This is a genomic window from Candidatus Manganitrophaceae bacterium, assembly GCA_016200325.1.
Classification (GTDB): domain Bacteria; phylum Nitrospirota; class Nitrospiria; order SBBL01; family Manganitrophaceae; genus Manganitrophus.
In genome coordinates this window covers 458,247-573,589 of sequence record JACQEZ010000011.1, presented here as the reverse complement: position 1 = coordinate 573,589, position 115,343 = coordinate 458,247, and the positions used below count along the sequence as shown (strand labels likewise).

The 115,343-nt window shown below is 55.8% G+C and carries 110 protein-coding genes and 2 pseudogenes (1 of these 112 only partly in view); 39 read left to right on the top strand and 73 right to left on the bottom strand.

The genetic code is table 11. From position 1 onward, the window contains the following. From aspT (HY282_10645) to HY282_10600, 10 genes and pseudogenes are all read right to left on the bottom strand, one after another. A protein-coding gene (aspT, locus tag HY282_10645; GenBank protein MBI3804206.1) for an aspartate-alanine antiporter crosses the window boundary here: on the bottom strand, positions 1–1,195 show its 5' portion. 497 nt of this gene lie to the left of the window's left edge; only the first 1,195 of its 1,692 coding nucleotides appear in the window; its start codon is at positions 1,193–1,195; its stop codon lies beyond the left edge, outside the window. A gap of 133 nt (positions 1,196–1,328) precedes the next feature. Continuing rightward, on the bottom strand, positions 1,329–2,357 hold the full coding sequence (locus tag HY282_10640; GenBank protein MBI3804205.1) for a type II asparaginase: 1,029 nt from the start codon (positions 2,355–2,357) through the stop codon (positions 1,329–1,331). A 38-nt stretch (positions 2,358–2,395) separates the two neighbouring features. Continuing rightward, on the bottom strand, positions 2,396–4,126 hold the full coding sequence (locus HY282_10635; protein MBI3804204.1) for a bifunctional aspartate transaminase/aspartate 4-decarboxylase: 1,731 nt from the start codon (positions 4,124–4,126) through the stop codon (positions 2,396–2,398). Between the two features lie 332 nt (positions 4,127–4,458). Next, positions 4,459–6,078, bottom strand: a complete 1,620-nt coding sequence (locus HY282_10630) for an arylsulfatase (protein ID MBI3804203.1) — start codon at positions 6,076–6,078, stop codon at positions 4,459–4,461. Positions 6,079–6,121: 43 nt separating this feature from the next. Next, a complete protein-coding gene (locus HY282_10625) occupies positions 6,122–7,297 on the bottom strand; it encodes a formylglycine-generating enzyme family protein (protein ID MBI3804202.1) in 1,176 nt (391 codons plus the stop codon). Positions 7,298–7,328: 31 nt separating this feature from the next. Continuing rightward, positions 7,329–9,029, bottom strand: a complete 1,701-nt coding sequence (gene aspT / locus HY282_10620) for an aspartate-alanine antiporter (protein ID MBI3804201.1) — start codon at positions 9,027–9,029, stop codon at positions 7,329–7,331. A gap of 56 nt (positions 9,030–9,085) precedes the next feature. Then, a pseudogene (locus HY282_10615) lies at positions 9,086–9,286 on the bottom strand (hypothetical protein). A 453-nt stretch (positions 9,287–9,739) separates the two neighbouring features. Continuing rightward, entirely contained in the window at positions 9,740–10,534 is a 795-nt protein-coding gene (locus HY282_10610; GenBank protein MBI3804200.1) for a HAMP domain-containing histidine kinase, read from the bottom strand. Between the two features lie 46 nt (positions 10,535–10,580). Then, positions 10,581–11,597, bottom strand: coding sequence for a transporter (locus tag HY282_10605; GenBank protein MBI3804199.1), 1,017 nt, complete (start codon positions 11,595–11,597; stop codon positions 10,581–10,583). A 696-nt stretch (positions 11,598–12,293) separates the two neighbouring features. After that, positions 12,294–13,376 carry a hypothetical protein gene (locus HY282_10600; GenBank protein MBI3804198.1) on the bottom strand — a complete coding sequence of 361 codons (1,083 nt, stop codon included), beginning with the start codon at positions 13,374–13,376 and terminating at the stop codon, positions 12,294–12,296. A gap of 529 nt (positions 13,377–13,905) precedes the next feature. Between HY282_10600 and HY282_10595 the strand changes: the two genes are divergently transcribed. The 6 genes from HY282_10595 (at position 13,906) to HY282_10570 (ending at position 18,424) form a co-directional block, all read left to right on the top strand. Continuing rightward, positions 13,906–14,922, top strand: coding sequence for a zinc-dependent alcohol dehydrogenase family protein (locus HY282_10595; GenBank protein ID MBI3804197.1), 1,017 nt, complete (start codon positions 13,906–13,908; stop codon positions 14,920–14,922). 62 nt (positions 14,923–14,984) lie between these two features. Then, the gene (locus tag HY282_10590; GenBank protein ID MBI3804196.1) at positions 14,985–15,383 is read left to right on the top strand and encodes a cupin domain-containing protein; all 399 of its coding nucleotides are present in this window, start codon (positions 14,985–14,987) and stop codon (positions 15,381–15,383) included. An 81-nt stretch (positions 15,384–15,464) separates the two neighbouring features. Beyond that, on the top strand, positions 15,465–16,055 hold the full coding sequence (locus tag HY282_10585; GenBank protein MBI3804195.1) for a DUF1211 domain-containing protein: 591 nt from the start codon (positions 15,465–15,467) through the stop codon (positions 16,053–16,055). Continuing rightward, on the top strand, positions 16,056–16,379 hold the full coding sequence (locus HY282_10580; GenBank protein ID MBI3804194.1) for an MGMT family protein: 324 nt from the start codon (positions 16,056–16,058) through the stop codon (positions 16,377–16,379). Between the two features lie 13 nt (positions 16,380–16,392). Beyond that, positions 16,393–16,965, top strand: a complete 573-nt coding sequence (locus HY282_10575; GenBank protein ID MBI3804193.1) for a methylated-DNA--[protein]-cysteine S-methyltransferase — start codon at positions 16,393–16,395, stop codon at positions 16,963–16,965. Positions 16,966–17,065: 100 nt separating this feature from the next. Then, complete coding sequence (locus tag HY282_10570; GenBank protein MBI3804192.1) at positions 17,066–18,424, top strand: hypothetical protein; 1,359 nt, start codon at positions 17,066–17,068, stop codon at positions 18,422–18,424. Between the two features lie 218 nt (positions 18,425–18,642). Here the strand turns inward: HY282_10570 and HY282_10565 are convergent, their stop codons facing one another. Beyond that, positions 18,643–19,464 carry an isocitrate lyase/phosphoenolpyruvate mutase family protein gene (locus tag HY282_10565; GenBank protein MBI3804191.1) on the bottom strand — a complete coding sequence of 274 codons (822 nt, stop codon included), beginning with the start codon at positions 19,462–19,464 and terminating at the stop codon, positions 18,643–18,645. Between the two features lie 635 nt (positions 19,465–20,099). Between HY282_10565 and HY282_10560 the strand changes: the two genes are divergently transcribed. The 11 genes from HY282_10560 to ada all read left to right on the top strand — a co-directional run bounded on the left by HY282_10560 (position 20,100) and on the right by ada (position 29,407). Beyond that, positions 20,100–20,327, top strand: coding sequence for a hypothetical protein (locus tag HY282_10560; protein ID MBI3804190.1), 228 nt, complete (start codon positions 20,100–20,102; stop codon positions 20,325–20,327). A gap of 498 nt (positions 20,328–20,825) precedes the next feature. Then, the gene (locus HY282_10555; protein ID MBI3804189.1) at positions 20,826–22,190 is read left to right on the top strand and encodes a beta-propeller fold lactonase family protein; all 1,365 of its coding nucleotides are present in this window, start codon (positions 20,826–20,828) and stop codon (positions 22,188–22,190) included. Between the two features lie 642 nt (positions 22,191–22,832). After that, positions 22,833–23,375 (top strand): BON domain-containing protein, encoded by a 543-nt coding sequence (locus HY282_10550; protein MBI3804188.1) that lies wholly within the window; start codon positions 22,833–22,835, stop codon positions 23,373–23,375. Next, the gene (locus HY282_10545) at positions 23,375–23,827 is read left to right on the top strand and encodes a response regulator (GenBank protein ID MBI3804187.1); all 453 of its coding nucleotides are present in this window, start codon (positions 23,375–23,377) and stop codon (positions 23,825–23,827) included. Before HY282_10550 ends, HY282_10545 begins: the two co-directional genes overlap by 1 nt. Before the next feature lie 42 nt (positions 23,828–23,869). Beyond that, positions 23,870–24,187 carry a non-heme iron oxygenase ferredoxin subunit gene (locus HY282_10540; GenBank protein MBI3804186.1) on the top strand — a complete coding sequence of 106 codons (318 nt, stop codon included), beginning with the start codon at positions 23,870–23,872 and terminating at the stop codon, positions 24,185–24,187. 338 nt (positions 24,188–24,525) lie between these two features. Next, positions 24,526–24,960 (top strand): response regulator, encoded by a 435-nt coding sequence (locus tag HY282_10535; protein MBI3804185.1) that lies wholly within the window; start codon positions 24,526–24,528, stop codon positions 24,958–24,960. Between the two features lie 240 nt (positions 24,961–25,200). Further along, positions 25,201–25,755 (top strand): hypothetical protein, encoded by a 555-nt coding sequence (locus HY282_10530; protein MBI3804184.1) that lies wholly within the window; start codon positions 25,201–25,203, stop codon positions 25,753–25,755. Positions 25,756–25,905: 150 nt separating this feature from the next. Further along, entirely contained in the window at positions 25,906–26,358 is a 453-nt protein-coding gene (locus HY282_10525) for a hypothetical protein (GenBank protein MBI3804183.1), read from the top strand. A 484-nt stretch (positions 26,359–26,842) separates the two neighbouring features. Next, on the top strand, positions 26,843–27,220 hold the full coding sequence (locus HY282_10520; protein ID MBI3804182.1) for a hemerythrin domain-containing protein: 378 nt from the start codon (positions 26,843–26,845) through the stop codon (positions 27,218–27,220). 113 nt (positions 27,221–27,333) lie between these two features. Beyond that, positions 27,334–28,065 carry a 3-oxoacyl-ACP reductase FabG gene (locus tag HY282_10515; GenBank protein MBI3804181.1) on the top strand — a complete coding sequence of 244 codons (732 nt, stop codon included), beginning with the start codon at positions 27,334–27,336 and terminating at the stop codon, positions 28,063–28,065. A gap of 262 nt (positions 28,066–28,327) precedes the next feature. Continuing rightward, positions 28,328–29,407, top strand: coding sequence for a bifunctional DNA-binding transcriptional regulator/O6-methylguanine-DNA methyltransferase Ada (gene ada / locus HY282_10510; GenBank protein ID MBI3804180.1), 1,080 nt, complete (start codon positions 28,328–28,330; stop codon positions 29,405–29,407). 166 nt (positions 29,408–29,573) lie between these two features. On the opposite strand, the gene HY282_10505 is transcribed toward ada, so the two are convergent. From HY282_10505 to HY282_10335, 35 genes are all read right to left on the bottom strand, one after another. Further along, positions 29,574–29,711 carry a hypothetical protein gene (locus tag HY282_10505; protein MBI3804179.1) on the bottom strand — a complete coding sequence of 46 codons (138 nt, stop codon included), beginning with the start codon at positions 29,709–29,711 and terminating at the stop codon, positions 29,574–29,576. 195 nt (positions 29,712–29,906) lie between these two features. After that, entirely contained in the window at positions 29,907–30,203 is a 297-nt protein-coding gene (locus HY282_10500; protein MBI3804178.1) for a hypothetical protein, read from the bottom strand. A 726-nt stretch (positions 30,204–30,929) separates the two neighbouring features. Continuing rightward, positions 30,930–33,524, bottom strand: a complete 2,595-nt coding sequence (locus tag HY282_10495; protein ID MBI3804177.1) for a polysaccharide biosynthesis protein — start codon at positions 33,522–33,524, stop codon at positions 30,930–30,932. 362 nt (positions 33,525–33,886) lie between these two features. Beyond that, positions 33,887–34,492, bottom strand: coding sequence for a YdcF family protein (locus HY282_10490; GenBank protein ID MBI3804176.1), 606 nt, complete (start codon positions 34,490–34,492; stop codon positions 33,887–33,889). A gap of 94 nt (positions 34,493–34,586) precedes the next feature. Continuing rightward, the gene (locus tag HY282_10485) at positions 34,587–35,783 is read right to left on the bottom strand and encodes a DegT/DnrJ/EryC1/StrS aminotransferase family protein (GenBank protein MBI3804175.1); all 1,197 of its coding nucleotides are present in this window, start codon (positions 35,781–35,783) and stop codon (positions 34,587–34,589) included. Between the two features lie 8 nt (positions 35,784–35,791). Continuing rightward, the gene (locus tag HY282_10480) at positions 35,792–36,427 is read right to left on the bottom strand and encodes an acetyltransferase (protein MBI3804174.1); all 636 of its coding nucleotides are present in this window, start codon (positions 36,425–36,427) and stop codon (positions 35,792–35,794) included. Continuing rightward, positions 36,427–37,032, bottom strand: coding sequence for a sugar transferase (locus HY282_10475; GenBank protein MBI3804173.1), 606 nt, complete (start codon positions 37,030–37,032; stop codon positions 36,427–36,429). Before HY282_10475 ends, HY282_10480 begins: the two co-directional genes overlap by 1 nt. Further along, positions 37,029–38,249: a glycosyltransferase family 4 protein gene (locus HY282_10470; protein ID MBI3804172.1), complete on the bottom strand. Its 1,221-nt coding sequence runs from the start codon at positions 38,247–38,249 to the stop codon at positions 37,029–37,031. Before HY282_10470 ends, HY282_10475 begins: the two co-directional genes overlap by 4 nt. Then, on the bottom strand, positions 38,246–40,090 hold the full coding sequence (locus tag HY282_10465; protein MBI3804171.1) for a heparinase II/III-family protein: 1,845 nt from the start codon (positions 40,088–40,090) through the stop codon (positions 38,246–38,248). Before HY282_10465 ends, HY282_10470 begins: the two co-directional genes overlap by 4 nt. A gap of 490 nt (positions 40,091–40,580) precedes the next feature. Then, positions 40,581–42,737 (bottom strand): bi-domain-containing oxidoreductase, encoded by a 2,157-nt coding sequence (locus tag HY282_10460; GenBank protein ID MBI3804170.1) that lies wholly within the window; start codon positions 42,735–42,737, stop codon positions 40,581–40,583. Next, a complete protein-coding gene (asnB, locus tag HY282_10455; GenBank protein MBI3804169.1) occupies positions 42,712–44,673 on the bottom strand; it encodes an asparagine synthase (glutamine-hydrolyzing) in 1,962 nt (653 codons plus the stop codon). Before asnB (HY282_10455) ends, HY282_10460 begins: the two co-directional genes overlap by 26 nt. Positions 44,674–44,739: 66 nt before the next feature. Then, the gene (locus HY282_10450) at positions 44,740–45,822 is read right to left on the bottom strand and encodes a glycosyltransferase family 4 protein (GenBank protein ID MBI3804168.1); all 1,083 of its coding nucleotides are present in this window, start codon (positions 45,820–45,822) and stop codon (positions 44,740–44,742) included. 7 nt (positions 45,823–45,829) lie between these two features. Continuing rightward, positions 45,830–47,767, bottom strand: a complete 1,938-nt coding sequence (gene asnB / locus HY282_10445) for an asparagine synthase (glutamine-hydrolyzing) (protein ID MBI3804167.1) — start codon at positions 47,765–47,767, stop codon at positions 45,830–45,832. Beyond that, positions 47,768–49,045 (bottom strand): hypothetical protein, encoded by a 1,278-nt coding sequence (locus HY282_10440; protein MBI3804166.1) that lies wholly within the window; start codon positions 49,043–49,045, stop codon positions 47,768–47,770. A gap of 46 nt (positions 49,046–49,091) precedes the next feature. Next, positions 49,092–50,015: a glycosyltransferase gene (locus tag HY282_10435; protein MBI3804165.1), complete on the bottom strand. Its 924-nt coding sequence runs from the start codon at positions 50,013–50,015 to the stop codon at positions 49,092–49,094. Then, positions 50,012–50,971, bottom strand: coding sequence for an SDR family oxidoreductase (locus tag HY282_10430; GenBank protein ID MBI3804164.1), 960 nt, complete (start codon positions 50,969–50,971; stop codon positions 50,012–50,014). Before HY282_10430 ends, HY282_10435 begins: the two co-directional genes overlap by 4 nt. Then, positions 50,968–51,417: a dTDP-4-dehydrorhamnose 3,5-epimerase family protein gene (locus HY282_10425; protein MBI3804163.1), complete on the bottom strand. Its 450-nt coding sequence runs from the start codon at positions 51,415–51,417 to the stop codon at positions 50,968–50,970. The genes HY282_10430 and HY282_10425 overlap by 4 nt, the downstream gene beginning before the upstream one ends. Beyond that, entirely contained in the window at positions 51,414–52,487 is a 1,074-nt protein-coding gene (gene rfbG / locus HY282_10420) for a CDP-glucose 4,6-dehydratase (protein ID MBI3804162.1), read from the bottom strand. The genes HY282_10425 and rfbG overlap by 4 nt, the downstream gene beginning before the upstream one ends. Beyond that, complete coding sequence (gene rfbF / locus HY282_10415; GenBank protein MBI3804161.1) at positions 52,481–53,263, bottom strand: glucose-1-phosphate cytidylyltransferase; 783 nt, start codon at positions 53,261–53,263, stop codon at positions 52,481–52,483. Before rfbF ends, rfbG begins: the two co-directional genes overlap by 7 nt. Further along, positions 53,264–53,965, bottom strand: coding sequence for a class I SAM-dependent methyltransferase (locus HY282_10410; protein ID MBI3804160.1), 702 nt, complete (start codon positions 53,963–53,965; stop codon positions 53,264–53,266). A 3-nt stretch (positions 53,966–53,968) separates the two neighbouring features. Beyond that, a complete protein-coding gene (locus HY282_10405) occupies positions 53,969–55,243 on the bottom strand; it encodes a glycosyltransferase family 4 protein (GenBank protein MBI3804159.1) in 1,275 nt (424 codons plus the stop codon). A gap of 25 nt (positions 55,244–55,268) precedes the next feature. Then, the gene (locus HY282_10400; GenBank protein ID MBI3804158.1) at positions 55,269–56,834 is read right to left on the bottom strand and encodes a lipopolysaccharide biosynthesis protein; all 1,566 of its coding nucleotides are present in this window, start codon (positions 56,832–56,834) and stop codon (positions 55,269–55,271) included. 11 nt (positions 56,835–56,845) lie between these two features. Further along, complete coding sequence (locus HY282_10395; protein ID MBI3804157.1) at positions 56,846–58,657, bottom strand: hypothetical protein; 1,812 nt, start codon at positions 58,655–58,657, stop codon at positions 56,846–56,848. Positions 58,658–58,678: 21 nt separating this feature from the next. Then, complete coding sequence (gene pseI, locus HY282_10390) at positions 58,679–59,731, bottom strand: pseudaminic acid synthase (GenBank protein ID MBI3804156.1); 1,053 nt, start codon at positions 59,729–59,731, stop codon at positions 58,679–58,681. Then, positions 59,724–60,380 (bottom strand): methionyl-tRNA formyltransferase, encoded by a 657-nt coding sequence (locus HY282_10385; GenBank protein MBI3804155.1) that lies wholly within the window; start codon positions 60,378–60,380, stop codon positions 59,724–59,726. Before HY282_10385 ends, pseI begins: the two co-directional genes overlap by 8 nt. Positions 60,381–60,505: 125 nt before the next feature. Continuing rightward, the gene (pseG, locus tag HY282_10380; protein ID MBI3804154.1) at positions 60,506–62,653 is read right to left on the bottom strand and encodes a UDP-2,4-diacetamido-2,4,6-trideoxy-beta-L-altropyranose hydrolase; all 2,148 of its coding nucleotides are present in this window, start codon (positions 62,651–62,653) and stop codon (positions 60,506–60,508) included. Continuing rightward, on the bottom strand, positions 62,650–63,330 hold the full coding sequence (locus HY282_10375) for a PIG-L family deacetylase (protein MBI3804153.1): 681 nt from the start codon (positions 63,328–63,330) through the stop codon (positions 62,650–62,652). The genes pseG and HY282_10375 overlap by 4 nt, the downstream gene beginning before the upstream one ends. 2 nt (positions 63,331–63,332) lie before the next feature. Further along, positions 63,333–65,360, bottom strand: a complete 2,028-nt coding sequence (locus HY282_10370) for an aminotransferase class III-fold pyridoxal phosphate-dependent enzyme (protein ID MBI3804152.1) — start codon at positions 65,358–65,360, stop codon at positions 63,333–63,335. Next, positions 65,357–66,226, bottom strand: a complete 870-nt coding sequence (locus tag HY282_10365; GenBank protein ID MBI3804151.1) for an aldo/keto reductase — start codon at positions 66,224–66,226, stop codon at positions 65,357–65,359. Before HY282_10365 ends, HY282_10370 begins: the two co-directional genes overlap by 4 nt. Continuing rightward, positions 66,223–67,428, bottom strand: a complete 1,206-nt coding sequence (pseC, locus tag HY282_10360) for a UDP-4-amino-4,6-dideoxy-N-acetyl-beta-L-altrosamine transaminase (protein ID MBI3804150.1) — start codon at positions 67,426–67,428, stop codon at positions 66,223–66,225. The genes HY282_10365 and pseC overlap by 4 nt, the downstream gene beginning before the upstream one ends. Beyond that, positions 67,403–68,413 carry a UDP-N-acetylglucosamine 4,6-dehydratase (inverting) gene (gene pseB, locus HY282_10355; GenBank protein ID MBI3804149.1) on the bottom strand — a complete coding sequence of 337 codons (1,011 nt, stop codon included), beginning with the start codon at positions 68,411–68,413 and terminating at the stop codon, positions 67,403–67,405. The genes pseC and pseB overlap by 26 nt, the downstream gene beginning before the upstream one ends. 119 nt (positions 68,414–68,532) lie before the next feature. Further along, positions 68,533–69,708, bottom strand: coding sequence for a lipopolysaccharide biosynthesis protein (locus tag HY282_10350; protein ID MBI3804148.1), 1,176 nt, complete (start codon positions 69,706–69,708; stop codon positions 68,533–68,535). Positions 69,709–69,777: 69 nt separating this feature from the next. Continuing rightward, complete coding sequence (locus tag HY282_10345) at positions 69,778–71,877, bottom strand: SLBB domain-containing protein (protein MBI3804147.1); 2,100 nt, start codon at positions 71,875–71,877, stop codon at positions 69,778–69,780. Positions 71,878–72,375: 498 nt separating this feature from the next. Next, on the bottom strand, positions 72,376–73,509 hold the full coding sequence (locus HY282_10340) for a hypothetical protein (protein ID MBI3804146.1): 1,134 nt from the start codon (positions 73,507–73,509) through the stop codon (positions 72,376–72,378). A 168-nt stretch (positions 73,510–73,677) separates the two neighbouring features. After that, positions 73,678–74,481: a phosphatase PAP2 family protein gene (locus HY282_10335; GenBank protein ID MBI3804145.1), complete on the bottom strand. Its 804-nt coding sequence runs from the start codon at positions 74,479–74,481 to the stop codon at positions 73,678–73,680. Between the two features lie 432 nt (positions 74,482–74,913). On the opposite strand from HY282_10335, the gene HY282_10330 reads away from it, so the two are divergent. Both HY282_10330 and HY282_10325 read left to right on the top strand, forming a co-directional pair. Beyond that, a complete protein-coding gene (locus HY282_10330) occupies positions 74,914–75,399 on the top strand; it encodes a hypothetical protein (GenBank protein ID MBI3804144.1) in 486 nt (161 codons plus the stop codon). Positions 75,400–75,485: 86 nt separating this feature from the next. Continuing rightward, positions 75,486–75,962, top strand: a complete 477-nt coding sequence (locus HY282_10325; protein ID MBI3804143.1) for a hypothetical protein — start codon at positions 75,486–75,488, stop codon at positions 75,960–75,962. Positions 75,963–76,065: 103 nt separating this feature from the next. Here the strand turns inward: HY282_10325 and HY282_10320 are convergent, their stop codons facing one another. Continuing rightward, positions 76,066–76,635, bottom strand: a complete 570-nt coding sequence (locus tag HY282_10320; protein MBI3804142.1) for a hemerythrin domain-containing protein — start codon at positions 76,633–76,635, stop codon at positions 76,066–76,068. A 254-nt stretch (positions 76,636–76,889) separates the two neighbouring features. Here HY282_10320 and HY282_10315 point away from each other — a divergent pair, with 254 nt between their 5' ends. Then, positions 76,890–77,738 (top strand): SRPBCC family protein, encoded by an 849-nt coding sequence (locus tag HY282_10315; protein ID MBI3804141.1) that lies wholly within the window; start codon positions 76,890–76,892, stop codon positions 77,736–77,738. A gap of 165 nt (positions 77,739–77,903) precedes the next feature. Next, a complete protein-coding gene (locus HY282_10310) occupies positions 77,904–78,374 on the top strand; it encodes a PH domain-containing protein (GenBank protein ID MBI3804140.1) in 471 nt (156 codons plus the stop codon). Positions 78,375–78,396: 22 nt separating this feature from the next. On the opposite strand, the gene HY282_10305 is transcribed toward HY282_10310, so the two are convergent. After that, positions 78,397–78,822: a metallopeptidase gene (locus HY282_10305; protein ID MBI3804139.1), complete on the bottom strand. Its 426-nt coding sequence runs from the start codon at positions 78,820–78,822 to the stop codon at positions 78,397–78,399. A 213-nt stretch (positions 78,823–79,035) separates the two neighbouring features. Here HY282_10305 and HY282_10300 point away from each other — a divergent pair, with 213 nt between their 5' ends. From HY282_10300 to HY282_10290, 3 genes are all read left to right on the top strand, one after another. After that, on the top strand, positions 79,036–79,302 hold the full coding sequence (locus HY282_10300) for a BolA family transcriptional regulator (GenBank protein ID MBI3804138.1): 267 nt from the start codon (positions 79,036–79,038) through the stop codon (positions 79,300–79,302). Between the two features lie 35 nt (positions 79,303–79,337). Beyond that, positions 79,338–79,676: a glutaredoxin gene (locus tag HY282_10295; GenBank protein MBI3804137.1), complete on the top strand. Its 339-nt coding sequence runs from the start codon at positions 79,338–79,340 to the stop codon at positions 79,674–79,676. 101 nt (positions 79,677–79,777) lie between these two features. After that, complete coding sequence (locus HY282_10290) at positions 79,778–80,596, top strand: SAM-dependent chlorinase/fluorinase (GenBank protein ID MBI3804136.1); 819 nt, start codon at positions 79,778–79,780, stop codon at positions 80,594–80,596. Here HY282_10290 and HY282_10285 read toward each other — a convergent pair. Next, positions 80,586–81,284 (bottom strand): hypothetical protein, encoded by a 699-nt coding sequence (locus tag HY282_10285; protein MBI3804135.1) that lies wholly within the window; start codon positions 81,282–81,284, stop codon positions 80,586–80,588. The two genes, HY282_10290 and HY282_10285, sit on opposite strands and share 11 nt — an antisense overlap. A 163-nt stretch (positions 81,285–81,447) precedes the next feature. Here HY282_10285 and HY282_10280 point away from each other — a divergent pair, with 163 nt between their 5' ends. Then, the gene (locus HY282_10280; protein MBI3804134.1) at positions 81,448–81,909 is read left to right on the top strand and encodes a hypothetical protein; all 462 of its coding nucleotides are present in this window, start codon (positions 81,448–81,450) and stop codon (positions 81,907–81,909) included. Here the strand turns inward: HY282_10280 and HY282_10275 are convergent. Next, complete coding sequence (locus HY282_10275) at positions 81,834–82,886, bottom strand: TIGR01212 family radical SAM protein (protein ID MBI3804133.1); 1,053 nt, start codon at positions 82,884–82,886, stop codon at positions 81,834–81,836. The two genes, HY282_10280 and HY282_10275, sit on opposite strands and share 76 nt — an antisense overlap. A gap of 23 nt (positions 82,887–82,909) precedes the next feature. On the opposite strand from HY282_10275, the gene HY282_10270 reads away from it, so the two are divergent. The 4 genes from HY282_10270 (at position 82,910) to HY282_10255 (ending at position 87,148) form a co-directional block, all read left to right on the top strand. Next, positions 82,910–83,668 (top strand): ABC transporter ATP-binding protein, encoded by a 759-nt coding sequence (locus tag HY282_10270; GenBank protein ID MBI3804132.1) that lies wholly within the window; start codon positions 82,910–82,912, stop codon positions 83,666–83,668. Further along, a complete protein-coding gene (locus HY282_10265; GenBank protein ID MBI3804131.1) occupies positions 83,665–84,459 on the top strand; it encodes an ABC transporter permease in 795 nt (264 codons plus the stop codon). Before HY282_10270 ends, HY282_10265 begins: the two co-directional genes overlap by 4 nt. A 228-nt stretch (positions 84,460–84,687) precedes the next feature. After that, positions 84,688–85,179 (top strand): Hsp20/alpha crystallin family protein, encoded by a 492-nt coding sequence (locus HY282_10260; protein MBI3804130.1) that lies wholly within the window; start codon positions 84,688–84,690, stop codon positions 85,177–85,179. A 301-nt stretch (positions 85,180–85,480) separates the two neighbouring features. Further along, complete coding sequence (locus tag HY282_10255) at positions 85,481–87,148, top strand: FecR domain-containing protein (GenBank protein MBI3804129.1); 1,668 nt, start codon at positions 85,481–85,483, stop codon at positions 87,146–87,148. 6 nt (positions 87,149–87,154) lie between these two features. On the opposite strand, the gene HY282_10250 is transcribed toward HY282_10255, so the two are convergent. The 15 genes and pseudogenes from HY282_10250 to HY282_10180 form a co-directional block, all read right to left on the bottom strand. Further along, positions 87,155–87,655, bottom strand: a complete 501-nt coding sequence (locus HY282_10250; protein ID MBI3804128.1) for a TIGR00725 family protein — start codon at positions 87,653–87,655, stop codon at positions 87,155–87,157. A gap of 67 nt (positions 87,656–87,722) precedes the next feature. After that, the gene (locus HY282_10245; protein MBI3804127.1) at positions 87,723–88,205 is read right to left on the bottom strand and encodes a glutathione peroxidase; all 483 of its coding nucleotides are present in this window, start codon (positions 88,203–88,205) and stop codon (positions 87,723–87,725) included. A gap of 276 nt (positions 88,206–88,481) precedes the next feature. After that, on the bottom strand, positions 88,482–89,102 hold the full coding sequence (locus HY282_10240; GenBank protein ID MBI3804126.1) for a hypothetical protein: 621 nt from the start codon (positions 89,100–89,102) through the stop codon (positions 88,482–88,484). 113 nt (positions 89,103–89,215) lie between these two features. Then, a complete protein-coding gene (locus tag HY282_10235; protein ID MBI3804125.1) occupies positions 89,216–89,743 on the bottom strand; it encodes a DUF421 domain-containing protein in 528 nt (175 codons plus the stop codon). 66 nt (positions 89,744–89,809) lie between these two features. Next, a complete protein-coding gene (locus HY282_10230) occupies positions 89,810–91,516 on the bottom strand; it encodes an HAD-IIB family hydrolase (protein ID MBI3804124.1) in 1,707 nt (568 codons plus the stop codon). A 390-nt stretch (positions 91,517–91,906) separates the two neighbouring features. Next, the gene (locus HY282_10225) at positions 91,907–92,857 is read right to left on the bottom strand and encodes an NmrA/HSCARG family protein (GenBank protein MBI3804123.1); all 951 of its coding nucleotides are present in this window, start codon (positions 92,855–92,857) and stop codon (positions 91,907–91,909) included. A gap of 157 nt (positions 92,858–93,014) precedes the next feature. Then, on the bottom strand, positions 93,015–93,428 hold the full coding sequence (locus HY282_10220) for a hypothetical protein (protein MBI3804122.1): 414 nt from the start codon (positions 93,426–93,428) through the stop codon (positions 93,015–93,017). A 32-nt stretch (positions 93,429–93,460) separates the two neighbouring features. After that, positions 93,461–93,895 carry a nuclear transport factor 2 family protein gene (locus HY282_10215; protein MBI3804121.1) on the bottom strand — a complete coding sequence of 145 codons (435 nt, stop codon included), beginning with the start codon at positions 93,893–93,895 and terminating at the stop codon, positions 93,461–93,463. A gap of 200 nt (positions 93,896–94,095) precedes the next feature. Beyond that, positions 94,096–94,889, bottom strand: a pseudogene (locus HY282_10210) (SDR family NAD(P)-dependent oxidoreductase). Positions 94,890–94,947: 58 nt separating this feature from the next. Further along, positions 94,948–95,571 (bottom strand): DsbA family protein, encoded by a 624-nt coding sequence (locus HY282_10205; protein MBI3804120.1) that lies wholly within the window; start codon positions 95,569–95,571, stop codon positions 94,948–94,950. Positions 95,572–96,162: 591 nt separating this feature from the next. After that, positions 96,163–96,786 (bottom strand): YbhB/YbcL family Raf kinase inhibitor-like protein, encoded by a 624-nt coding sequence (locus HY282_10200; protein ID MBI3804119.1) that lies wholly within the window; start codon positions 96,784–96,786, stop codon positions 96,163–96,165. Between the two features lie 220 nt (positions 96,787–97,006). After that, positions 97,007–97,555: an SgcJ/EcaC family oxidoreductase gene (locus HY282_10195; GenBank protein ID MBI3804118.1), complete on the bottom strand. Its 549-nt coding sequence runs from the start codon at positions 97,553–97,555 to the stop codon at positions 97,007–97,009. Between the two features lie 719 nt (positions 97,556–98,274). Continuing rightward, positions 98,275–98,886: an inorganic pyrophosphatase gene (locus tag HY282_10190; protein ID MBI3804117.1), complete on the bottom strand. Its 612-nt coding sequence runs from the start codon at positions 98,884–98,886 to the stop codon at positions 98,275–98,277. A 317-nt stretch (positions 98,887–99,203) separates the two neighbouring features. Further along, positions 99,204–100,175, bottom strand: coding sequence for a galactose oxidase (locus tag HY282_10185; protein MBI3804116.1), 972 nt, complete (start codon positions 100,173–100,175; stop codon positions 99,204–99,206). A gap of 22 nt (positions 100,176–100,197) precedes the next feature. Further along, positions 100,198–100,560, bottom strand: coding sequence for a hypothetical protein (locus HY282_10180; GenBank protein ID MBI3804115.1), 363 nt, complete (start codon positions 100,558–100,560; stop codon positions 100,198–100,200). 134 nt (positions 100,561–100,694) lie between these two features. On the opposite strand from HY282_10180, the gene HY282_10175 reads away from it, so the two are divergent. The 7 genes from HY282_10175 to HY282_10145 all read left to right on the top strand — a co-directional run bounded on the left by HY282_10175 (position 100,695) and on the right by HY282_10145 (position 107,568). After that, the gene (locus tag HY282_10175) at positions 100,695–101,492 is read left to right on the top strand and encodes a glucose 1-dehydrogenase (GenBank protein MBI3804114.1); all 798 of its coding nucleotides are present in this window, start codon (positions 100,695–100,697) and stop codon (positions 101,490–101,492) included. Positions 101,493–101,578: 86 nt separating this feature from the next. Further along, positions 101,579–101,905 (top strand): (2Fe-2S) ferredoxin domain-containing protein, encoded by a 327-nt coding sequence (locus HY282_10170; GenBank protein ID MBI3804113.1) that lies wholly within the window; start codon positions 101,579–101,581, stop codon positions 101,903–101,905. 11 nt (positions 101,906–101,916) lie between these two features. Continuing rightward, a complete protein-coding gene (locus HY282_10165) occupies positions 101,917–103,020 on the top strand; it encodes a YihY/virulence factor BrkB family protein (protein MBI3804112.1) in 1,104 nt (367 codons plus the stop codon). A 113-nt stretch (positions 103,021–103,133) separates the two neighbouring features. Next, the gene (locus HY282_10160) at positions 103,134–104,858 is read left to right on the top strand and encodes an ABC transporter ATP-binding protein (GenBank protein ID MBI3804111.1); all 1,725 of its coding nucleotides are present in this window, start codon (positions 103,134–103,136) and stop codon (positions 104,856–104,858) included. Positions 104,859–104,956: 98 nt separating this feature from the next. Further along, a complete protein-coding gene (locus HY282_10155) occupies positions 104,957–105,373 on the top strand; it encodes a nucleotidyltransferase domain-containing protein (GenBank protein ID MBI3804110.1) in 417 nt (138 codons plus the stop codon). Beyond that, positions 105,370–105,798, top strand: a complete 429-nt coding sequence (locus HY282_10150) for a DUF86 domain-containing protein (GenBank protein ID MBI3804109.1) — start codon at positions 105,370–105,372, stop codon at positions 105,796–105,798. Before HY282_10155 ends, HY282_10150 begins: the two co-directional genes overlap by 4 nt. Before the next feature lie 204 nt (positions 105,799–106,002). Next, positions 106,003–107,568, top strand: coding sequence for a DHA2 family efflux MFS transporter permease subunit (locus tag HY282_10145; GenBank protein MBI3804108.1), 1,566 nt, complete (start codon positions 106,003–106,005; stop codon positions 107,566–107,568). Positions 107,569–107,658: 90 nt separating this feature from the next. Here the strand turns inward: HY282_10145 and HY282_10140 are convergent, their stop codons facing one another. The 8 genes from HY282_10140 to HY282_10105 all read right to left on the bottom strand — a co-directional run bounded on the left by HY282_10140 (position 107,659) and on the right by HY282_10105 (position 113,617). After that, the gene (locus tag HY282_10140) at positions 107,659–107,976 is read right to left on the bottom strand and encodes a hypothetical protein (protein ID MBI3804107.1); all 318 of its coding nucleotides are present in this window, start codon (positions 107,974–107,976) and stop codon (positions 107,659–107,661) included. A gap of 111 nt (positions 107,977–108,087) precedes the next feature. After that, a complete protein-coding gene (locus HY282_10135; protein MBI3804106.1) occupies positions 108,088–108,609 on the bottom strand; it encodes a heme-binding protein in 522 nt (173 codons plus the stop codon). Positions 108,610–108,617: 8 nt separating this feature from the next. Next, positions 108,618–109,472 (bottom strand): pirin family protein, encoded by an 855-nt coding sequence (locus HY282_10130; GenBank protein ID MBI3804105.1) that lies wholly within the window; start codon positions 109,470–109,472, stop codon positions 108,618–108,620. A gap of 2 nt (positions 109,473–109,474) precedes the next feature. Further along, positions 109,475–109,933: an OsmC family protein gene (locus tag HY282_10125; protein ID MBI3804104.1), complete on the bottom strand. Its 459-nt coding sequence runs from the start codon at positions 109,931–109,933 to the stop codon at positions 109,475–109,477. Between the two features lie 33 nt (positions 109,934–109,966). Beyond that, positions 109,967–111,643: a hypothetical protein gene (locus HY282_10120; GenBank protein ID MBI3804103.1), complete on the bottom strand. Its 1,677-nt coding sequence runs from the start codon at positions 111,641–111,643 to the stop codon at positions 109,967–109,969. Positions 111,644–111,702: 59 nt separating this feature from the next. Next, on the bottom strand, positions 111,703–112,527 hold the full coding sequence (locus tag HY282_10115; GenBank protein MBI3804102.1) for a tRNA (adenine-N1)-methyltransferase: 825 nt from the start codon (positions 112,525–112,527) through the stop codon (positions 111,703–111,705). Further along, positions 112,524–113,420 (bottom strand): adenine nucleotide alpha hydrolase family protein, encoded by an 897-nt coding sequence (locus tag HY282_10110; protein ID MBI3804101.1) that lies wholly within the window; start codon positions 113,418–113,420, stop codon positions 112,524–112,526. The genes HY282_10115 and HY282_10110 overlap by 4 nt, the downstream gene beginning before the upstream one ends. Beyond that, complete coding sequence (locus HY282_10105) at positions 113,417–113,617, bottom strand: thiamine biosynthesis protein ThiS (GenBank protein ID MBI3804100.1); 201 nt, start codon at positions 113,615–113,617, stop codon at positions 113,417–113,419. Before HY282_10105 ends, HY282_10110 begins: the two co-directional genes overlap by 4 nt. Positions 113,618–113,879: 262 nt before the next feature. Between HY282_10105 and HY282_10100 the strand changes: the two genes are divergently transcribed. The 3 genes from HY282_10100 (at position 113,880) to HY282_10090 (ending at position 115,339) form a co-directional block, all read left to right on the top strand. Next, positions 113,880–114,284, top strand: coding sequence for a hypothetical protein (locus HY282_10100; GenBank protein ID MBI3804099.1), 405 nt, complete (start codon positions 113,880–113,882; stop codon positions 114,282–114,284). 25 nt (positions 114,285–114,309) lie between these two features. After that, positions 114,310–114,681 (top strand): VOC family protein, encoded by a 372-nt coding sequence (locus HY282_10095; protein MBI3804098.1) that lies wholly within the window; start codon positions 114,310–114,312, stop codon positions 114,679–114,681. 295 nt (positions 114,682–114,976) lie between these two features. Beyond that, complete coding sequence (locus tag HY282_10090; protein ID MBI3804097.1) at positions 114,977–115,339, top strand: hypothetical protein; 363 nt, start codon at positions 114,977–114,979, stop codon at positions 115,337–115,339. Positions 115,340–115,343 lie beyond the last annotated feature (4 nt).

Genomic DNA, 115,343 nt, shown 5'->3' with positions numbered 1-115,343 from the left:
CGATGAAGGCCCCGAGGACAATGGCGGTGGCGACCAGCATGAGGTTGGTGCTCGCCGTGGGGACTTCGATCTGGCCGATCTCGCGCGCGACATGCTCCACGGAGGGCTGCGGCCCGATCAGTTCGATCTCGTCCCCGCGATCGAGGACCGTCTCGGGAGAGATCGGGATCGCTTGGCCGCCGCGCAGGAGCGTTCGGACCCCCACCCCGCGGCCCGCCGGCCAGCTTGCCAGCTCGCCGAAACTCCGTCCCGTAATGTCCTTATTGGTCACGATGACCCGGGCGACCTGGATCGGAAAATCGAGCAGCTCCGGGTCGTGGACTTCGGGACCGAGGCGGGGCCCAAACTCGAGGACGAGCTCCCGGCGTCCATAAAGGACCAGGATGTCGCCGCGCTCCATCCGCGTGTTCGAATCGAGCGGAAGGATTCGGTCGCCGCGGCGGAGCCGCTCGACGAACATCCTTCCGGTCGGCAGGATCACCTCAACCTCGTTGGCGGGCTTTCCGATAAAATCGGCATTTTCGACCCGGTGGGCGCGGAAGGCGAACCGCTGGTAGGCCGAGATAATGTTGGGGGCGGCCCGTTTGATCCCGAGTTTCGCTTCGAGCGCCGCCGCCTCGGCCTTCAGGTCGATCCCCATCAAGCGGGGCGCAAGGGTCGTGAGGAAGACAATCGGCGCGATCACGCCGAAGAGATAGGTCAGCGCATCGGCCACAGCGATATGGGCGACCAGCAGCTGCCGTTCGGCCTCCGGCAGCGGCAACGCCATGATCGCATCGCTTGCGGTTCCCATCGCGGCCGATTGGGTCAGCCCGCCCGAGAGCAAGCCGGCCGACAGGCCGAGATCGAGTTGAAGCCGTCGCGCCACCGCATAGGCGATGGCGAGCCCCACGCCGGAATGTACCGCCGTGAAGGCGAGCGAACGGAGGCCGTCCCCCTTCAAAGAACGGAAAAACTGCGGCCCGACGGAATAACCGGTCCCGAACAGGAAGAGCATGAAGAGGACCGTCTTGACCAGACCCGGCACCTCGACATGCACCTGGCCGATCAGCAGCGCCGCAATCAGCGATCCGGTGACCCCTCCCAGACTGAAACTGCCGAACTTCCACGATCCGATCCAGAACCCCAGACCGAGCGCAAGGAAGAGGGCGATCTCCGGATTTCCGCGCAACGCTGAAACAAACCATTCGATCATGGGACCCCGTCCTTTCGACTCATGCAGAAATAAAAATGTGACATCGGTTGGGTCGGGGCGGCCCCATGGCCGCCCAGGGCAGGCACAGGGGCCTGCCCTTACAGTAAATGCAACGCCATCGATTACGTCTCTATTAATAGGTGTTGAAAATTTCCTGAAGTTTCTTCGGGTCTTTGGTCTGCGTCAACGCCAACATCAACAGGACCCGTGCCTTCTGCGGATTTAATTCATTCGACGCGATCAGACCGAGCTTGTCGTCCTCGACCTCCATGTTGCGCGCCACGATTCCGCTGCCGGTGCGGGTCGATCGAACCACGGCCACCCCTTTCTTCGCGGCGTCGGCCAGACCCTTCAACGCCTCATCGGTCGTATTCCCATCCCCCACGCCGGCCAGGACAATTCCCTTCACCCCCTTTTGCACCAGGAAATCGATCGTGTCGCGGCCGAAGTTGGCGTAGGAGTAGACCACCTCGACCCGGGGGAGATTCTCGGCCTTCACGCCGTCGACGGAAAATGGGCTCTTCGTGGTGTGGGGCTCATCGTTTGGAAGTAAGAAATGGGCCTTGTTTCCGATGAAGATCCCGGCAGGGCCTGCGTTGGGGGATTTGAATGCCTCGAGTTTGGTGGTATTGATTTTTTGAGCCTCGCGCGCATAGTGGATTTCGTCATTGATGACGATCATCGGCCCGCGTCCCTTCGCCTCCGGGTCTGCGGCAAGCGCGACCGCCTCGTACAAATTGGCCGGACCGTCCGCGCTGATCGCCGTCGCCGGCCGCATGGAGCCGACCAGCACCACCGGCTTTTCGCTCTTCACCACGAGATTGAGAAAGTAGCCGGTCTCTTCCATGGTATCGGTGCCATGGGTGATGACCACCCCCGCCGCATCCCCCTTCAGCACCTCGTTGGCCCGCTGCGCAAGCTTCACCCAAACGTCGTTCGTCATCGTCTGGCTGCCGATGTTCGCCACCTGCTCGCCGGTGAGATCGGCGATCTCCTTGATCTTCGGGACCGCCTCGATGAGCTGGTCGACTGAGACCTCGCCGGACTTGTAGCCGGGTTCGCCCTCTTTCGGTTGCACACCGGCAATGGTCCCCCCGGTCGCCAGCAGGACGATCTTCGGCTTGGCGTAGGCCGCGGGCGCCAGCGCCAGAAGCAATGCCATGATCGGCAGGAATAATTTGATTGGACGGGTATGATGTCTCATGGGGTTCTCCTCCTCTTTTGAACAGGCCGTAATTCTCCGGCCCGTCGATGGTGGTTCCCTTTTTTGGTTCCTTTCATCTCTTTCCCTTTTTGCGATCCCTTCCACTCCCTCACGTAGGCCTCGGCCGTCTCCCGGAGGAACTGGCCGATCTTCGGATAGGTCTCCTCCGGGAGGTTGGCGAGCGAGACGCGGACCGACCAGTCGGGCCCTGCGAAGCCGCCGCCGTGCAGCAGCACCACCCCCGACTTTTCCGCCAGGCGGAAGAGGACATCGACGCATTCGTAGTTCTTCCGAAGAAATTTCACGAAGTCGGGGCCGTATTCCTTCTCGGCCCAGACCATGAGGTCGAGTTCGGCGTAATAAGAAGCCCGGTTCTCATCGGGGGGGGGTGAAAGACCGACGCCGTCCCAGAGCGCCTTGTACCGCCGGCGCACGACCAGCTGGCAGAGCGTTTTGTAGCTGTCGGCCGTGTCGAGGAGCGCGAAGAGGGAGAAGAGGGCCATCTGGGTTTGCTGGGGGAGCGACAGGCCGGCGGTGTGGTTCAGGGCGACCTGGCGGCTGTCGGCGACCATCCGGTCGATGAACTTCAGTTTCTCCGGCGTCAGCGTGATGCTGCCGTAGCGTCGGTTCAGCGCGGCGCGCTCCTTGGCCGGCAGTTTCGCCAGCATCCGGTCGAAGAGGTTGTTCTGGTGAATGGCGATGACCCCGAGCCGCCAGCCGGTGGCGCCGAAATGCTTCGAATAGGAATAGACGCCGATGGTATTTTGAGGCAACTCGGCCATCAACGACCGGAACCCCGGCACGAAGGTGGCATAAACATCGTCGGTGATGATGATCAGATCGGGTCGTTTGCGCTTCACCAGCTTGACGAGGCGATTCACGCTGCTTGGGCGCATGGCATAGGAAGGGGGGTTGCTCGGGTTGACCAGGAAAAAGGCCTTGATCCGCTTGTCGGCGAGCTGATCGATCTCCGCGTCGGCATACTGCCACGTATGCGTGCCGTCGGGACGTCTTTCCACGCCGGCGTCGATGTTCACGACGTTGAAGGAGTAGCGGTCGAAATGCGGGATCTCGATGTACGGGGTGAAGGTCGGCGTCCCGAGCGCGATCGTGTCGCCGCGGTGCAGCAGGTGATTGAGCATGAGCGAATCGAAAATGTAACACATCGCCGCCGTCCCCCCCTCGACCGCGAAAAGGTCGTACCGTCCCGCAGGGGGCTTTCCGGCGCAGAGCTCCCGGACGAGGTACGCGTGCACGATCCGCTCGGTACAGCGCAGCATCCGATCCGGCACCGGATACATGCAGCCGATGATCCCTTCGGACAATTCATGCGCGAAGGTGTCGGGATCGAACTTCAGCGTTTTGATCCCATAGTTGAACGCGTCGCGAAGAAGCGTGGCGCCGGGGGCTTCTTGATGGGTTTCGAGAAACCAGGCGAAGCGCGTCGCGGCCCCCTTCTTTTGCGGCATCCGGCCGGCATCGGGCAGGTTGAGATCGCGCCGCGACTCTTCGATTCCGAATTGGAGCAAGGTCCCGAAGGCCTCCCGCGGCGTGGTACAGATCCAGTTCGGATTGCCGCGTCCGGCATTCAGCATCTGAATGTCGCTTTCTTTTTCGTTCTCGGCGGCGAGCGAAATGAGCGTGTCCTTGAGCTCAAAGGGACTGAGTTTGAGGAGCGCTTTTTGTTCGTCGCGGGGAGTGGTTGCGAATGACGTTTTGGCGGCCATGGGTGGGATCTCCTTCTCTCTATCGTGATGTCATTAATAAAACGACGACCCGCCCCCGGATGATCCGCTAATGCAGTATAGAGGGATCCGGGGTGCCGGGTTGTATCGGCGGAAATCTTTTCGAGCATTCTTCAAAATCTCCCACGATCTTCATCACCGGTCCCCCGACCCAGCCCGTTCGCGGTCGCCCCGTGTTCCTCCTTCGGATCGTTGATGAGATCAAAGATCCAGTGACGGTTCTTAACTCTAGCGGGTTACGCCCGCAGATATGTGCCTCTCCACGCTCACTTCACGAGCCATGTCGGTCATGGCGATTTATCTCGCAATCCGGCTCACTGCGGTGCTTGGGACTGTGTTTTCTTCATTAGCTCCTCCTTCACTTGTTCGAGATTGAAGCTGGCGCCTTTCTGCATCGGCGGAAAGTCGATGAAGGTTTGTGCATATTGTCCAACAACCTGTTGCACCAACACGAAACGCCAGATCTCGTAGGCAAGCCACGAAAACTGTTCCATCGACTGCGTTGGCAAACTCGTGCGCTCTAACGGATCGAGGCGCAGGTTTACCAGAATCGGCCAATCGACTTTCACCGTGTTGCCCAGCCAGCCAGCCGGCTGGTCGATAAAGCGGTACTTAAAATCGTTGACACGCACAGATCCCAGAGTCCCCTCCGCGAAGTAGAAGACCTCATGCCGTGCGGACGGCCCTTTGCCGGTAATCAGGTCCATCTGGTTGTAACCATCGAGATGGACCTTGTAAGTCCGATCACCGATCTGCTTGCCGCTTTTCAACTCCTCGGCGATATTCGGATCACCGGCGGCGGCAAGGAAAGTGGGAAACCAGTCCAGTCCAGAGATGATTCCACTTTCCACTTTGCCCGCGGGCACATGGCCAGGCCACCGAATGATGCAGGGGACACGAAAGCCGCCTTCGAGGACCGTTCCCTTGCCGCCGGCAAATGGCGTCTGACCACCATCGGGCCAGGTGAAGTTCTCGGCGCCGTTGTCGGTGGTGAAGACGACGATGGTGTTGCCGTCAAGGCCGGCATCTTTCAGTCTCTGCATGACCGAGCCGACGATATCGTCGATCTGCGCCATGCCGGCTTCCTGGATCGTCCAACCGTTCTCCGGGGTGCGCATGGCTTCATATTTCGGTGACAGATGTGTCACGACGTGCATGCGCGTCGGGTTCAGCCACACGAAAAAGGGCTTGCCATCCGCCTTGGCTTTATCGATGAATTGCAGTGCGTGATCGCGAATCACCTCATCGACGGTTTCCATGTTGTACTTAATGCCCGGCATGGGATGCGGTGGAAGCGGGCCTTCGTCCACGATCTTCTGTTTGCCGACTTTGCCCCAGCGTGGATCGACGGTTGGGTCGTCTACGTTCGTCGCCAAGGAATGCAGCAGATTACGCGGACCGACTTTGTCTTTCAGCGACTGCGGATAGTTGGAATGGAAGGGATCCTCCATGGCGTCGAGGTGGTAGAGGTAACCCCAGAACTCATCAAAGCCATGTACGGTCGGCAGATATTCGTTGCGATCTCCAAGGTGGTTCTTGCCGAACTGACCGGTTTCGTAGCCCATGGCTTTCAGCGCAGTGGCGATCGTGACCGCTTGGTCGGGGAGGCCGACCTTGGATCCGGCTTGTCCGACCGTGGTCATCCCGGTGCGGATGGGAAGCTCACCGGTGATAAAGTTGGCGCGTCCGGCGGTGCAACTCGCCTCGGCGTAGTAGTCGGTGAAGCGCATCCCTTCGGCGGCCATCTTGTCGAGGTTCGGCGTTCTTCCAGCCATAATCCCCTGGTTGTAGGCGCCGATGTTGAACCAGCCGATGTCGTCGCCCATGATGACGATGATGTTGGGCTTCCTAGCGCCTGCTTGCTGCGCCAGCGCATTTGCTGCGCTGAGTGCAACCAATCCGACCGCCAGGGCCGAAAGCGCATGCCTGCACATCTGGCGATAAAATGAATGATCCTTCATCTGCATCTGACACTCCTTACAGTTTTGATGGCGCCCCCTTTGCATCCTGCACACACCGGAATCCGAGATGATTGGTGCCGGTGCTGACTTCCCCTTTCCCCCGTGTCCCGACCATATAACGCGAGCAGTATTGTTCCGTACAGAGAAACGATCCGCCGCGAAGGACACGCTTTTTCTCGCCGGGCTCGGATGGATCGTACGCCGACTCGGGTCCTTTTGGATTGCGCGCAACGCCGTCGAGCCGAGCCAGTTGGGCGTAATAGTCCGGCCGGTACCAGTCGCTCGTCCATTGCCAGACGTCGCCGGCCATGTCATACAATCCGTACCCGTTCGACTGAAACTGCGCGACCGGCGCGATGCCGACGAATCCATCCTCTCCCTTATCCTGATCGGGGAAGTGGCCCTGATGGGTGTTTGCCATCCATTTTCCGTCCGGATGGAATTGATCCCCCCAGACGTAGGCTTTTCCCGTCAACCCGCCGCGCGCTGCAAACTCCCATTCCACCTCGGTCGGCAGCCGCTTCCCGGCCCATTTCGCATAGGCCAGTGCGTCCTCGTAGGCGACCTGCACCACCGGATATTTTTCTTTCCCTTTGATCGAACTCTTCGGACCGATTGGATGGCGCCAGTTTGCCCCTTTGACATAACTCCACCACCGGAAATGATTGTCGAGCGGAACAGGGTGATCGGGCGGGGAGAAGACAACAGAGCCGGCCACCAGATTCTCCGGCGGCGCGCCGGGAAAATCCTCGGGACGCGGCGTCCGCTCGGCCACGGTGATGTAGCCGGTCTCACTTACAAATTTCTCAAACTGTTCGTTCGTGACGTCGGTCTCATCCATCCAGAAACCGTCCATGTAAACCCGATGGATCGGCCGAGAGTCGTTCGTAGCATTCATCCCCACGTTGTTCATGTCCCTCTCGACGGGATCGGCCGCTCCCATCGAAAACTCCCCACCGGGAATCCAGACCATCCCTTTCGGCGCGGGGCCGGGGGAAGGAACCGTGTTCGGAATCGTCGGCAAAAACGTTGCCGGCACCGGCTCGGACGCTGCGGTCGCCCTCATATCGCGAGTCGAACTCATGCTCCACGTGATCGCCGCCATGACGATCAGAATCACAAGCCAAGTCCACCTGGCCCTGAAAGTTCGGACGCGTGACTGCCGATGATTGCGCCTCTGTTTTTTGATCATTTCCGATCCCGCATCTTTTTATGTCATCAACTTATGTCATCAACAGAACGATCACCAGACCCCAGAGAATGAGCAGTGTATTGCCGACGGCGTAGGTGACGGTATAGCCGAGGGCCGGCGTCTTGCTCTTCGCCGCGTCTTGAATGAGACCGAGCGCGGCGGTGGTGGTCCGTGCGCCGGCGGCGGCGCCGAGCGTGATGGCCGGATGAAATTTGAAAACATATTTTCCGAGCAGAATGCCGATCAGAAGCGGGACGGTGGTCGCCACGATCCCGGAGAGGAATAGACTCAGCCCCGATTTCTGAAGCCCCGTGATGAACGCCGGTCCGGAGGTGATTCCGACCACCGCGATGAAGGTGTTGAGCCCCACCGAATTCATCATCCAGAGGGCCGGCTCGGGGACGCGGCCGAAGGTGCGATAGACCGACCGGAGCCATCCGAAGATCAGCCCCGCGATGAGCGTTCCGGCGCTGGTGCTGAGGCTGATGGGGATCCCGCCGATGTTGATCGCCACGGCGCCGACCAGGCCTCCCAGGACAATCCCGATGCCGACAAAAACCATGTCGGTCATATTCGTTTGGCGATCGGCATAACCGAGTTCCGCGGCCACACGCTCGACCCCTCGCTTCGGACCGATGACCTGAAGAACGTCGCCGCGATTGATCACCGTCGCCGGGGTGAACGGCATCTCCAGGCCGACTCGCGTCAGCTTCCGGAGAAAGACCCCCCGTCCCTTGGCGCTGCCGATCTCGGACTCGGCCAGTTGCTTCAGCGTTTTGCCGTCGACCCACTTGTTGGTGATCACGATATCGAGCACCTCTCCGGGAAAGTCGAGAAGTTCTTTGTCATCGACCTCTTCCCCGATTTCATGGCCTCTTTGTATGAAGAGTTCGATTCGCGCCAGGACGGCAACCGTGTCCCCCAGATGGACGACGGAGCCCGGCTCGGCATCGCTGATCCGGCCGTCATGCCGGATTCGTTCGATAAAGACGCGGAGTTCCTGCTTCAGGGCATTGGCTTCCAGCTCCGCGACGGTCTTGTTGTTGAACCGTTCGTTTGTCACCCGGTAGGCACGGACATCAAACTTTTTGGCCGCCGATGCCACCCCCGCTTCGGCATCCCCCCATCCCCCCATCTTCGCTTCGAGCTTTTTGCATTCGGCCGGAAGATCGACCCTCAAGATTTTGGGTCCGATCGAAGCGAGGAGCCACGCCGATCCGGCGGTGCCGAAGAGATAGGTCACGGCATAGGCGACCGGCATGGCATTGATCAGCGCCTCCTTCTCTTCCGGCGAGGTCCCCAGCCGGTTGATCGCGTCGGTGGCGACGCCGAGCACCGCCGAGATGGTCTGAGAGCCGGAGAGAAGCCCGGCCGCCAGTCCGGCGTTGAACCCGAGGAACTTCGCAACGACGAAGACGGTTAACAAGGAGACCAGGCACTGAAGAACGGCGAAGAGCGCCTGCGGGACACCGTCGCTCTTCAGGCCGCGGACGAACTGCGGGCCGACCCCGTAGCCGACGGCAAAGAGAAACATAAGGAAGAAGACCGATTTCACATTCGGCGAGATCGCGATCTTCATCTGCCCGATGAGCACGCCGACCAGCAGCGTTCCGGTGACCGCGCCGAGCGTAAAGCTGCCGAATTTAAACTTTCCGACCCAATATCCCAGGGCCAGCGTGAGAAAAATCGCCAGTTCCGGGTAATGTCTGAACGTCTCAACCAACCAATGCATATCGCTCCTTTCCGCACCCGGGCCCCTTGATCCATCAGGGCCTGGGAAAACCCTTTTTAAAGACGACCGTTCTTCGTCTTGTGTCTCGTCAGTGCATGGGCCTTCAGCAGTTCGAGACCCTTGACGGCGTTGAAACCATGAATTTCTTTGACGTCCAACTTCCGCATGAACCTGATCGTCTCCTTCGTAATCACCTGGCCCGGCACCATGATTGGAAAGCCGGGCGGGTAAGGGATGACGAATTTGGCGGAGACCAGCGGCGGCGGAGCGTAAAGGTGGTCCTGTTGCTGCCGAATAAAGATTCGCTTTGCCTCGGCGCATTCATCGCCGAGGGAGGCTCATGGTTTAAAAAAGGTGTAAAGAGGTAAACGTGGAAATACGGAAACGGAGGAACGCTGGATAGTCTGGATATCAGGAGCGGTTGGATCGGAGGCGAAGGGTAGAGGGTCATCCCCTGCCTGATAGTCATTCTATTTAAAGACAGAGAAAGAACACAATACACCCGTTCGAATGAGTATAAACAAGAACCCTCAGACCCTGTTTGCGTTAGCTAATAAAAGTGAGTCATCTCCATTACTCTCAATCGAAGTCGGGCAAACAGAAAACCTAACCGAAGCGAAAAAAAGAGCCGTCGGACGACGGACAGCTCGGAAATTTCATTCGAGGGCGCTGTCAACGGACCCTCGAAACGGAGCTTGTGAATCGCTCTTTCAGCACGAGGCGTTTTCTCTTTTCTCCTTAAAAACCCGCAAACGAAAACTGAATTGCGCACCCCGGCCGAATTGGCTCTCACACCAGATCTCGCCTCCCATTTTACTCGTCAATTCTTTCGCCACCGACAGACCGTATCCGCTGGAGGGTTCACCCCCTGTCGGCACGGCACTCAATCGAACTCCCCGCTGGAACAACTTGGCCTGATCTTCCCTGCTCAGTCCCGGTCCTTCATCGATCACACTGCAAACGAGATCATCCGCTTCGGAGAGAAGTCGGATGAAGATCTGCTTCCCCGGCGGTGAGTACTTGACGGCATTCGACAACAGATTGTCGAGAACGGCCGCAAGGGCCACCCCGTCCGCCCACACATCGGCCTCTTTCAAATCTGATTCAACAATGACCGAGATATTTTTCTCCGAAGCAATGCGTTGATAAATCTGGCCTGCATTCCGCACCAACGTTGCCAAATCAAATTTCGAGAAAACCAATTTTAGGTCGGTCGCCGCCGAAGACTGGATCAACTGGCCGATCATCTGGGTCATCAAATTGTTTGCATGTTGTATCCCATGAAGCCACTTGTGCACCTTCACACTCGAATGATTTTCCAACTCGCGTGACAGCAATTGAACAGAGCCTTGCACCACTGCCAAATAATTGCCCATGGCATGCGCGGCGAATCGAAACGCCCCCGGATCGAATGAGGGTAAATGCTCCATCTGCTCCAACGCCTGCTCCAAATGAATCTTAGCCACATCAATTGAAGCGATTACACTCTGTTTTGGTGTTGTCATCGGTCCGCCTCCTTTTTTAATCCAGTTTATTCGGCGCACATTTTATCTAGAGCCCGCCTCCCCATCGGTATTGCCAGGCGATACCGATCATTTTGAAGTTGCCTCCGCTGCGGGTCAGGAGACCCAAACTGGCGTTTAACTTAACCGCGTTGTACCGGTTCACCGGCAGAGATAAGGTCGCACCCAAGCGTGTATTCTGCTGGAGATCATCGCTTCGAATACCGTCTATCGTGGTGCGGCCTCCCCGATAGCCGGTCGCATCCAACGCGAACCATATCCCGGACCGGAAACCATAAATGAGATGGCCCTGAACGGAAAGAATCGGATCCTGCTCGCGCCTCTTGTCCCCCAGAAAGGCGTTGTTGTCGGTGAAAAAGGCGACCCCCATCACCAGTTCCAGCGTCACCGGGCCGATCGCCTTCGATAGACCGAATTCGGGTTTGATCGACCAGCGATGCGTACCAATGTTCAAGAGCCGATCGGCGTCGTATCGACCGAGGGGGATTCCGATCTGCAAACTGGCTCCGACGATTAAATCCGGTTTGTAGCCAGCGAACTCCTTCAACGACAAAGCGGGAGCGCCGTAAAAATTCATCGAAAGTCTGATTCTGGGGTCACCCCATCCGCAGACGTCGCGCGCCACGGGGACTTCTTTAAACTCCGCCGCCCCGGAAGCGCAGGCATAGGGGAAGATCGCGTCCACCTTCCCTGACTTGCCCCACAGATCGAGCGATCTCGCGTAGGCAAAGATCGGCACCTGGGCGTGTACTTTGGCGTCTTCTAACGGCAGGGAGGGATCCGTTAGAACACTTCCCTTCAAGTAGCCATCGCCGGCGATCAGAAAATTCAGGTCAACCGGCGTGTTCGCATAGGTTCTCGGCTCGAGTTCTTGTGCATACCCTTCCGCGGCGACAAAGGCAGACCAGACCGACAAACCGATCCAAGCGAGGAAGCCGATTAATACAAGCCGCCCCGGCGGGACCGAACGCTTCCTTCTTAAACTGTCAAAGGTATCGGCGATAATATCTTTCGATGCGCAGATGCTATAGTGGTCGGAGACCATCACACCATCCATGTGGTGGCGTGCCTTAGACGAAAAGGGATCGAACAGTTGAGAGCGGTCTGCCCTCTTTCCCTTCTGTTATTTCGAACGATACCGGAAATTCTATAACATGGCTCTCGCCTCTCACAGTATGGGATATTACACCGCGTCCTTCACTGGAACTCATTTCATAAATAGGATCTGTTAACTTCTTTTGCGCCATGTTAAATTTTGCATGCCAAAAAAGAAGAACTCACAGACGAGCAATGGGCGATTCTGGAGTCTCTGATCCCAGAAACGGTATGGAGGATGGGGTGTCGGTCTTTGACTTCTCAGTGGAGAATTGGAGGAGAATTGGCAGAATTGATGTCAGTCTTGACTTTTTGACTTTTGACTTCTGGTGCAAAGCCTATTGTCGAACCGACCCAGAATGAGTGACGAAGAAAACATTTATTATTAATAAAAGCCCTTCCTCCCCTCCGCACAAGTCAAAAAATCAAGACTGACTCGTTTTTCGGATGAGAGGTGATTCCTGCGATATGAATCTCCCGACTGCTGACCCGAATGAAAAAAAGGAGATAGAACGTGACAAGACCGTTTAGTGTCCAGACCTCGACCGTGAAGAAATCGGTTCCCAGCTTTAGATTTGATATTGCATCCTCAACGAGGGGTGACCGAAGGATTGACATTGTACTTGCGGCTTAAAGTCACGTTTATTTAAATACTTCTCGAGTATCCGCAGAAAGAGCAGCGCCAGGACTTCTCCGCCTGGTACCAATCCATTTTCTCACGGCAGGCCGGGCAGGTCTTTTTTTTGCCCGATGGCGGGTTATTGGACGGTGATAATCCCTTTTTTTGTTTTTGGGTTTCGTTGGAAGACGGGGATGACAAAGGGGCGGCAAGGGGCAGGGATGGATCGAAAATCGGCTTCGAAGCGGGAGTGGGTTTAGGCGCGTTCGGAGGTTCACTTTTCTCTTCGCTTTTATTTCGAACCTCATCTTTTTTTGATTCTTCGTGTGCGCAGGTATAACACTGCCACATTTGATCCCTTGTGAGGAAGCTCATTTGACCTCCGCACATCGGGCACTTTTTCTCCCATTCCGTCTCCTGCGGCGCGGAAGACTCAGGGATTTCGACTTTCTGGTCGCCGCCCCCCTTTTCCTCGCTGGGAAGATCGCTTTTAAGAATAGAAGCTCTGGGCGGGATGGGCTGAGCGGCCGCGCTTTCAGAAGTAAATTCCTCCACCTTCTTTTTGATATAGGTTATCTCCGCCCCGATCTCCGCGAAGAGATCCCCCACGGCCTTTTCGACGAGTTCCATTTCCCTTTCCCGCGCCACCATATCATTAATGATCCCTTTTTCTTCGCTCTCAAGCCGACCTATTTTTTCGCGCAGTTTCGATATCTCATCTTTAATCTCAAGCGATTTGGCTTTCATGACCTTAAATTCGTCGCGCCAGCCGGGGAGGGCTGGGATTAAGCCCTTCTCGAGCGTTTTAAGCTCCTCAAGCTGATTGTTGACGGCTTTGACGATCTCTTGCCGGCTTAGCTTCGAAGTCGTCGACAACGCTTTGATCGCGGCGTGATAACGCTGTTTCTCCTCCGGAATAATTTCCTCAAACGATTCCACAAGTTCACGGAATTTTATAAATATTGAATTCTCATTTTCGAATACTTTTTTTATTCCATTGCGGAGACAATCGATTTTGGATGACAGCTCTTCGCCTTCCTTAGATTTCACAAAGAGATCGGCGGCCATTCGGTAAAGGATGTCGTTCCTGTTTTTCTTCTCAACGCCCATTCATTTTCTCCTTGTAAAACCTACCTTATGATATCGATTCCACCCGTACTGGACCTATTTGAGAAAACCCGTTTTTTCCGGTTTAACAAAGGAATACCGTATCGGGAGTGTATTTGAATCCTGATGATCACTTGTAGCGATTATGGATAAAATTTTAGCGCATTCAATGAGAGTGTCAAATCGCCTAGATCCCGTTCGGGCGCCATTCCGATCGACCGTCGGTCGGAGGAGTGGGTGGAGGAGCAGAGAGGTGGAAGGAGGAGAATCACAAAACCAGACCTCGAAATATCGTTCGGCTCGGCAAGCAGCTAAAACGCGACCTCACCCTTCGACATTCCACGGCCTGATTGCTGCACACGCTCTATCCGGAGTACGATAGAATCATCGACAAAGTGGAAGGGGCCCGGTATCCGGAAACCTTGGAGCAAATGACCGCTGAGCGAAAGGGGTTCTCCGGTTGCATTCCGTAGCTTGCGGCCAACAGGGCTGCGGCGAAAGGCCGGGCACGATGAAAGAAAGGAGATCCATCATGCGAGGAGCCATTCTTTACGGGCCGCGCGATGTCCGTTTCGAGGAGCGCGACCCCCCGAAGATCATTAAACCGACCGATGCCGTCATCAGCATATCGGCCACCTGCGTCTGCGGGTCGGACCTGTGGCCCTACCGCGGCATTCAGCCGGTCACGCAGCCGACCCCGATGGGGCACGAGTACTGCGGCATCGTCGAGGGGGTCGGCCGTGCGGTCACGTCGATCAAACCGGGTCAGTTCGTCATCGGCTCCTTCTTCGCCTCCGACAACAGCTGCCCCCTCTGCCGGGACGGCTATCAGACGGCGTGCCTGCACAAGGAGCCCGTGATCGGCGCGCAGGCGCCGCGGCTGCGCGTCCCGCTTGCGGACGGCACCCTGGTGGCCGCCCCGGAGGTCCCCTCCGACGACCTGATCCCGAGCCTGCTGGCGCTCTCCGACGTCATGGGCACCGGCTGGTTCGCCGCCGACGCGGCCCAGGTGAAGCCGGGCCGGACAGTCGCGGTCGTCGGCGACGGCGCGGTCGGCCTCCTCGGTGTCCTCTCCGCCCGGGAGATGGGCGCCGAGCGGATCATCGCGATGAGCCGTCACCCGTCGCGGCAGAAGCTCGCCCGCGCGTTCGGCGCGACCGACATCGTGACCGAGCGCGGTGACGAGGGGGTGGCGCGCATCAAGGAACTGACCCAAGGAATCGGCGCGGATTCGGTGCTGGAGTGCGTCGGCACCCAGGAATCGATGATGCAGGCGATCCGCTCCACCCGCCCGGGTGGATATGTGGGCTACGTCGGCGTCCCGCACGGGGTCGCGCTTGACGGCCAAGCGCTCTTCTTCTCCCACGTTCACCTCCACGGCGGTCCCGCCCCGGTCCGCCGCTTTCTGCCCAGACTGATCGACCGGGTCTGGAACCGGAAGATCGACCCCGGCAAGGTCTTCGACCTGACCCTGCCGCTGGAGCAGGTAGCGGAGGGCTACCGCGCGATGGATGAGCGCCGCGCGATCAAGACACTGCTGCGGCCGTGAATCAAGGCAAGGAGATGCCGCGCGAGACCGATACAAGATACCGTTACAGCAAGGAGTGAACGATGGAGATCAAAAGAAACGGCTCACAGCCTTCCGGCAAAGGACCGGCCGACTATTTTACCGGCAATGTACGCGTTGATCCGCTGTTCGAGGCGCCCGATCCGGGACGCGTGCGTGTCGCGAGTGTCACGTTCGAGCCCGGCGCCCGCTCTGCATGGCACACCCATCCGCTCGGGCAGACCCTGATCGTGACGTCCGGGTACGGGTGGGTGCAAAGCGAGGGGGGGCCGAAACAGGAAATTCGGCCGGGAGACGTGGTCTGGTGCCCGCCGAATGAAAAGCATTGGCACGGCGCCACGCCGACCACGGCCATGACCCACATCGCCATTCAGGAGCAGCTCGATGGGAAGGTGGTCCACTGGATGGAAAAGGTCAGCGACGCACAATACCAGGCCTCATGATCGGCCGAATAAAATGAAACAGCCATAAGTCGGGTTTATCACAAACGCCGGCTGCGCAGATTAACAAAATCGTTATGACCTATGTCAAAAGCTCGGCTTGAAGCCTTCAGTGACGGGGTTTTTGCAATCATATTGACCTTGCTCGTCCTCGAATTGCGCGTCCCGGAGGTTGCAAATCATTCGAGTTTCGGTCAGTATGCCGCGGCGATGGCGCCGCTGATTCCGAAAGTGGTCAGCTTCATCCTGACTTTTGTCATGATCTGCATTCATTGGGTCAGTCATCAGTATTTTTTCAGTCATATCGGCCGCGTCACGATCGGACTCGTCTGGTTGAATAATCTTCTCTTGCTCTGGCTCTGTTTCCTCCCTTTTCCAACGGCGATGCTGGGGGATCACCCAACCGACCCCTTTCCGATCCTTCTGTATGGCGTCAACTCTCTTCTCGCGGCACTGACTTTTTACGCGTTGAGGCGCTACGCAAGCCATGCAAAGCTCTTTAAAGAGGAAAATTCAAAAGCGCTGGGGCCAAGACACAGTATCCCTGCCATTGCAATCTATGCGTTATCGATTCTGTTCGCGTTTGTGAATGTTTATTTATCCCTGGCCTGTTTTCTCGTCGTTCCGTTGCTCTATTTCGTGCCGACCATCATTCAAGATCACGCGCGTTTTTGAATGGACAGCCGCACTGACTTTTCGAAACAGGTCATGAAGCTCATCGCGGCCATTCCAAAGGGAAAGGTCGCGACTTACGGACAGATCGCGAAGCTCGCCGGAAAACCCCACGGGGCGCGCGGGGTCGGCTGGCTTCTTCACTCCAGCACGCGAAGCCGCAAACTTCCCTGGCAGCGGGTGATTAAAGCCGGAGGGCATTTGCCTTTTCCGGAATGGAGCAGCGCCTGGTCGCTTCAAAAAAGATTGCTTGAAAAAGAAGGGGTCATTCTCAATAATAGACGGATCGACTTGAAGAAGTACCTTTGGAACAAAGTAGAATGTTAGGAAAGGAACCGACATGACTTACGCGTATAAAACAATGGCATCGCCGGTCGGCGAGCTGAGGCTCGTCGCCAGCGATCAGGGACTGGCCGCCATTCTCTGGAAAAATGACAATCCGAAGCGGGTGCGGCTCACGCCTCAAATCCTGGATCGTGAAAATCCTTTTCTCGTCGAAACAGAACGGCAACTGAAAGAATACTTCGCCGGAAAACGGCGCTCCTTTGATTTACCGCTCGACTTTAAAGGAACTGAATTTCAAAAAGAGGTCTGGACGGCGTTGATCCGGATTCCTTACGGAGAAACAAAAAGCTACGGGCAGATTGCAAAAGAATTAAATCGCCCGAAAGCGATGCGGGCCGTCGGCGCAGCCAATGGGAAAAATCCAATCTCGATCATCGCTCCCTGCCACCGCGTCATCGGCGCATCGGGCGGATTGACCGGCTTTGCCGGAGGATTGAAGGTAAAAGCACACCTTCTTGATCTTGAGCGCCATTCCGGTGGCTCCGAAAAACAGGAAACAAAAAATCCGCTTATACCGTCACGAAGAGCAGCGATTCGAACCGCAGCTGCTTTTAGCCGGTCACAATAAATTTGCTTTCCTTCCTCGAACTGATCCATACTATTCAATTACATTCCCCCTTTTTCAACCCTGGATCGAGAAATTCCGCGTCAAGCCTGTGAGGTGCGATATGAAAATGCTATGGATGACCTTTCTATTTTTAGCTCTATCAGCAAACGCATGGGCCGCAGACCGCATACCTCCGCCCGATGGCGGAGGGCAACGTGAGCCGAGCATTGCGGTGAATCAGTTGGAGCATATCTTCATTGCTTATATCGATACCATGCAAAATCGAATACACATTGGGAAGTCGATTAATGGCGGCGTTAATTGGGAAGACCGATTTCCTACGGGCATCGATGGCGTTGATCCGTCTATGGCCGTCGATTCTCAGGGGCGCCTTTATTTAGCTTGGTTAAACAGTACCATTGGGATTGTCCGTTCCGACAATGAATTTGCTGGGCTTGCACAGGGGAAGGTTGTATCAAATCAATATGCCGATCGGCCATGGATCAAAATAGGCCCTGCCGATGCGGTGTATCTCACATATGCAGGATATTCTTTCCCACCTAATCCACCTGTATGCTCACAGTCCGCTTTGAAAGCAGATATCTATTTTAGAAAAAGTCTCGATCTAGGCGTAACCTGGCGTCCTTTCCTACCGGCAGAGAATTCTGATCCGGCCCATCCGGAACCAGAAACAATATTAACCGCTCCGATCGCATCGAATAATTATCGATGTTCCTCGGCACCGATGGCAATCGGTCCGAATGGTGAGATTTATGTGGTAATTAATTGCTTTATTTTCGATCTGTCGAATAATTGCGCGGCGGCGCTCACAATAAAGGAGCATCACGTTTATTTAACCAGAAGCGATGACGGTGGAAATACATTTCCTTTTTTTCGTGAGGTCCCCAATGTAAAAGCTATCCTGACCGACAATGCCGCCACGGGGATGCCGAACAGACGAATCAATATGGCGAGTATTGCAGCGCTACCCGGCCCTGGCCACAACAATAATGGAATCATCGGCATTGTATGGCCGTGTGATGCCAAAAGTGTCAGTGGAAGCACTCGAAATGGCGTGGATATCTGTTTTGAGGTTACTCTGGATAAAGGAGAGTCGTTTAGTCTACCCAAGATCATCAATGACGATCCACCGGGTTTCCATTTCTTTCCTGCAATAACGGGCGATGAAACCGGTTTTCACGTCGTCTGGATGGATAGCCGAGAGACAGTAAATACGGCCACTCCCCTGTGGGCTGCATATCGGTCTGACGGTTTTATAAATTGGAGTCCGAATTTTCGGGTCAGTAATGCCGCCGCCCCCGGCAATGACAATAATGAAGATGGTGACCCTCTTGGATTTGGAGATTTTTTTGATATCACCTCACGTAAAATTAATAATGTGACTCAGGTTTATTCCACGTGGGCCGATGATAGTTTGGGAACCGCCGATATCTATTATGATGGGCGGCCTTATCCTTAAAGGAAGTCTCACAGCGGGCTAACTTTTAAGAAGCAATTCGTGTTGATACGATGATGCTCTGACTCGCAATGGAAGGATGTCGGTTTGATTCCTCTCTTCCGGTCGGATCGTCCGGTTCAAAGCGGATAATCCCATAACCCACTCCGCTGGGAACTTTTCTTTCCGCATAAATTATTTCGACTCATCACCGGTTCGACATAATATCGCGGCTCAGCCCCTTAGCTTTGCATGAAGTCATTCAATTCCGGTATGGTTAAGGAGCGATCGAGATAGCCGAATGTTCCCTTTTCCTTGATCTCCCGCGCCGCGTCGAGCAATCCACCCATCGCCGACCGATAAAGCGAGGAGGCAAGGCTGATCCGCCGGACACCCGCCTCCGCCAGCTCGGCGAGGGTGAATGACTTGCCCCTGATACCGACCATAAAGTTGACCGGCTTCGACACGGCGGCGCAAACCGCGCGCACCGATGCGAGATCGGGGAGTCCCGGTGCGAATAATACATCCGCGCCCGCCTTCTCGAACGCCTGCAAACGCCGAATCGTCTCCTCTAGATCGGGCTTGCCACGCAAAAAATTCTGCGCGCGGGCGGTCAAAGTAAACGGGAAGGGGAGCGCCCGCGCCGCCTGCGCCGCTGCCGCGATCCATTCGGTCGCCTGGACGATGTCGTAGAGAGGGTTTTCCGGATCGCCCGTCGCATCCTCAATCGAACCACCGACCAGCCCCACCCCTGCGGCGAGACGGATCGTTTCCGCAACAACGGCCGGCATATCTCCAAAGCCTCTCTCCAGATCGGCCGAGACAGGGAGGTCGGTCGCCGTGACGATCGCTTGCGCCAGCGCCAGCGCTTCATCGCGGGTGACCTTCCCATCGCGGCGGCCGAGAACGCCGGCGGAGGCGCCGCTTGACGTGGCCAGCGCATGGAAACCGAGCCCGGCGAGAATACGCGCGGAGCCCGCATCCCATGGGTTGGGAATCACAAAGGCAGGCCCCTGGTGTAACGTCTTGAAGCGGGTGGCCTTGTCGCTCTGTGTTACAGTCATCACTTCTCCTGTGTGCTCTCACGGTTGAGCGTCATAAAGCGATCCCAGTGCAGCCGGCGGTGCCAAATGATACACCGCGCCCGGACCGATCGTAATCCGCTCGACCTCCTTGAGCGCCCTGCCGCGTTCCTTTCGACGTCATCGAAAAACAATCCGGTTCACGCATCCTGCAGGTGAACGACCCTTCGACAAAAGAGCGCTCCTAAAACGCCCTGCGATCCATACGAATACGGTTACAGATTTCCGGTTTTATTTTCAAGATAATTCGACAGCTCCGGCCTGTTTGCTGAGGTCTGACCGCCTCGGAGAAGAATGAATGTCCGGTTTTGACATTCGCATTCGTCGTATGGGATGAAGGCTCCAAATCGGGCATCGAAGAAGTAAGCCAAGGCGACTTGGCGTTCAATGGAGTGCATATGGATTCCGTTTTAACCAGTGTTTTAGTGACCTTCTCTATCCCTGCCATCACGCTCCTTCCAATCGGAACGTTCAAACCTGCAACCGGCTTCATTAAATAGATTCGTGAACAATCGGCTATGGCAACAGATCGTACTTTACAATCATTGTATGACTTTTTCTGTTGATTCCAAAAGGGTATTAATATATATTGGCAACTCAATTGGATGTGGCCGATTATGAGGTTTACCGACCGGGATATCGCCGATCTACTGAGAGCGGCAGAAGAGATCGAGAAGAGATTAAAACAGCTCATGAAAAAGCGCTCTGATGAAAGCCTGTCCGATGAGAAGCTCAAATGGATCAGAGAGCAAATGCTGGATTTAGAAGCGATTATCAGAGACATTCAGCATCTTGTGGAAGACAGTCAGCCGTCTTCCGGTGAGAAGTTGAAATCGAAATTCTAGCTGCCATCCACATCCACCCCGCGCGCTGCTCAAAAGCCCGGCCCGTGTAGTCACGCCATCACTGCCTATTCACTATAGTAGGATGGGCCGTCCGGACGATGATCGGCATGGCTTAATAAAATTTAAAACTTAGTCGCGAAAGCGCTCCTGATGCGGCGCTCCGGACGGGGGACCCGTATTAGAGTCAGTCTCCCGCAACGGTATTGCCGTCTAAAAATCCGGCCTGAAGGAAGACAGAAGAGTGCTTCCCGTGTGATCCATATCACGTTTTTCGTATATACCCCAATTTAAAAATATGGAAATAAAAGTTCCAAATTATGCATTAGAATATCCAAGTCTCATGAAAACAAGATTCTTTTAAGCCAGCACAGTCACCTTTGGCTTCTGTTTCTAGCAATATCGATATCAATTGAATCAAAATTCGGTGAAAGATAGACTGGCACATATTGTGCTATACCAGGCTTGATTACATTATATTGGAATAACCGGGGCTCTTATTTGCTGAAGCGATCGAGATTCACATTTATCGTTCTTCTTTCCATTCTTTTCCTTTGTTTTAGTAATTGCGGAAGTGGAAGAGATCGGCCGAACTTAGGCAACGGTGCGCCGGCATCGCTCTCTGTAAAGCCGACGACGGCCCGCCTGCATCCGGGGGAGAGCCAGCACTTCATCGCGCAAGTTTCGGAGAGCGCCGAGGCGAACGTCGTCTGGAATATCGCAGAAGGTCCCGCCGGAGGATCGATACAGTCGGATGGAAGTTATACCGCACCTGGATCCGCCGGAACCTATCATCTCATTGCGACGTTGGTCTCCGATCCAACTCAAAGTGTCACCGCCACGATTACAGTGGTGCCGCTTGCAATGGCACCGCGATTTGCATATGCGGTGAATTCGATTTCGAATGACGTGTCGATCTATACGGTGGATCCGACAACAGGCCTTCTCACGAAGGTTGGATCCATGGCCGCCGGCGATCAGCCATACACCGTTACAGCCGATCCCTCCGGGCGATTTGTCTATGCGGGGAATTTCGGATCAAACAATATCTCGATGTATACCGTAGACGCTGCAACCGGTCTTCTGACCTCAACGGGCACCGTAGAGACTGGAACGGGACCCTACTCCATCGCGGTCGACCCTGCCGGAAAATATGCCTATGTCGCCAATGAGAACTCTTCCCCGGAAGTCTGGATTTACAAAATCGATCCGACCGCCGGCGTGCTGACCCCGCAGGGTCAAGTCAACGCCGGAACCAGCGCCATCTGCGTGACGGTCGACCCGCTCGGCCGCTTTGTCTATGTCGCCAATACGAGCAGCAACAATATCTCGGTATACACCCTCAACGCGGCAACCGGTCTGCTGAACCCTATCACTGAGGCCGCTGCCGGAGCGGGTGCCAATTCGGTTGCGGTTCACCCCGCCGGACGATGGGCCTATGTGGCCAATTATCTCTCCAACGATGTTTGGTGGTATCAGGTGGATCCAAACACCGGCGCGCTCACCAAAATGGGAGAGATCGGAGCCGGGGAAAAACCCTTTTCGATCGCAATCGACCTTTCTGGAAAATTCGCTTATGTGGCCAATTCGGGCAGCAATGATATTTCAATGTATCGAATTGACCCGGAGAGCGGTGCGTTGACCGCACTGGGGACCGTGGGTGGGGAGATCAACCGATCAGAGCATTGGGGGCCACGATCGGTGAGTGTGGACCCATCGGGCAAATTCGTTTATGTCGCCAACTTAGACTCTAACAATCTCTCGGAGTACCAGATCAATTCAGATACCGGTCAGTTGATTCCTATCGGAAACATTGGCGCAGGCACTCAGACCCGCGCTGTCCGAGTGATCGGGGGAATGCGCTAATCAGCTCAGCGATTACCAGGATGACTTGAGCGTATTTTCTTGAAAGAAATGTCTTCGAACCGCTTTTAGCTGATTAAGGGTAAAGGGCTTCTTCAGGATGAACACTACTGATGAGCCAAAGGGCGGACTGCTCTTTTCGCTTTGTATAGAGAGCTTTACGGTTACGAATGCCGGGTTTAAACCAAGCTTTCAAACAGATCATCCTCCCTTCTTAACTATCCTTTGATTTTTCCCTTTGATTTTTCCTACTTTTAGAACTCAGAAATATATTGCACATTTCGCGCAGAAACGTATCCAGCATTACATCTTTTTGCAAAAGATGAGCGAATGAAATTCCCCGGCTCATCACAGTAAATTCGATCGACCTAAAGCTTTCAATCCATTTATCGGTAAATTTGAATAATTATGATTAGTATATTTACTACAGTTCTACATAAGTTTATGCATGACTAAAAGATAAGGCAGAGATGCAGCCGCTGATTCTGCAGGACCCTGTCTCTTGATTTACCCCGTTCATCTCTATTATAAAATGGCATCCGACGCCTACTGAAGCCTGTCTTACATTGGTCTGCTTCTTGCGTTTCTCTCCTTTATCCAATTTGGGATCCAGGAAGGAACCCTTTTTCCAAAGGAGAGATATTAATGAAACGGCTCATTCTTATAGTTTTACTCATTCCATTAATGGTAGCGGGCTGCAGTACGACCCATAAACAGAAGGAAAAAACAGCGGCAAAGCAGACCGATAAGGCGGTCGAAGCCCAGATTCGCACCAAGCTCAAAAGCGATCCATTGACCGCCGCTTGGGAGATTAACCCGAAGGTCGATGCGACGGCGGTAACACTCACGGGACTGGTCGATAAAGAAGAGCAGCGCCGTCGGGCGGAAGAGCTGTCGCGAGACATCGTCGGGGAGCTGCGACGGGTCAATAATCAGATCAGCTTAACCGAAGAGGTGATTCTGGATAAGTCGATCATTGCGAAGTTAAATACGGCCCTGGTTACTAATTCGGTGACCCGTCTCGCGACCATCGACGTGCAGAGCCAAAAAGGGGTGGTGAGACTCCACGGCACCGTTGCCACAGACGAGCAGAAACGGGAGGCCGAGCGGCTCGCTGCCGCAACCGCCGGGGTGAAGAGTGTGGAGAACAATCTTAAAGTGGCCACGCCGCTGAGTTCGGCGAAATAATGAGGATGGAAGGAGATGCGGCGCATAAGATATTAATCGTCGACGACAATGCCGACACGATTCTCATCCTCTCCGGGCTGCTTGAAGTGGAAGGCTGCGGCGTGATGATTGCGGTGGACGGCCTGCAAGCCATCCACCGCGCAGAGCGAGAACAGCCGGCCTTAATTCTGCTTGATCTGACCCTTCCGAAGAGAAGCGGGTTGGAGGTCTGCCGGACTCTCAAAGAGAATCCCAAAACCAAAGAGATTCCGATCCTGATTCTCACTGCGAAGTCGGACCCGCTCACCCGCCAAAAGGCGGAGACCGTCGGGGCCGATGAATATCTCACCAAACCGTTTAATCCGGGCGAGCTGATCCAGAAGATCAAGGGATACCTTCTCTTAAAAGAAAGTCGCACCTTAGAAATCGGTTCGATCGGCACGCCCGGGGTTTTAAATCAGTCCGAGGAATGAGTGATCCATTTGAGCAATCGAATTCTCAGGGAGGAGGTCTCGATGCAATATCAGGTGATCGATCATCTTTCCGAGCTTCCGGAGGGAAAAGGGAAAATATTAAAAATAGCGGCGAGGGAGATCGCTCTCTTTCATATCGATGGAAGTTTTTATGCCTTAGATAGCCTCTGTGCCCATCAGCGCGCGCCGTTGGTCCAAGGTGAAGTCATCGACGGCCAGCTCCTCTGCCCTTGGCACGGAAACACCTTTGACCTCTCCTCCGGTCGCTGCCTTGCGAATCCCGAGGAGAAAGTCCGAACCTATCCGGTCCGCGTCCAAGGAGAGGCGGTCTGGATCGAAATTGTCGATACGGCCGCCTGAGCCGATCAAAGCAAAACGGCGGCCGATCGATTCTTCACCCGGTCTACTCAACGGGGCCAAAGACCAAACCAGAGAAGCCGATGTTGATGATTCCTTTGCGCCGGAGCGGTTCCCCTTCCTGAATAACCTGGAGGTATATCCCGATAGAGGGCGGGGTCGGTCTCGATCTGTTCTCGCATGCTTAAATTCATCGAGAATCTCTCGGATGATATAGACTCATTCAGTCACCTTGGATCCGAAGGTAAATTCAAACTCATCTGGCGATCGGACGCCGCATTATGATATGATGAGTAAAAATAGTCCTGATCTTTCTATCCCTTTTTAACAAAACGAGAAAAATGAGCGCCGAAGAAAAAATAAATATTTTACTGGTGGACGATCAGCCGAATAATCTTATTTTATTAGAAGATATCTTGCAGTCGCCTGAATATCATTTGGTTAAAGCCTATTCTGGAAAGGAAGCGCTCCGACATATCCTCAAAATCAATTTTGCCGTCATTTTATTGGATATCATGATGCCCGACCTGAATGGATTTGAGACGGCCAGGCTGATTAGGCAACGCCGCCAGTCTCGGCAGATCCCCATTATTTTTATTACCGCCCTCGATCAAGATCAAGCCACGGGCCACTCGTTAGGGGTCATCGATTATCTCAGCAAACCCTTTGATATCGATATTCTAAAATCGAAGGTGTCCGGTTTTGTCGACTTGTACAAAAGGGCGCAGCAAGCGGAACAAGAACGGAAAGCACGCGCCGACGCCGAAGCGGCATAATACCCTCTTTACTCGCCGGCTTAGATCACCCTTTCCTTCCCTCCACCGAATAGATGATAAAATGTCACCCCCCACCCGACCCAGCCCCGGGATCGGATCATAAATCGTGTTCATTTAAAATGCTCAGTGGTCTCTTAATCTAACGCCAGCGGAAGGAAATTGGGTTAAGTTAGGATATACTCTCTGTAATAGCTTGATGCGCTCCGACTCAGAGCAAAAAACTTACGATAAAGGAGAACCTTGCCTGACACCCTCGAAATCATCTTTATAAAATCATCTTCTCCGCTCTATGCCCAGTCGTTGGGACTCGCAATGAAGGCTTCGGAATTGACCACTTTGGCAGAGGGTCGGACGACCCAGCACACGGCGATCTTCACGATGGATCAACTCCCGATCGCCTACAAACTTCTCTACCTGGTCCGAAGCTCAAAGGGAACCACCGTTTCATTCGAAGGATTAGAGCTGAATCCGTTTTATACCTCCTTGACGATGGAATGCTATTTAAAAAGTCGGATGGCCGATGACCAGAAGACGTACTGCTCGCCGGGGGCCGACTCCGTTCAAAACGAAAACCCCTTGATTGAAGAAAGGCTGAGAGAAGACGAGGCGATCTCCTCCAAGCCTGTCGGTTCTCCATGCAAAAGGCTCGTTATCGATCCGAGCGATAAGGATGCCGCCCCTTCCGCCGATCAACTCCAGGCAACCGCCCTCAGCCAGGGAATCTGGTGGTGCCCCAACTTTAAACTCAATATGGCCGATTTGCGCGAAACGAACCGGCATCACCAATTTCAATAGCAACCGATTGTGACCTGCCGAGGGCTGCTCCTGCCATGAATAGAAAGCGCTGTTATCGTCCATGTTCAAAGTGACCCCTATCGGAGTATGATGCAGGAAAAATCGAATGGTCGATTCAACAGAACCCTTTCTTTGCGACCCAGTAAGGTAATGATAAGAGGATCTCTGATCGGGTTTATTATCGGCCTCTGCCTGGTGACGCTGCTGGCGAATGCACAGATGCGCAAAGAAGATCTCCCCTTTAGTGCAACCATCGACCTCTTAGGCGTGGAGGAGTCAAAAAAAGTAGGAAGCGGGGCGTTATTCGGTTTTTTAATTTGTCTTCATGCGGATGAAACAGCGATTAAAAATATTCAGATATCGGTTTTCTTGCCGCCCGAAGTTCAAAACCTCGGCGGAGGAACTTTATGGAAAGGAGACCTCGATCTCGGCGCGGAGGCCTGTCTGAATATCGGGCTGAAAACAGCGGTTGAAATGGCGCAATGGAGCGAGCCGCTTCATGCAGAGATGCGATTTATCTATCAAGGGATCACCGTCACCAGAAATGTCACCTGGACCGCGAAAGGCCTCGAGGACACCGGCTTCCTTTCAGAACGAAAATAGAACCGCTTATTAGAACGCTTATATCGGTTCATCTCCTTAAATCGGCGCGGCGTTCGCCACCTGGACCGCCGGAATGATCCGAACACAAACTGGGCAATATAACGCAGCCTTCATCTCCGCCGGTCTCCTCTGCCTCTTCGCTGCGGGGATCGTCCTCTTAATCAATAAAAAAACCAGGGTCGGCACCCCAGCCGAAGCCGGCCGGTCGCCCGCGTTCAGCGCTGCCCGTTCTAATTAATTTACGTTGCGTCCCTTCGAAGGTCCGGCGCTACTTCATCCGCATTTTGCAAAGTCGTGCCAGCCAAAGTCTCCGCTCTGTTGGGCCGCTGATCTGAGCAGATAGGCATATTATATTTCCGGTTGCGCCAAAAAGCTTCATTCCGCTCTCCCTCTTCCGGATCACGCCAGGCCCCTTCTTCAGGATGATTGTTCTTCGCGCTTTCTTTCCTTACGATAGAAAGTCATTAAGATCAGGAGAAAGGCCATGAAAGCGACAGAGCTGCTCAAAAAAGACCATGAGAGGGTCAAAGATTTATTTAAAGAAATAAAATCGGCCGGCAACGATCGGAAAGAAGAGATTCTCGCCATCCTCACAGAGGAGCTCCGGATTCATTCCGACTTGGAAGAAAAGATCTTCTATCCCGCAGTGAAATCGGTCGATGCCGATGAAATCATCCGATTTCAGGAGGCGCATCACGATGTAGAAGAGGTCTTGGTCGATCTGGAGGACTTGACGGCCGAAGATGAAGAGTTTGATCAGAGAGTGAGAGAGCTTGAGCAGGAGGTCACCGAGCATATCTCCGAGGAAGAGGGAGACCTCTTTCCAAAAGTCGAAGCAGAGCTGAAAGATCGGCTCACTTAACTTGGGTCGGAGTTGAGCAACCTGAAGAAAGAACTTTCCGATGGAAGAAAAGCGGCTTAGATCGCACGTTTGATAAAAAGAGCCAATCGATTTACCTCGACGGAGTCAGATCGGTGGATCAACTTTCAAATCGAATTGCGTTGGTGACCGGTGCGGGCCGCGGCATCGGACGGGAGATCGCCGTGGCACTGGCCGCCGCCGGTGCGGATCTGGTCGTGAATTATCGATCGGATGAAAAAGAAGCGGAAGAGACCTGTAAACGGATCAACGCCCATCAGCGCCGCGCTCTTTCCATTCGCGCCGATGTCTCCCAGAGTGCAGACGTCACGCGGATGGTCGACCGCATCCAAAAGGAATTCGGGGCCGTGTCGATCCTGATCAACAATGCCGGGATTGCCCGGCCCCAGGCTGTCGAGCAGATCACGGAGCGGGACTGGGAGGAGGTGCTGCAGATTAACCTGAAATCGATCTTCCTGGTCACCCAGGCGATTGTGCCCGGTATGCGCGCACAACGCTGGGGGCGCATCATCAACCTCTCGTCCATCGCGGCTCAAACAGGGGGCGTCATCGGTCCGCATTACGCCGCTTCCAAAGCCGGCCTTCTCGGCTTGACCCATTCATACGCCTCCCTGCTGGCGGCGGAGGGGATCACCGTCAATGCCCTCGCGCCGGCCCTAATCGAGACCGAGATGGTGAAAGGAAACAGCCGCTTTCGCCCCGACCGCCTTCCGGTGGGACGTTTTGGGAAACCGGATGAAGTTGCGGAGGTGGCGGTGATGCTCGCCCGCAACGGCTTTATCACCGGCCAGACCCTCAACATCAATGGCGGCGGGTACATGAGCTAAGCCGCCGAGCCGATCGGACAAAATGGATAGACGCATTTGGGGAACCGGGCCTGGACAGGCCTCGGGCCGGCGGACCTGGAGAACAGCCGCTGTCTGCCGCGCGCCCGATTCCGGTTCCCGACCGGACCCTCTCCGTTTCCGAACTCAGAGAGGGGGACGGTTGAATGAATTTGAAAGCAAAAAACAGGGTGCTTGCGAGCCCCTTTTCTCCTAATATGATTGAAACAGGCCATTCCGCTTGTTAAAATCGAAGAGGAGAATCATGGACCCTGTATGGACGACCAATGAGAAGGTATTCTTGAGCGAAGCGGAGTGTTGGGCGGCGGTGGTCCGCCGTGACCGGAGCGCCGACGGCCATTTTTATTTTTCCGTCCGAACGACGGGAATCTATTGCCGGCCCTCCTGCCCGGCGCGTTTGGCACGCCGAGAAAACGTCCGCTTCCATCGAACACAGGAAGAGGCGGTCCAGGCCGGCTTCCGGCCGTGCAAGCGGTGTCGGCCGGACGGGCCGGCGCTCGCCGAACGGCATGCGGCGGCGGTGGCCAGCGCGTGCCGGATGATCGAAACGGCCGAGGAGCTGCCGGAGCTCGATGCGCTCGCGGAGGCGGCCGGATTGAGCCGTTTTCACTTTCATCGCATCTTCAAGACGATCACCGGCGTCACGCCGAAAGCCTACGCCACCGGCCGCCGGGCGGAGTGGGTGCGGGAAGGATTGTCCCAGAGCGGCACTATTACCGAAGCGATTTTTGAAGCGGGCTTTCATTCCAGTGGGCGGTTCTACGCGCAGTCGTCGGAGATGCTTGGGATGGCTCCCTCCGACTTCCGCGCCGGAGGGATCGGGGCATCGATCCGTTTTGCCGTTGGAGAATGCTCTCTCGGCGCGATTTTGGTCGCGGCGACCCCCCAGGGAATCTGCGCCATTCTGCTCGGGGACGATCCCAATCTGCTGCTGCACGATCTTCAGGACCGCTTTCCCAAAGCAGCGCTGATCGGCGGCGATGCCGACTTTGAACAATCGGTTGCAAAAGTGGTCGCCTTCGTGGAAGCGCCGGCGATCGGACTCGATCTCCCGCTCGATGTCCGAGGGACCGCTTTTCAGCAGCGGGTGTGGCAGGCGTTGCGGGAAATTCGAGCCGGTGATACGGCCAGCTACACCGAAATCGCAGCGCGGATCGGCTCACCCAAAGCGGTCCGTGCGGTGGCCCAGGCCTGTGCGTCGAATCCCATCGCCGTCGCGATCCCCTGCCATCGGGTGGTCCGCAACGACGGCGCGCTCTCCGGATACCGATGGGGGGTGGAGCGCAAACGGGCGCTGCTGGCCCGCGAGAAAGATCTTGATTGAGGCTCACCCGCCGCGCTGACCTTTCGGGAACGAATCTCCGCCGGTCTTGAAGGAGAACAGGCTCTACTGGAGGGCGCCGATGAAACCTGTCTTTCGTTTTGGCCGGTTTCAGACAAATGACGGAAAGCTCCTTTTCAGGGGGCAATTGAAGGCGATCGGATACGATTTAAAGCGACTTCCTCTCTTTCATGCGGGTCTGCCGAGCCCTGAGGTTCCGATCAATTGAATGCATCGATTGGGCAATCAGACCGACGATCGCAAGGGGGCCGACAATCAACGCCCCGACTTCCCATAAATTTCCCATTGGAATCCTCCTTGATTGGACCGGTCCGTCAGCAAACCTCAAACCCGCTAGACCGCTCTTCATTCAAAATAATTGCAGACCCTCTCCTTTTAAAGGGCCTGCTCAAAAAATCTGCGCTGACAGTCTCTCTCAACACTGCACCCGGTCTTGTTCCCAGACTGAAGCCGCCCTTCCCAAAGGGCTTCGACGTTGACGTTAAAGAGAGGTTCTCTGTTCCTCCATATGCACCCCCACCCGGAGAGAATAGGTCGGTTTCTGATCGGCACTGTCGAGAAATCGGAGACACTCATACCCTTTTTCCGAAAGCGATTTCTGAATCTTTTTTCTTGCACTCTTCGGAAGGCTCAATAAGAGTTGAGAAAATCCAAGCAGGATCTCGACACTGGAATCGGTTTTTTTTACACATTCGGCAATCTCTAAAATTTCTTTGCCGGTCAACTGATCGGTTCTGACGGTCAATACAAGATAAATCTCTCTATCCTCTCCTGTCATCTTCAATCCTCATCGAATCGATTTCGACTCTTCCCATGTACAAGTCCAGGTTAACAAAAATCGCAGAGAGATGCTTTGCGCCGGGGTAACAAATTGTATCAATCTGTATTAGCGCTCTTCGTAATTTAAAGGACAGTGCGCCTGCGGACAACGATGATCGGGAAGGGGCTCGGTCTCTTTCTGTCGATCTGACTATTTTAGTTGAGCAAAATCAAGGCCAGCGGAAGGAGCGCCTTTTTGAACCGAATGACATCGGGGACTCAGTCATTCCGGCCCCAAAATGGTGCTGTTAGACCCGATTCATTAAATATCGACTTAAGCTAAATGAGTAACGGGATTCTCGCCGAATTATTTTGGTGATGCGATGATCGATCCCGGTCATTTAACCACCTCCCCTCACAAGCCTTATTCCTGTCTCATTCCAAAATCTGCCGGCGTGAACCTCAGGACGATATTAAACCTCAGTCGGATCTATCTATCTCTAAATAATTGAAAAGGGGTTCCCTTGTCGTCTCTCCTCTCGCTTCTACCTGAGTTGATGATACTAAACTTTTAATCAATATGTTTTTCATGGAGGTAACAAGTTGTACCAGTTTGTATTTTCCATTCAGGGTGGCGTCCTGGTGAAAAGATTAGAACCATCCCCCGGGCGTTTCACATGTAAAAAAAAGAGCCGCCGGAGGCAATCCCGGCGGCTCTTTCAGCGCTTCTGTCGAAATTATACGGTCAGCCGGTGGATGGAACTTTATAAGGGTGGAATTCCATCGACGCGGGGAGCTTCTCCTCTTCAGCGGCGGTTTCCGGCGGCATCAGGGCGAGCTGGACCACGTCATCGGACGCGTAGGTGGGAATCAATTCACGCAAGGTCATCTTGATTTGTCTTGCGCCGGTCTTGTGGTCCATCGCCGAAAACCTTTTAATGTAGGCCATCACATCTTCTGTTGTCTTCTCACTCTGCGCCAGGCGGATCTTTTCATGACGGGTCTGAGCGACCCGCTCCCCCTCCTCGAAGAGTCCTTCGACCAATTTTTCCGCCGGCCGCAAGCCGACAATCCGGATCGGAATTTCTTCGTCCGGAGAAAACCCCGAGAGGATGATCATCGTCCGCGCCAGATCGATCACTTTGATCGGATCCCCCATATCGAGCACGAACGTTTCGCCTCCCTCTCCAAGCACTGCCGCGTGCAATACCAATTGGACCGCCTCTTGAATCGTAATAAAATATCGTTTGACCTCGGGATGGGTGACCGTGACCGGCCCCCCTTTTTTAATCTGGGCCCGGAACAGCGGGACGACGCTCCCATTGCTCTCGAGCACATTGCCGAAACGGACCGAGACCAACCGCGTTTGGCTGCGTCGATTAAAATGCTGAACGAGCATTTCAGCAATACGCTTGGTCGCCCCCATCACACTCGTTGGATAAACCGCCTTGTCGGTGGAGATCAACACAAAATCTTCTGCGCTATACCGGTCGGCCATGGTGATAACGTTGTAGGTTCCAAGGATGTTGTTCTGGACCGCCCCCAATGGGTTGCTCTCCATCATCGGAACATGTTTGTACGCGGCGGCGTGGAAAATCACATGGGGCCGGTGCAGGGAGAAAACCTGTTGAAGCTTCCCCTCATCGAGAATGTCTCCCAAAATGACTTTGAGAGCGATGCCTGGAAATTTCTCCAAAAGCTCGATTTGAATGTGGTGTAAATTATTCTCGCTTTGCTCAAAGAGAATCAGAAGCTCCGGCTGGAAAGCGGCCACCTGGCGACACAGCTCGGACCCGATTGAGCCGCCGGCCCCCGTTACCAGGATTCTTCTCCCTTTGATCTTCACCTCGACCTGGGGATCATAGATTTCAATTTCAGATCTTCCGATTAAATCCTCGATGTCGAGATTTCGAATGTCGCTGATGGAAACCCGTCCTCCGAGCATCCCGGTCAAGCTCGGGAGAATCTTAATTGGAAGCCCGACCGACTTGCATTGCTGAATAATTTTTTTAATCCGCTTCTGGCTTGCAGAGGGAATGGCGATCAGGAGCTCGTCCGGATGGACCTTTTCGATCACCCTCTCAAGCTCTTGGCTGTTTCCCATCACAGGAATGTTGTGAATTTTCGAGAGCCTTTTCTTAGGATCATCGTCGATAAAAGCGACCGGCTGGCGATTGTAGGAGGGATTCTGAATCATGTCGCGGGCGACCATCTCCGCGGCATTACCGGCCCCGATAATCAAGACCCGTCGCGCTCCGATCTCAATCTGCGTGAGAATCGAATAGACCCGCTTTGTGATTCGGAGACTGGCCAACGCCAAAAGAAGGAAAATCGCATCGATCAGAAAGACAGATTGGGGATATCCGTTTATTTGAAGGAGCGCCATCGTTCCCCAAATCGCGGCCGAGCTGGCGAAAATGGCCCCGCCTAGATCGATTAAATCTTGAATGCTGGCATAGCGCCAGAGCCCTCGATTCAATCCAAAATATTGAAGCGCCGCCAGTCGGAAGAAAAGGATCAGCGGAATGGTCGTCAGGAGCACCTTCATCTCCTCTTGGGGAATGGCGCCATCAAAGCGGAGCAAGAAGGCCAAGGTACTTGAGAGCAGGATCGCGGCCGCATGGATGGAAAGGATAATTCCCCGCCGGTACTTTTCAGCAACCTCCTTGAACGTTTTCTTTTGCGTTCCCCTTTTTTTCGAGAATGGAAAGGGAAGACCGAGGAAGAGGGTCATGATACTGGTAAAGAGAATCTTCAGATCGAGCGCCAAGCTGCGCTGGAGAACATAGAGCTTGGCCAATTTGATCTTTTTGGGTAAAACCGTCCCGATATAATAGGCTTCGGGGTCTTCCGCCTGCGAGAGAAGCAGCGAGACATCCCGAATTTCAAAGGTCGCGAAGTCGGTCATTCCGGGGCGAACCGTCAAAATGGTTTCATAATCTTGTCGGAACAGGTCGACATGCTTTTTGAGCTCGGGCCGCGGGCCGACCAGGCTCATCTCTCCCTTCAAGACGTTTAGTAACTGAGGAAGCCGATCGAGCTTGCAAGAACGGAGGAATCGCCCGACCCGGGTAATCTGAAGACGAGGTTGACCCTCTTCGTCGGCTTGAATCTCGACGGTCCGGAATTTATAAATCTGGAAGGGCCGAAATTTCCTTCCGATTCGCTCTTGTTTGAAGAAGATGGGTCCTTTGGAAGTTAATTTGATGAGGACGGCGGTGAGGAGAAATAAAGGAACCAGCAAAAGGAGCGCTATTATGGAGAGCGCCAAGTTAAATGCTCTTTTGACCCGTACTTTTATCCGGGCTTTTTTTAAGAAGCACTCAAATGCCAGCGACATATTTCCCCTCCATCAGATGCGGCTGTTTTGCATCGGCGCAAAGAGACATCAGCAGACTGCGTAAACCCATTGAGATCCAAACTCAGCAGAATGTGCGCTTAATTTATATAAGTATACTTATTATGATTTCTATTAGTAATACGAGACGAGTATATCCTTGAATGGAATTTACGTCAAATAAAGAGATGTTTTTGGACGAGGCGGAATTAAAAGCATATTAAAGGGGATAGCACGAGTGGGATCACCTAAGATATTTACGATATGAAACCCTCATCCTAGAAACAAAAAGTGCAGCCTTTGAAAATGAATCGATAAGAGTTTCTGCTTTAAGATTGCCGCTGGAGCCTCTTACCTTCACTCTGCTATTCGAACAAGGCATACCAGAACGTTTTAGTCGCCTCCAAGAACAACGTTCTACTATCTCCACGATGCTTCCACCAATCGTCTGGATGGAAATGATCGTCAGGAGCCGCCGAAACGTCGACATGGATGCCGCTTCCGGCCCATTGTTTCTGGAAAACTTTCTTCGAACGCCGGGTGTGATAATTTGAGGTGACAATGATGACACGCTTAAAGCCATAATTTTGGACCAGAGGAAGAAGAACCTCCGCCTCCTCGCGGGTTGAATCGGCTTTATGCCCTAAAACAAAGAGTGACTCCTTAGGAAGAATGTTTAATTTCATTGCATGTCGCCAGGCCGGAAAATCTTCGTCATTCTGCCAATCCGCTAACACGGCACTTAATGCGATTTGAGGGGCATATCCCTCGTGCCAGAGCTTGATCGCATGAAGGAGTCGTTCATCTCGCGCATTGCCTCCAGCTAATACAAGGATGACATCTGCTTTAGTAGGAGCATCGGATACAATAAAAAAATGACCGATCCCCGCCAAGTACAAGGGATGAGCGGCATAGAGCAACAAGCCTAAAATCAGGGCCGCAGAACCGACTTTCCACTTATTTCGATTCACCTTTGAACCATGAGAATCACTCTTTAGCCATCACAAGAGTTACGAGGGCAATCCGGCCCCCGTTCACACTCAAAATCATCTTGTGCCACGATGCTCAGACCGAAGTAAGGTGATAAGAAGTGTGGGTCGCACTCAACATCACCTTTTCGACGACACGGCAGGTGTTTAAAATGTTCGTATCATTCAGTGTAGGATGGACCAGAAACATTAGAGCGGTTTCGCCAAGCTCTTTAGCCACTTTTAATCGTTGTTTGGGTCGTATTCTATTATCAAAAGCCTTTTCTAAATAAATTTCGCTGCAACTTCCGGTGAAACAGGGGATACCCTCTGCATTGATTGCTTCCAATACTCTATCGCGATTCCAATCACTCTTAAGAATTTCCGGGCGAACAAAAACATAATACTTATAATAAGAATGTTCTATTTCAGGAGGCGGATGCGCCACGCGCAGAGCTGGAATACGAGAAAAACATTGGGTTAATGAGGATGCGTTCTGCCTTCTATCTTCCACCCACTGGCTTAGCCTGCGGAGCTGAATTCTACCGATGGCCGATTGCATTTCCGTTAAACGCCAATTCGTTCCAAAAGAATCATGTAACCAACGAAAGCCGGGCGGATGCTGTTTATTGTAGACGGCATCCCAAGATTTACCATGGTCCTTAAATGACCACGCCTTTGACCATAAAGCCTCATCGTTTGTGGTCAACATGCCCCCTTCCCCTCCCGTGCTCATGATCTTATCCTGACAGAAGGACCACGCCCCAATGTGCCCAATCGTCCCAACTGCGCGCCCTTTATATTTGGCCCCATGTGCCTGGGCACAGTCCTCAATCACATAAAGCCCCCGTTCCTTCGCCAATGCCATGATTTTGTCCATTTCGCACGGCCACCCCGCCAAATGAACACAAATAATAGCCCGGGTGCGCGGCGTCAGGACCTGTCGAATTGTCTCTGCTGTAATGTTCTGAGAATCGGCGTCAATGTCCGCAAACACGGGGGTCGCTCCCGCGTTCACGATACAACTTGCCGAGGCGAGAAATGTACGGGGTGTGACGATCACCTCATCGCCCGATCCAATGCCAAGTACTTTCAATGCTAGATCCAGGGCCACCGTGCCGTTCGCCAGCGCGATCGCGTAATTGCAGCCGAGCCGTTCCGCGAACTCTTTCTCAAAAGCGCGTCCTTCATTGCCGGTCCAATAATTCACCTTATTGGAAAGCAAAACTTGACGAACCGCCTCGGATTCTTCTTCGGTAAATGACGGCCAAGGGGGAAAAGGGGTATTCAACATAATTAATCCTATTTATTCTTATTCATCGGACGCGCCGGAACACCCATCACTGTAATGCCGTCCGGTATATCAGCAACAACCGCCGCTCCCGCCGCGACGGTGACGTCCGACCCAATTGAAATCAATTCACGCACCACGCCGCCGATCCCGATCCATGAAAACTCACCCACCGAAACGCCGCCCGACAAATGGGCGCCGGGTGAAATATGAACCCCCCTTCCCAGTCGGCAATCGTGATCGATTGTGGCGGCCGTATTGATAATGGCTCCTTCTCCGATGATGGCGTCTACATTGACCACCGCATTGGCAAAAACGACGCTTCCGGCGCCGACTTGGGAAAACGGACTGATTCGAGCCGATGGGTGAACCACAGAAGCAATTTCAAACCCGGCATCGGCAAGCCGCTGCTGGAATATCAGACGCAGCCGATTATTACCGATAGCAACAACGGCCTCTTTGCAACGGAGCCGCCACTCGGGAAGATTCTCGATCTTTCCACAAATACCCCACCGGCCATTCCCTTTTTTCCCCGGCCAGGCATCATCCAAAAACATGACCTCATCCCACTTGCCGGTTGATAACGCCGCATCCGCCACCACCTTCCCATGTCCGCCGGCTCCGGCAATCAGAAGCACCCCCCCCACTAATGCACCTCCTGAGTCTTATTGCCGCGAAACTTTTCCATGGGCGTCTCTCCCTTCTGATTAATGCCCGACCTGCAGAGAACAGGTGAAAGGGTCATCCAAAGAATTTCCATGTCCAACGCGAAACATTGGTGATCGACGTACCATACGTCTAAATTGAATTTCTCTTCCCATTTGAGCGCATTGCGCCCGTTCACCTGCGCCCAACCGGTGATTCCCGGACGGACCTCATGCCGTCGCGCTTGCTCCGACGTATAAAGAGGAAGGTACTCCATTAGCAAAGGCCGCGGCCCGACGAGGCTCATGTCGCCTTTGAGCACATTCCACAACTCCGGCAATTCGTCGAGGCTCCAAGCCCTTAAGGTCCGGCCGAAAGGAGTGATACGAACTTCATCCGGCAGCAGTTTCCCGGACGAATCTTTTCTGTCTGTCATGGTACGGAATTTAACCATCTGAAACGGCTTGCCGTTGAGGCCGGGGCGGGTCTGGTGAAAAAACACCGGACGGCCCAGTTTTCTACGAATCAGCCAAGCCACAATCAAGAAGATAGGCGATAAAAAAAACAGGCCCAATCCTGCCGCGAAGATATCGACGAGTCGCTTCATCCCCCGGCCGCTCCCGCAACCCAGTCAACAAAGTGATCCGCAAGCTCTCTCCGGTTGAACTTTGATTGAGCCAGGATAAACGCCCGCCGCCCTTTTTCTTTTAATGCATCACGATCCTCCGCCGCCTGTTCAAGCGCATCTGCGAAGGCCTTTGGATCATCCGGCGGTATGGCAAAGCCACACTCCGCTTTGGAAATCATCTCTGCAAGCCAACCGGGATAGTTATTAAGCACGGGGAGTCCTGAAGCGATGTAATCAAAAAACTTGTTGGGCGATGTCCCATAATAGAAAGCAGGCACGTTTCCAAGAATCTGCAGTCCCAAATCTGCACTCGCCATCAGGCCTGCAAGACGGGTCTTGTTAACGGGAGGATAGAACAGGACATTGTCTAACCCTTCGCGTTCAGCACGAGCCTGTAATGAGGGCTTGAGCCTTCCTTCTCCGATGAGTAGTAGATAAATATCTTTTCGTCCGCGCCGCTTGAGTTCGACCGCGGCATCGAGAATGGCATCCAGTCCATTGGCAACACCGTGGGTTCCGGTAAACACGGCCAGCAGATCTTTTTCATTCATCCCCTCCGGCCGCCAGGGGGCCACTGGAGCCGCAAAAATATCAAAATCGCAGCCGTTCGGCACCAGTGAAATCTTATTTCTGGAAATCCCCCGCCGGGCGATTCCCTCCACAATCCCGGGCGAAAGCCCAACCAACCGCTGCGCGGAGTGATAGGAGATCCATTCAAGCAGAGACATCGCCCCGAGCACCAAGGGGTTGCGGATCACTCTCATGGCCTTGGGCAACTCCGGCCACAAGTCCCGCACTTCAAAGACAAAAGGCTTCCCCCGAAACCAGCGGGCAAAAATCCCCGGAATCCCCGCCGTCAGTGGCGTGGTCGTGGCAAATACGACGTCATAGTGCTCCGTCAGCGCCAGAGCGATGCTTCTGAGTGCAAACTTTATAAATGTCAATGTGCGCGTTATAAATCGATCGCTGTTCGAATAAGCCAGATCAAACTCAACGATATCGATGCCGTCCACTCGCCCTCGGCGACAACCGCGCATAAAGGGGGATCTGAGCCCCGTTTGTCCTCCTCGATAGCGACCACACACCATTGTAACTTCATGCCCGCGCGCAATAAGCCGTCGGGCCATTTCATAGGAACGGATGCCGGTCGTCCCTTCCGGAGTCGAAAAATGCTGATGAAAATAAAGGATCCTCATGACAGCCAACGATATTCTGTGGTTAAAACGCCCGGTTCACTCACTTCCACCTCCAGCACAGGAACGGGTGCTTTTTGTAAATAATAACGGGACTCCCAGCCTTGAATCAGGTTGAAGTGAATCATCGGAACGTTCGCTTTCACCGAAATGGCATGCTTTCCATCGGTCGCGACATTTCCTTCAACCTTCCATGAACCGGGCCTGAGACGCCAGCGCAATACGGCCTTTCGCTTAAAACCGCAGATTTCATCACGGACGATCAGCGCGTTGCTTTCAAGGCGGACTTTTCTGCTGTGTGCCACACCAAATCGGTCTCTGTAACCTGCGCCGCATGAAACCGCTTGATCCGTCTTCTCCAAGGGGACCAATTCCCGCGTCTCTAACCAATCACCGAACAAGAAGAGACTGAGCCTTGGCATCTGGTCATGGTCATCAAACTGTACCGTATTATGGCCAGAAGTACCTGAAAAATAGTTTATCCAATGTTCATCGGTGTTGTAGCTAAAGCTTCCGGCATCTCTAAGAAGATTTTCACCCGAAACCCAAAGATCCAAATGCAGTGCGTCCGCCTGGCTGGGCCGGAAACGAAATCTTGGATAACGTAACAGCGCCATCGCTCGCCCCCGACGCAAGCGTGCATATCCGCCATCATTAAACAGGCGACTCGGGGTCGTTTCAGCCACTGCTTCGGGCAGACTCACCCCCAACCACCGCAAAGGGACATTCCAAATGCCCTCGGCCGGATAAACGCGGCTCTCGGTAAACAGAACCATGGCGAGTTGAACGGAAGGGCGGAAATCCCGAAAATCGGTATCGGTCAACGGCAGCAAGCGGGCGCCGTCATTGGCCCCCAGGTTCGGAGCATCGCCGGAGTCCAGATCTACAAAGGCCGCCAGCCAACGTGCAGCGGCGGCGGCCCGGGCTTGCCACATTGAAGAGAAGGGCTTCAACACGGCGTGCCGTCGCCAGACTTCCACCATGCTGAACGTATCGAGCAGGAACCGATGATAATTGACGGAGTACTGGCTAAAACTACCATCGGGCTCGATCAGCCGACCGGCGCGGTTTTCAAGCCAATACCGTCCAAGCTCTTCCCAATGTTCCGCACCGGATCTGCCAGAGCGGACAAGCCAGCTTCCTCCGATAAAAAGGGCTGCCGCTTCCGACGTTCCATGATTATTATCTTGAGCCATGGCATAGCGCACGGTGGGGGCGATCCGCAGCAAGTGGGCCTCAACCAAGTCCAGGAGGCTTTCACACGGCTTCTCTGCTTGATCGGAGATCAGCGCCGCCATCGCCAGATGCATCACCCGGATCGATGCTTCCTGTCCACACTTCCAGTTCGGCCCAAGGTAGGTGGGATTGGCTTGACACCAGTCCTCCAGCCAAGCGTTGAGGCGAACCCACTCGCTTGCCTCGCCCGCTGCGGCCCGCTGGGCCATTGCCAGAACCCAATCAAACCGGGACGCCTCCCAAACCGCTTTGATATCCCCGACCTTTGGATCAAAATCGGGTATCTCCCACCAGGGCCGATCCTGTCCCGCGGCCCGACTACCGGAAATTTGATTTTTATGCCAGTCAGGACAAACCTCTCCTGTCCATACCACCGGAAACCAGCCAAAGAGATACGCCTGGTCCTGCCACGCGATCGGTGGAATTGCCTTCGTCGCAACCAACATCGGATTAAAAAAAGGAGCCTTGAGAGATCGTGCCTTTAAGCGTCGAACCGCGTTTAAACCAAAAAATAAACTGAGCCGATAAACGGTGACGCGGAAGATGTTTGGCAGTCCCAGCGCATAAGCAGTCCGCGCTTTGAGAGCCACCTGAGAGACGACGGTCACTGAATCCTCTTAAAGAGTAATGAATTTAGAGTTTTGACGACGATCCGCTCGCCGAATCTGTCATCCCGCTTCCACGGAATCATGCCGGGCCTTACATTTTTCCGAAAATGGCTTATGCATGGACGGCTTCAGCTTCGATGTATCAGTTCCAATGAATTCGTTTGCCTCGAACGACAGGGTCTCCGGACCGCTTTGTGGTATCGCGCGGGCATTCTGCAAAAAAGGGCGCGGCATATTTAATAATTCATCATGCATTACTTTGTGGCAACAGTGAATACTTCTTTAGGCCAAATGCAGGTCTCTCGATCACATGCCAAGAGAGCAATCCGGCGACAACAGTGACTGCCAACATTAAGCTAAAACCGGGCAAACCCATAATTCGATTAACCAATAAATTTATTATTGGAACATGATAGATATAGGTGCATATGAAATGTCATTATTTCTCAAAACAGAGGGAGGTTTACCTGTTCCATTCTTGTCGACTGAGTCATCGCAGCGCTTCCGCCACTTCGATCGACACCCGGCTCACCTCCATTAAGACCTCAAAGGGGATCGGCGCTTCCTCACCTCGCTCGATGGCCCTCACGAAAGCGGCGGCACACGCCTGTTGTCCCTTATCCTGACGCCAAAGATTCATTGTCCGGAACCCCGGCCAACCGAAGCCGATCAGCTTCCGGTAGTTATCCAACTGCAGAATCCGCCCGGCGGCGAAAACCTCCAGCCGCTCCTTCGGGAACGACTTGTGACCGTTCGCCAGATAGTGAATGGTGCCGATCGAGCCGTCTTCGAAGTGCAGCGTGATGCTCGCCTTGTCCTCCGAGATGCCTCCGCCCTCTCCCCTGTCGATCGAGACCGCCTGAAATTGACGGATGGGCGACTCGGCCAAAAACCGGAGGAGGTCGATAAAATGACACGCCTCGCCGATGATCCGGCCGCCGCCGACGATCCGCTCCTGGGTCCAATGTTCCGGCGGAAGGGCGCCTGCGTTCACCATCATGACGAAGACCTTCGGTTGCCTCACGCCGGATAGGAGTGTTTTCATTTTCCTGACCTGAGGGGCAAACCGGCGGTTGAAGCCGACCATCACCAAGGGAATACGTCCGGCTTCCAATCCCGCCGCATAGGTTCGCTCGATTGCCGCCAGCTCGGCCAGCGTCAGCGCCAGCGGTTTTTCTACAAACAGATGCTTGCCGGCTTCGAGCGCCCGACAGACCAGCTGCGCATGGCTGTCATGCCGGGTGGCAATGACGACCGTGTTGATCTCCGGGTCGGAAAAAATGCTCTCCGTATCGGTGGTGGTCGCTTCAAAGCCGAACTTGCGGCCGGCATGGACGCCGCTGACGCCGCCGCTCGAAGCGACCGTCTTCAACCGGGCGCCCGCCTCCTTAAAGGCTGGAATCAGCTTCGCGGTCGCATAGTTGCCCGAACCGATGAATCCGACCACCGCTTGTTCCTCTCCTCTCTCCCCGGAGGGCCGGATGCGAGGGGCCAATTCCACGGTCGCCTGGCGGAGCGCCCTCTCGGGCTTCTGCGCTTCGGTCGGATACTGCAGTAAAATTCCGAGCGAGGGTCCTGAGCCGCCGACCAGCGCGTATGCCTCTTCCGCGTCGTGAATATCAAAGCGATGTGAAATCAGCGGTCGGACATTCAGCCGCCCGTCGGCCATCATGTCGAGCACCGCCTCGAAGTTGCGCTGCTCCGTCCACCGGACAAAGCCGACCGGGTAGTCGACCCCCTTTTCTTCATAGCTCGCGTCGTACCGGCCGGGACCATAGGAACACGACACCTGAAAGGTAAGCTCTTTTTCGAAGAAATCGGCGCGGGAGAGCTCCAGCCCGGTCACTCCGACCAGCACAATACGGCCCCGCTTGCGGCAGATCAGCGCGGCCTGATGCACCGGCTCGCTGCTCTTCGTGGAGGCGGTGATCAGGACGGCATCGACCCCGCGGCCGCGGGAAAACGCGATCGCGGCGGCGACTGGGTCTTCTCCTGCGGAAAGGTTCACCGTCTCGGCGCCGAACGTCCGCGCTAGGGCCAGTTTCTCGGGATCGAAATCGATGCCGAGCACCCGGCAGCCGTGCGCTCTCAGCAATTGCACGGCGATCAAGCCGATCAATCCGAGTCCAGTGACGACCACCGCCTCACCCAACGTCGGCTGGGCTAGACGAATTCCCTGCAAGGCAACGGCGGCGATGACGGTGAAGGCCGCTTCGTCATCCGTTACGGTCTCCGGCACCTTTGCACAGAGATTCATCGGCACGCTGACCACTTCGGCATGTTTGCCATTGGAAGCGATCCGATCGCCCGCCGTGAAACCGGCAACACCGGCCCCGACCTCCATCGCCACACCGACGTTGCAGTAGCCGAGGGAGAGCGGCTGCTCCAGCTTGTTGAAGACCGTTTCCAGCGTCGGCATGAGTCCGTCGGTTTTGATCTTGTCGAGCACCATCCGGACCTTGTCCGGCTGTTGGCGGGCCTTCGCAATCCAGCCGGCCTTTCCGAACTCCACCAGCATCCGCTCGGTCCCGGCCGACACCAACGTCCGACTCGAACGGATGAGCAGCTGGCCCTGCTTCACTGCCGGGCAGGGAATCTCCGCCACTTCGGTGGCACCTGATTTAAGACTTTGAAGAACTTGCTTCACTTTTTTTCTCCCAAGAGTGGCTAAAGTGATGGTTCATCGGTGCCGCATCAAGATATGTTCGGCACCAGATTTCAATGTTCAACAAGGACAACAATGTATAAGAAGCATCGATCTGACCGCTGTCATCCTGTGTCATCAGGCGCTGCACCGCCTCCGGATCGAACAACCCGCGCCGTGTTAGACTCTCCACCGACAGCAAGTCACCTAACAAAGGACGCAGTTCGCGCCGCATCCACTGGCGGAGTGGTGCACCGAAGCCGGACTTCGGCCGATAAATCACATCATGAGGCAGATAGGGCTCCATTGCTTTCTTTAAAATCCATTTGCCGACCTGACCCCGCTGCTTGATACCAATCGAGATCCGGGCCGCATGTTCAACCAGATCGAGATCGAGGAATGGGACGCGGACCTCCACACCGGTTGCCATCGACATCTTGTCGGTATAGGCCAGGTTGTGATCCGACAGAAAGAACCGCTGCTCCAGCGCCAGCATCCGCTCCAGGGGAGGCACCGAGGCCGGAAGCGGCTTCAGGAAGGCCAGCATGGGAGCCGAAGCCTCTTCCTGTCCCAGACGGGCCCGAAACTCGGGGGTATAAAGGCCGAGGAGCTGCGACTCTTTTGCCCAGAGAAAATAGTTCGCCAGCCGCGCGTCGCCAGTCAGGCCGGCGCCGGAGAAGAGTTTCGTTAAACGCCGAAAGAGCGGCCGGCGCTGATCGAGACCGACCGTTGCCTGTTCCAGCCCCGAGCGGACGCCGAACGGGAGCCATTTCCAATAGTGTTCATAATTCACCGCGACATGACGCCGATAACCGGTGAAGAGATCATCCCCGCCGGCGCCCGAAAGGAGGACTTTGATCCCCTGTTCGCGGGCCAGCCGGCTGATGTAGAGGACATTCAAGGGGGCCGGATCGGCCAATGGCTCATCGAGCTGCGCCACCATTCCCTCAAGGTCATTGGCCATGCGACCCGCATCGATGCGCACCACATCGAGCGGAACCCCCAAATGCAGAGCGACGCGTCTGGCATAAGGAAGGTCATCAACGAAACCGTCCCCTTGCCCCCCCTCGATTTCAATGCTAAAACAATGGATATCCGGCGCCTGCTCCCTGGCAAAAGCGACCACGGCGCTTGAATCGAGCCCTCCGGAAAGGAAAGCGCCGACCGGCACGTCCGCGACGAGTTGCCGGTGGACCGCCCGGCGGAGGGTCTCCGCTGTGCCGGCCACCGCTTCCGGTTCGGAAAGATCGGCGACCGTTCCGCGGAAAGGGGGGAGTTGATACCAGATCCAGCGCCGGGAAATCCTTCCCGCCTCGATCACCATCGCCTCTCCCGGCAGCAGCTTGCGCACGCCGCGCAGCGGCGTCCCCTCTCCCGGGCACCACAAAAAGCTCAAGTAGCGGTGAAGCGCCGGGATATCCAGCTCGCGGCTTTCCGGCGCCAGGCAGAGGAGCGCCTTGATCTCGCTTGCAAAGGCGAAGCCGCCGGCCGCCTCGGTGTAGTAAAGCGGCTTCACTCCCAGCGGGTCCCGCGCGATGAACAGCGACCGGTTGCGCCGATCCCAGAGTGCGAACGCAAAAATGCCATTTAGCCGGCGCAGCATCGCTTTGCCCTCGGCGAGATAAAGCTCGATCAACACCTCGGTATCGGAATGCCCGCGAAAGCGATGCCCTTTTGATTCCAGCTCCAAACGGAGTTCGCGGAAGTTGTATATCTCGCCGTTGAACACCAGCACCACCGCGCCATCCGCGCCGGCCATCGGCTGCGCTCCGGAAGGGGAGAGGTCGAGGATCGACAAACGGCGGTGGGCAAGGCCGATCCCGGCGCCGTGATCGAGCCAGATTCCATCGGCATCCGGACCGCGATGGGCGATCGACCTGCCGGCCTCTTCAAGCCGATCCGTTGAAAAATTTCCCGAGAAACCAACAATGCCGCACATTCGTCTTAGTCTCTCCACAAAATCCAGATAACTGAAGGACCGAAGTGAAGGCTCCCTCCAATTCGTCTACGATATCGCGTCATAAACTGCAGTTAATTTCTTTATAACGACAGAGTAGGAATAATGATTCCGGCTCTTCTCTCTATTGAATCGCCCCATTGAAGTTCTCAATTCGGAATCATCGATCAATTTTTCAAGAGCCCGAGTGATCGCCTTAAGATCTCCGACATCTACAAGAATTCCACCTTTTTCTTCCTCAATCATCTCAGGAATCGCACCGACCTTTGTTGCGATAACAGGCAGGCCGACAGACATCGCTTCCAACACCGCATTGGGGAAGCCTTCTGAGTGAGATGGAAATAATAAGAGATCGCTTTGGCACATCTCTTGGATGATCTCTGCATGGTGCATCTCTTTACATAAAAAAAGATTAGGCGGAGCATCTTTAAGCTCCGATTCCATATCACTCAACACGGAGCCGATCATGACAAAATCGATTCCGCTCATTGATCTTGCGGTTTCAACGATCTCCAATCCGCCTTTTGCTTTCGTTATTCCACCCACAAACAGGGCACGCGGGCGTCGCTGAGAGGCTCTAACGATCACTTGCTTTGTAAAAATACCGTCATCAATAAAATTCGGAATCAGAAAGGGAGCGGAGTGGGACGGTGAGATCCTTGAGAAAAATTCCAGTGAGGGCTTATTAAGGACAATATTTGCTTTTGAGAGTTTAATCAAGTTCTTCAAGGCGAAAAAGCTCAGACGTTTTTGAGTGGGAAAGTCCCCCAAATTACCGCGAAAATGGCAAATCAACGGAAATCCGAATATCCGCACCAGTATGGCACATAAGAGGTCCCGGAAAACCCCAAGTGGCGAAACACTGCAATTAATATGAACTGCTTTGGGCCGAGTTTTGATCAGATGAAATAAAAGCAGGCATAATACATTAATGGTCCGATATATTTCGGAAGTCGAAAAACGTGCCTTCTGAAAAACTTTACGATTCCCCCGCAGCTTCGTATTCAAAATAACCGGTGGATCCCATCCCGGTAGCCCGTAGTCAAAAACCTTTTTTGTCCACGTCGCAATTCCCCCGGCGGGCGGAGGAAGAGGGGAGAGTAAAAGTATTTTCTTCGGAGATTTCCTCATTGAATGGTTACCCTCGACAAAAGCTCTCAACTGGCAATGCAATCCTTTTTTCTTGGCACCACATCTCAAGTTGAATCAACATCCAGAGGACATGGCTGATCGTGTAAGTACTCCAAATGTGCTCGACCGGATTGGTATCGGCTTCATTCCAGCTGAGGATCCGGTCAATGTTGGCCTTCCCAAACAAGCGCAATACGCAGCTGTTCGGGTCTGTCAAGGTTTTCCGGCAGAAACTCAAAAAGCTCGGATCGAACGTCTTATGCAATGGAATGGAAAAGCCCCATTTCCGATTTCTGAAAATCTCTGCGGGCAGGTCCGGTTTTACTGCCCGACACAACAAGGTTTTCCGAACCTTTCCTTTCACCTTCATTGAAACGGGCAAGCTCTGGGCAAATTCAACCAGACGGTGATCAAGGAGCGGGACCCTGACCTCAATTGATGCCGCCATGCTCATGCTGTCCACTTTTCTTAGCATGTCGCCGGGCAGGCAGATTTCCGTCAGAAAACGACTCAGGGCAGCGGTGAATTCGAGCGAGCGCTCTTCGTTTAAATAGGATCGAAGCCGCGACAATTCAGGACCTCCTGCCTCAAATAACCAAGTCAGGTTCGAAAGTTCCTCGGGATCGATAATAGACTTTAAACGGATCAGCATCTCCTCCCGAGAGAGTAAGCTGTATGACAATCCTTTCTTCGCCTGCCGGGATCGATGACGCAGGAAGGGAGGGGGTGTCATGCCGGTGAAGAGCGTCACCATCAGCCGGCGGGTCCAAACCGGGATACTCTGAGCCCGGCAAATCCGGGCTCCCCAATCGAAATCTTCATAGCCCGCAAAGAGCTCGTCCCCGCCGTCGCCCGACAGGACCACCTTTACTTTCTTTGATGCACTCTGTGACACCAGATAAGTCGGCAAACAGGAAGAATCTGCAAAGGGCTGGCCGATCTGTTGTAGTGTGAAACGGCAGGCCGATTCGTCGACGGGCAGATTGGCCATCGGAATGACCGAATGGCGAACCTTGAGGTGGTCGGCAACCAAGCGTGCAGAGGAACTTTCGTCATATTGTTGATCCGGGAAGGAGATTGTAAAGGTCTCGAAATCCTTTCCGGCCTGTCTGCTGGCGCGGGCCACCACGGAGCTGGAATCGATGCCGCCGCTGAGGAATGCTCCGACCGGCACATCACTCACCAGATGATCTCGAACGACTTCATTAAGTAGGCCGTTTAACTGCTCGGCGGCCTCATCTTCCGTCCCTTTGAATTTCCGGTTCCAATCCACTTTCCAATAGCATTGAATTTCGATTTTACCGTTCTCCCACACCAGATAGTATCCGGGCGGCAACTCGTAAATTCCTTTATAGAGCGTCAAAGGAGCCGGTGGGTAACCGAGCGTCAAGAAATACTCCAACGCCTCCATATCCATCACCCGTTCGATGTTTTGATTGCAGGTGAGGCTGTCAAGCGATGAGCTGAATGAGAGTATCCCATCCGAAGCATGATGATAATAGAGCGGCTTAATCCCAATCCGATCACGTGCCAACACGAGGCGTTGATGATCGGGATCCCACCTTGCAAAGGCAAACATACCCGTCGTTTCGTTGAGCGCGTCCGGTATCTCCCGTTCCATCAGCAGCCGCAGCAAAGCCTCTGTATCGCTGCGGGATTCGCATTGAACTCCCCCCCGCAATAGTCTTTGCCTGATTGCCGCATGGTTATAAATTTCTCCATTAAATACGATGACGTGGTTTTTCCCATCGCGCCTTACGATCATCGGTTGATGGCCGCCTTCCAGATCGATGATCGATAGACGCCGATGGCCTAGGAAAACTGGCCCTTCATGCCAGATCCCTTCTCCATCCGGACCTCGAAGCGCCATCGCCCGGGTCATCTGTTTAACGACCGCGATGTTCTCATGTTGACCGGAGCCGACGATTCCAGCGATGCCACACATTTAAAATAACCTCTGCGGAACTTCCTCAAGGAGATGAATCGCCGCCTCTACCCGCGTCGCAGGGATTTTTCGATATGCCGGAGCGTCATGATAGATGATGGTAGATACGAGCATCGCGACGAAAACCCACGGCTCCCACAGAATGCCGTTGGTCAGCCCGAGCCCGACCAGAACATAAATCATAAATAAAAATGAAAACCGATTCAGAGCATTACGCCGTAGAAGGTGAATAAAAAAAGTAAACCAACAGATTGCGAAAACGGTTCCGAACTGTAATGACATCAGCATGTACGAATTATCCGATATTCCAAGACCATCCTCGGAAAAGGTGGCCTCAATCAATGCCGACGGAGCGCCAATTAAGAAATGAATAAAGCGATCAGAAAGGAGCATCAACGGCAGGAGGAGCTTATCAAGACGTCCGCCAGAGTCTTCAGAGAACCTCAGGATACTATGAAACTCAAGGCCTTCTTTGTTAGCCAGAAAAAAATATGAAATCACAGCGACCAGACCGAATAAGGCGGCCATTTGTCGCCAATTGGAGAGCGATTTTGAAAGGAAAATGCAAGTCAGCAAAAAAGCGCAGATCATCGGGTAGCGGGATCCGCTGAGTGTAATTGCGTAGAGCATTGCCAGAATCGCCACATTTTCAAAGACAGCATATCGGATGGATGACAAGTTGGACTTTCTTGCCACAAGCAGAAACATCCCGCAGACAATAAAATTTGCATAGATTGACGCTCCCAGCGTTCCCCCTTCACGGGTTCTTTCCGCGTCAAAAAAGAATTCAAGGTCTTCGACATTAATATTAATATAAGAAAAAAAATGGGCATGAAGTATTCCAAGGATGGCCTGTATGAGACATGTCAAAAGCACGGCCCAAGTGATCGACTCCAGATTTCCCGCCCCCTCAACGATCCGTTTAAAGGCCAATAAAAAGATGATCGAGCTGATAATATATCTTAAGTCCAGAATCGAACGGGACTCCGTGTACGCTAACCCTCTTGCCGCATGAATGAGCCAGCCGAGTACCGCGATCACGAGGAGCCCGAGATCGACCGTATGGAAGACGACGAATTTACCCTCCGTAAAAAGTGATATGACGAACATTGCCGCAATGACGACAATGGGGAGGACAAGCCAGGCGTTTTTACCCAGAAACTGAATCGGGAAGAAAAGGGGCAAAATGTTCGTAAAGGGGAAGAATAAAGTAATGAACGAAATCACCACCGCCTGTATCGATAGGGTGCGGGTTGCTTTCGGATTGTGCTGAATCATAGGGTCTTCCATCGTCCGAAACTAAAATGTCATCTTACGGTATTATTCAGAGAGCCGTCCTGATCGATTGAATGAGGCGTACGATTGGTCCATTCATAATGAGGCAAGCCGGGTTTTTAAGCACCGCTCCGACCGCCAAACGAAGGCCCCCAAAAAAATTTTCATTCTTCATTAAGGAATATCCGTATTTCAGCTGTGACACCGCCTGGCTGAGTTGTTTCCGCTTCAACGAGGATTTCGAAAGAGAGCCATTTTGTCCCGCGATTTGAAAGAGGAGGAAGCCTTCTCTCGCGGCGACTACCGCATATTCCGGAGACCGGGTAATACTGGTTTTTAGAATCCGCCATTGAATGAGAGGCTCCGGCAGAAGGGCGACCCGGGCTTCCTTCGCCATATTCAGGATGAGCGCATAGTCTTGAGCATAGGTATAACTCTCCGGATACCCGCCGGTCTTTCTCGCTAAATCGGTTCGATACATGATCGATGAATGAACAAAAGGGTTGGACCACCCGAGTGACTCATTTAATTCACGGTTATCCGACGAAGGTTTGTGTTTCCCCGTCACCTCACCCTGTTCGTTGATCTGATCCGCCCATGAGCCGACCAGCCCGATCTCCGGGTGCTGGTCCAGATAGTCGGCCTGTCTTTTAAGTCTCTCCGGATAGGAGACATCGTCCGCATCCAATACGGCGATGTACTTCCCTTCCGCCCGCTCGAAGGCGTAGCGCAGCGCCGGGGTCCGGCCGATGTTTTTGGGCAACGCGAACGTTCGGACCCGTTCATCCCGATAACCGGCTAAGACGGCCGGCGATTCGTCCGACGAGCCGTTTTCAACCGCGATCAGCTCCCAGCTATCAAAGGTCTGGAAGAGAAGGCTGTCGACCGCCTCTTTCAGATAGGGCCCCGCATTGTAGATCGTCATGATCACCGAGACTCGGGGCGCTCTTTTCAGCGACGGTTCGCTCATCATTTTATCCGGCCCCACGCCTGCGAACAGAGCTGGAGGGTGTCGTCCAGCTCCTGCTCCACGACACCCTTTGGGATGAAACCTGTTTTGCGAAGCTTTTCACAGTCGTACCGGAGGAAAGGAGACTGCTCGTGTAAGGCCGGTTCGGGACGAACAATTTCAGGCCGGAATCCCAAAACGATTTTGCAGCGGGTGGCGATCCACTGCGTCATCTCCCAGATGCTCCATGACGTTCCTCTTCCCAGGTTGAACAGACCGTCGCCGCATTCCTCCCGCGTGAGCTCCAGCAGATGCCCGACCGCGCGCCCCACATCTTCCACCGGAATAAAATCGCGCTGCTGCAGACCGCTCGACCTCAAAACCATCTTACGCGTCTGGACCGCCTGGCGGCAGAGATCGTTCACCAGCAGCGTCCAACGGTCGACTTCCGGATGGGTCGGTGCCCCGAATCCATTCGAAAGCCGGATCACGATGCCGGTGATCTTTTTCTCATCATGCGCGGCGAGGACAAAATCTTCGGCGGCGTGATGCGTAATGGCATAGGGATGGATCGGCCTCGGCGGCGTCGCTTCAGTCAGATGGCCAACCAGCGGCGCGCCGTAAACATGCGCCGTCGAGAAGTAGATGAAGCGCGCCGCGCCGGCAGCGATCGCCGCCCGGAGGAGATTCAGGGTGCCGAGCGTGTTGACCTGGAGCGCCCTCCCGGGGTCGGCGATGCAGTCGTTTTCATTCATCGCCGCCAGGTGGACCACCGCCTCGACATCGCGCAGCGCCGCCGGAAGCGAAGCCGGTTCCATTACGTCAATCGCCGCCGTTTCCGCCGCCGGGAGCCAGACCGGCGCCGGCTTCGCCTTCCGGCTCCCGAGCCGGATCTTCAAGTTCGAGGAGCTTGCCAGCTCCATTGCGATCCGCCCTCCCAGATAGCCGAACCCGCCCGTGATCAGGACCCGTTTGCTCATCGGTGTTGGATCTCCCAATTGTAAGGAATCGCAGGATCAAAGGGGTCGAGGCGGTCGATCTCGTCGGCACGGTGGGGAATGGAAGCACAGTTGGCGACGATCGCCATCTCTTGCCCGATTCCCTTGAAACCGTTCCAAACTCCCGGAGGGACCGTCACCAAGAAGTAATTGTCGGGGCCCAGGAATATCTCCTGCAACTTGCCCCGCGTCGAGCTGTTCTGGCGATCATCATAGAGAACAAACTTGATGTTGCCATGCGGAACGGCGTAGTTCAGGATCATTTCTTTGTGGATATGCCAGCCTTTGATCGCGCCCGGATGGACGCACGAGAAATAGATCTCCCCAAAGCCTGGAAAACCCTCCGCGTCGCAGCGCATCATGTGCATGATCTTGCCCCGCTCGTCCAAAATCTGCTTGAGCGGGGTGATCTTGACCCCCTCGATCATTTCGTCTCCATGTATTCCAAAATTTGTTTGCGGGAAATCTCGAAGGCGCTTTGTCCTTCGAACACACCGCGGTACCATCGGACAGTTTCCGCCACCGCACGCTTCGCATTCCACTTCGACCGCCAATGGAGGAGCTGATTCGCCTTGTCGCAGTTCAGCTGGAGTAGCCGCGCTTCATGCGGCGCACCGGCTTCCGGAGCGGTCTCAACTTTTCCGCTTCCCCATTCGGCAACGATCATCTTAACCAGATCGCCGACGGTCCGGATCGATTCGGCGTCGGGCCCGAAATTCCACGGACCGGCAAAACGCTTCGGCTCGCGAAGGAGGCGGGCCGCCGTCAGCAGATAACCCGACAACGGCTCCAGGACATGCTGCCAGGGCCGGGTCGAGTGGGGGTTGCGGATCTGGATCGGCTTCTCCACCTGCAGGGCGCGGATCGCGTCAGGCACCAGCCGGTCCGCCGCCCAGTCCCCTCCTCCGATGACATTGCCTGCCCGAACGGTCGCCGCGCCGAAACCGGCCCGCGCGTTGAAGTAGGAGTCCTGATAGGCCGAGAAGACCAGCTCCGCCGCCGCCTTGGAGGCGCTGTAAGGATCGTGCCCGCCGAGCGGATCGGTCTCCCGGTACCCCCAGATCCATTCGTTGTTCCGGTAGCACTTGTCGGAGGTGACATAGACCACCACCTGGAGCGACGCGCACCGCCTGGCGGCTTCCAGGACATTGACCGATCCGGCCACGTTCGTATCGAAGGTCAGCTTCGGCTCCGAGTACGAAAGGCGCACCAGCGGCTGGGCCGCCAGGTGGAAAAGGATTTCAGGCTGGAACCCGTCGACCGCCTTGTGGATGGCCCGATCGTCCCGGATATCGCCGTTGACATGCTCGATCAGACTCTCCAGGCCCAGCAGGTTGAAGTGATCGTTTTCCCGTTCGGGGGGAAGCGCGAATCCGAGCACCTCGGCTCCCAATTCATGGAGCCAGAGGGAGAGCCAGGAGCCTTTGAATCCGGTGTCGCCGGTCACCAGCACCCGGCGGCCGCGAAAGAGGTCGTCGAATAAATTTTGGTTTACCATCGGATCCATGGCGCCTCGCCTTTGGTGACCAAGCTGTTCAGGTAGGTGTAATCGCGATAGGTGTCCATCGGCTGCCAGAAGCCTTCATGCGGGTACATCATCATCTCGGCATCTTTCACCAGCCGGCGCATCGGCTCCTGCTCGAAGGTCAAATTTTCGCGGTCGTCCAGGTAGTCGAAGATTTCCCGGCGGCAGACGAAAAACCCGCCGGAGATCCGGCCCCCTGTCGCCTGGGGCTTCTCATTGAACTCCGTTACCAACCCTTCGGGAGAGTTCATCAGCTCCCCGAACCGGCCGGGCGGGCGGACGCCGGTCACCGTCAAAATACGCCCATGCTTTTTGTGGAAGGCGAGGACCTGATCGAGATCGACATTGCCCAGGCCGTCGCCGTAGGTCAGCATGAAATGTTCGTCGGCGCCGATATAGTGCCGTACTTTTCTGAGGCGCGCGCCGGTCATCGCTTCGGTGCCGGTCTCGGCCAGCGTGACCCGCCAGTCCATCTCTTCATGATTGGTGTGGAACTCGATCGACTTCCTTGCGCCGAGCGTCACCGTGCAGTCGCGCGTCTGGGCTTCGTAATTGAGGAAGAACTCCTTGATCACCTGGCCTTTGTATCCCAGGCATAAGACAAAATCTTTATGATCGAAGCTGGCGTAGTACTTCATCAGGTGCCAGAGGATCGGGTACCGGCCGACGGGGATCATCGGCTTCGGCAGATTGTCGGCGACGTCGCGGATACGGGTGCCGTAGCCGCCGCAGAGGATGATCGTTTTCATCTAAACACCTTCTTGGGTTATCGAATTAATCTGCAAGATATTTATCGATGCATCATTTCTGTTTTTTGCCAACATCAGGATCTGGCTCAGAAATAATTTCAAGAGTCTATACCTGAGTCCATGGTGAGGGCTGGTATCGACATGACATTGATGTATGATTTTCATCCGGCTTGACATACACATATGGTTAATCAGCCACATCGGTACCATCGTAATATGTCCTCCGGAATTCACAATTCCTCGTTCTCCAAAATAAAAATGGTAACCGTAAATTAAAAAAAATATCCGATCAAAAATAGAATCAATATTTGGAGTCGAAAGTAAAATCACCCCTCCAGGCTTAAGGGCGCGGCGGACCGCACGCATAAAGTTCCAAGGGTTCTCGATATGTTCAATGATTTCAACAGCGATAATGACGTCGTATTGTTTCGGAAATTCAAAGTTTTGTTTATTCAAATCAACAGAGTACTTATTTTTATACCCTTGGCAAAAGATAGAGCTTAGGTTTATGTCATTTACGTCTACGTTGAGACCCGGATTTTCATCTATTATTCTTTGTGCAAGAGCACCTTCACCGCATGCGATATCCAACAAGTCACCGTGGCGTAAAGAGGTTTTATTTAGAAGCTCAAGAATTTTATCGTGAACTCGATAATCCGCTTTGATCGCGATATTCTTGTACTGCTTATTCCAAATATCCACCGCTCACCCCATATTAAAATGTGACTGATTTTCGAAAGCATGATCATGCAGCCTAACAAGGCCGGCGTACTCCTTCGCCATTTTATCCGCAGTAAATTTATCGGAATATCTTCTAAATCCCATCTCACCCAGCTTTTTTGCTAGATCTAGATCGCTAAGTATTTTTAGGATGTTACGTCCAAAGCCTTCAACATCATTAACGTCGCATAGCAGTCCGCCCATGCCGTCGGGCATCACTTCGGGTATTCCACCCACCCGGGTTGCAACGACTGGAAGCCTCCTGGCCATTGCCTCAACGATGACGAGACTGAATGATTCAAAAGCCTGTGAGGGGACGACCAGGACTTGCGCCCTCTGGAGCAATAAATCCACGTCAGCTCGGTGCCCTTGCACAATGACCTGTTGATCCAGACCAAGAGACGAGATGGCGCACCGCACACGGAATATTTCGGATGGGCGACCATCTCCGCATATCAACGCCCGCGCATTCGGAACGGACCGGATGACCTCAGAGAATGCGCGGAAGAAAAAATCATGACCTTTATAAGGATGATATGTGGCAAGCATGAGGCATAATGGCGCTTCCTCCGGAATTCCCAGATCGCTCAGCGCTGCCTCTCTATAACCGCATTGCTGTTTTCCCGGTGAAATACCGTTATAGATAAATCGACTGTTGGTTGCACCGCGAAAGACCTTCAGTTTATGAAGCGAATGGATGCACGCATCAGAAACGGAGACCATTGCACGGCTGGAATTTAATACTCCTCTGTCGATGAGGCTTTCTATCCATCTGTACCAAACGGGTGATGCTTGTGCGAGGCTGTGGAAGTTGTGTATGGAAAGAGGCCTTTTACCGGCCAGATTCCAGGCGATACTCGCTGCACGGCAGCTTAGGCTCGCGGGATATCCACCATTTACCACCATGAGCCTGTCATAACGCATTTTCTTAAACTTGAATATGAGCGCCATCACGTGAACCATAAAAAATGGGTAAGCGAGTGTTTTACGCAGGAGAGATAAACAACCCTTCGCCAAACGATTCGATAGGAATTTTCTTTGACTATTCCCCCTGTACCATTCAGACTGCCCCGGTAATCGGTGCGGCGTAATTTCGCACTGACGGGCCAGTTTTGATTTAATCCAATCAAGCCCGGGATGACTGCGATTGCAGATCAATGCCAAGTCATCCTCCGGATAGGGCCAATGATTAATCAGCGTGGTGAGAAACGTATCGAGGCCTCCCCGATAATGGTTTTCCGTAAAAAAAATAATTTTCATTTTGAATGGGAGCAGCTAAAAATTATTAGCATCGTTTGATCGGCTCGCTCTTATAGAGTAACGAGTAAACAGGCTTCTTGAACAGGTCGTTTATTTCCTCTTTTTCGACGCCGATCAGCCATGGAAAAATCCAAATTGTCAGGGTGACGAAAAGAGCGTAAATAACTCCTGAGAGTACCATTGGAACCATGAGGTCAGCCTTGCTGATATCCTCCAGATTCCACATCAATCCAACGAGCTTGTTGACCAGATACCCGAGTCCAATCATCAGTGGTATTCCAACCAATTGGAACATCCAATCGAATCGCCATCCGCTGTACCTCGCGATGACCCACGCCTGAATATTTACAGAGATGATGCCGAGTAACACCATCTTGGTCGCAATCCCCATTGCTCCCAGATCCAATCCTGGAATCAACCCCCCTGTCGTTGGGGCGAGTGCAAGATATGAAAAAGGTATGGAAATCAACATCATCCCCATGCCGACAAGCATGAATTTATGGGTATTGCCGCTCGCGAGAAACATGGTCCCGCCGATTTGACCCATCGATTGATGGATTGGATAGAGCAGCATCATCGCCAGCACCGGCCAGGCTTGTGAATACGCCGGTCCCAGAAAAATCATTACGATTTGTTTTGACCAAGGAAGCAGTATGCCGGTAATGATTGCTCCCAGCATTACAAGCCCCCGACTGACTTTCCGGTAAAGCATTTCGACCCTTGTGTGGTTCTGTTTCGCCCAAGCATCCGCGATTTCCTTCCAAAAAATACTTAGGATTGAAGTTGTCGCCAACAGGCTTACATTTGCAAATTGGCTCGCGATCTGAAAATAGCCTTGTTGTGTCGGCCCTCCGAATTTTTGAAGCATCCATTTATCGGCGAAGTCATATAAAAAATTAACCAGAGAGAGAATCATCAAGGGCTTACAGTAGACCCAATACTCTCGTGATACCTGTTTGAGTGATCTATTATTTTCAACAGGCCGAGCTTGATCCTCTTTCAGGAGCCAGTAGGCTAAAATGGTAGCCGCCGCATATTGGATGATGATTAAAAATAATATATTTTTTACCGACATATAGCCAAAAACCAATAACAGTGAAATCATTGCCAGATAGGTAAGGGCAATGACGACGTTCATGAGTTGCACCATTATTGTCTTCCGCCTGCTTTCACCGATTTGACTCACCGTTTGCCAAACCTGCTGCTGCATGAATGCCGCAAAAAAAGTGATTACGACAATTTCACGGTTATGTCCCAACCAGACCCTTTGAAAAATAGTGGAAGGAATGATTAAGGCGACAAACGATAGCGTGATCAAAAATTGCAATGTCATCCAGGTAAAATAGGACAGATAGAATCTTAGTCCTTGGGCCTGCCGGGAAAGGAAGGTATAAAACGCGCTTGAACTTCCCATATCCAGCAATGACCGGATGGCAACAAAGGTGCCCAAGAGAAACATGAAATCGCCATAACCGGATGGATTCAGCCCCCGGGCGATAAGCAACCCGGAAACGAAACTAATAATGCTGCGGATCCCATTTGAACCCACAGACACCAAGAACCTGGTTTTCAATGATGTGGCGTGGAGCATGGCTTGATAACCTACCCTTTGCGACTTACCTTCGGTCCCGGCATCGCTGCAATTCGTCTGAATTCGGCGGTCCACAATTCAATGGCACCCGAAGCATTCCGGGCGAACCGCTCGCAAAATATCTTGACCGCGTTTTGTCGATCCGGATCATTCCACCAAGCTTCAACGTCCGGATAGATTTGATCGGCGGCAGCCGCGGCGCTTTCCGGCGTATCGAAAAGAATGCCGCTTTTTTTCAGCAGGTCATAATAGGGTTGGGCTTCCGGTCTGAGCCGATTTGCTTCGGGATTCCAAAACAAAAGGGTCGGCTTGTCTGCCGCGAGCGCCTCGGCGAACGTCGTCGACAGATGATCGCAGATATAAAGCCGACAATTGACCAAGCTTTCTTGAAAAGGGAGATCCCAGGTTTCAATCGCGACACCCGGAATACATTCGGCAATCCGCTGAGCGATAGACCAACCCTGATCCTCGCGATGCGGGCGTAGCCGGAGCGCGGAGACGATGTTCGGATGGAGTGCTTTTGCAAAGCGGCTTTGCCAGCGAAGGTATTCATGAAAAAATTTCGGCGGGAGAGAAAATTGGATCAGGTACCGTGGCTCTGAAGTGGTCGCCCATAAAATGCCGCTCTTCTGATTGCTGGCGCCGATCTTTTTTCTACTTACCAATTTGGTCGCCGGGAAAGGGATGACTTCCGCAGCGCAATCTTTTCGCTCCCACCCCCACGAATAATAACGATCGACGATCGCCGTTTCGTGGTCTTCAAAAAACATATTGGCCGGCCCGCCATAGTTTCCTCCATGCGGGGTTCCCATCAGGAGCGTTCCCTTCTCGGCAGAGGTCGCAGCCCATTGCTTGAAGGTTTCTTCGCAATGCCAGGCGTTCGCGCTCAATATCGCCTTGGGGCTTTTGGGATAAACCTGGCTGGCATCTTGATTGATACTGGAGTACCCTTCCAAAACACTCCGAGGGAGATCGGAAAGGAGGAGGGCCGATAAACATCGCTCAAACTCACCCTGGCCAATCTCAATTTTTGGCAAGTTTCTTCGGAGATCTCGATTCTCCGGAGGCAGAGATGGCTTCGTCAGAGGACGGAGGATCGGCAACACGCGGCCTGCCGTTTTTACGGATAGCCGGATTTCAAAGGACTTCGGAAAGTAAGAATTTCTCAGAAAGATAGACTGCTCCTTCTTTGCGACGAGACCGACGATGATTTTCGCGATGGCGTTCAGTGCGTTCTCCTTCCAGGACCGATCGATGAAGTTGGCGTGAGCGGAGGCATGCACGATCGGAGCGCCACAGGGGAAAGTCCTTCCCTCTGCGGCAAGCATCTTTGTGTAGATCTGAAGATTGAAGGAATCCTCCTTCACAAGCCAGGCAAAATCAAGGGTGTCGGATGGAACAATGAAGGAGGCCTCCGGGAGGACGAGGGTGTCGCAATCGGGGTATTGTTCCAGCGCCTGTTTTAAATGGCTGTAGCGGTCATAACACACCGAGAGATAAAGCCGCAGCCAGGGACCGAGGACAATCCTCCAATAGCGGTCACTATATTGTTTTCCATGAAACGTATTCAGGACCTTCCCGACGATTGGCAAAGCCCGCTCGTAAAGCGCATGGAGATAAACGTAGGCGGCATGGGCCGCTTCCGCGGTATTGAACGGCGTCTCCAACAGCTGACCGTTGAGCGGCTCCCAAAACGAGCGACGGCCGTGGAGCAGACACCATTCTCCCAAAAAAACGATCGGTCGCGTGGTGTCCCAAAACGCTTCCAACGCGGTTAACGCAAGAAACACCTTTTTATTTCCATCCGCTTGAGTACGGCTCATTTGATCTTTCTTAAAAGAAAGTTAGACGGATCCGATCATTCCCCAGCCGAGCGCCGTTCCGCGCTTGACATCCTGCTTCACGGTCTGGCCGAGCACCTGATCGAGAAACTTCGTCGGGAGTCCGAGTCCCGGCCGGATCGCCCGGACATTCTCCCGCGTCAGCACCTCTCCGGCCTTCAGGTCCTGCACGATATAAAGCGAGCGGCGGAACTGAATCGATTTTTTCTCGGCCTCCGTCGTTCCATAGCTCACGCGGCCGAGCGCCTGCCAGGCCCGCTCGGTCTCCGCGACCAGCTGCGCCATCTCGGCCGGCTCCATGGAGAAGGCGCTGTCGACCCCTCCGTCCGCGCGCCGGAGGGTGAAGTGCTTTTCGACGACCGTCGCGCCCAAGGCGACACTGGCGACCGAAACGCCGACGCCCAGGGTGTGGTCCGACAGGCCGACCTCACAGCCGAACAGCGACCGTAAATGCGGGATGGTCATGATATTGGTATTCCGGGGCGTCGCCGGATAGCTGCTGGTACATTTCAGCAGGATCAGCTCCTTGTTGCCCGCCTCGCGCGCGGCGCGGACGGATTCATCGAGATCTGCGACCGTCGCCATCCCGGTGGAGATGATCATCGGCTTGCCGGTCGCGGCCACGCGGCGGATCAGCGGCAGGTCGGTGTTCTCAAAAGAGGCGATCTTGTAGCAGGGGACATCGAGTTTCTCGAGGAAGTCGACCGCCGTATCGTCAAACGGCGTGCTGAAGGGAATCATCCCGAGCCGGCGCGCGCGGTCGAAAATCGGCTGGTGCCATCCCCACGGCGTGTAGGCCTCGCCATAGAGATGATAAAGCGATTTGCCGGCCCAGAGACTCTTCGGGTCGCTGATATGGAACTCCCGTTCGTTCAGGTCGATCGTCATGGTGTCGGGGGTATAGGTCTGGATTTTCAGCGCATGCGCCCCCGACTTGGCGGCCGCGTCGACGATCTCCAGCGCCCGATCGAGCGATTGATTGTGGTTCCCCGACATCTCGGCGATGATGAAAGGAGGATGGTCTTGACCGATTTTCCGACCCGAAATCTCAATCATGGCCACCCTCCTTCGTCTGTTTCGCCGCGGTGATCCGGACATCCGCGATCACCTGATCCTCTTTCCGTGCGGCACGCGTAAATTCAAGGCGAAAGGGGCCGAACTCCAGAAAGGCGTTTGGATAGCCTTCCGCATCGAGCATTCGGATCATGTCGAAGAGCTGGTCGAGTGACGAGGCCGATGCCAGGTTGCCCTCCTCCGGTCTGCGGCGCTTGAACAGGGTCGGCGCTCCCTCCTGCGCGACCGGTTTCGGGTTCTTTTCCAGAATCTCGACGATCATCTCTTCAATAATTTTGGAAGCCCTCAGAAAGATCTCCTCCGCCGAGCCATGAAGGGTGAGCGGCCTTTTGAGGTAGATCGGACCGCCGTCCATCTCTTCCACACAGCGGAGCGCGGAGATCTTCGTTTCGTAAATACCACGGACGATCAGATTCTGCAGAGGACTTCCACCCCGGCCGAAAGGAAGATCGGTCATATGAAAAACCACGGAAGGAAAGCGGTTGAAAACGCTCGCGTCGATGCGGTATGACCAATGCGGGAAAAAAATGAGCTCGGGACGAATCGTTGTCAGGTTTTCTATTGTAAGGTCTTCTTTAGAAGTCATCAGGACAAACTCTTGCCCGGTCCGCGCGGCGAGGCGCGCGGCCATCCCTTCGTTCCAGGAACGGCTCGTCGCTAAAATATAGCTCTTTTTATTCTGATCTTTTCGCTTCGGCGACCCTCCCGAACCGGTCGCGGAGCCTGGCATCTGATCGATGAATCGGTTTGATTTTTTCACTTTGCGTACTTCTCCAGAACGATTTTGTAGAGCCGGCCAAACTTCATAAAGAAACTGGGGTACCGAACGGGATCGGCCACCCGCAGCTTCGGGAAGAGCTCGGAAATCGATTTTTCGGGATCGATGAGGCTGTCCTCCGGCCGACGCCGCGGATAAGAATCGGCCTCCCCGGCCTGCTCCCGCGCCTCGTTCAGAATCTGCGGATAGTGTTCAACGAACCGTTTGCACAATGTCAGGGTCGCCTCCGCCTGGGCATGGCGGAGTTCGTCGATCAGCTCATGCCCCTCGAACGCAATCCACTCCTGCGCATAGATAACGCCGCTGTCTACTTTTTCCGCCGCCTCGAATAACGTGACCGGGATCCGGTTCTTCCCATCGAGGATTTGCCATGTCAGCGGCGACCAACCTCTCCCTTTCGGCAGATCGCTTTCGTGGACGACTAAATTGTGTCGATACTGAGAGAGGATCTTCTGAGGCACGATTTGACCGCAGCTTAAGTAGAAGCAGAAATCAGCGGGGCGCAGGTCTGCTTTGTGATGGACCCACAGAACGCGGTGGCCGATCGAGAGCCAGTCGAACGACAGTCGTTGGATGAAGCCGTTCAGCCAGCTCGACCGATCGGACAGAACGGCGATTGAAAAAGTAGCCTTCGCGTCCGAGACGATGGACATTCCAGGACGACTCATCCTCAAAAAAAGAGGGGCTTCTTTTTGCGGCGCGGCGTGCAGCCTGACCGGCGGGATCTGCCGCAGATGCGTTCCCCCTAAAGCAACCAGGTGCGGCTCCCAACCTCTTCCCTGCACGATTGGGTCGAGAGAATAATCGATCAACGCTTCGGATTTTTCCGTCTCGAAGCGGATCTGTCCCACCGGCAGGCCGGAAACCTCGGCGACGAACAGGGGGCTGTTTGAATCATGTAATTTATCCGTAAACCAGGCCTGGTGCCGATCCCAAGAAAGGGAAGACGCCTCTTCCGTCCCGTTGCTTGTCGCCCGATCATTGCGCCAGTCATAATAGAGAGCGACATCGTCTTCAGCGGCGGGCCGAAGCCGGATCGCGCTGCTGTGACTCGGGGAGAGCAATTCTACGACGCGCAACGCGCCGAGCCCGTCGACCTCCAGTCGGCTGCGCAGGCTTCGCTCGACGAGCCCTTTGGGGTTGTCACATCGCTGTCGAAGCAATGAGGCGATATGATTCGCGGTGACGTCGGGAAAATGGCCGGCATAGTCGAGGAGCGCTACCTTCTGAAGCGCCTCCGAAGCGGGGCGCTGATTCTCGGCGATTGAAATGACGACGGCCGGCAGGCCAAGGCACATCCGCTCCCAGGTCGTCGCCCCGCCGGCGCCGATCGCCAGATCGGCTTCAGACATCAACGCTGCGAGATGTGGGCGTGGCTCGTAAATTCGGGTGCAAGGCCTTTTGGCCGCACCCTTTTCAATCATCGGGCGGTGTGGATTATTGGCACCGACCACCACATCGACGGCCAGATGGCGCAAGGCCGGCTGCGACAAGGCTTCAATCGTCAGCCCCGTCATGTTATGCGGATCGGAGCCGCCGAAAAAAACCAACACCCTCCTCACCTCTCCATCACGGGCCGGCCGGGTTCGCCGATAAAGCGCATATTCGGGGCGAAGCAGCGCGTAACGGGGCCCCGCGAGTCGCCGGCAGGTCTCAGGAACCATTGCTTGGTAGCGGCCTTCCCCCTCGGCGGAATAGTTTTGATCCAAAAGCAGATCGCAGTCGTGAGGGCGGTTGGCAAGGTCATCGATGACCATGATCTTTCCGGTATGAGGTCGCAGCCGGTTCTCCCATTCGATATCAAGTCCATAATGATCGACCACCAGCCAGTCGGGTCTTTCGCCGCCGAGTACTTCAATGGTCTGTCCGGCATCCTCGGCCTGCGTCACCCCCAACCATGCGGCATACTCTTCACCGAGCGGAATATCGCTCTTCAAAGGGGCCGGCAGCACGGTCACCGGAATCGCCTTTTGCTGCAGCAGCGGGATGAGATGTCCCGTCTGCTCCCGACAGATGAATTGCGTCTGCGCGCCGCGTTCGCGAAGCGCCTCTGCCAAGGTCAGGCAGCGCATCAGGTGGCCGGTGCCTATCTGGACCGATGCATCGACGCGAAAGACGACGTTCATGCGAGTCGCCTCCCCAGCATGAATGCTTCGGCGGCCCCGGCCCCGACGGTCGCGCCGCGCCAGCGGGCCAGATGTTCGACCCCTTGCCGGGAACGGGGATGCGGCCAGGGGCGGAGCTCGGCGGCGTAGGCATCGAGCGCCGCCAGCTTGCGGTCGAGCGTCCCGGAAATATCGACAAACCAGTTCGGCGCAAAGGCCGGCGCGCTGCCGGGGAGCGGCCACTCGGTGCTCGACGGCACTTCAAAAGAGAGGATCGTCTTGACCGGATGCCCGCTCTGCGGCCGGCAGGCCGTCGCCACGGCTTGATGGGCCAGCCGATGGTCGACATTCAGGTCGCCCGCATGGTGGGTGAAAACCGTGTCGGGCCGGTGCTCGGCGACCGACCGCTCCACCGCCTGCGTGATTTCGATCAATGCCATCGTGTCCATCCGATTGTCGGGAAAGTCACCGAAGGAGATCGACTTCACCCTCAGAATATCGCAGGCCGTCTGCGCCGCCGCGCGGCGGGAGCGCAACGCTTCCTGCTGTTTCGTTTTTTCTCCCGCCCGTGAGAAGACCCCGTCGGCCAGAAAGGCGACATGAATGATCGCTCCTTCGTCGGCCAGCTTGGCGATCGTTCCGCCGCAGCCGAGGAGTTCATCATCCGGATGGGCCGCGACCACAAGGATCGACTGCATCCTCAATTCAGCCTCTTAAAGCCGGCGTGGCAGACCGGCCCTTTCAGCAGCGTCATGACATCGCGACCCTCTTCGCACTCTTTGATCAACGCAAAGATCGGATCGAGCGTCTCGAAAAATTGAGCGACCACCTCCGGCGTATGCTCGGTGCAGACATAGACGCTCGTCCCGGCGAGGTATCCCTTGGCGAGCATCTCCTGGGTGATGAGGGTTTTATAGGCGAGCGCGTTCGGGCTGTTGAATGAGAACCCGGTCAGCGCCGGCAAGCCGTTGGTGGTAATCGACAGGCCGTATTTTTCGGCGAGCGCTTTCCATCGGGCCGTAATGTCCCTGCCGGTCTCCGTGATCTGCTCCCACGACTTCTCGCGCGCCATCACCTCCAGCGTTTTGAGCGCGGCGGTCGGTCCGATCCGCTCGGTCCAGAAGGTGCTGCTGATGAAGGTGGTCTGCGCCGCCTCCATGATTTCGCGTTTCCCGATCGTGGCGGTGATGCCGTAGCCGTTGCCGAGCGCCTTTCCGAACATCGCCATGTCGGGCTCGACCCCATAGAGCTTGTGGAGGCCGCCGAAGGTCTGGCGAAAGCCGGAGGTGCATTCATCGAAAATGAGAACGATACGGCGGTCGGTGGCGAGTTGCCGTACCTTCTGGAGAAAGTTGTCCTGCGGGCCCTGATTGCGGACCACCTCCATCTTGATCACGCCGATGTCGTGGGTGTTGACCAGCGTCTCCAGCTCGGAAAAATTATTGTAGTTGAAGGGAAAGACGGTGCCCCGGAGGTTTTGCGGAACGCCGTTCGGCGCCAGGCCCGGCAGCAGGTGGCCGGCGAGATTTTTGTCGTCGCCGAGGTTGGCCGAGAGGTACCAGTCGTGCCAGCCGTGGTAGCCGCAGATCGCGACTTTGTCTTTCCCCGACGCCGCCCGGGCGATCCGGATGGCGATCGCATTCGCCTCTCCGCCGGAGCGGGCCAGGCGGACCATCCCGGCCCAGGGGTGGAGCTCGACCAGCTTTTCGGCGAGATAAACTTCTTCCGGGCAATTGAGGGTCGACATGTTGCCGGCGTCGATCGTCTTCCGGACGGCGTCATCGACTTCCGGATGGCCGTATCCGAGGATGTTGGTGCCGATCCCCATAATCGACAGGTCGGTATATTCGCGGCCGTCGAGGTCCCAGACCTTGCACCCTTTGCTTTTGCTGAAGTAGGCGGGCCACTGGTCCGGCAGGAACATCTCGGCCCGCTTGGAAAGAAGCATGCTGCCGCCGGGGATGACCCGCTTCGCCCGCTTCCAAAGTTTTTGTCCGGTCCCCATCGTCGCTCCTTCGTTGCGAATCAGATTTTGGTTGAGGCTGAAGGTCTCCGGCTGCCGGCGCTGCAGGCCGAGCACTTCGCCCCAGGTGAAATCGATCCGGGGATGGAAATGCCCAAAGACCTTTTCAATGACTGCAAAATCGGCCGGCTCATCGACCGTCCAGCGGAGCCCCGAAAGGTCCTGGTTGTATTTCATCGAGGCGGTCTTGAAACGTCCCGACTCGCGCAGGTAGGGGGTGACATGCTCCCGATCATGCGGTCTGCTTGTTTCCCGTCTCGCCCGCTCCAGCGCCTTGAATGTGCATACTTCGATGTCGAGCCCGTCCGGGTAGGTCGGCGGATCGATGTTGCTGAAGTAATCGACCTTCGCCGCTTTGAAGCCGCGGACCACTTCATCCACCAATCCGGGGTCGACCAACGGACAATCGCCGGTGATCCGAACGACCACATCGGCCCGGTGCTTCCCGGCCGCTTCGACATACCGGTCGAGGACGTCGTTCTCGCTCCCCTGCTCGCACGAATAGCCGAGCTTGCGCACATGATCGCTCAGCGGCCGATTGCGCGGATCGACCGAGGTGGCGACAACGATCTGATCGATCTCTTTTGCCCGCGAGAGACGCGAGAGCAACAGCTCGATCATCGGGATGCCGCCGACCGGCTTCATCACCTTATCCGGTAAACGGGTGGAACCCATCCGGGCTTGAACGAGCGCGACGACTTTCATGAGCGACACCAATCGGCCGGGTTAATCAGGTTTTCTGCGTCGCAATGCAGGTCGGGCAACTCGACCGGCGCGACCCTGTTTGCTGCATCAATAATCTGCTCTAACTGGCTCACGCTATCCGCGCCGACGACGACACGGTCGATCTCGGGGAAAGAGAGTGGGTAGGCCAGGCACCCCTGGACGGCGGAGGTGGTATTGCGCGCGAGCCAGCTGTGCCATTTGCTCCAGAGGTGAGACCATGATGCAAATTGATCGGGAATGATCGCCGGGGACATTAAGAGCAAGCCTTGTAGAAAGGCCGAACGGGTATGAATTTCAACCCCTCCATCCTTCAACCGCTGCAGCCAGCCGGTGGCGTGGAGACGGCGGTCGACGAGATTGAACGGAGCCTGAACCAGATCGAAGCGATATCGCGGGACGAGCAGCTCCAACTCGCTTGGGGCATAGACGGAGACCCCGAGTTTTTGTATCTGCCCCCTTTCTTTCAGCCCCTGCAAACTCTGATAGATTGCTTTGCCCTCCGCCCCGAGCAGTTGCTGCGGGCGATGGAGGAGCAGGCCATAGATGGCGCCCACGCCGAGACGGGAGAGCGATGCGGACATTTGTTCCTGAACCCAATCGCCGATGTTCGCGCAACCGTCGGGCACGACCGGCAGTTTCGTCACCAGCTTGAAGCCTGGGATGCCCGCTTCACCGAGGCACGTCTCGCTCTCGCCGTAAGCGATGGCGGTGTCGAGCGTGTCGATCCGGTTTGCCGCGGCCAGCCGCAACATCGCCTTTGCCACCGATCGGCTGACTTGACCCGTTTGATTGGCAATACCATAGGTCATGCCAAATTGGGCGGTGCCGAGCGCGAGTCTCCTCATTTAACCGCCTTCTCCAATTCCCGCACGACGTGATCTTGCTCTTCCTCGGTCAAGCCGGGGTACATCGGCAGACTGATTGCTTCTGTGTAATATTCTTCCGCGGCGGGATACTCTCCCGGCTTGAAACCGAGCCGCTCATAATAGGGCTGCAGGTGGACCGGAATGTAATGCAGGTTCACGCCGATCCCTGCGGCGCGGAGGGCTTCGAAGACTGCGCGATGGGTCTGGCCGATTTCACCGAGCTTGAGCCGGATCACATAAAGGTGCATTCCGGAGTAACCGTCCGGATGCTGCCAGGGGGTGCGGACCGGCAGGCCGGCCAGCAATGGGTGATACCTGCGGGCGAGGAGATGCCGCCGGGCGACGAATGCATCGAGCCGCTCCATCTGGCTGAGACCGAGCGCCGCCTGTAGATCGGTCATCCGATAGTTGAAGCCGAGGTCGATCTGCTGGTAATACCACGGCCCGTCCGGCGGGCGGGTCATTTCCACTTCGTTGCGGGTGATGCCGTGGCTGCGCAGCCGCTGCATCCGTTTGGCCAGTTCCCCATCCCCGGTTACAGCCATCCCTCCTTCACCGGTGGTAATGATCTTGACCGGGTGAAAACTAAAAACGGTGATGTCGCTGTAGCGGCCATTGCCGATCGGCTCGCCCCGGTATTTTCCGCCGATGGCGTGCGAGGCATCTTCGATGATCTTGAAGCCGTATCGCCGGCTCAGCGTGTGAATGCCGGCCATATCGCATGGCTGGCCGCAGAGATGCACCGGGATTACCACTTTAGGGAGCCGGCCTTCTTGTTCGGCTTCGGCCAATTTTTTTGCCAGGCGATCGACGCTCAAATTGTATGTGTCCGGATCGATATCGACGAAATCGACCTGAGCGCCACAGTAAAGTGCGCAATTGGCGCTGGCCACAAAGGTGATTGGGCTCGTCCAGACCCGGTCTCCCGGCCCGACCCCCAACGCCAGGCAGGCAATGTGCAGGGCGCTGGTTGCGCTGTTGACGGCGACGGCATAGGGCGCTCCGCAATAATCAGCGACCGCTTTCTCGAAGCGCTCCACGGCGGGTCCCTGCGTCAGGAAATCGGATTTCAATACGTCGACGACCGATTGAATATCCTCTTCGGAGATTGACTGTCGTCCATAGGAGATTGAAATTGAACGCACGCTTCCTCCCTTAAACGGTAAAGCTGGAATCGACATGCGATCTGATCAGTGTTCGGATCTGCTCGACGGTCAACCACTCCGGATTGGTTCCGCTCTGATATCTGAAACCGGGCGGACAGGGTTTCCCACCAAACTTCCGCATGAAATCATTGATATTCCATAAGGGGAGAGAGGGAAGGATGACAAAATATTTGTCGAACTCAATGGTATTCAAAGCGTCGTATTCGGTAATCATTTCCTCATGAAGTTTTTCTCCCGGCCGGATCCCCGTCATTCTTTTTTCGGCGTCTGGAGCGATCGCTTCCGCAACGTCGGTAATCCGATAGCTCGGTATTTTAGGAACGAAGATCTCTCCTCCCCACATATTTTGAAGCGCGTAGAGAACCAGCTTGACCCCTTCTTCAAGGACGATATTGAACCGGGTCATCCGGTCGTCGGTGATCGGCAGGATGCTGTCCTTCCGTTTTTCCAAGAAGAAAGGGATGACACTCCCACGGCTTCCCATCACGTTCCCATAACGAACCACCGAAAACTTGATATCGTGTTTTCCTTTGAAGTTATTTGCTGCGACGAAGAGCTTGTCGGAGCAGAGCTTCGTCGCGCCGTAAAGGTTGATCGGCGCCGCGGCCTTGTCGGTGCTCAGGGCGACAACGTGCTTGACCCCCTTCTCGATGCAGGCATCGATCACGTTTTGCGCGCCGAAGACGTTGGTCTTGATCGCTTCAAAAGGATTATATTCCGCTGCGGGAACCTGCTTCAGCGCGGCCGCATGGATGACGATATCGATTCCTTCCATCGACCGGGACAACCGCTCCTTATCGCGCACGTCGCCGATGAAGAAACGGATCTGACGATAAACGCTCTCCGGCCATTGTTGGGCCATCTCATACTGTTTCTGCTCGTCGCGTGAGTAGATCACCAGACGCTCGATTTCCGGGTGCTTCAGCAAGATGGTTTCAACGAACTTCTTCGCAAATGAACCGGTCCCGCCGGTAATCAGGATCGACCTTCCCTTCAGTATTTTATTTTCCCTGGATTCCATCGATATCTCGCCTCCCGCGGATGACCTTCGTCGACAAGCAAAAGAATTCCTCTTTATTTCTTCCCACCGGTATCCGTTCTGAATGCGCCGGCCTTTCCTCAACCCACTTTAAGCGCAAGATCACGCTTATCAGCCGGCTGTCGCGTTTTCGTTTGTCCGACAAATTCCATAAACAATGCCAAGAGGACCGCGGCAAACGTTGCAGAGAAAACCGATAGGAGAACGATTTGGGCTCTTTTCGGTTTTACTTTTTTTCCCGGCACCTTGGCCATATCGAGCACCTGCACGGTGGGGCTGTCTTTGGCTTCTTGAATGCGCGAGATTTCATATTGCTGGGTCAATAGGGTATCCAACGTCTCCTGGACCTTCATATCCCTTAAAAGGCGCGCGTATTGGAGCGCAAGGTCCGGCATCTTGGCGGTCGGTATAAAAAGCCCCTTGGAGGCACGTCGATCGCCCAGCTTCCCTTCTTCCAACTCCTGCATGCTTCCCCTCAATTCCTCTATCTGGGACTTTAATATCTCAGCCTGTGGGTTGTTCGGGGTCGCGTAGGAGAGAAAGGTCTGAAGCTCGACCTCTTTCGCCATGAGCTGGCCTTTGACCTTTCCGATGGTATCGATGATTGCCTTGGATTGATCATCGAGCTTGATCGCGCCGTTTCTTTCTTGAAACGCCTTGACCGCCTCCTCAATTTTTACAAGTTCTACTTTACCGTCGTTGAGTCTTTTTTCGAGGAAAACCCTCATTCGTCCGCCGGAGCTCATTACCACCCGCTTATTCACTTTGTCTAGTTCTTCGACAAACGCATTGGCGAGGAGAGCGGCCTGTTGGGGATCTTTGTCTTCGACCGTAATCGAGATAATATCTTCCTTCGATTTCGTGATGACGACCATCGCATTGAGAGCGCCTCTGGCATCTTCGATCGTTTGCGCTTTAAAAGCATTCATCAGATCAAACCGCTGGATGATTCCATCCCGGACGGTCTGGCTTTTTAAAATTCCCACCCATAAGTCCGCCGGAGATTTAAGCCCCAGGAAGCCGCCCGCCAGGCCGCCGATACCGCCCGGGAGTTGAGAGGCGCCCATTCCTGTCATTCCCACGGAGCCCTCCTGCTGCGGAGGTAGAATGCTGGTGGTGGCGGCATAAATTTTCGGAAGGAGGAGACTCAGAATGACCGATGCAATCGCAGCGGCTCCGACGATGAATCCAATCAGCCATTTTCGTTTGACCAACGCCTTCCAACAGTCCAGGAGGTTTATGGTATCTTCGTTCATTGCTTCCTTCAGGTGAGGTGACGTCAAATTGAACAATCCGATTCCGGGCGGGGGAGTTTACCCAGTCCCCTAAAATACTTTGATGACGATTCCTGCGGTTGCCGCGATCTGAAAGAGAATCTGGGTAATATCCTTAATCTCCTTCAACCACGAAACGCGTTCGATCTTTTCCGGGACCACAACCGTATCTCCGGGATTGAGGTTTGAAGACAACAGCCCTCTGCTGAAAAATCCCTTCTCTACTTTTTGGGAGACGGCCGACCCGTCGACCTTCAGAACATACAGCTCGCCCTCTTCGGCCTCATCGGTCATTCCACCGGCACTTTTTAGGTATTCATCAACGGTCGATTTCGGATTGTAGATGAAGGCCGTTTGATTGTAGACCGAGCCGAGCACCTGGATGTGCTGAGGTCTTTCCGGAATAACCAAGGTATCGCCTTCCTCTAAAAACAGATCCGAAGGAGATCCCCTCAGTTCATCAAGTCTGTTTAGGCTGATGGTGACCCTTCCCTTCGCTTTGGCGATCTTCATTTTTTCGATAAGGGCATTCCTCTGCTCCAGCGCTCCCTTCTGCTGTATCGCATCTTCCGGAGATAATGCCGCCTGAGTGGCGGTCGCTGATTTAGAAAGAATCTGCCGTTGAAGGCGTTCAATCGATTCATTCAATTGAGCCTGTTGGAGCTTCCGCACCGACTCTCTCGTAAACAGCGCTCCTTTTAAATAAGCCTTGTCTGTATATCCACCGGCTCTCTCGATCAGACTTGAAAGCCGCTCCCCTTTTTTAATCGTGTAGCTTCCGGGAAATCGCACCTCTCCGGTGATCTCCACCGTCTTATACATCCCCCACTCGGGAACGGCCCGTACAAATAAATAGTCATTCTCTTTAAGCGGAATATTCTCGCCCGAAGTGCCGGCCAAAGCTTTTTGAAGGCCAATCATTATTTTTTCTAATTTCGGCCCCTCTAAAGTGGGAGTGATCCGCGTCAGTTCCGCCTCGGTCGAATAGGCATAGTCCTTTAATCCGCCGGCCATTGCGATTAAATCTTTGACGTTCATCCCGGGGCTGGCAGCGTACTCCCCCTCTCTCTGCACGGCGCCGGACAGTCTGACAATCTTCTTGTCTTGGATCACCGAGAAGACTTTTACGAAATCTCCCGCTTGGACCTTAATATCCTTTGTTTTGATCTCTTCCAGATTCGACTCGAATGTAACTTGTTGACTGTTATCGACGATCCGACCGATTTGTATCCGACCTTTAAAAGCAATTTCGTTTAAGCCCCCGGCCATTTCGATAAAACTCTGAAGCCCAATCTCCCCTTTTAACTCGTAAATCGCCGGGGACCGAACATCTCCCACAACCGCGGCGAGAGGACCGATCGTCGGGATAAAGATCACATCTTCCGGCATCAACCGGATGTCTTTGGTTTTGTCTCCCTGGAGGAGAAAGTCATACATATCAAAATGGACCAGCGTTTCCCCGTTTCTCTTCAGCTGAATATCCCGCATCGTCCCCGTTTTGCTGACCCCCCCTGCGGCAAAAAGGGCATTAATAAGCGTAGACATTGACGAGAGGGTATAACTGCCCGGTCTTTGCGCTTTACCGACGATAAAAACGCGGATCGATCGGAGCCGGCCCATGCTGACATTCATCTTCACTTCGGAGGCTTTATAATAGCGGCTGAGTTCCGTCTCTAAGAAGCTTTTGGCCTCTGAAAAGGTGAGACCGGCCAAGTGGAGAATCCCGATTTGGGGGAGGCTGATCTTGCCGTCCCGGTCGATCATCGTGGGGTGTTCCGCGTTCACTTTTCCCCACAATGTGATCCGGATCTCATCTCCGGGTCCTAAAAGATAGTTGGGAGCGACCGGAACAATATCAACGGGGGCGAATGTATTAGAAGATTGCTGGAAAAGATCATAACCAAACTGTGTGATTTGGATTGGCGTCTTGTCGGCGCTTTTTTTCTGGCCGGATTCCTCAAATTCGGAACCCTTCTGCTGAACATATTCTTCAAAGGCGGACAATTTTTTATCGGCCGGTTGGATCGATTCCATCTTGGCCGGCTTTTCAAACTGATTTTCCTGGATCTTGTCGGCAACGGGCTGCTGTAACGCTTCCTTCCCCCGTTTGATCTGATCGAGACTGAATGATTCAGGAGAAATGGAAGGCATGCCCGGATTTTGGGGCAATGAGGGAAAATCTTGAGCAAAAGAAATCGAAAAATAGAGGATCACCTGCGCAGCAAGACCGAAGGCAAGTAATCCTCTGGATATTAAATTGGAAATGTAATTGATTTTTGGAGCGATTGATTTATCCATCATAATAAGGGCGGCCTGTTAGTGAAGCGGATCTTTTTAAACGAGCGGGTGTGATACTAAAAACCATCAAAATCTTTTTGAGTCTACTTTTACTTTTGTAAAGTGGGCCGATGTACCAGCCCCTGGGATATACCAGATTGATGAGGTAAAAAAAGTATAGCCCAGGTTTGTCATTTGTCAAGTTTTGTGAAACTAATCTGAATCATTCTATTCGACATAATAAGTATACTTATCCTCATTTCCGGACCTCTCCCGCAGGAACGGATGGATCGGTCTCTCCATACAGAGTTTATTCACTCTGAACGTCGGGATCGAGCGGCTGAGAGGAGCGGTGTTTTGAATCGATTTGAATTAGAACGTCCAGACGGCACTGACGATGCCATACATATTTCTCGCGTTTTCACTTTGAAGATTTAGATTCTCGATCCGTTCGTATTCAACTCGGAATAGATAAGAAAGGTCGGCGTGCTGAAAGAAGGTGAGATCGCCTCCCCCTCGGAACATCGTTTCAGGGACGGGATTCGAGAGGTGATGCCGCTCTCGCTCGAAGTCGACCCCTCCACTCCACCGTTCAATCAGGGGCGAGGCCAATCTAAAATAGAAATCGTCGGCATCGCTCCCCATGTGATGTCCGATGATCTGTCCATGAAAGGTATAGCCGGAGGTATAGGTCGAATGGTGATACCAGACATCAGGGAAACCGGGGTCATGGTTGCTCGCATATTCCAGAATGAGGCGGCGCGCTTGATACCGCCACTCCAGTCCGGCCAGAATTCCTCTTTTGGTCGGAATAAAATTAGATTCATCCTCTCCCCCATACTCCCCATAGAGCTCTATAAAATGACCGGGCAAGAAGCGGTCGATCGGCGGGCGGAGGCGCAGATCGATGCCGGCGAGCTCATTCACTTCGAACTTACCCGATTCGTTCGGCTTGTTCAGATACAATCTGCCGAAGTCGACCAGCGTGAGGCCCGGCCGACCGTCACCGCCGAACATCGTGATGCGGGAGAATCCGATGGCAATTTCCTCTCGCGGATGATAAACCAGGCGAAGCCCGGCCAAGCGGGCATGAGGAAAGTCGCGATGCGCTTCCAGGCGGGTCAAAAAGCCGTCGAACTCGAAGCGGCCCAACTGGGAGAGGAAGCCCGGGAGTGAAAAGGGAGAAGCGGTTCCAACCTGGACGAGATCGAATGGAAACGCATTGTTGGAGAGGAGAAGGGCGCCATGACGGCCCGGCCCCCACCAAAGCGAATCCCGTCCCACCTTTAGGGCGATATTGGAGAGCACAAGTCGGAGATATCCCTGGCGTATATAGAGGTCGCTTCCTTTGCGGGGGGTCACGAAGACCGGCTCCGCCACCAAGGAGAGATGATCTCCAAACGAAAGACGGCTCCAGAGGGATGTCTCCACATTGAGTCCGTCGTGCCATTCCTCGCCGAAATGGTTCTCGCGGAGACGATGCTCCTGCTTCTCCAGAGAAACCATCCCCGACGTAATTTCAAGGCGATGATCGATCTCCGGAATGAAAGGAAAAGAAAAAGACGGGGAGGCAATTAAAATAAGGAAAGTCGCAAAAGCAAAATAATGAGAAATATCTGCCTCCTTGAATGAAAAAAGATCGTTTCCGAAACACAGTAGGAACATCACCGCGGATCAGAAACGAACGGTGAAGATCATCCCGCGCTCATTTTGATCGATCCAGGGCCTGAAAGAGATCTGGGATTCCTGTTTTTCATTGAAATGTACGGTTGCATTTCCTACAGAAGCACCGATCAACGCGCCGGCCATCACATCCGAGGCAAAATGGGCGTTGTGTTCAATCCGAGCAAAACCGACCAGGGTGGCGAGCCCATAGGAAATCGTTTTCACCGAGGGCGAATCGTAATGGGCCGAGAGGACAGAAGCCATGACAAAGGCCTCCGTGGTATGGCCCGAAGGAAAAGAGTGGCTCCCGCTGAAGGGTTGGAAGTGGTAGACTCGTTCCCCCTGGGAGGGACGACTCCTTCCAACCACCTCCTTTAGGGTCGATGTGATCAAGCCGGAGGCAATGAGGCTCGCTGCCACTCCATCTTGGGCGACCGCTTGGGCTTTTGGATCGTCCAGAACCAGACCCGTCAAATAGAAGCCGCCTAAAATGACAAGCGAATATTCCGCTCCAAAGGGTTCCACTATTTTGGCGATGTCATCCGTTGTTTGAGTTCGGCTCCGCTGCGCTGCATTTCGAATCGATCTATCGAGCGTGAATGCCGCTCCCACCGCGGCCGATTCCAGAGAGAAGACGAGCCACGCTCTTCTCTCCCAGCGCGCGGGGGAGCTGAGAATATCGCCGGTCTCCCGGAGAACCCGCTTCCCATACGCCACTGAGAGTAGACCCGTTTCGGCAGTCGGCTCCCCCTGAACGGTAATCTGATCTCCACGCTGCGAGAGCTCGGCGGAGAGGACGAAACCGGGGCTCAAGAAGGTCCATCCGACAATGAGGCGGATAAGGGCAGAGAAACTCCAGCGCTTCAATCGGTTGATCGAACCCTTTCCTTGAGATGCGATAGACCCGAAGACAAGGAGCAATAATGCCAGATCGGAATTCAGAAACGGACCGCTGCCCGGCCGGGCTTGCATGCAAAAATAAATACCGCTAAAAGGTAGCAGCGAGATACAAATCTGTCAAATGTGGAAAGACCTCTCTTGAGGCCCGCCATTTACGGAAAAAAACACTCTTTCTGCCCGATTTTCATTATCTTTTTCAAATATCGGACAACCCTGTATGATTCCCTCGTTTGGGGGGATTGATCCGACTGCCGTTATACCTATAGAGTATCCATTCTTACCATGACAAGAAAGCTTGAGACCCGGATGGCGGATCGCAATACAAAGGTTGTTTTAATGAGATTTATGAAGATTTTCCGGTCCATCACCTTTTTTTCCGGCGTCTTTTTCTGGTTCATGTCTCAATCTCTTACGCCCCATTCCGCGTCGGCCGAGGAACGCGCGCCCGCGTCGGACACGCGGGTGGGACTCTACTTTAATTATTATCTCCCCAGCTACACCAATACCCCTTTAGGCATTAGGAGAAACTGCGATTGCGAGCTCGGATACCAAACCGGAGTCCTACTTCAAGATCGGATGTTCTGGCGGACGTGGCTCAACCTTCATCTCTATGTCTTGGGTGCGAAGCCGAATTTATCTCATATACCGGAGCAATATGGTTTGCGAGTCGAAGGCCAAATCCGGTTTAGAAGGGTCACCCTCCTGGTCGGCCATCATGCCGAATGGAATATCTATCAGTCCTCCGACTTCCCAATTCGGTCCAAAGATGGGAACTATATCAGCACCGGCGGCCTTCGCGAGACCTATGCAGGGGTCACTTGGTGGTTTTGATTCACTCAGAACGAGGCGTTCCATTGGAAGCGCTTAAGAAGTAATCGGCTGGAGTTCGGCGGGAATAATCTACAGAAGGAAAACCGATGTTGCTTAAAAAAATCCTTATTGCAATCCTTGGCTTTCTCATCTTAAGCGGTTCTGATTTGGCCACGGCCGAGGACAGCTCATCTCTGGCCGATGCTCAGGTTCGGCTTTACTTCAATTACTATTGGTCTCGTTACACCAATACACCCCTTCTGATCCGAAGAGATTGTGTGTGCCAGGTAGGGTACCAGTCAGGTATCGGCATTTTGGCCCCGCTTCCGATGCGGTTTTGGCTGAACTTTCATACCTATGTGATCGGAGGCACGCCGGGGCTGGGAGAGAGCAATGAGCAGTTCGGGGTGCGCCTGGAGGGACAGTACCACTTTGAGCGAGTCACTTTATTGATCGGTCTTCACAATGAATGGAATGTCGATCGGCCTTCCAACTTTCCGACCACTTCCGAAAACGGGCAGGATGTTCATACCACCGGGCTGCGAGAAACGTATGTCGGTGCAACATGGTGGATCAAGAAATAGGGCTGCTGAATAAAGAGCCGCTGAGAATAATCTCAGCGGCTCTTTATTTTCTTTAATTCAGCCAAGGCTTGAGGCGAACTTCCGGTATTTATTTTTCTTTCGTTTATGCCGCTTTCTTGCGCTTCGCTTTTAACTCGCCTTTAAAGTACACTATCTCTTCACCCAACGATTCCAATTGGTCTTTTAATTTCTTCTCCGCTTCCGGAAACATCTCTCCCTCTTCTTCGTCGATGTGATGCTGTAAGGTCTCTTCGAATACGATGACCTTGGCATCAAACGCCTCTCCTTCTTTCCCTGTCATCTTTTTTAATTCGGCAAGAATCATATCGACCTGATGGTGTTCTTCCAGCGACTCTGCAATCAACTCACTGTTCACCTTCTTCATCTCGGGGTAGAAGATCATCTCTTCACATCGACTGTGGATCTTGATCTCTTCTTCAATTTGACGAATCAATGCCCTTTTATTCTTTCGAGCCGATTTTAATTGCTCGATTAATCCCTTTACTTTGTCATGGTCTTGTTTCAACAGCTCCGTTGCCTTCATCTTCCCCTCGGAGACGAATGCGGAACGGACATCCTCCTTAAATCCACGAAAGACCTCTCCGACCCACTCCATCGTATTTTGCGTATTTTGCACGATCGAGTCTGATTTCTTGGATTGTTTTTCTTTCATGCTTTTCTCCTGTTTCGGTGAGTGATTAATGAAAGCTCTATTACTATCGTACGAAAAGCAACGCCTTTCAAACAATAGCCGGAATGCGGGGAGGGCTCGCCCGATTGGACTACTCCTTAAGTTGCATGGACTTTCCAAGAGGTAAAACGATATTCTAAATATCATCATCACTTTCCTGATTCGCTTTATTGATGGAAGTGCTGGCCAAATCCGCTCGAAAATGATACCTAAAACGCAATGAATGGAGATCAGCCATGGCATCGAAAAAATCAAATACAACCAAGCAGAAAACGGAAGATGTTTCACCAGAAGAGCTCACCACAGCGGGCATGGGCGCAAATGATATTCAGCGGCTGGCGGCCGTGGTCGGGGGAGGGGCCCTCCTCCTTTTTTATCTTCGAAAGGTGACGCTGGCCGACGCCCTGCTGGTCGCCGCCGGCGGAAGCTTAATCTATCGTGGGATCAACCAAGGTCCTCTGAACGTCAATCTCAATATCGCCGAGGGGGCCAAGCGCCTCCGCGAGGAAATTGAGGGTCTCACCGATCGGGCCAGGGATTGGGCCCAGGGGGTCCGAAGCCAACTTGAGGAACGTTTTACCTCGACAGGCGAAACCGAACCGATCCAGGTGGAACAAAGTATTATCATCAATAAGTCACCGGAGGCGCTCTACTCCTTTTGGAGAAATTTTGAAAACCTCCCTCAGGTGATGAGCTATCTCGAGTCGGTGACGCCGACGCGCGGGAAGCGCTCGCATTGGGTTGCGAAGGGACCGGGAGGCGTTCCGATAGAATGGGATGCAGAAATTACGGCGGACAAGAAAAATGAGATGATCTCCTGGCGCGCCTTAGACAACGCCGATGTGCCGAATGAAGGTTCGGTCTATTTTGTCAAAGCGGCCGAGGGACAGACGGAGCTGCGGGTTTCAATGGAATACATTCTCCCCGGCGGAGAGATCGGTGCGGCCATCGCCGGCTTTTTCGGCGAGGAGCCGTCTCAAAAGATTGAAGAGGATCTGAACACTTTTAAAGCGGCGGTCGAAGGGGGCGAAATTGATTTGGATATCGATCGATTCCAGCAGCGGACGGCGGAGGGGGGAGCGTAACCGGTTGTCTCTCTCCGACGCGGCATCGCCTCGGTCTTGAATTTCATCTCAGAATAGAACTAAGATAAAGGCCGTCCGAGAAATTTCGACGGCCTTTATCTTATCTTCTTATCCTTATTATCCTGGCTCTCTTGCTATTCCTTATTATCATTGTGGCACCGATGGATGATGAATCCCCTGACCTTTAAGATCGAATCCGAGACTCGCAGGGTGGAGGAGCCGCCGCCGGTCTGGCAAGGACGCCCGGCCTGGAGCGAATATCTTTTTCTCCTTTTCTTCACCTTGGTCTCGGCGGTCCGGGCCTTGATTGCCGTTTATGCGCGCAATTTTGAAACCGGAGTCATTTACTCTTTCGGCGCTCTCTTTTTTATCGGACTGGCCCACTTTCTCCGGGCGACCACCCGCTATACCCTCACCCGCGGCGCCGTCCGACGGACCGCCGGGTTTCTCGGGAAGGGAGAAAAGTCCCGTCCGCTCGGCACCATCCGGTCGGTCGCCGTAGAGCAAGGTCCGATGGATCGCCTTTTTGGAATCGGAACGGTCGTCCTCCTATTGAAAGAGGGAAACCGGCGGGAGTCGCTTCGCGGCATTCGTGACCCGGAGGTCATCTGTAGAAAGATCGAGGCGCTCCTCTGAATTCGCCCGACTAAAGATCAGATCAGAACGTCAGACCGGATTGCGCCGCTTCGGTCGGCCAAGAGGGGGAGGAGGTCGGCGTCGGTCGTTTGGCATAGCGCTCATAAAGCTTGTTCACCCGGCGGCCATGAACGAAGTCATGGTGGCGAAAGCCCCCCCCGAAGGTCGCCGGGATATGGAGCAGCTCGTGGATTAAGGTCTTGGTCTGCTCCTCCTCCGAGAGCCGATCGTAATTCTCGGAGACCAATTCGATGACATAATGTGCCTGCAATGCCAATCCAATCTGCAGCGCCTTCGGAAGGGCATGACAGCGGGCCAGAATCCGGCGGCTTCGACTCCCCCTGCTTCGAACCGTGCGGATCCGCTTGGGATCAAGATAGTCCCATTCAAAAAAGACGATGATCCGGGCAATCTCCTCATCGACCTCAGGCAACGGCAGATACTCCAACGTTTCCCTCCTTTGGCTACGAAATCAGCTCCCGGCGGCAGCCGCCGCCGAGCCGTTTATATGCCAAGCTTTCCCGCATGTCAAGTAAAGATCGGGATGACCTTTTTGGAAGGGGCCGGCCGCCTCTTTCTTCTTTAAGATCCATGTGAAATGAGGTATAATAATCCTCTCGTAAACATTATCTTTGAAATCTGGAGGACGACAGATCAAGCGATGATCAGCAAAGAGATATTGGTCGACTACATTCAGAAAGCGATGCCCGACGCGCAGGTCACCGTGACCGATCGGACCGGCATGATGGATCACTTTCGCGTCCAGATCGTGTCGGACGCCTTCCGCGGGAAGAACCTTCTCGACCGGCAACGATTTGTCTATCAAGCGCTGAATGAGCCGATGAAAGACGGACGGATCCACGCGTTGGAAATTAAATCGTACACCCCCGAAGAGGCCGCAGCGGCAGAGACCCCTTCGAGCCATTAAATGTCCCTACTTTATTTTGAAACCAGGAGAGAACAATGAGCAATCCAATTGAGGAAGAGATCAAAAAAGAGGTCGACACAAACAAGATCTTAATCTATGGGAAGGGGACGAAGTCGATGCCGATGTGCGGCTTCACCATGGAGACGATCCAGTTCTTCAACAAATACGGTTATCCCTTTGAAGTCGTCGATGTCTTGCGGAACATGGAGAAACGGGAAGCGCTCTCCAAGTTGACCAACTGGCCGACCCTCCCAAAAGTGTTCATCGGCGGAGAATTCTACGGCGACACCGATATTCTCGACGAGATGGCTAAGAAAGGGGAGATGGAACCGCTTTTAAAGAAGGTTTTTGGGGAAGCGAACTCACCCGCCTAAGCAGGGGGGGCTTTGCCCCCCTTCATATCAGAGCCTTCCGGATCCGAACGCGATCGCATCGATCCCTCTTTAGAAACGAGAGAGTCGCAGGAGACCGTCCGATGCTCGTTCATATCCTTGCCGATTATGGCCAGGGCGATCTCGCCTTCGCAGAGGTGGTGCAGCGGATCAAGCGAGCGCTTCCCGATGCAGACGTTGTACTCACCCCAATCGCGCCCTTTGCGACGCTGGCGGCCGGATTCTGCATTGCACAGCTCGGATTAAACGAGGCGCCCGCCGGCACCCTGATCTATCACAACATCGCGCCCCGCTCGGATGACAAACGGGCCCGCAGCGGCAATGCCGGGGAGCGTCTGGCCTTCGCCCGCCTCATCACCGGCGTCCGGGTCATCGGCGTCTTAGCCGGTTACACCTTCTCCTTTATCCGCGATGCCTCCGAGGAGATCCGATGGGTCTCTGTTTCGGCAGAGGGCTCCCAATTCCGCTCACGCGATCTCTTCCCTTCAGCCGTCGCGCAGGTTGCGGCGGGCGAGTCTTCGCTCCTGGGAAAGGTTCCCCGCACTCAGATCCCGGCGGTACCGAAAGCGCAGATCGCCTATATCGATGGATATGGAAATATAAAGACAACCCTTGAGCCAGAGGAGGTGTCGTTTGCCCCCGGCACCCTGCTTGAGGTTCGGATCGGCCGGGCCACGCAAAAAGCGACCGTAGCGAATGCAAGCTTCGAGATCCCGGTGGGAGAGATGGCCCTCGCCCCCGGCAGCAGCGGCTGGCGGAATGCAGAGGGCCATCTGGTTCGATGGATGGAGCTCTTTCTCCGGGGTGGAAACGCCTGGGAGGCGTTCGGACGGCCCCCGGTCGGCACCTCGATTGAAATCCTCTCTCAGCTGCCATCAAAAAGGCGCCGTCCTAGAAGCTAAAACCGGCCTCCACACCGAGTGCGGTCTGATCCGGAACGCGCAATTCGATGCCGACATGTAAATTCCCTGCAAACCGGGCCAACACCCCGACAAAAATGCCGAACGTTTTGTCTTCCAGGGCCGCGCCATTGATATCAAGACCGGACCAAACGACGCCGCCATAGGGAATCAAGGCCGCATCCCCGGCGCGGAGGGAGCGGGAGCCGGAATCGAGAAAAGCGCCGATCGCCGCATCATACTCGGTCCAGCCGAAGCGGGAGTCGCCATCTTTCGATCGAAGATGAGTTGTCTGAAGAACGGTTCCAATCTTCAGGTTGGCATCGGGCATCTGCGCCCAGGTCGCCTTTAATCCCAACCCGAAGGCAGGGCCGACACCACTATCGATGTTCAATGTGCTCGGCGATTGGTCTTTCACCTTAAAATCACCGAATCCAAGCCGGACGACCAGGTCGACCCGATCGGTCAAGCCGACCGTCCCTTTTGCGAAGGCTTGCGTCCCTTCGGCCGTCCCACCTCCGGCGTTCCCGGTGATGTCGCGGTCGAAGAGAAAATTTGCTTCCGCACTGATATCCGATTTATTGGCACCGACGGTAGCTCCCGGCACGCCGATCGGCGCCGCAAAGAGCGCCGAGGTGGTGGTAAAAATCAATGTGGACACCGATAGGAACACGAGTTGGAGTCGCTTCATCTTGAACCTCCTCTACAAAGGATGAATGTCACAGAACGCAAGTTCAGCAACAAAAACTTAACATATTAAAATCGAGGCATGCAAGATGGCACGGTAGCGAGAGCGTTGCGCTGGCGCCGTGGCTGAGGTATTCTCGCTGTTCGACCCCTCGCCTTGGATCGAAATGCATCGACTTCCATTTAGACCTCTGCTTCTTCTCATCCTTCTGCTGCTCCTCTCGGACTGCCGTTCGGGCCCGGAATATGATCGGCTGCCGATCCCGGACCGGAGGATGAATCTCCTCGGCTTGGAAGCGCTGGCGACGCGTCACCTGGATGCCCACCCGGAAGACTTTGACAGGTTTGCGAAGATCTTGACCGATGCGGACAATGCGCTTCAGTCCGACGCGATGAAGACCCACGCGGGGGTGATCTCCTGGATTCAGAAGGAGATGGCGCAAGAAGGGATCGATCCGTCAACTCCGGTTTTTCTCTTTTTACAAAGCGTTTATCTGAAAGGCTGGGAACGATCTTACCTGACGACGGTCGATGCGGCGGAGCGGGAATATCTTTATGATGTGATGGGGGCGGTCATGGGGGGGATGCACCGCTGCACCTGTGCCCGATCGCATCCGATGTCTCCCTGAGGCTTCTCCCGAAAAAGGATCCCTTGGCAGGTTCCCCGCCGCGCGAACTCCGATGCGATCATCTCCAGGATCTCTCCCTTGTGTCTTCCCCAGCGGGGCGCGAGGATGTCCTCGCCATCGAGCTCTCCCATCAACCGTTCAATAATCATCCGCGCAGGCAGCCGCTCCAGCAGATCGCATACCAGCTGAAGATACTCCGGCAGGGTGAGGAGGGAGAGCTCGCCCCGTCGATAGGCCTGGGCCAGCGGCGCCTGTCGAGGGATATAGAGATGGGTCACCTTGACGGCGTCGACCGGCAGCTGCGCGACCCGTTCGACCGTCTCCAGCATCCGCGTCCGGTCTTCGCCGGGGAGTCCGAGAATGAGATGGGTCGAGAGGTAAAAGCCCCTTCGCTTAATCCGATCGACCGCATCGACGAAATCGGCAAAGGTATGGCCGCGGTTCACACGACGCAGGGTTTCATCATGGCTCGATTGCAATCCCACCTCTAAAAAGAGCGCCGTCCTTTTTTGAAGGGTGCTCAAGAGATCGAGCACCGGCTCGGGCAGACAATCGGGACGGGTCGCGATCGCCAGCCCGACGATCTCGGGATGGGAGAGCGCTTCTTCATAGAGGGCTGCCAACCGATCGACCGGGGCGTCGGTGTTGGTGAACGCCTGGAAGTAGGCGATGAACTTCTCCCCGCCGAACCGCCGCTTTCGGTAAACGGCGATCCCCTCGTCGACCTGATCGCGGACCGATCTCAACGGGCCGCCGCTGTTAGGACTGAAGCTCGCGTTGCTGCAGAAAGTGCAGCCGCCGACAGCGACCCGGCCGTCCCGGTTCGGACAGTTGAAGCCGGCATCGAGCGGCAGCTTGTAGACTCTCCAGGGAAAGCGGCCTTTCAGATAATGGCTGTAAGCGTTGTAATAGCGTTGCATCGCGTCGCTCTCAGTGAGTGTGTTATAGTAAAGAAAGATCACATCAAAGACAACCAAAAAGGATTCTCCGCTTTCATTTCATGGGACGTCCGGTCGTACAGGTCGATCACCTCACGAAATCATTTAACGGGTTCGTCGCCGTCAATGATCTCTCTTTTTCCATCGAAGAGGGGGAGATTCTCGGCCTGCTCGGGCCCAACGGCGCCGGCAAAACCACCCTGATCCAAATGCTGCTGGGGCTGATCACACCGACCTCCGGCGAGATCCGCATCCTCGGGCTCGACCTGAAGCGCCACCGCGAAGCGATCCTCTCGCAGGTGAATTTCTCATCGACCTATGTGTCGATGCCGACTTCGCTGACCCTTCGAGAAAATTTGACCGTCTTCGCGAAGCTTTACGGCCTTCGACATCCGGAGACCCGGATCGATGAGCTGCTCGACCTCTTTGAGATCCAGCGGCTGAAGAATACGATCACCCGCCATCTCTCCTCCGGTCAGATGACCCGGCTCTCCTTGGTCAAATCACTTCTGAACCGACCGAAGGTCCTCTTCCTCGACGAGCCGACCGCCAGCCTCGACCCCGACATCGCCGACAAGACCCGAAGGCTGCTCCGGTCGATCCGAGACCAAAGCCGATTGACCCTCCTCTACACCTCTCACAACATGAAAGAGATGGAGGAGATCTCCGATCGGATTGTTTTTTTACACCAAGGGCGCATCCTAGCCAGCGGAACCCCCGCCGAAATTCTTCGGATTTTTGCGGAGCGGAATTTGGAAGATGTCTTCCTCAAAGTCGCGCGCGGAAATCATCTAATGGAAGACGGGGAGATGCGGCCATGAAACTCTACCGGGTCATGGCGCTGGTCCAACGGCATCTCTATCTCTACCAACGGAGCCTGCCGCGAATGACCGAGGTCTTCTTTTGGCCGCTGGTCGATCTCTTGTTATGGGGATTCGTGACCCTCTATCTGCAGCGCTTCCAGACGAACCTTCCGAAGTTCGTCACTTTCTTCTTGGGGGCGTTGATTCTCTGGGATATCCTCTATCGGGCTCAACAGGGGATCTCGGTCTCCTTCCTGGAAGAGGTCTGGTCGAAAAACCTGCTGAATCTTTTCGTCACCCCGTTGCGGCCGAGCGAGTTCCTGGCGGCGCTGATGACGATCAGCGTCGCAAAGCTCCTCACCGCCGGGCTCGCCAGCGCCTTTTTGGCCTGGCTGTTCTATTCCTTCAACGTTTTTGTCCTCGGTCTTTCGTTGATACCCTTTGTTCTCAACCTGGCGGTGATGGGGTGGGCGATCGGGATCATCACGATGGCGTCGATCCTCCTCTACGGCCAGGAGGCGGAGGTGATGGCGTGGGGACTCGCCTTTCTGGTCCAGCCGGTCTCCGCCGTTTTCTATCCGGTGTCGGTGATGCCGGCCTGGGTCCGGCCGATCGCCTGGATGATGCCTTCCTCCCATGTCTTCGAGGGGATGCGGTCGGTCGTCGAAACCGGCGCCTTCCCAATACGGGAGTTGGGAACGGCGGCCCTCCTCAACCTGATCTATCTCTCTCTTGCCCTCGCCTTCTTTTATCGGAACTTCCGGATCGTCAAAGAAAAGGGGCTCTTGCTCCGAAGCGGAACCGAGTAGGGGCAAGCCCTTTACGCCGACCCCCTTCATCTCATCCATTTCATCATCCATCTCATCTTGCTCATCTTGCTCACCTTGCCTCACCCCGGCTCATCCTGGCAAAAGCGGTTCAGTTGGCCGTAAGCGTATTCACGGTCATGGCACTCACGGAATCTCCTTTCTACTTAATGGTAACCTGCAAAAGTTCGTATTGATCAATGCAACCCACATTCAAGAGGGAGGTGTTTTATGGCAACCGGACAACAGCAAGTCGCGCCCCGACAGCAACGATCCCGCGCCGTCAGCCAGTGGAGTCCCCGGACCGAGATGGAGCGAATCTTTCAGGATTTTTTTAGAGATTTTAGGGATCTTGCTTCCTGGAATCCACAATCGGTGCTGGCATTGACCTCCTCTTTTCCGACGGTCGAGATGGCTGAAGAAAAAGACAAGTATGTGGTGAAGGTCGAGACGCCCGGCCTCGAGAAAGAGGACATCCGGATCTCGATCACCGACAACACCCTTCACCTACGGGGAGAGGTGCGGCAAGAGGAGTCGCAGGAAGACCGAAACTACATTTTCAGTGAACGGGTCTATGGAACCTTCTCTCGCGATATCCCCCTCCCCTCGGCCGTCAATGCAGACCAGGTTCGCGCCACCGTCAAAAATGGTGTTTTGTCGATTGAATTGCCGAAGGCAAAAGAGGCGATGTCGAAAGAGATCAAGGTCGAGTCTCAGAAGTAACGGTGGATCGTCGGGCGATTGGGCGCTTGAGACCCAGTCGCTCGATGAATGCCGAAAACCCTCCCCCGCTCCTGGCCCGGCCTTTCTTCTTCCGCCGGAACCGCTCCTTCACGTCCATGGCCACCCGATTTGGGGTATTGAATTGACCCTTTGGGTCAGATAAAACCGTCTAGTCGATGTGAAATAGAAAAGAAGGGAACTTCCGCTATTTTATCTGAGAATCCCCCGATCACGCTGTTGGTCTAAAAATTGCTCTTCTTAGCCTTGGCAATTGAGTCAATCACTTGGAGCAATGAGGACGATGACGCTGCATTGGAAAGATCGGTCCCGGCAAAAGTTCAACGGCCGTTTCCCCTTTCTGCCTGGGAGGGTCTTTGGTTTTCTCTTCTTTCTCCTATCGATCCCATTTGTCGCTTCTCTGGCCCATGCTTCTTCACTGGAGGTGCTTCGGATCAGTCTGATCGAAGGGGATGTCCAGATTGAAACGAAGGATCAGATGGCGTGGTCTCCCGCTTCGGTCAACTTTCCGATGCGGGAGGGAGACCGCCTCTCGGTCGGCGCGGGGGGAAGGGCTGAGCTTCAGTTAACCGATGGAACCACCCTCCGTCTCAACGAGAACAGCGCGTTCGAAATCGTGACGACCGATAACGACGCGCTTCACTTTTCGCTCGACTCAGGACAGGCGTTCATTCACTTTCGAGGCGAGCGGGGATATACCCTTCAATGGACCACCCCGGCGGCGGCCATCGATGCGAACGGCCCGTCGCAGTTTCGGATCGACATCACCGAGCCGGGCGATACCCGGATTACAACTTATCAAGGCCGGGTCGATGCCGATGGAATCAGCGGGAAAATCACCGTGGCCGAACATCAAACGCTGCTGGTTCGGGCGGGGAGCGAGGCGACCTTCACCTCTTTTGTTTCTTCGGATGAATGGGAGCGATGGAACCTGATGCGAGATCGTTCGCTCTACGAACGGACCGACCGGGTTCATTTTTTACCCCCCGAGATGGACGGGTATGCGCACGATCTCGATGAACATGGACGCTGGCAGGAGACGAGCGAGTATGGCCCGGTCTGGGTTCCGGCCGCCGCCGGCTATTCCAACTGGTCGCCTTATCAGGTCGGCCGGTGGGTCTTGATCGGCAACGATTATGTCTGGGTCTCGAATGAGCCGTGGGGTTGGGCGCCGTATCATTACGGGCGATGGGCTTTCGTGGAACGGGTCGGCTGGGGCTGGGTCCCCCCCGCCCGTGGCGCCGTCTTCTGGGCACCCGGATATGTGGCCTGGGTACACACCCCCACTTATGTCGCCTGGGTTCCGTTGGCGCCAAGGGAGGTCTACTACGGCTATGGAGAATTCGGTCCGTATAGCGTCAACATCACGAATGTCGTAATCTATCCGGACCGGCCGGTCTATCGCAACTTTCGCAACCTTCATGTTCACAACGCCATTATCGTTGTTCAACGAAACAGCTTCTTAAGAGGCGAGCCGCGCGGACTCGCTTTGGGAGGGGATCCGTTTGACAGGCCGGGGGCCCATTTCGGTCGGCCGCCGGTTCAGTCGGCTCCGCCGGCAAACCGACCTGAAGGAAGATCGCTGCGGGGAATGCCCCCTTCGCACCCCATCCATGTCACGCCGACCCGACCTTTCATCGGAGAAACCCCGCCGACGCTTCCAGCGCCGCCGCAGGGGGGAACACGGCGCCCGGCGCCCCCTCCAAACAAACGGATGCCCGACGTGCTTCAGCGGCCGGTCTATTCAGGCTCACCGGGCCAACCGGTCCGTTCGGGCCGAAGAGAAGTGATCGAGTATCGGTCCCTTCCTCCACATCCGATCTCCCATATGGAGCGCCCCCCCCGGACCGAGGTGCCGGCCTCTCGACCGGGCCCAACTATCCCCCCTCGCGATGCATCGGCGCCGCGACAGAATGGACCGTCTCACCGATCGCTTCATGGCGGAAAGTAGCGTTCGTTATCGCTTGGAATAAGAGAGGAGCTGCACCGCCTGTTTCAGGGCGGCAGCGGGGTCTTGCGCAACGAAGACCTTTTCAGGACGGAGGTGGAGGAAGAACCGTTTTGCTTCTTCATCCTTCGTGATCAGAATGACCGGCTTCCCCGCTTTGAGCGCCAGCGCCACCTCGGAGGCGGTTCCGGTGCCCATTCCGCATGCGATGATCAGATCGCTGGTCAGGACGTTAATATTGTTCCGGGCGCTCCCCATTTCGGTCAGAATCGGAATATCGACTGCAGCGGAGATCATGGTTCGGTCTCGCGTCGGCAGAATCCCAATCGTCAAGCCGTCGGCCTCTTTCGCCCCGCGGTTGGCCGCGTCCATCACCCCGGAGTTGCGCCCTCCCGTCAGGAGGACCCATCCCTCTTGCGCAATGAGCCGTCCGAGCGCATAGGCATTCCGGATATCCTCTTCGTGCGCCCGCTCTCCCGGACCCATCACCCCAATGATGGTTTTTCTCATCTCGCTCCTCTGCGGCATCGCCCCTCTGCGGAGCGGCTTCGTTTCTGAACCGCTTCTTCCGTTCTAATTAAAGAAGTTTCTCCACCGTCTTTTCGATCGATTCGGGTTTGGTCCCCGGCGCGAAGCGCTCGACCGGTTTTCCATTCTTGTCGATTAAGAACTTCGTGAAGTTCCATTTAATCGGCTCGGTGTTGAGGATTCCCGGAAGCGCGCTCTTCAGGTAGTTGAAAAGGGGATGGGCCTGGTCGCCGTTTACATCGATCTTGGCGAACATCGGGAAGGTGACACCGTAATTTCGTTGGCAGAACGTCTGAATCTCCCCCTCCGTCCCCGGCTCCTGCTGGCCGAATTGATTACACGGAAAACCGAGCACCGCAAAACCGCGTTCTTGGTATTTCCGATAGAGCGCCTCCAGCCCGGCATATTGCGGCGTGTAGCCGCATGCGCTGGCGGTATTGACGATTAAGAGGGTCTTGTTTTTATACTGATCGAGCGAGATCTCCTCTCCGGTAATCGTACGGGCTTGAAAGTCATAGATTGAATCGGCCATTTTGATCTTTCTCCTGTGCCATCATCGGCATGATCTATATTTTATTTATTTCGGTTTTTTAAATGGTCGTTCGCCGTGCAGAGAAGGAAGCGCCGGAGCGGTGAATCCGACGAATCCGGCTTGCCGCTCTTATAATTTCATCCGACCGTGCACACGGCCTCTTGGATCGCTGCATCGGACAGCCGAAGCCAAGGCGTCCTGGCCTTCTTGTATATGCCAATTCCAAGAGGGAGTCAATATCCGGTCTATCGGATTCCTTGCGTGGATCGGTTGCGGTTAGGAAGGGCGCTTGTTGACCCGCCGAGGGGGCTTTTCCTGGAAGCGATAAGCCAGTTTTCGCGGACAGGTGACTTCGGGGTTCGTCGGGCTGTAGAGACCGGCGGGATTTTCTTTGAAGAGCCACACCCGGAGATCGTAGTGGACCATCTCCTTTGGCATCAGCGGATGCAGCCCCTCCATCGGTCCGTCGAGCGGCTTTCCCAACAGCTTGGGCGGCTCGCCGATCCCCATCGCCACCGGGATCAGCCACTCCGCCGCAACGAGCTCGAGGCGCTCTCCCTTCGGCTCATAAATCAGAATCGGCGGGTAATCGGGGTTGGCCGCGCTGCTCATGAGGCTGGTGTTGAGGAATCGGACGCCGACCCCGCCGGAGGGAGACTCGATGCAGCCGACCATCGAGAGATATCCGTCGCGAACCGCGACGATTGGATCTTGATATTTCTCCAGCGCGATCCGCATCTTTGAGAGGTCGGACGGAAGGGGCTGGGAAGGATGGGGCTTCGTCTTCGCCGGGTGCGATGCGCAGCCGATGAGGGTGAAGCACAATATGAAGACGATCGGCCATCGAATAAAGTCGATCCGCCATTGAGAACGTTTTGGCCGATACAATTTATACATAGGAGACCTGTCATCCACCCTTGATCGCGAACGGTCCGACGCTGCACGGAACGTCTGATCACTATATCAAGACCGCCGCGTTGAGGATGTGACCCTGATTACGTCCGACCCTCTCAGATCGGCTTCCTCTCCCGGGCCCCCTGCAGATCCTCCTCCTGCTGGATGACGCTGATTCGTCCATCTCCCTCAATGTAGGCCTTCTTAACCTTCACTAAATCACTGATTCCCTGCTCCCGGAGCTGGCCCATCAGCTCGTCTTTAGAGATCAATTCGCGCTTCATGTTGTGCCGCAAGAGTTTCCCGTCTTGAATCAGCAGCAGGGGCGGCGGCTCGATCCAACGGCGCACCCGCGGCGAGTGGAAGGAGAGCCAGTCGAGGAAATAATTCCAAAAAAGGATCGTCGAGACCAAGACCAGCCCATTGGGGAGGGATCGATACTCTCCCGCCATGGCGTTTTGGGATGCGTCGGCCAGGAGCGTGATCAATAGGAGATCGGTCATCCCGAGCGTGCCGGTCTGCCGTTTGAGAACGACCCGAAGGAGGACAAAGAGCCCGAGATACATCACCGAGCCGCGGACCACCATTTCAAGGAGAGGGGCATCCGGAATAAGGAGTGCTTTCCAACCGTGCGCGGGATCCATGGTTCCCTCTCTGTAAATCGGTTTTTAAGTTTTAAGATTGACGCGATGCAGGCCGCCGGGGCCGACCTATGCCGGGAGAGTATACCGCGCTTCGACCTTCTCCCGAATGCGGGCGCGGCTCTCTTTTGCGGTGAGGTCGCCCGCGGCCTCAACGCCCGCCGCATCGGCGGCGAGCTGATCATCCTTGATCATCTGGCGGAACCAGCGCGAGTAGTCTCCCCGTCGAAGGTGATAAAGCCAGGTCTCGTCGTCGATCCCTTCCGCCAACTGCAGAAAGAAGATCAGATTCTGGGCGCGCAGATTCAACTTGCCGTTCGGTCCCCGGAAGTAAAAGCTGCGGTCGGGGGGAAGCTCCCCCTCGGCATATTTCCGAAGATGGCGGAGCCGCTCCATCCGGGGAGGGATGCTGCGGAACCAGAACGGCTCGGACGTCGTCCGCCGCCACCAGGCGATCGCCTCGCCCCGCTGAAGGGGCGCCGAGGGGACTGACGGCGTCCGCTCCCCGAGCGTCTCGCTGAAGGCGCGGAAGGTCTCCTGGGGCGTCGATCCGATCGCGATGACCAGATCGACCGAGGTAAGAACAGCAGGCGCGACATGGTCCGGATGGACGGTGATCAGCAAAAATCCCTGGAGCTCCTTCGGAACAGTCAGGAGGGCAGGGGCCCAACTGGAGGGGAGAAGGTGGTGGGTTTCGTCGATGACAATCCAATGGGGCCGGCCGGTCCGGGCCCTCAACGCCATGATCGCGGCGAGAAGCCCTTCAAAGTAGGAAGGCCGACTCTCCCGCGCGACTCCCAAAAGATTGATCACCGCATTCTGATTCGGCTTCTCAAGGAGCTGCGTCGCCTCTTCCACGGTGGGCGCCCGGGAAGGATTCCCCAACACCACGGCCCTCTCGAAGTTCTGATAATCTCCTTCCGGATCGATAATGCAAAATTGGTATCCCTGCTCCGAGAGCCGTTCGAGAAAACCGGTCGCCAGGGTCGATTTCCCGCCGCCCGAGGTGCCGGCGATGAGCACACTGGCGCCATACGGCTTGAGGCGAACCTCCGCTTCATCGACCCGGCGGCCGAGAACAACCTCGTGCCGCTGCAGCGGCAGCTCCGCCAGGTCGGAGGCGAGGAGTCGGTCGATCAGCTCCGTCACCCCCGCGCCGCGGCTTCCCGAAGTGATCCAGTCGGCCTGCTCCTTCAACGCCGGAAGGGCATTGGCGACCGCCACCGAACACTCGCAGAGATTTAAAAAAGCGTGGTCGTTCTCGGCATCGCCCACACCCACCGCGTTGTGCGGCGACAATCCGAGTTCGTCGAGGGCCGCGGCAAATCCGGTCGCCTTGTTCACCCCGGAGGGGAGGACCATCACCGCCCCTTTGTTGAAGATCACCTGGAGTTCGAGCCCGAGCTCGCGGATCACATCGAGGACCCTTTTTTCATGCGGCGTCCAGGTCGCGACGACCACCCGTCCGACGGAGAGGGGCGCCACCCCGCGATCGCGAAGGGTCTGGGCAAACCGCTCCGGAGGGGGCGCGGCAAGCAGTTTTGTCTCGCGCGTCGCGGGACGATAGAGAAGGGCGCCGTTCTCGGCCACCACCCGCTCAAAGAGGTCGATCTGGGGAAAGGCGCGGAGGAGGTCCTCTAATTCACGGCCGGTCACGAGGATCAACCGCCGGCCGGAGTTCCGCAACCGCTTGAGGGCGTCCAAGGTCGATTCGTCCACCCGGCCATCGGTGGCAAGCGTTCCATCATAGTCGGTCGCGAGGGCATAGTAGCGCATTAATTCTATTTTACAAGATTTAGCGGTAAGGAACCAAGAGGGCGCTTCGGGGACGACGAATGCGCCGGGTCGATGGAATGCTTCAGCGGCATGACGACGTGCGGCCTGCACGGGCGGCGGTTAGCTTGAGGTCAATCATTCCGACAACCATCAAAAAAATATTGAGGGATTAGACCGGCATCGCGCGGCTCCCCGGAGAGGAGAATACCGAGCGCCGCCACGCTTGGGACGCTCGGCCAACGGCGGGTGAAACCCCTCGGTCTCTTTAAGCCCGACCGCCAGGCGCTTTAAGACAGGCCGGGGATAAGGGATCGATCCGGCCGATCAACACCTTTCTTGACGGCGTTTCTTAGAGGACCGGCCGCCCTTGCGGGCGGCCGGGGAGGATCTTTACTCCAACGGAATGCGGCTCTTATTTTGCGCAAGCCACTGGTCGAATGTTTGCAGCGAAGGGTTCAGGGAACGGGCGACGTCGAGGTTGCGCGCGCGGCAGAAGTCGTCGTTGAAATCGCGCTTGAACTGGAACATGTTTCCGAGATCGTCGGCCCCCGGGAAACCGAAGCTTCGATAAACTTCCGGCGGCACATCGTTATAGCGGACCGCTTGGCCGAGCGCTTTGGTGAGGGAAGCGGCCATCTGGGCGCCTGTCAAATGCTCACCGGCGATCCCGACCGTCTTGCCGATGTACTCCCGGCCTTTCTTGAAGATGCCGAGGGCGCACTTGCCGATATCTTCAGCGGCGATCCCCGGAAGCTTCTTGTCGCCCATCGGCATCGTGAGGGCGAGCTTGCCGTCCGGGCCTTTCTTCGGGCCCATCCCGAAGTAGATCAGATTGTCCCAGTAGAACGACGTCAGCAGCAGGGTCGTCGGCGCTCCGGCCTTGGAGAAGAGCGGATCGGCTTCCCCTTTGCCATCAAAGTGAGGCACTTTGTATTTACCATGGAGGGTCGGCATCCGGTTATCGGAGAGCGGCACCCACTTGCGGGTGTCTTCGAGGGTCGACCAGATCACATGTTGAACGCCGGCCTGCTTCGCCGCCTCCGCCATGTTCTTGGCCTGGGTCACCTCTTTTTCCGCCGAAAAGTGCTCCCAGAAATTGGTCACGCAGAAGGCGCCATAGGCGCCGTTGAACGCCTTCTTGAGACTCTCTACATCGTCGATATCGGCTGCGACGACCTCGACCCCCTGTTGTGCCAACGCTTTCGCCTTATCGGAATTGACGTTTCGGGTGATCGCGCGCGCCGCAAAGGCGCCGCTCTTGTCGTTTAAAATGGCGCGGACCAACCCGCCCCCCTGCGCCCCGGTGGCGCCGACCACTGCGATGATCTTTTTGTCAGCCATTGAGACCCCTCCTTATATGGGCATTCGCATTAAAAGAACAGTTTGTTCTGTGAAAATGAGCCTGATGAATGCGTTATCTTAATTCAGAGGGAGGGAAAATTGCAAATGAGAAGGGCGTTCTCGAAATCCTGTGCGGCGGGGTCTCCGGCGGCGAGGGCTATCGATCTTCGATCTCAATGAACCACTTCGGCTGCATCTGATCGAAATCGGTTCTCTGATGATTCGACAAATATTTTGCGGGATCGAGAACAACCGATGTTCCGTTTTCCCGAACAAAGACCACCCAATGCCAAAAGGGCCGGCCCTGTTCCACGTGATACCTAATCGAAAGAAGGGCTTTGTCCGGAAGCGTCTGCCAAGAGGTAAACGGCCGCTCTTGTTCCGCGATCCGAATCCGGTATTCGGTCAGCAGGCGCCTGACATAATGGGTGTCGGAATAAAGACGTCGGTCTTCGGCAAAGATCCCGATGCGGTTCGCCAGCGCTTTGACCTCCGCATAACTTCGATTTGCCAAAGTCGCCACACAGGCCAGACCGCAACCGGTGGTCTCTTCCTGTATTACGACCTTCATCTTCTCTTCCACCTCTCATCCTTATTCGGTTTTTATCCGGTGGGTGGACGCTCCCACCGGAACTTGCGTTCGCTCTCTTTGATTGGAAGGTCATTGATGCTCGCTTCGCGCCTTCGCATCAGGCCGTTCTCGGCGAATTCCCACTGCTCGTTTCCGTAAGAGCGGTACCAAAAGCCGGAGTCGTCGTGCCATTCATATTCGAATCGAACCGAAATTCGGTTGCCGGAAAAACTCCAGAGCTCTTTTTTTAGACGATAGTCGAGTTCTTTCGCCCATTTTCGCTTCAGAAACGCTTTTATATTTTCCCGGCCGCTGAAAAACTCCGCCCGATTCCGCCACGCCGAATCTTCGGTGTAGGCAAGCGCCACCCGCTCCGGATCGCACGTGTTCCACCCGTCTTCGGCGGCCTGCACTTTGGCCGTTGCGGTCTCGAGCGTAAAGGGGGGAAGAGGAGGTCGGTTTTCCATGTTTCATTCTCCATGTTGAATGACGATAAAGAGCGTATCCGCAATTCATCTTCGCTTTCACCCGAGGGTGATATCATCGATTCCTTCGGCAATGGCCTCCGCTGCAAAACGGCGATCGCTTTCGACCCGAGGCTTGCTGAAAACGTAAGCTTCCGGCACAAACACCCTAACGGCCTCCACCGATCTGATCGGCGGAATCTTTAAAAGATCGATCGGACGACACCGCCGTCGACCCGGAGCGCGGCGCCGTTGGTCGCGGAGGCCGGCACGCTGCAGACGTAGACGATCATCGCGGCGACCTCCTCCGGGGTGGCAAACCGTTTGAGAAGCGAGGAGGGGCGGGCGCTCTCGAAGAATTCCCGCTCCATCGTTTTGAAGTCGACCCCGCGCGCCGCCGCCATCTGCGTGACGAAGGTGCCGACCCCTTCCGAGGCGGTCGGGCCGGGGAGGACGCTGTTGACGGTGATGCCGGTCCCGACCGTCGTCTCGGCCAGCCCGCGCGCCACGGCGAGCTGAGCGGTCTTCGTCATCCCGTAATGGATCATCTCGGCCGGAATCTGAACCGCCGACTCGCTCGAGATGAAGACGATCCGGCCCCAATTCCGCGCATGCATCCCGGTGAGATAATGCCGTGAGAGGCGGACCCCGCTCAGGACGTTGGTCTCGAAGAATCGAAGCCAATCGGCATCGGAGATCTCCGGAAACGGCTTCGGCTCGAAGATCCCGACATTGTTGACGAGGATGTCGAGCTCCGGCGCCTGGACAATCAGCGTCTCACATCCCGCCGCCGTACCGAGGTCGGCGGCGATCCCTCGAACGTCGGCTTTGGGCGCTGCCTCTCGGATCTGCCGGACCGCCGCCTGCACGCGGGATGCGGTCCGGCCGTTCACGACCACCGCAGCGCCTCCGCGGCGAGCAGACGCGCCGCGGCAAACCCGATCCCGGCGGTTGACCCGGTTACCAAGGCCCGTTTTCCCCGAAGCCCCAAATCCATCGGCTCTCCTTTTCTATAACACAAATCGATCAGGTGATTCTCAGGAAAGGTCCTCTTTCTACAGCAACGATTCGACGGCGGCATGCGCCTGCCGATATGCAAGGGCGCCTCTCAGCGGGATCGCCTCGTGTAAAGGCACTTCGGCCCTCCGGATAAGAAGGGTCGGCACCGCAGCGATCCCGAGTTCCTCCGCCCGTTTTTGATCTTGTAAGACCGAGTCGGTATGGCGGCCCGCTTCCAGCGCGCTCCGAAGCGGCTCCCGCTTCAATCCGACCGAGTCGGCGAGGTCGAGAAAGACCTCGGTCTGTCCAATGTCACGCCCCTCATCGAAGAAAGCGCGGAAAATCGCGCGGTGCATCGGATCGAAAGCGCCTTCAACGGCCGCGTGCGCCGCCGCTTCGAGCGCTTTTCGGCTGCGGGGCTGCACCGGCGGCAGCCGGAGGCGCAGCCCGCGCTCCTCCGCCATGGGGTAGACCGAGCGGGCCCAGGTCGTACGCAAATAGTCCCCGGCCGGATCGAGGGTCGGGACCGGCTCGGGGCGCAGCTCGAAGGCGCGCCATCGAATTTGAAGGGCATCCCCGAATGTCTCCTGCAGCCGATCCAGCACCGGGAGCTCGAGGTAGCAGAACGGACAGACATAGTCGCTCCAGACGTCAATCCGAAGTGAGGGTTCAGCCGCCATCTTTTCTCCTGCACCGGTACTCTCGCCGGCTTTCTAATACCTACACAAAGTCGTCTTCTTATGGGGGAGACGCCTCAAGGTCGTGGGGTTTCACCCCATCCCCAGTGGGGCCCTTGCGCTCCGACACAGCACGCCACCGAGAGGATAACCTAAGTCTAAGAAAAAGAGTAAGCGCCTGCGCGGCATGGGCGTCCCGTGCCCGCTACTCTGCTGCGTTTTTGATCAAACGTTCCATCGACCTTTACAGGGCGCCTGTCTGAGGCGCAGTCCGCACTTCTTTGTGCGGTCGCGCCGAGTTCGGCCGCAGGGGGGCCAGGGGGTTTTACCCCCGGCGTCTGGGGAAGCCGGAGGGGGCGCGACGAGGCGCCCCCACGGTGGGGTTTGGGGCAACGCCCCATTCCATCTCCCTTGATCTATATCTATAATAAAATAATCAGCGCACCGCTCCGTAAAGGGGCTACGCGGCCTTCGCCGCCAAGTCCATCAGCGGAAACGACTGCGTCGGACCACCGGACCTCAGCCGTTTAATATGCGGATCTCCTCCTCTCCACCCTGGGTCCAGCGGAGGCGCATCATTCTAAACTACCTAAACTACTCCCGAGGATTCGGATGGAGCGCATAGGTCCCGACGAGCGTCGCCTTGTCGAGGACATGACCCTCGATCGCTTTGAGCGCGTCGGGCCCGTTGAATTTTTCCGGCAGCTTCAACGACGGAACATCGAGCGCATAGACGGTGAAGTGATAATGATGAAGCCGCTCGTCATTGAATGGAGGCCAGGGTCCATCGTAGCCGCCGTAGTCTCCCCCCATCTGGGGGTCGCCGCCGAACCACTCCTTGTAGGTGTTGATGCCGCGGACGCCGTAGGCGACCTTTCCCGGCTTCTTTCCTTTGGGGGTGACCCCGTCGGAATCTTGCCCTTCGGCCAACTCCGTGACATTCGGCGGAATGTTCACCAGAACCCAGTGAAAAAAATCGACCCGCGGCAGGTTGTAGGGAACAACCCGGTCGGGCTGGTTGACGTCATCCGGCTTCGACGGCACGTCGGGGTCGTGGACGATGACGGCGAACGATTTCGTATTGGCCGGAAAGTCCGACCAGGCGAGGTGCGGGTTCTTATTCGGCCCCGGCACCGGGCCCTTCTCCCCCGGAACTCCCATCGCATAGGTTGTTGGAATCCGCTTGTTGTTTTGAATCGAACGACTGCTCACCTTCATCGGCGCTGCCTCCTTATATAGGATTAGATCCGCGATTCGTTTACCGACAGACTCAGATCAGCATGACATGTCCCTGGTTTTCCATCCTTCAAATCTCGCAAATCTCACTTCAATTTTCACTCGACCGACTCACACAGTGAGGTGGCCTCTTTCAGGAAATGTTCGGGTTCGAAATCCCGCATAAACCTCGCCGGAAAGCGAATCGAGCAAAGCCGCTCCTTTACTCGCTCGGAACATCCCCGGCGCGCTTGCTCGTCCTTCGATCGGGTAAGATCGTGCGAAGCATCTGCCGCAGCTCTTCCGTCAATTTTTCACTCAGCTCCGGCCGGCCATGAAAGGCGGCGGGCGTATTTTGAAAGAGGGCAATGCGCCATCGGCCCTCCTCCTTTAAGACGACCAGGGTCTGGACGGCATTGACGGCCGGATTGATGTCCGACTGTCCCGGCGGCATCATCCCGGCGACCGCACGGAGGATTGCACTCTCAGAACCCAAAAAACGGACCTCTTTGATGATCGAAATATAAGCGGCGGTCGGATGGCCGGCAAAGACCTGGCGCAGCGCCGCTTCGATCTCGGCCCGCCCATTCATCTGACTTCCGTCGAACCCGACGACATTTCCATTCTCCGCATAAAGCGCGGCAAAGTCGGCGGCATCGCGCCGGTTCCAACACTCTAACAACGCTTGATAAAGGGCGCGGATCGGCGCCTCGTCATGGTCATTCGGCTCCGGTGATCGGGCGCCGCGGCTTTTGGATCGCTGTTCTGTCATGGTCGACTCTCTGCTTGATTGGATCGCCTTGCCTCCTGCGACCGAAGGCGGCCGTCGGTGGGTTGAAGCTGCTTGGAGTGGACCTCGGTTGCCGGGCCCTCTTCATCCGACGGCTATCTTCCCTTATACCAATTCAGATCTTTAGAAATCAACTCGCGTCGAATGACTCGGAAGGGGTTTCCTTAAGTAACGACGGAAGACTACCCTGGCCGGCGGCCTGTTCATGGTAAAACAGCGGGTGAATGGAATCCAGCCGTGTTGTTTGATAGAAGGTTGCATCGGCGGGGGTGAGGGTGCGGATTCGCATCTGGGTGCCTCCCGACGAAAGAACAATGAGTGGTTGAAGTACCGACGCATTCAGCGGCGGCATTCTAAGGAGACAGGGCCGCCTGCAGGGCGGGAGGGTCGATGTAGGGCTGAAAGCGGAGCGCCGCTTCTGCCCGGATCTGCATCCGTGCACCATCGGCAGATCGAAGCGCCGCCCCGTCACCCTGGCTGTCCCCTGCGTCCGGCCGATCGCGACGACATCCTCTCCGGCATCGAACCGTTCAATCGCCAGGCTCGATTTAATCTGCTGGGCAAGGTTGCTGAAGAATTGCCATATCTCGGCAGGCCCCCGGTAAACCCCGCCCCACGGCGGCCGACTGCGTCACCTCCACATCGGCGGCCCACAGGCTGAAGATCATCGGGGATGCGGTCAGGAGCGGATCAGGCCGGCGTTATGATCCGTACTCCTCTTGGTAATCTTCCATCGCCGCCTGGATCACCCGCTCTGCATGTTTGCGGTCGTACGTGGCATCGATCGATACATTGGAGCTCTTGCCGGGGACGAGCTTGTAGGTCTCGAAGTAGTGCCGAAGCCGCTCCACCAACACCCCCGGCAATTCGGAGATGTCCTGGACATTGCTCCAGAGATAATCGTTGTTGAGCACGGCGATGATCTTGTCGTCGGCCTCGCCGTCATCGAGCATCGGAAGCCCTCCGACCACCCGGGCTTTGAGGATCACGTCGGATCGGTTAATCGGCCGCTCGCTGAGAACACAGATATCCAACGGATCGCCGTCCCCCTTCTTGGCGTTCGACATCAACGCACCGACGCGCCGTCCGCAGTAGGTGCGCGGAACGAAGCCGTATAACGTCGGCGGAAGCGCGGAGGTCCGCTGCGGTCGATCGACATGGAGATAGCCGGTCACCTTGTCGAGCTCATATTTGACCGGATCGAACGGGGTGATTTCAATATAAGCGTAAACGAGTGTCGGCGGTTTAGGACCGACGTCGAGGCCGTGCCAGGGGTGCGGCCTCCATCGATAGAAGGGCGAAGGAAAAGACATTGGATTCTCCACGCGTGTTAAAGATTAATAAGGTGTCAGTCGTCGCGTTGCTGCTGAACGCTGTCTATTATAGCAAATGGTTGGGGGACGGGAAGGCAGCAGGGCTTACCGAATGAGAGGATCTTCGCAGATATCTTTCTTCGATGCCTGGGTTTATTTTATAGACGCGTTCTCACCAAGTCAATTATTTATTCTATAGAGGAATCAAAAAGAACAGTGTGTGCGAGGACGCCCATCACCTCAAATGGACGCGGTGCAGGTCGGAGTGGACAAATCTTACATGGAGCAGGGGAAGGGAAGCCGGATGGTTCTGTCGATTACTCGGGACGGAACATCTCATTCACATTGCTCAATGAGCCGCCCGGCTGCGGTCCGCCGGCGATGACGTAGATCCGGTCGGCCACCGCTGCGGCGCCGAGGCCGTGGCGTGCGGTCGGCATCGGAGGCGCCCCCTGCCACCGGTCGGCGGTCGGATTGTAGACGTCGTTGTCGGAGAACGTTCCCTGCGGAGACTCTCCGCCGAAAACGTAGATCTTTCCATTGACCACCGCTGCAGCGATGCCGCTCCGGCGCCTCGGGAGAGGGGCTGCTTGGCGCCAGCGGTCGACGGCGGGATCATAAATATGGTGTAGTGCGACGTTCGTCGCATAGTCGCTGTTGAAGCGGCCGCCGATCGCATGCACGGCGCCTTCCAACACGGCCACGGCGAGATGATCACGCGGGTTTGGAAGCGGCGCTTTCGTCTCCCATCGATCGGCCGCCGGATCATAGACTTCATTCGCGCCGGTGTTTTCCAACAGACGTCCCGGCTCGGTCGCCCCCAATCCCCCGATCGCATAGACCCGCCCCTGCCAGACGCCGACCCCGAGCGCCCCGCGCGCCGTCGGCATCTCCCGTTTTGCGCTCCAGCGGTCGGTGGTCGGATCATATTCCCAGACGCCGCGTGACGGTTTCCACGACTTTGCCCCTTCGAAGCCGCCGATTACATAAAGCTTCCCGTTTAAAGCGGCGGCCCCGGCGTGATGGAGCGCAACCGGCATCGCGGCGCGCTCGACCCACCGGTCGGTGGCCGAGTCGTACCGATCGACCCGCGGGGTGACCCCCTCTTTTGCAAAGCCACCGATGAGATAGATCTGGCCGTCAAGCGAGGCCGCCGCCACCTCGGAACGCGGCTGCGGGACCGGCGCATGCTGCTCCCAGCTCACCGCACCGAAAAGGGGAAGGGTCCAGAACAAAACGGCCAGAAGCAAGGAGAAAGAACGAACACGCTTCTCTCGGGACGAAGTCATTGAAAACTCCGGAAGGGCAGGTTCATGCAACCTTTTTGATCTGCTCGGCCCACTTGCGCGGAATAAACCAGCGGGGCTGGGTCGATGTCAGATCGACGTATTCCGTGGGATGAAATCGGTGCTCGGTCGCCCGGATGGCGAGGATCTTCTCGAGGAGGAACGACCGCTCGGTCCGGCCCCCCCGCTCGCGGAAAGGAAAGTCGAGCCGATGCCCGAAGAGATATTCGACCCGCCGTCCATCGGTCCGCATCCGGACGAGAATATCGATCGGAACGACCTGATGGCTGACAATCTCCCCATTTTGCTTCCGATAAGACAACATCACGATCTTCGTCTCCTGGATCGCGTTCGTTACCACCTGCCAAATATCGTAACTGGTCACCATCGATTTTTTCCCAATAAGGATATTCAATATACTATTTTATTCTTTTTCGGGCGGAGAGGTCAAATCGGCCGCCGCCTGGACAGACCGACCTCATCTGTCCTAGAATAAGAGGTAATCCAATATTTGGAGCGCTCATGGAGCTCGGGTTGAAAGGAAAGGTCGCCGTGGTCACCGGCGGAAGCAAGGGGATCGGAAGGGCGATCGCCCTCACCCTCGCCGCTGAGGGGGCCGAGGTCGTCTTGGCCGCCCGCGGGAAAGAAGCGCTGGCGCAAGCGAAGGCCGAGGTCGAACAGATCGGAAGCCGGGCGCTCGCCGTTTCAGTCGATCTGACACGGCCCCGTGAGGCGCGCAAGCTGATCCAGAAGGCGGCGGAGACATACGGCCGGGTCGATCTACTGATCAACAATCTCGGCGGACCGCTTCATTTCAAGCCGTTTTTGGATTTGACCGACGACGATTGGGAAGCAACCCTCGCCCTTGATCTGATGGCGGCGGTCCGGACCTGCCGAGAGGTGATCCCGCAGATGCAGCGGCAAGGAGGCGGGCGGATCATCAACGTCGCGTCGATGTCGGGGATCGAGATGGAGGAGAAGTTTCCCGACTATCGAATCGCCAAGGCGGCGCTGATTGCGCTGGGGAAGTATCTTTCAGTCGAATTCGCCAAAGACAAGATCGTTGTCAACACCGTCTGCCCCGGCGCGGTCTGGACCCCCTCTTGGGAGGTGGAGGCGTCGGTGATGGCGGAGCGGACGGGAGAATCGGTCAAAGCGGTGGAGAAACGGCTGAAGCGCGACACCGACGCCGCCATCCCGCTCGGGATCGGCAGCCCGGAGGAGGTGGCCCGGCTGGTCGCCTTTCTCGCTTCGCCCAATGTCGCCTGGATGACCGGGTCGACCGTCCGGATCGACGGCGGCGCGGCCAAGAGCCCGTGAGACCGGTTTAAAGTTGAAGAGGTGCATCTCCCTGTGATAAAAAGAGAGGGCTTTTTTCTCACCTCAATCACAGCAAAGGAGATCCAATGCCAAAACCGAAATATCATATCCTCGTCTGCACGACCACCCGACCTCCCGGAAATCCGCGCGGATCGTGCGGGGAGCGAGGAAGCCGGGAGTTGCTGAACAGTTTCTTCTCCGAAATGGAACGTCTGGAGCTCTTTGGACAGATCTTGGTGACCGAGTCGAGCTGTTTGGGTCCCTGTCCGATCGGTCCGAACGTCGTCGTCTATCCCGACGGGACCTGGTACAAAGGGGTCAAGCCGGCCGACGTCGCAGAGATTATGGAGCAGCATATCGTGAACGGCCGTCCGGTGACGCGGCTCGCCATCCCGGAGGAGATGTGGGGATAAGTTAGGTTTAGATGGATCAGGAAAAAGAGCAGAAAAAGGAGACCGAAGGTAAGGAGAAAGCGCAGAGCCGGCTTCGCCGATGGGCGCTCGGGACGTTGACGCCGAAGGAGCTGGCGGTGCGCGTTTGGCGCGAGGCCAACAAGGATGATGTCTTCGGTGCGGCCGCCGAGCTGGCCTATGCCTTTCTCTTCGCCCTCTTTCCCCTCCTTCTCTTTTTGGTCACCCTGATCGGCTACCTCCCGATCGACGACCTCTTCGGAAAGATTTTAACCTCGCTGAGCGGGTTCCTCCCCCAAGAGGCGCTCGTCTTGATCCAAGACAACATCGCCGCGATCACACAGCAGAAGCGGGGAGGCCTCCTCTCCTTCGGGCTGCTCGCCACTCTCTGGGCCGCCTCCCGCGGGGTCGTCTCCCTCTGCTCCGGGCTCAACAAGGTCTATGACGTTGAAGAAAGCCGCCCCTGGTGGAAAGTACAACTGATCGCCATCGGCCTGACCCTCGGCGTCTCGATTTTTGCGATCCTCGCGGCGATCCTGATGATCTTCGGCGGGGCGATCGGGCAGGCGCTCGCCGATCAGATCGGGCTCGGCCCGCTCTTTCAAATCGGCTGGAACGTGGCGCGATTTCTGATCGCCGGGATCACGATGACGTTCGTTTTGGCCGTCCTCTATTATTTCGGACCCGACGTTGAGCAGAGCTGGCACTGGGTCACCCCTGGCTCGGTCATCGCCGTTCTCTCATGGATTCTGACCTCCCTTGCCTTCTCTTATTATGTCGGCCACTTCGGCAGCTACAATAAAACATACGGAACCATCGGCGCGGTGATCATCTTGCTGACCTGGATGTATCTCACCGGGCTGATGATCTTGATCGGAGGAGAAATTAACTCTGAGATCGAGCGATCGCTCCCGGAGGGAAAGAGCCCCGGCGAGAAGCGTCTCGCCGAAAAACATCCCGGCAACCTCGCCCTCCAGGCCCGTGCCAAGACCCCCATGAGTGGCAGGGCGAGACGGTGGCTCTTCTCCCGCTGGTCGATTTTTGGCGGCGCCGCCGCCCTCTCCGCGACCGGCTTCTTCCTCATCCGGCGACTCTTCTTTAAATCTCCAGAAGCTTAGGGTATATTAGAAGCGGAGGTCGAAGATCGGCTCCGCACGATCAGCTCCGATCGATCCAGCCACCTCTCTGTCATGTATCACGCCTCGTTAAAATTTTAAGAAAGGATGTGATTGTGAAATTTGTTCTCCGTGTTTTGGCCTTTATTAAACCGTATAAAGGGCTGGCCGCATTGACCCTCGGCGCCGCAATCGTCAGCACCGTCATGGATCTCATTCCCCCCTGGCTCATCAAAATGGTCATCGATGAAGGGGTTCGCGCGGGGGAGGGCCGGTTGATTTTCTTTTTGACCCTGGCGATGATCATCGCCTTTGCGGTGAAGGGGTTGGCGAACATGGCGCGCATCCGGCTGAACAACGCCTTCGAGCAGCGGGTGATCTATGATATCCGGAACACCGTCTACCAGGCGACGCAGCGGCTGTCGATCTCCTATTTCGAGAATCGCTCCACCGGCGAGATCATGTCCCGGATCAACAACGACGTCGAAAACATGGAGCGGATCTTCATCGACGGGATCGAGCACCTCTTGATCGCCGCTTTGACCTTGATTGGCATTACGGCGGTCCTCTTCAAGATTCAATGGCAGCTGGCGCTGGTGGCGATGATCCCGCTGCCGATCCTCGCCTTCTCCGCCGTCCTCTTTACCCGACGGATCCACGGCTGCTATAAAACGGTCCGCCAGCGGATGGGCGATCTCAACGCGCTGCTGCAAGATTCCATCTCCGGCATCCGGGAGACGATGATCTTCAACCGCCAGGGGCATGAGGCGAAGCGCTTCCAGGAGAAGAGCCGCGCCTGCCAAGAGGGGAGCCTGGAGGTGGCGCGCCTTTGGTCGTACTACTCCCCCGGGATGGCTTTCCTTGCCTCGATGGGAACGGTCCTGATTTTGGGATTCGGCTCGTACAAAGTCGCGACCGGCACGATGACGGTCGGGGAGCTCGTCGCCTTTTTTGCCTACGCGGCGCTCTTCTATGCGCCGATTAACCAAATCCATTCGATCAACCATATGCTCCAGCATGCGATCGCGGCGGGGGAGCGGGTCTTCGAGCTGATCGACACCAAGCAGGAAGTACCGGAGCCCGAAATCCCGATCGTTCTTCCGGCCCGGCTGCAGGGCTTCGTCCGGTTCGACAACATCTCGTTCCAGTATGTCTCCGATCTTTCGGTCTTAAAGCAGATCGACTTCGAAGCCTCCCCCGGCGAGACGGTCGCCCTCGTCGGCGCCACCGGAAGTGGAAAGACGACGATCGTCTCGCTGCTGATGCGCTTCTATGACGTGCAGAGCGGCCATATCACGATCGACGGCTTCGACGTCCGGGCGATGTCGCTCGCCGCGCTGCGCGACCAGATCGGGTTGGTGCGACAAGAGCCGTTTCTCTTCAATGGGACGGTCCGCGAAAACCTCGCCTATGGCGACCTGACCGCGACGGACGATCAAATCATCGCCGCCGCGACCGCCGCCTGCGCCGGCGATTTCATTCGGCAGCTGCCGCAAGGATATGACACCTGGATCGGGGAGCGGGGGGTGAAGCTCTCGATCGGCCAGAAGCAGCGGCTCGCCATCGCGCGGGCCTTTCTGAAGAATCCGCCGATCATTATCTTCGACGAGGGGACCTCCGCGGTCGATGCCGAGACCGAAGGGAGCATCCAGGAGGCGATGGAAAACCTCTTCGCCCACCGGACGACGTTGATCGTCGCCCATCGTCTCTCGTCGCTCCGGACCGCCGACCGGATCCTGGTGATCGAGCAGGGCCGGATCGTCGAAAGCGGCACGCACGAGGAGTTGATCCGCCGCAACGGCGTCTATGCGAGCCTTTTCGAGGCGCAGTTGCAGCTGTAAGCAGCACGGGTCGGTCCCGTCTTCAAAGAGCGTTTCGGCTTGACAGGCCTCTTCTCGTGTATTTAGATAAAGCGGTTCACATCCAAAGGTGGAATTAAATGGGCGAGAATACGGATGCTGTCGGAGAGATCTCCGAGCGACTGCGTCCTTTATCTCAGCGGGCGGAGCTGCAGTTGGTCATCCTTTTTGGATCGCAAGCGAGCGGTGAGGCGCGGAGCGAGAGCGATATCGATCTGGCCATTTTGGGAGAGGGGCCGCTCGATTTGACTCCCCTCACGGCGGAGGCCATCCGCCTCCTCAAAACATCCCGGGTCGATCTGGTCGATCTTTACCGGGCCAGCCCGCTTCTGAAGAGGGAAGTGGTCCGAAAGGGAAAACTTCTCTATGAAAAACGGCCCGGTGCCTACCTTGATTTTTCTTCTTTGGCGGTCCGCCGTTACATCGATACCCAAAAGCTGCGCGATGCCCGGAAGGATGCGATCGAACGCTTCCTGGAGCAAAGGGGCCTCGCATGACGCCGATCCGGCCTGAGATCCTTCAACGAAAGCTCGGAACGATCATCGACAATCTACAGGCCCTCCGTCCAATCGAGGGACTCTCGCTGTCTGAGTATCGAAAAGAACTCTTTCGGAGAAAAGCGACGGAGCGCCTTCTTCAAGAGCTGATCGAAGCGGCCATCGACATCAATACCCATCTTATTATCCAGGGCGGGAATGACGCTCCCGAAGATTATTACCAAAGTTTTATCAAGCTCGGCGAACTCGAGATCCTTCAAAAGGATCTGGCCGAACAGCTCGCCCCCTCCGCCGGCCTTCGCAATCGCCTCGTCCATCGATACGACGACCTCGATGACGCCCGCATCTTGGAAGCGGTCGGCCTGACCGAAGCCCTTTATCCAAGATATATTCAAGCGGTCGAAGCATTTTTAAAAAAAGGGTAAGGCCGAAATCTTCGAAGGTCCTACCAAGGAATCGGGCCGCGCGCTCCCCTTCACCCTCCTCCCAGCTCGCAAGAACACCCTCGAGTGCATCCCCCGAAACCCCCTCCATTCGTAATGAGACTCATTGTCCCTCCCCCCAATCAAAGCGTAAAATCACTCAGATGACCCACACCAACGCCGGCCTTTATGGAGGTCCTGCCGATCATGGCCGATCCAGCAAGAACGCCGCACCCTTCAATCAATCCCTGGGTGATCGCCATCACCGTCATGTCGAGCACGTTCATGGAGATCCTCGACACCACGGTGGTCAACGTCTCGCTCCCGCATATTGCCGGGAATCTCTCCGCCACGGTCGATGAGTCGACCTGGGTCCTGACCTCGTATCTGGTCGCCAACGCCATCATTCTTCCCCTCACTGGATGGCTGGCGAATTTCTTCGGCCGAAAACGGTTTCTCATCGCCGCCGTCGCCGGATTCACGGCGGCCTCTTTCCTCTGCGGGCTTGCCCCGAATTTACAGACGCTGATCCTCTTCCGGATCATTCAGGGGGCGGCCGGCGGCGCCCTGCAGCCGCTCTCGCAGGCGATTCTGCTCGAAGCGTTCCCCCCGGAGGGCCGCGGGAAGGCGATGGGATTCTGGGGATTGGGGGTCGTAACCGCGCCGATCCTCGGACCGGTCCTCGGCGGGTGGCTGACCGACAACTACAGCTGGCGCTGGGTCTTCTACATCAATCTTCCGGTCGGCATTGTCTCTATTTTAATGACGCGGCTCTTCATCTTCGATCCGGCGTATATTCGAAGGGGATCGGCCCGAATCGACTACGGGGGGATCGGCCTGCTGGCGGTCGGAATCGGCGCGCTGCAGATCGTTCTCGATAAAGGACAGGAAGACGACTGGTTTGCCTCTCACTCCATTACGACGCTCAGCATCATCTCCGCCGCGGCGCTGCTCGTTTTTCTAATTTATGAGCTTCGGGTCCGATCGCCGGTGGTCAACCTGCGGGTCTTCAAGCTCCCGACCTATTCAACCGGCGTTTTTCTGATGACGATGCTCGGCTTCGTCCTTTATGGGAGCTTGGTCCTCCTTCCGCTCTTCCTTCAGACCCTGCTCGGGTATCCGGCGCTGCAGGCCGGCATCGCCATGGCCCCCCGCGGCGTCGGTTCCTTTATCGCCATGCCGATTATCGGGATAATTATGTCGCGGTTCGACCCGAGAAAACTGTTAGGGGTGGGGTTGCTCTCCGCCAGCGGGACCCTCTTCTGGCTGTCGCGATTGAACCTGAACGCCGGCTACTGGGACATCTTCTGGCCGCAGTTTATTCAAGGAATCGCTTTTGGACTCCTCTTTGTCCCGCTGACGACGATTACGATGGATCCGATTGCGCGGGAGCAGATGGGCAATGCCACCAGCATTTTTAATCTCATGCGCAACATCGGCGGCAGCGTCGGGATCTCCCTTGCAACGACGATTCTCGCCCGCCGGGAGCAGCTTTATATTAACCTCCTCGGCGGCCATGTGAATCCGTACAACCTTCAATCCCAGATGACGGTGCAGGGGCTGCAGGGGAGGCTCGCGATGGGGGGGTCGGATCCCCTGACGGCCGAGCGGCAGGCCTATGGGATTCTCTTCGGGATGGTGCAGCGCCAGGCGGCGATGCTCTCTTTTAATGAGCTGTTCCAGCTGATGGGGATCATCTTTCTGGCGGTGGTCCCTTTTCTCCTCCTGATGAGAAGACCCAAGGCACAGGCAGGGGGAATGCCGGCGCATTAATCGTTTTGGATCGAAGCAGCGATCGACGCCGCACGCCTGAACATCCGACTCAGAAGAATGAAATGCAGTGGTTGGAGTTGATTCTCATACTTAATCGATTCGATAAGGAAGCGAGAGGATAAAAAGAGACCCTTTCCCCGGCGCACTCTCGACGCGGATCTCCCCCTTCAACAGGTCGACCAGCTGCTTCACGATCGTCAGACCGAGGCCGCTCCCTTCAAATTTTCGGGTCGCAGTCCCATCAACTTGATAGAACGCCTCAAATATTTTGGGAAGGTCTTCCGGTTTGATCCCGATGCCGGTGTCTTGAATCCGGATCTCCACCTCGCTTTTTTCGGGCCGATCTTCCGTCCGAATTTTAATTCCTCCCTCGGGGGTAAACTTAATCGCGTTGGAGAGGAGGTTCACCAGAATCTGCCGGACTTTGTTCCCATCTGATTGAAGGGTGGGGAAGGGAAACGGCGTTGCCGAGTCGGGATGGACTGTAAAAGAGAAAACGCCTGACGCTCAGAGAGAGGGTTATTTTTCGGAGAAGGTTTCCAGCCCCGCCTTGGCGCACGCTTCGTCGAGGTGGCCTCCCGGGGCGCCGCCGACGCCGATGCCGCCGACCAGCTCTCCTTCGACGACGATCGGCAAGCCTCCGGCGAGAATTAAAATTTTTTCATCCATGTCGCGCAGCCCTTGCAGCTCCGGCTTGTCTTTGAGGGTGTTTGCCAGGTCGGAGGTCGGCCGCCCCAGGCTGGCGGCGGTGTAGGCTTTCTTCGTGCTGCTCTGAATGGTGTGCGGCCCGGCGCCGTCGGCCCGCAGGAGCGACTGGGTCACCCCTTCCCGATCGACGACGGCGACGCTGACGCGGTATCCATCCTCCAAGCACTTTTTCAAGGCGGCGCCGGCGACCTTCACCGCAAGATCGAGCGGAAGACGTGACTGCTTGGGGAGCGACGTCGGCGCGGCGCCGAGGAGAAAGAAAGAGAAGATCGGCGCCATCAGCGCCGCGGCGATGCGCCGCGGGCTCTGTTTTGAAAAATGAACTCGTCTCATCGCCCTCCTCAACGGATAAAGGTCCCCTCACGCAGCTCGCGAAGGGTCTGCTCAATCTCTTCCCGGGTGTTCATGACGAACGGTCCGTAGCGGGCGATCGGCTCGTTCAACGGCTGTCCGGAGACGATCAGGAAGCGGGCCGGCGCCGGGCCGGTCCGAACGGTCAGGTGATCCCCGTCGTCGAGGATTAACATTTTAGGCGCACGGGCCGCGGTTCCCCCCGCCTCAGGAGTAACGCCGAACGTCGCCTCCCCTTCAAAAAGGTAGGCAAAGGCGGCATGTCCCCGCGGGATCGGATGGGTGAACGTCCCCTCCGACGGAACCGACACATCGAGATAGGTGGTGGCGGCGGCGATGTCGGTGACCGCCCCCCGGACCGGACCGACCTCGCCGGCGACGACCCGGATCGTCACGGCGTTCTCTCCATTCCAAATTGGAATCTTCGCCGCCGAGATATCTTGATAGCGGGGGGCCGTCATCTTGAGCCGGGCCGGGAGGTTGACCCAGAGCTGAAATCCGTCGAGCCGCGCGCTCCGCTGCGGCATCTCTTCGTGCAGGATCCCCCGCCCCGACGTCATCCATTGGAGGTCGCCCGGCCCGATCATTCCAGAATTGCCGAGCGTATCGCGGTGCCGCACCGTTCCGGCGAGCATGTAGGTGACCGTCTCAATGCCTCGATGGGGATGCATCGGGAAGCCGGCCAGGTAGTCGTCCGGATCGTCCGATCCGAAGTGATCGAACAGCAAAAAAGGATCGAGCTCGCTCAAGGTCCGGGTGGCGATGCTCCGCTTCAGCCGCACCCCGGCCCCTTCCATCGTCGGCTCCGGGGTAACGACCGTCTTGACCGTCCTGGCTTGATCCATTTTCATCCTCCTGATCGAATATCGACCGTCACCTCGGTGGTAACCGAATTGGCGACAAAACAGCCGTGATGGGCCTGATCGTGCAGCGCTTTCAGCTCCTCGGGTGTCGGCTGCTTTTCCCCCGAGAAGGCGATCTTCGGCCGGAGGGTCACCCGGGTGATTGCAAATCGTCCCTGGGCGTTTTTCTCCAACACGCCGACCGCGTCGTCATGATAGGCATCGATTACAAACCGCTTTCGCGCGGCGATCGCAAGGAAGGTCAGCATGTGGCAGCTCGACAAGGCCGCGACCAGCGCCTCCTCCGGATTCACATAGTTCGGATTGCCAAGGTAGTCCGGCGCCGCCGACGCCGAGAGTTTTACCCCCCCGGCAAACGTCCAGAGGTGATCCCGGCTGTATTCCTGGTAGGAGAAGGCTTCGGTCTCCCGCTCCCAATCGATGGCAACCTGATGTTCAGACATTTCTTTTAATCTCCGTTCAATCTTTAATCTCTGTTAATTCACGTCGGGGGTCGGCTCTTTCTCCGAGGGACGCTCCCCCGTTTGGGCGGCGGGCGCCTTCTCCAGAAAGACCTTTGCCTCGACCAAAGCGGTCCGGTTCCCGTCCGCCTGTCCGGCCAACGCAACGAGCTTTTCGTAATAGCCTCTCGCCTGCTCAAGCTTCTCCGCACGCTCGGCGGCGCGGGCGGCGCCGTAGAGGCTGTTAAATCGGTTCGGCGCAACCTGGAGCGATTTCTCGAATTCGGCCAGCGCCGGCTCCAGATCGCCGACCTCCATAAGGAGGTCCCCCAGCATCTCGCGCGCCGGGAGGATCGGACCGGGGGTCATCGGATGTTTCTCCAGCGACCCCTCCAGGTCGACCGCCGCCCGCATGTGAACCAAGGCGCGGTCATGTTTGCCGTCGGCATATTCATTCCAGGCCGCCGCCTCTTGAAGGAGCACCTCCACCTGGTCGGCCCAATAGCGCTCTTTCGCCTCCAGCAGGCGATCTCGGACCGACTTCAACACTTCCAGCTCCCCTTGTCCTTCGATCAGGCGATGGCTTCGGGCCGCGCCGACGGAACGGGCGAAATAGATGATCGCCTCCGCATAGGGATAGCGGCTCGGCTGCGCCGGAAGCGCGATCGCTTCGGACCAGCGGCGGCGCTCGATCAGATAGCGGACGGGGATCGCCGAGAGAGCATAGGCGGCGGTGAGGCTCTCCTCCTTCGAGCGCGGAATCGAACGGAGCTCATTGAGGATCGCCTGAACTTTCTGATCTTGTCCTTTCTGCAGATAGGCATAGACGAGATAATCCATCGCGTGAAGCCGCGCGTCGGGGCTCCCCTTCATCTTCTGGTGGGCGGCCGCCTCGGAGGCGCGGTTTGATTCGATCGACTCGTCCCAGAGCCCCAAACGGGTGAAGATATGCGACGGCATATGAAGCGCATGGGGAACCGACGGGGCGATCTTCGCGTAGCGCCGCGCGACCTCGAGCCCCTGCGGGGCAAGCTCCGGAGAGTCGGTGGCGTGGATCAGGTAATGGATCACCCCCGGGTGGTCAGGAGCCTCGGCGAAGATCGGACGGAGGAGCGCCACCGCCTTTTTCTGGTTTGCATGCTCCTGATCGGTTCGCGGCGCGGTCGCCAGGAGCGAGAGGGAGTAGAAGAGCGTCCCTTCCCGATCGTCGGGGTATTTCGTGTGAAGCGCCTCCATCGCGTTTTTGTACGATTCGGCGCGGGTCTGGTGATCGACCCGATCCGAATCGTGGTAGAAGGTCTCGATGGCGGCGAGGTAGGCCCGCTCCCGCTCGCTCTTGCTCCCGAGCTTTTTCGCCCGGACCGCGAAGGTCCACCCCCTTCTCAAGTCATGCGCGGATGGCGGCTCCCAAAGCGGATGATAGTGCGCCATCGCAATCCCCCAATATCCCATCGCACAGTTCGGGTCGGTCTGGATCACCGAGGTAAAGGCCTGCTCCGCCTCGGGATACCAGAAGGAGTGGAGCAACGCCACCCCCCGGTCGAACGTTTTCTGAACGGTTTTTTTACAGGTGATCGGAAATTCGGCCTGGCCAATCTGCTCGGCATGCTCCGTCGGAGCCTTTGTTTTCGGAGATTTCTCCTTCGCCGATAGAAACTGCGCCGGAAGGAGGGTTAGAAGAAATAAGAAAATAAAAAGGAGAGATATCCTCATTCAGTTCGATCCCATTACAGAAAGGTTTATGCACGCGCTGTTGCGGAGCGGTTGGTCGTTCAGGTCGCCGGCTCCGGCGGCGGGGTCGCCTCGCCGGAGGCATGCCGCTTGAGCCGTCGGGCCGTGGTGATAAAGCCCGAATGGGCGACCATCCGAAGATCGGGACGGACGCTGCGGCCGTCGATGTTCCACCCCCGCAGCAGCGTCTCGAACGTTTCGATATAGGCGAAGCCTTCTCGCCGCAGCGCCGCGACGACGAGCTCGATCTGCGGAACGGTCGGGACGAACGAGAGGAAGATCCCGCCGGGGCGAAGCTTGGCGGCGGCGTGCGGCACCACCCGCTGCGGCTCCGGCAGATCGAGAACGACCCGGTCGATCTCCGCCTCCTCGATCCCTTCGTAGACATCTTGCTGGCGGACGAGCAGGCGGTCGGCCATGATCGATTGGCCGAGGTAGGCTTCGATGTTCGCGACCGCCCGGCGGGCGAAGTCTTCGCGTAGCTCATAGCTGACGACCCGCCCCTTCTCCCCAACGGCGTTTAAGAGGGCGATCGTCAATGCCCCCGAGCCGATCCCCGCCTCCAGAACGGTGGCGCCGGGATAGATGTCGGCCCACATGCAGATCAGCGCCAAGTCTTTCGGATAGAGGATCTGGGCGCCGCGCGGCATGTGAAGGATATATTCGGCGAGGGTCGGACGGAGGATAAAAAAACGGGTTCCGCGCGAGAGGGTGATTTCGCTCCCCTCGTCGAGTCCGATGATCGCATCGTGCGCAATCGTCTCGCCGCTGAACTGAAAGAGTGCCCCCGCCTTCAGGAGCAACGGATAAGGATCGCCCTTTTTATTGATCAGATGAATTCGCTCTCCGGAGGCCAACGGTCTCATGGCGCCACCCGCTCCATCAATCGACAAAAACTGCAGACCGCTCCCTGCGTCGGCTGGCCGCAGCTTCGGCACGCTTGAGGGCTTCCCTCCGGCGGGGCGGTCGCGGCGGCTCGCTCCCGCCCTAAAAAGCCAAGATAGAACCGATGCTTCGTCCCGGGGGAGGCCTCTTCGAGCTTGTTGAGGACCTCTTTATAAAGGAGGGTCTTCGCCCCCTTCGACATCGGGCACTCCTCGACGATGTAATCGATCCGGTGGACGACCGCATAGGCGGCCAGCTCCCGCTCGGCGAGCCGATAGAGCGGCTTTACCTTCCTCGCCCAGGTTCCCCCCTCGTCGGAGAGCACCGGCGACTGCTTCTCAAGATAGCTCTCCTGCCACTGAAGGACATTGCCGAGAAGGCGAGAGGCTTCGTCGTCGAGATTATGGCCGGTGGCGACCACGGGGAAGCCCCGCTCCATCGCAATCCGGTTGAAGTGATAACGCTTCATCGTCCCACAGGCGGAGCAGGCGGGGCGGGCCGTCTCCTCCGCGATTTCGATCACGCCGAGGCCATACGCCTCTTGGTAGGCATGGATGATCAGCTCGGCGCCGCGCACCTGAGCGAAGTCCTCGACCTTCTTTTGCGAGAGGGCCGAGTAGTCGCCGATGCCGAGGTTTAAGTGCAGGCCGGCGGTCCGGTAGCCAAGCTTGATCAGAAGGTCCCAAAGGGCGAGTGAATCTTTTCCCCCCGAGACCGCCACCATCACCGGCTCATCGCGCCGGAACATCTTTCCATCGTGAATCGCCTTCTCGACCTGGCCGCGGACATAGATGTCAAAACAGCGGGGACAGAGGGCGATGTTGTGCCGCGGCATCTTGATGACGGCGGGGGTCTCGCACTGACGACACTTCATCGGCTCCCTCCGGAGATGACCGGGCGGATCTCGACGATCTGGTCATCGGAGAGGACGATATCTTCCGTCACGAGCTCATCCCCGCGAATCACCAGATGGGCCTCTTTGGCCAGATTGAGCTCCTTGAGGAGCATCGCCACCTGTTTGGGGCCTTTGAGCGTGACCTCACGCGTCGGATGGTAGAGCTTAATTTTCATAAGGGGTATCATAGTCAAATCAAACGAGAAATGCAATTTTGAGTAGGATGGAGCGGAGCCGACCGGAGGGTGCGGATATTTGCTTGCGTTTTTTCTTATCTTTCGCTATCTTTCAAAGGTTTGAACGTTCAGCGTCGGACTCTATCGGTCTCTTTCTGATTTTTATCCATTCGATGTCTGGAGATGTTTAGGGAGATGTCTAGAGAGATGTCTAGAGAGATGTCTAGAATAGAACGCCGCAATCAACGACAAGGAGTTCACGATGGATATTGAACGGGCTACTTATTTTGTGATTGCAACGGAAGATCGTCCGGGGCAGCTCGCCCGCTTCTCGAAGAAAATGTCGGAAGATGAGATCAATCTCGCCGGGGTCTGGTGTTTCGGGACCGGCCGCGGAAATGCCGAGATCATTGCCATTCCACGCGATCCGCATGTTTTCAAGAAGGCGGCGCGGGAGGCAGGCTGGAGCACCAAGGAGGGAAGCTGCTTCCATCTGACCGGCGAGGATCGGGCCGGGGCGCTGGCCGACACGCTCGACCGAATCGCGCAGGAAGGGATCAACCTCCACGCCGTCGATGCGATGGGGTTTGAGGAGCGCTACTCGGCCTATGTTTGGTGCGATGAAAAAGATGTCGAAAAGCTCCGGAAGGTGTTAAAGGGATGGTAGCCACTTCACTTTAGAGGAGGTTCCGATGCCGAAAGTCATTTCCGATTCCTGGGTCATGGCGGGGGTTCGCGACATGAAGAAGTCGGTCGCTTTCTATGCAAAACTCGGTTTGAAACCGGCGATGGCCCGCCCCTTTTACGCCGAGCTGAACCTTCCGGGCGGGACGGTGCTTGGCCTCCACTCGATCGGAAAAGAGGCGAAGCAAAGCGGCTCCCGGCGGATGTCCGACGGCGGCTGGGGGATTATGCTCCGGGTGAAAAATATCAAGAAGGTCGTCGCCGATTTGAAGAAGAAGCGGGTCCGGTGCAGCAAAATCGAGACGGCCCCCGGCGGCGCCGATTTCGCCTCCCTCTACGATCCCGACGGCAATCGGCTCACCTTGGTTGAAATGGAATAAGCTTTATTACATCGCCCCTTGTCTTCAATATAGATAAGGTGACCGGGAGGCCGGATTGCCGCGATAGCGTCGTGGGCGACCCTAAAACCTGGATATCGACCCGTTAAGGCCGGTTAAGAATAGATAGAAGGACGTGACCAGGTCCATGGCCGAAATGGCCCGGCCGTTCTCGCTATTTCATCTTTACTTCAACCCTTCCCAAATTCCCAGCCCAATTACTTTTCTTAAACTGATACCTCTTGATCCCCCTCTCTCCTTTTCGCTACAATTATATAGGTTCTATTGAGGAAGAAAAATGGCACTTCGACTGTTTTACATGGCGGTGCTTCTCGCCCTCACGATGCTTTTCCCCTTCTTTCCGACGATTGGACTTTCGGCAGAGGGGACGACGCCGGCGGTGGCGAAGGCGCAGAAACGAAAGGAGTTGGAGGAGATCCAGGGGAAGATCCTGAAGATCGAGCCCGATTCCAAGCTGATCCATGTCGGGCCGAAAACACTCGGCCGGAGCAGAGCGCTGAAGGTCAGCGATCAGACCGAGATTACGATTGAAGGAAAGCCGGCCACCTTTCCTGAATTGCGCATGGGGGACAAGGTCCGAATCCGGTATGCCGCCTCCGAAGGGGAGAAAACCGCTGCATCGATCGAAGTACTCAGCTAAGCCT

Bases quoted from the DNA above. Each gene is read 5' to 3' on its own strand.
- HY282_10640 (MBI3804205.1), bottom strand. From the start codon at position 2,357: ATGGCATTGCTTCTGGCGCTGGCGCCCGCGGCCTACGCCAAGCCGAAG.
- HY282_10635 (MBI3804204.1), bottom strand. From the start codon at position 4,126: ATGGCCGCCAAAACGTCATTCGCAACCACTCCCCGCGACGAACAAAAA.
- HY282_10630 (MBI3804203.1), bottom strand. From the start codon at position 6,078: ATGTGCAGGCATGCGCTTTCGGCCCTGGCGGTCGGATTGGTTGCACTC.
- HY282_10625 (MBI3804202.1), bottom strand. From the start codon at position 7,297: ATGATCAAAAAACAGAGGCGCAATCATCGGCAGTCACGCGTCCGAACT.
- aspT (MBI3804201.1), bottom strand. From the start codon at position 9,029: ATGCATTGGTTGGTTGAGACGTTCAGACATTACCCGGAACTGGCGATT.
- HY282_10610 (MBI3804200.1), bottom strand. From the start codon at position 10,534: ATGACAACACCAAAACAGAGTGTAATCGCTTCAATTGATGTGGCTAAG.
- HY282_10605 (MBI3804199.1), bottom strand. From the start codon at position 11,597: ATGGTCTCCGACCACTATAGCATCTGCGCATCGAAAGATATTATCGCC.
- HY282_10600 (MBI3804198.1), bottom strand. From the start codon at position 13,376: ATGGGCGTTGAGAAGAAAAACAGGAACGACATCCTTTACCGAATGGCC.
- HY282_10595 (MBI3804197.1), top strand. From the start codon at position 13,906: ATGCGAGGAGCCATTCTTTACGGGCCGCGCGATGTCCGTTTCGAGGAG.
- HY282_10590 (MBI3804196.1), top strand. From the start codon at position 14,985: ATGGAGATCAAAAGAAACGGCTCACAGCCTTCCGGCAAAGGACCGGCC.
- HY282_10585 (MBI3804195.1), top strand. From the start codon at position 15,465: ATGTCAAAAGCTCGGCTTGAAGCCTTCAGTGACGGGGTTTTTGCAATC.
- HY282_10580 (MBI3804194.1), top strand. From the start codon at position 16,056: ATGGACAGCCGCACTGACTTTTCGAAACAGGTCATGAAGCTCATCGCG.
- HY282_10575 (MBI3804193.1), top strand. From the start codon at position 16,393: ATGACTTACGCGTATAAAACAATGGCATCGCCGGTCGGCGAGCTGAGG.
- HY282_10570 (MBI3804192.1), top strand. From the start codon at position 17,066: ATGAAAATGCTATGGATGACCTTTCTATTTTTAGCTCTATCAGCAAAC.
- HY282_10565 (MBI3804191.1), bottom strand. From the start codon at position 19,464: ATGACTGTAACACAGAGCGACAAGGCCACCCGCTTCAAGACGTTACAC.
- HY282_10560 (MBI3804190.1), top strand. From the start codon at position 20,100: ATGAGGTTTACCGACCGGGATATCGCCGATCTACTGAGAGCGGCAGAA.
- HY282_10550 (MBI3804188.1), top strand. From the start codon at position 22,833: ATGAAACGGCTCATTCTTATAGTTTTACTCATTCCATTAATGGTAGCG.
- HY282_10545 (MBI3804187.1), top strand. From the start codon at position 23,375: ATGAGGATGGAAGGAGATGCGGCGCATAAGATATTAATCGTCGACGAC.
- HY282_10540 (MBI3804186.1), top strand. From the start codon at position 23,870: ATGCAATATCAGGTGATCGATCATCTTTCCGAGCTTCCGGAGGGAAAA.
- HY282_10535 (MBI3804185.1), top strand. From the start codon at position 24,526: ATGAGCGCCGAAGAAAAAATAAATATTTTACTGGTGGACGATCAGCCG.
- HY282_10525 (MBI3804183.1), top strand. From the start codon at position 25,906: ATGATAAGAGGATCTCTGATCGGGTTTATTATCGGCCTCTGCCTGGTG.
- HY282_10520 (MBI3804182.1), top strand. From the start codon at position 26,843: ATGAAAGCGACAGAGCTGCTCAAAAAAGACCATGAGAGGGTCAAAGAT.
- ada (MBI3804180.1), top strand. From the start codon at position 28,328: ATGGACCCTGTATGGACGACCAATGAGAAGGTATTCTTGAGCGAAGCG.
- HY282_10505 (MBI3804179.1), bottom strand. From the start codon at position 29,711: ATGGGAAATTTATGGGAAGTCGGGGCGTTGATTGTCGGCCCCCTTGCG.
- HY282_10500 (MBI3804178.1), bottom strand. From the start codon at position 30,203: ATGACAGGAGAGGATAGAGAGATTTATCTTGTATTGACCGTCAGAACC.
- HY282_10495 (MBI3804177.1), bottom strand. From the start codon at position 33,524: ATGTCGCTGGCATTTGAGTGCTTCTTAAAAAAAGCCCGGATAAAAGTA.
- HY282_10485 (MBI3804175.1), bottom strand. From the start codon at position 35,783: ATGTTGAATACCCCTTTTCCCCCTTGGCCGTCATTTACCGAAGAAGAA.
- HY282_10475 (MBI3804173.1), bottom strand. From the start codon at position 37,032: ATGAAGCGACTCGTCGATATCTTCGCGGCAGGATTGGGCCTGTTTTTT.
- HY282_10470 (MBI3804172.1), bottom strand. From the start codon at position 38,249: ATGAGGATCCTTTATTTTCATCAGCATTTTTCGACTCCGGAAGGGACG.
- asnB (MBI3804169.1), bottom strand. From the start codon at position 44,673: ATGTGCGGCATTGTTGGTTTCTCGGGAAATTTTTCAACGGATCGGCTT.
- HY282_10450 (MBI3804168.1), bottom strand. From the start codon at position 45,822: ATGAGGAAATCTCCGAAGAAAATACTTTTACTCTCCCCTCTTCCTCCG.
- asnB (MBI3804167.1), bottom strand. From the start codon at position 47,767: ATGTGTGGCATCGCTGGAATCGTCGGCTCCGGTCAACATGAGAACATC.
- HY282_10440 (MBI3804166.1), bottom strand. From the start codon at position 49,045: ATGATTCAGCACAATCCGAAAGCAACCCGCACCCTATCGATACAGGCG.
- HY282_10435 (MBI3804165.1), bottom strand. From the start codon at position 50,015: ATGATGAGCGAACCGTCGCTGAAAAGAGCGCCCCGAGTCTCGGTGATC.
- HY282_10430 (MBI3804164.1), bottom strand. From the start codon at position 50,971: ATGAGCAAACGGGTCCTGATCACGGGCGGGTTCGGCTATCTGGGAGGG.
- HY282_10425 (MBI3804163.1), bottom strand. From the start codon at position 51,417: ATGATCGAGGGGGTCAAGATCACCCCGCTCAAGCAGATTTTGGACGAG.
- rfbG (MBI3804162.1), bottom strand. From the start codon at position 52,487: ATGGTAAACCAAAATTTATTCGACGACCTCTTTCGCGGCCGCCGGGTG.
- rfbF (MBI3804161.1), bottom strand. From the start codon at position 53,263: ATGAAAACGATCATCCTCTGCGGCGGCTACGGCACCCGTATCCGCGAC.
- HY282_10405 (MBI3804159.1), bottom strand. From the start codon at position 55,243: ATGAAAATTATTTTTTTTACGGAAAACCATTATCGGGGAGGCCTCGAT.
- HY282_10400 (MBI3804158.1), bottom strand. From the start codon at position 56,834: ATGCTCCACGCCACATCATTGAAAACCAGGTTCTTGGTGTCTGTGGGT.
- HY282_10395 (MBI3804157.1), bottom strand. From the start codon at position 58,657: ATGAGCCGTACTCAAGCGGATGGAAATAAAAAGGTGTTTCTTGCGTTA.
- pseI (MBI3804156.1), bottom strand. From the start codon at position 59,731: ATGATTGAGATTTCGGGTCGGAAAATCGGTCAAGACCATCCTCCTTTC.
- HY282_10385 (MBI3804155.1), bottom strand. From the start codon at position 60,380: ATGGCCGCGCGCCTCGCCGCGCGGACCGGGCAAGAGTTTGTCCTGATG.
- pseG (MBI3804154.1), bottom strand. From the start codon at position 62,653: ATGAACGTCGTCTTTCGCGTCGATGCATCGGTCCAGATAGGCACCGGC.
- HY282_10375 (MBI3804153.1), bottom strand. From the start codon at position 63,330: ATGCAGTCGATCCTTGTGGTCGCGGCCCATCCGGATGATGAACTCCTC.
- HY282_10370 (MBI3804152.1), bottom strand. From the start codon at position 65,360: ATGAAAGTCGTCGCGCTCGTTCAAGCCCGGATGGGTTCCACCCGTTTA.
- HY282_10365 (MBI3804151.1), bottom strand. From the start codon at position 66,226: ATGAGGAGACTCGCGCTCGGCACCGCCCAATTTGGCATGACCTATGGT.
- pseC (MBI3804150.1), bottom strand. From the start codon at position 67,428: ATGTCGATTCCAGCTTTACCGTTTAAGGGAGGAAGCGTGCGTTCAATT.
- HY282_10350 (MBI3804148.1), bottom strand. From the start codon at position 69,708: ATGAACGAAGATACCATAAACCTCCTGGACTGTTGGAAGGCGTTGGTC.
- HY282_10345 (MBI3804147.1), bottom strand. From the start codon at position 71,877: ATGCCTTCCATTTCTCCTGAATCATTCAGTCTCGATCAGATCAAACGG.
- HY282_10340 (MBI3804146.1), bottom strand. From the start codon at position 73,509: ATGGTTTCTCTGGAGAAGCAGGAGCATCGTCTCCGCGAGAACCATTTC.
- HY282_10330 (MBI3804144.1), top strand. From the start codon at position 74,914: ATGAAGATTTTCCGGTCCATCACCTTTTTTTCCGGCGTCTTTTTCTGG.
- HY282_10325 (MBI3804143.1), top strand. From the start codon at position 75,486: ATGTTGCTTAAAAAAATCCTTATTGCAATCCTTGGCTTTCTCATCTTA.
- HY282_10320 (MBI3804142.1), bottom strand. From the start codon at position 76,635: ATGAAAGAAAAACAATCCAAGAAATCAGACTCGATCGTGCAAAATACG.
- HY282_10315 (MBI3804141.1), top strand. From the start codon at position 76,890: ATGGCATCGAAAAAATCAAATACAACCAAGCAGAAAACGGAAGATGTT.
- HY282_10310 (MBI3804140.1), top strand. From the start codon at position 77,904: ATGATGAATCCCCTGACCTTTAAGATCGAATCCGAGACTCGCAGGGTG.
- HY282_10300 (MBI3804138.1), top strand. From the start codon at position 79,036: ATGATCAGCAAAGAGATATTGGTCGACTACATTCAGAAAGCGATGCCC.
- HY282_10295 (MBI3804137.1), top strand. From the start codon at position 79,338: ATGAGCAATCCAATTGAGGAAGAGATCAAAAAAGAGGTCGACACAAAC.
- HY282_10290 (MBI3804136.1), top strand. From the start codon at position 79,778: ATGCTCGTTCATATCCTTGCCGATTATGGCCAGGGCGATCTCGCCTTC.
- HY282_10285 (MBI3804135.1), bottom strand. From the start codon at position 81,284: ATGAAGCGACTCCAACTCGTGTTCCTATCGGTGTCCACATTGATTTTT.
- HY282_10280 (MBI3804134.1), top strand. From the start codon at position 81,448: ATGCATCGACTTCCATTTAGACCTCTGCTTCTTCTCATCCTTCTGCTG.
- HY282_10270 (MBI3804132.1), top strand. From the start codon at position 82,910: ATGGGACGTCCGGTCGTACAGGTCGATCACCTCACGAAATCATTTAAC.
- HY282_10265 (MBI3804131.1), top strand. From the start codon at position 83,665: ATGAAACTCTACCGGGTCATGGCGCTGGTCCAACGGCATCTCTATCTC.
- HY282_10260 (MBI3804130.1), top strand. From the start codon at position 84,688: ATGGCAACCGGACAACAGCAAGTCGCGCCCCGACAGCAACGATCCCGC.
- HY282_10255 (MBI3804129.1), top strand. From the start codon at position 85,481: ATGACGCTGCATTGGAAAGATCGGTCCCGGCAAAAGTTCAACGGCCGT.
- HY282_10250 (MBI3804128.1), bottom strand. From the start codon at position 87,655: ATGAGAAAAACCATCATTGGGGTGATGGGTCCGGGAGAGCGGGCGCAC.
- HY282_10245 (MBI3804127.1), bottom strand. From the start codon at position 88,205: ATGGCCGATTCAATCTATGACTTTCAAGCCCGTACGATTACCGGAGAG.
- HY282_10240 (MBI3804126.1), bottom strand. From the start codon at position 89,102: ATGTATAAATTGTATCGGCCAAAACGTTCTCAATGGCGGATCGACTTT.
- HY282_10235 (MBI3804125.1), bottom strand. From the start codon at position 89,743: ATGGATCCCGCGCACGGTTGGAAAGCACTCCTTATTCCGGATGCCCCT.
- HY282_10230 (MBI3804124.1), bottom strand. From the start codon at position 91,516: ATGCGCTACTATGCCCTCGCGACCGACTATGATGGAACGCTTGCCACC.
- HY282_10225 (MBI3804123.1), bottom strand. From the start codon at position 92,857: ATGGCTGACAAAAAGATCATCGCAGTGGTCGGCGCCACCGGGGCGCAG.
- HY282_10220 (MBI3804122.1), bottom strand. From the start codon at position 93,428: ATGAAGGTCGTAATACAGGAAGAGACCACCGGTTGCGGTCTGGCCTGT.
- HY282_10215 (MBI3804121.1), bottom strand. From the start codon at position 93,895: ATGGAAAACCGACCTCCTCTTCCCCCCTTTACGCTCGAGACCGCAACG.
- HY282_10205 (MBI3804120.1), bottom strand. From the start codon at position 95,571: ATGGCGGCTGAACCCTCACTTCGGATTGACGTCTGGAGCGACTATGTC.
- HY282_10200 (MBI3804119.1), bottom strand. From the start codon at position 96,786: ATGAAGGTGAGCAGTCGTTCGATTCAAAACAACAAGCGGATTCCAACA.
- HY282_10195 (MBI3804118.1), bottom strand. From the start codon at position 97,555: ATGACAGAACAGCGATCCAAAAGCCGCGGCGCCCGATCACCGGAGCCG.
- HY282_10190 (MBI3804117.1), bottom strand. From the start codon at position 98,886: ATGTCTTTTCCTTCGCCCTTCTATCGATGGAGGCCGCACCCCTGGCAC.
- HY282_10185 (MBI3804116.1), bottom strand. From the start codon at position 100,175: ATGACTTCGTCCCGAGAGAAGCGTGTTCGTTCTTTCTCCTTGCTTCTG.
- HY282_10180 (MBI3804115.1), bottom strand. From the start codon at position 100,560: ATGGTGACCAGTTACGATATTTGGCAGGTGGTAACGAACGCGATCCAG.
- HY282_10175 (MBI3804114.1), top strand. From the start codon at position 100,695: ATGGAGCTCGGGTTGAAAGGAAAGGTCGCCGTGGTCACCGGCGGAAGC.
- HY282_10170 (MBI3804113.1), top strand. From the start codon at position 101,579: ATGCCAAAACCGAAATATCATATCCTCGTCTGCACGACCACCCGACCT.
- HY282_10165 (MBI3804112.1), top strand. From the start codon at position 101,917: ATGGATCAGGAAAAAGAGCAGAAAAAGGAGACCGAAGGTAAGGAGAAA.
- HY282_10155 (MBI3804110.1), top strand. From the start codon at position 104,957: ATGGGCGAGAATACGGATGCTGTCGGAGAGATCTCCGAGCGACTGCGT.
- HY282_10150 (MBI3804109.1), top strand. From the start codon at position 105,370: ATGACGCCGATCCGGCCTGAGATCCTTCAACGAAAGCTCGGAACGATC.
- HY282_10145 (MBI3804108.1), top strand. From the start codon at position 106,003: ATGGCCGATCCAGCAAGAACGCCGCACCCTTCAATCAATCCCTGGGTG.
- HY282_10135 (MBI3804106.1), bottom strand. From the start codon at position 108,609: ATGAGACGAGTTCATTTTTCAAAACAGAGCCCGCGGCGCATCGCCGCG.
- HY282_10130 (MBI3804105.1), bottom strand. From the start codon at position 109,472: ATGGATCAAGCCAGGACGGTCAAGACGGTCGTTACCCCGGAGCCGACG.
- HY282_10125 (MBI3804104.1), bottom strand. From the start codon at position 109,933: ATGTCTGAACATCAGGTTGCCATCGATTGGGAGCGGGAGACCGAAGCC.
- HY282_10120 (MBI3804103.1), bottom strand. From the start codon at position 111,643: ATGAGGATATCTCTCCTTTTTATTTTCTTATTTCTTCTAACCCTCCTT.
- HY282_10115 (MBI3804102.1), bottom strand. From the start codon at position 112,527: ATGAGACCGTTGGCCTCCGGAGAGCGAATTCATCTGATCAATAAAAAG.
- HY282_10110 (MBI3804101.1), bottom strand. From the start codon at position 113,420: ATGAAGTGTCGTCAGTGCGAGACCCCCGCCGTCATCAAGATGCCGCGG.
- HY282_10105 (MBI3804100.1), bottom strand. From the start codon at position 113,617: ATGAAAATTAAGCTCTACCATCCGACGCGTGAGGTCACGCTCAAAGGC.
- HY282_10100 (MBI3804099.1), top strand. From the start codon at position 113,880: ATGGATATTGAACGGGCTACTTATTTTGTGATTGCAACGGAAGATCGT.
- HY282_10095 (MBI3804098.1), top strand. From the start codon at position 114,310: ATGCCGAAAGTCATTTCCGATTCCTGGGTCATGGCGGGGGTTCGCGAC.
- HY282_10090 (MBI3804097.1), top strand. From the start codon at position 114,977: ATGGCACTTCGACTGTTTTACATGGCGGTGCTTCTCGCCCTCACGATG.